This is a genomic window from Alkaliphilus transvaalensis ATCC 700919, assembly GCF_000621485.1.
GTDB classification, from domain to species: Bacteria; Bacillota; Clostridia; order Peptostreptococcales; family Natronincolaceae; genus Alkaliphilus; species Alkaliphilus transvaalensis.
Map to the genome: position 1 here is coordinate 115343 of NZ_JHYF01000006.1, position 115343 is coordinate 230685.

General features: G+C 34.0%; 100 protein-coding genes and 1 riboswitch (2 of these 101 running past the window's edge). Of the genes, 73 read left to right on the forward strand and 27 right to left on the reverse strand.

Going from position 1 to position 115343, the window contains the following annotated elements; genetic code table 11:
• Positions 1-349, reverse strand: partial view of a M15 family metallopeptidase gene (locus T335_RS0106660; protein ID WP_169735931.1) — the beginning only. It extends 548 nt beyond the left edge of the window; only the first 349 of its 897 coding nucleotides appear in the window; the start codon lies at positions 347-349; its stop codon lies off the left edge, out of view.
• 214 nt (positions 350-563) lie between these two features.
• Between T335_RS0106660 and dusA the strand changes: the two genes are divergently transcribed.
• On the forward strand, positions 564-1586 hold the full coding sequence (dusA, locus tag T335_RS0106665) for a tRNA dihydrouridine(20/20a) synthase DusA (protein ID WP_026476852.1): 1023 nt from the start codon (positions 564-566) through the stop codon (positions 1584-1586).
• Positions 1587-1637: 51 nt separating this feature from the next.
• Here the strand turns inward: dusA and T335_RS20080 are convergent, their stop codons facing one another.
• From T335_RS20080 to T335_RS0106680, 3 genes are all read right to left on the reverse strand, one after another.
• Complete coding sequence (locus T335_RS20080) at positions 1638-2756, reverse strand: hypothetical protein (RefSeq protein ID WP_034327917.1); 1119 nt, start codon at positions 2754-2756, stop codon at positions 1638-1640.
• Positions 2757-2766: 10 nt separating this feature from the next.
• Entirely contained in the window at positions 2767-3846 is a 1080-nt protein-coding gene (locus T335_RS0106675; protein ID WP_026476853.1) for an SPFH domain-containing protein, read from the reverse strand.
• 172 nt (positions 3847-4018) lie between these two features.
• Entirely contained in the window at positions 4019-5209 is a 1191-nt protein-coding gene (locus tag T335_RS0106680; protein WP_026476854.1) for a coenzyme F420-0:L-glutamate ligase, read from the reverse strand.
• Positions 5210-5327: 118 nt separating this feature from the next.
• Between T335_RS0106680 and T335_RS0106685 the strand changes: the two genes are divergently transcribed.
• The 20 genes from T335_RS0106685 to T335_RS0106785 all read left to right on the forward strand — a co-directional run bounded on the left by T335_RS0106685 (position 5328) and on the right by T335_RS0106785 (position 26499).
• Positions 5328-6215, forward strand: coding sequence for a LysR family transcriptional regulator (locus T335_RS0106685; protein ID WP_026476855.1), 888 nt, complete (start codon positions 5328-5330; stop codon positions 6213-6215).
• 78 nt (positions 6216-6293) lie between these two features.
• Complete coding sequence (locus T335_RS0106690) at positions 6294-6773, forward strand: HD domain-containing protein (protein ID WP_026476856.1); 480 nt, start codon at positions 6294-6296, stop codon at positions 6771-6773.
• A gap of 179 nt (positions 6774-6952) precedes the next feature.
• Positions 6953-7525, forward strand: coding sequence for an anthranilate synthase component II (locus T335_RS0106695; protein ID WP_026476857.1), 573 nt, complete (start codon positions 6953-6955; stop codon positions 7523-7525).
• 16 nt (positions 7526-7541) lie between these two features.
• Positions 7542-8912 carry an aminodeoxychorismate synthase component I gene (pabB, locus tag T335_RS0106700; protein ID WP_026476858.1) on the forward strand — a complete coding sequence of 457 codons (1371 nt, stop codon included), beginning with the start codon at positions 7542-7544 and terminating at the stop codon, positions 8910-8912.
• 15 nt (positions 8913-8927) lie between these two features.
• Complete coding sequence (locus tag T335_RS0106705) at positions 8928-9737, forward strand: aminotransferase class IV (RefSeq protein ID WP_026476859.1); 810 nt, start codon at positions 8928-8930, stop codon at positions 9735-9737.
• A 19-nt stretch (positions 9738-9756) separates the two neighbouring features.
• Positions 9757-10323, forward strand: a complete 567-nt coding sequence (gene folE / locus T335_RS0106710; protein ID WP_026476860.1) for a GTP cyclohydrolase I FolE — start codon at positions 9757-9759, stop codon at positions 10321-10323.
• Between the two features lie 16 nt (positions 10324-10339).
• On the forward strand, positions 10340-11200 hold the full coding sequence (gene folP, locus T335_RS0106715; protein WP_084281049.1) for a dihydropteroate synthase: 861 nt from the start codon (positions 10340-10342) through the stop codon (positions 11198-11200).
• Entirely contained in the window at positions 11193-11558 is a 366-nt protein-coding gene (folB, locus tag T335_RS0106720; protein WP_026476862.1) for a dihydroneopterin aldolase, read from the forward strand. The genes folP and folB overlap by 8 nt, the downstream gene beginning before the upstream one ends.
• Positions 11551-12027, forward strand: a complete 477-nt coding sequence (folK, locus tag T335_RS0106725) for a 2-amino-4-hydroxy-6-hydroxymethyldihydropteridine diphosphokinase (protein ID WP_026476863.1) — start codon at positions 11551-11553, stop codon at positions 12025-12027. Before folB ends, folK begins: the two co-directional genes overlap by 8 nt.
• Positions 12028-12117: 90 nt before the next feature.
• The gene (locus T335_RS0106730; RefSeq protein ID WP_026476864.1) at positions 12118-12594 is read left to right on the forward strand and encodes a metal-dependent transcriptional regulator; all 477 of its coding nucleotides are present in this window, start codon (positions 12118-12120) and stop codon (positions 12592-12594) included.
• 157 nt (positions 12595-12751) lie between these two features.
• Positions 12752-14641, forward strand: coding sequence for a molecular chaperone HtpG (gene htpG / locus T335_RS0106735; RefSeq protein WP_026476865.1), 1890 nt, complete (start codon positions 12752-12754; stop codon positions 14639-14641).
• Positions 14642-14743: 102 nt separating this feature from the next.
• Positions 14744-14956, forward strand: coding sequence for a hypothetical protein (locus T335_RS20085; protein WP_051569178.1), 213 nt, complete (start codon positions 14744-14746; stop codon positions 14954-14956).
• Between the two features lie 550 nt (positions 14957-15506).
• On the forward strand, positions 15507-16790 hold the full coding sequence (locus T335_RS0106750) for a hybrid sensor histidine kinase/response regulator (protein ID WP_026476866.1): 1284 nt from the start codon (positions 15507-15509) through the stop codon (positions 16788-16790).
• A 27-nt stretch (positions 16791-16817) separates the two neighbouring features.
• Complete coding sequence (locus tag T335_RS20090) at positions 16818-20348, forward strand: response regulator (RefSeq protein ID WP_051569179.1); 3531 nt, start codon at positions 16818-16820, stop codon at positions 20346-20348.
• 12 nt (positions 20349-20360) lie between these two features.
• Entirely contained in the window at positions 20361-21509 is a 1149-nt protein-coding gene (locus T335_RS0106760) for a CheR family methyltransferase (protein ID WP_051569180.1), read from the forward strand.
• Positions 21445-22536 (forward strand): hypothetical protein, encoded by a 1092-nt coding sequence (locus tag T335_RS0106765; RefSeq protein ID WP_026476868.1) that lies wholly within the window; start codon positions 21445-21447, stop codon positions 22534-22536. Before T335_RS0106760 ends, T335_RS0106765 begins: the two co-directional genes overlap by 65 nt.
• A gap of 4 nt (positions 22537-22540) precedes the next feature.
• Positions 22541-23209, forward strand: coding sequence for a hypothetical protein (locus T335_RS0106770; RefSeq protein ID WP_026476869.1), 669 nt, complete (start codon positions 22541-22543; stop codon positions 23207-23209).
• Positions 23199-24215 (forward strand): DUF4350 domain-containing protein, encoded by a 1017-nt coding sequence (locus T335_RS0106775; RefSeq protein ID WP_026476870.1) that lies wholly within the window; start codon positions 23199-23201, stop codon positions 24213-24215. Before T335_RS0106770 ends, T335_RS0106775 begins: the two co-directional genes overlap by 11 nt.
• Positions 24205-25170, forward strand: a complete 966-nt coding sequence (locus T335_RS0106780) for an AAA family ATPase (protein WP_026476871.1) — start codon at positions 24205-24207, stop codon at positions 25168-25170. Before T335_RS0106775 ends, T335_RS0106780 begins: the two co-directional genes overlap by 11 nt.
• Before the next feature lie 15 nt (positions 25171-25185).
• Positions 25186-26499, forward strand: a complete 1314-nt coding sequence (locus T335_RS0106785; RefSeq protein WP_026476872.1) for a DUF58 domain-containing protein — start codon at positions 25186-25188, stop codon at positions 26497-26499.
• Between the two features lie 222 nt (positions 26500-26721).
• Here T335_RS0106785 and T335_RS0106790 read toward each other — a convergent pair whose 3' ends face one another.
• Positions 26722-27669: a stage II sporulation protein M gene (locus tag T335_RS0106790; RefSeq protein ID WP_026476873.1), complete on the reverse strand. Its 948-nt coding sequence runs from the start codon at positions 27667-27669 to the stop codon at positions 26722-26724.
• A gap of 70 nt (positions 27670-27739) precedes the next feature.
• Here T335_RS0106790 and T335_RS20095 point away from each other — a divergent pair, with 70 nt between their 5' ends.
• The 6 genes from T335_RS20095 to T335_RS0106820 all read left to right on the forward strand — a co-directional run bounded on the left by T335_RS20095 (position 27740) and on the right by T335_RS0106820 (position 31986).
• Complete coding sequence (locus T335_RS20095; RefSeq protein WP_034327922.1) at positions 27740-28432, forward strand: RDD family protein; 693 nt, start codon at positions 27740-27742, stop codon at positions 28430-28432.
• Positions 28433-28694: 262 nt separating this feature from the next.
• A complete protein-coding gene (locus T335_RS20100) occupies positions 28695-29996 on the forward strand; it encodes a hypothetical protein (RefSeq protein ID WP_051569181.1) in 1302 nt (433 codons plus the stop codon).
• 218 nt (positions 29997-30214) lie between these two features.
• Complete coding sequence (locus T335_RS22215) at positions 30215-30373, forward strand: hypothetical protein (RefSeq protein ID WP_156943640.1); 159 nt, start codon at positions 30215-30217, stop codon at positions 30371-30373.
• A gap of 135 nt (positions 30374-30508) precedes the next feature.
• The gene (locus T335_RS0106810) at positions 30509-30727 is read left to right on the forward strand and encodes a hypothetical protein (protein ID WP_026476874.1); all 219 of its coding nucleotides are present in this window, start codon (positions 30509-30511) and stop codon (positions 30725-30727) included.
• Position 30728: 1 nt separating this feature from the next.
• Positions 30729-31034: a spore coat protein gene (locus tag T335_RS0106815; protein ID WP_026476875.1), complete on the forward strand. Its 306-nt coding sequence runs from the start codon at positions 30729-30731 to the stop codon at positions 31032-31034.
• Between the two features lie 106 nt (positions 31035-31140).
• Positions 31141-31986 carry a nitroreductase family protein gene (locus tag T335_RS0106820; RefSeq protein WP_026476876.1) on the forward strand — a complete coding sequence of 282 codons (846 nt, stop codon included), beginning with the start codon at positions 31141-31143 and terminating at the stop codon, positions 31984-31986.
• Positions 31987-32057: 71 nt separating this feature from the next.
• On the opposite strand, the gene T335_RS0106825 is transcribed toward T335_RS0106820, so the two are convergent.
• Entirely contained in the window at positions 32058-32957 is a 900-nt protein-coding gene (locus T335_RS0106825) for a CAP domain-containing protein (RefSeq protein WP_026476877.1), read from the reverse strand.
• A 294-nt stretch (positions 32958-33251) separates the two neighbouring features.
• Here T335_RS0106825 and T335_RS0106830 point away from each other — a divergent pair, with 294 nt between their 5' ends.
• Both T335_RS0106830 and T335_RS0106835 read left to right on the forward strand, forming a co-directional pair.
• A complete protein-coding gene (locus T335_RS0106830; protein WP_026476878.1) occupies positions 33252-33734 on the forward strand; it encodes a ribonuclease H-like YkuK family protein in 483 nt (160 codons plus the stop codon).
• 249 nt (positions 33735-33983) lie between these two features.
• A complete protein-coding gene (locus T335_RS0106835; RefSeq protein WP_026476879.1) occupies positions 33984-34799 on the forward strand; it encodes a M55 family metallopeptidase in 816 nt (271 codons plus the stop codon).
• A 133-nt stretch (positions 34800-34932) separates the two neighbouring features.
• On the opposite strand, the gene T335_RS0106840 is transcribed toward T335_RS0106835, so the two are convergent.
• Positions 34933-36165 (reverse strand): aminopeptidase, encoded by a 1233-nt coding sequence (locus T335_RS0106840; RefSeq protein ID WP_026476880.1) that lies wholly within the window; start codon positions 36163-36165, stop codon positions 34933-34935.
• A 328-nt stretch (positions 36166-36493) separates the two neighbouring features.
• Here T335_RS0106840 and T335_RS20105 point away from each other — a divergent pair, with 328 nt between their 5' ends.
• Both T335_RS20105 and T335_RS0106850 read left to right on the forward strand, forming a co-directional pair.
• On the forward strand, positions 36494-37417 hold the full coding sequence (locus T335_RS20105) for a polysaccharide deacetylase family protein (protein WP_051569183.1): 924 nt from the start codon (positions 36494-36496) through the stop codon (positions 37415-37417).
• Between the two features lie 135 nt (positions 37418-37552).
• Positions 37553-37750 (forward strand): helix-turn-helix domain-containing protein, encoded by a 198-nt coding sequence (locus T335_RS0106850; protein ID WP_026476881.1) that lies wholly within the window; start codon positions 37553-37555, stop codon positions 37748-37750.
• A 38-nt stretch (positions 37751-37788) separates the two neighbouring features.
• Here the strand turns inward: T335_RS0106850 and T335_RS0106855 are convergent, their stop codons facing one another.
• The 5 genes from T335_RS0106855 to T335_RS0106885 all read right to left on the reverse strand — a co-directional run bounded on the left by T335_RS0106855 (position 37789) and on the right by T335_RS0106885 (position 42055).
• Positions 37789-37971, reverse strand: a complete 183-nt coding sequence (locus tag T335_RS0106855) for a hypothetical protein (protein WP_026476882.1) — start codon at positions 37969-37971, stop codon at positions 37789-37791.
• Between the two features lie 132 nt (positions 37972-38103).
• Complete coding sequence (locus tag T335_RS0106860; protein WP_026476883.1) at positions 38104-38283, reverse strand: hypothetical protein; 180 nt, start codon at positions 38281-38283, stop codon at positions 38104-38106.
• A gap of 496 nt (positions 38284-38779) precedes the next feature.
• Positions 38780-39256: a DsrE/DsrF/DrsH-like family protein gene (locus T335_RS0106870; RefSeq protein ID WP_026476884.1), complete on the reverse strand. Its 477-nt coding sequence runs from the start codon at positions 39254-39256 to the stop codon at positions 38780-38782.
• A gap of 594 nt (positions 39257-39850) precedes the next feature.
• A complete protein-coding gene (locus tag T335_RS0106880; RefSeq protein WP_026476885.1) occupies positions 39851-41203 on the reverse strand; it encodes an aminotransferase class V-fold PLP-dependent enzyme in 1353 nt (450 codons plus the stop codon).
• 102 nt (positions 41204-41305) lie between these two features.
• On the reverse strand, positions 41306-42055 hold the full coding sequence (locus T335_RS0106885) for a peptidylprolyl isomerase (RefSeq protein ID WP_026476886.1): 750 nt from the start codon (positions 42053-42055) through the stop codon (positions 41306-41308).
• Between the two features lie 400 nt (positions 42056-42455).
• On the opposite strand from T335_RS0106885, the gene T335_RS0106890 reads away from it, so the two are divergent.
• The 6 genes from T335_RS0106890 to cls all read left to right on the forward strand — a co-directional run bounded on the left by T335_RS0106890 (position 42456) and on the right by cls (position 54759).
• Complete coding sequence (locus T335_RS0106890; RefSeq protein WP_026476887.1) at positions 42456-43532, forward strand: NAD(P)H-dependent flavin oxidoreductase; 1077 nt, start codon at positions 42456-42458, stop codon at positions 43530-43532.
• 419 nt (positions 43533-43951) lie between these two features.
• Positions 43952-47386 carry a pyruvate carboxylase gene (locus T335_RS0106895; protein ID WP_026476888.1) on the forward strand — a complete coding sequence of 1145 codons (3435 nt, stop codon included), beginning with the start codon at positions 43952-43954 and terminating at the stop codon, positions 47384-47386.
• A gap of 462 nt (positions 47387-47848) precedes the next feature.
• On the forward strand, positions 47849-48022 hold the full coding sequence (locus tag T335_RS21935) for an aspartyl-phosphate phosphatase Spo0E family protein (protein WP_084281058.1): 174 nt from the start codon (positions 47849-47851) through the stop codon (positions 48020-48022).
• A 354-nt stretch (positions 48023-48376) separates the two neighbouring features.
• Positions 48377-51889, forward strand: coding sequence for a pyruvate:ferredoxin (flavodoxin) oxidoreductase (nifJ, locus tag T335_RS0106905; RefSeq protein ID WP_026476889.1), 3513 nt, complete (start codon positions 48377-48379; stop codon positions 51887-51889).
• A 168-nt stretch (positions 51890-52057) separates the two neighbouring features.
• On the forward strand, positions 52058-53287 hold the full coding sequence (locus tag T335_RS0106910; RefSeq protein ID WP_026476890.1) for a patatin-like phospholipase family protein: 1230 nt from the start codon (positions 52058-52060) through the stop codon (positions 53285-53287).
• A gap of 32 nt (positions 53288-53319) precedes the next feature.
• Entirely contained in the window at positions 53320-54759 is a 1440-nt protein-coding gene (gene cls, locus T335_RS0106915) for a cardiolipin synthase (RefSeq protein ID WP_051569184.1), read from the forward strand.
• Positions 54760-54883: 124 nt separating this feature from the next.
• Here the strand turns inward: cls and T335_RS0106920 are convergent, their stop codons facing one another.
• Positions 54884-56911, reverse strand: a complete 2028-nt coding sequence (locus T335_RS0106920; protein WP_026476892.1) for an ABC transporter substrate-binding protein — start codon at positions 56909-56911, stop codon at positions 54884-54886.
• A gap of 167 nt (positions 56912-57078) precedes the next feature.
• On the reverse strand, positions 57079-59148 hold the full coding sequence (locus tag T335_RS20110; protein WP_051569185.1) for an ABC transporter substrate-binding protein: 2070 nt from the start codon (positions 59146-59148) through the stop codon (positions 57079-57081).
• A gap of 331 nt (positions 59149-59479) precedes the next feature.
• Positions 59480-59595: riboswitch (SAM riboswitch) on the forward strand.
• A 156-nt stretch (positions 59596-59751) separates the two neighbouring features.
• On the opposite strand from T335_RS20110, the gene T335_RS0106930 reads away from it, so the two are divergent.
• From T335_RS0106930 to T335_RS0106940, 3 genes are read left to right on the forward strand one after another with little or no spacing between them, the layout of a single operon-like run.
• Positions 59752-60564 (forward strand): MetQ/NlpA family ABC transporter substrate-binding protein, encoded by an 813-nt coding sequence (locus tag T335_RS0106930; RefSeq protein WP_034327927.1) that lies wholly within the window; start codon positions 59752-59754, stop codon positions 60562-60564.
• Between the two features lie 39 nt (positions 60565-60603).
• Entirely contained in the window at positions 60604-61641 is a 1038-nt protein-coding gene (locus T335_RS0106935; RefSeq protein WP_026476894.1) for a methionine ABC transporter ATP-binding protein, read from the forward strand.
• On the forward strand, positions 61616-62290 hold the full coding sequence (locus T335_RS0106940; protein WP_034327930.1) for a methionine ABC transporter permease: 675 nt from the start codon (positions 61616-61618) through the stop codon (positions 62288-62290). Before T335_RS0106935 ends, T335_RS0106940 begins: the two co-directional genes overlap by 26 nt.
• A gap of 387 nt (positions 62291-62677) precedes the next feature.
• Here the strand turns inward: T335_RS0106940 and T335_RS0106945 are convergent, their stop codons facing one another.
• Positions 62678-63052, reverse strand: coding sequence for a class II SORL domain-containing protein (locus T335_RS0106945; protein ID WP_026476896.1), 375 nt, complete (start codon positions 63050-63052; stop codon positions 62678-62680).
• A gap of 209 nt (positions 63053-63261) precedes the next feature.
• On the opposite strand from T335_RS0106945, the gene T335_RS0106950 reads away from it, so the two are divergent.
• On the forward strand, positions 63262-64638 hold the full coding sequence (locus T335_RS0106950; RefSeq protein ID WP_026476897.1) for an MATE family efflux transporter: 1377 nt from the start codon (positions 63262-63264) through the stop codon (positions 64636-64638).
• A 79-nt stretch (positions 64639-64717) separates the two neighbouring features.
• On the forward strand, positions 64718-65218 hold the full coding sequence (locus T335_RS0106955) for an SEC-C metal-binding domain-containing protein (RefSeq protein WP_026476898.1): 501 nt from the start codon (positions 64718-64720) through the stop codon (positions 65216-65218).
• A 208-nt stretch (positions 65219-65426) separates the two neighbouring features.
• Here T335_RS0106955 and argH read toward each other — a convergent pair whose 3' ends face one another.
• Positions 65427-66824 (reverse strand): argininosuccinate lyase, encoded by a 1398-nt coding sequence (argH, locus tag T335_RS0106960; RefSeq protein WP_026476899.1) that lies wholly within the window; start codon positions 66822-66824, stop codon positions 65427-65429.
• A 282-nt stretch (positions 66825-67106) separates the two neighbouring features.
• Here argH and T335_RS0106965 point away from each other — a divergent pair, with 282 nt between their 5' ends.
• Positions 67107-67595 carry a dUTP diphosphatase gene (locus tag T335_RS0106965; protein ID WP_026476900.1) on the forward strand — a complete coding sequence of 163 codons (489 nt, stop codon included), beginning with the start codon at positions 67107-67109 and terminating at the stop codon, positions 67593-67595.
• Positions 67596-67897: 302 nt separating this feature from the next.
• Here the strand turns inward: T335_RS0106965 and T335_RS0106970 are convergent, their stop codons facing one another.
• On the reverse strand, positions 67898-69271 hold the full coding sequence (locus tag T335_RS0106970) for an MATE family efflux transporter (protein WP_026476901.1): 1374 nt from the start codon (positions 69269-69271) through the stop codon (positions 67898-67900).
• A gap of 379 nt (positions 69272-69650) precedes the next feature.
• Here T335_RS0106970 and T335_RS0106975 point away from each other — a divergent pair, with 379 nt between their 5' ends.
• Positions 69651-71171 carry a carboxypeptidase M32 gene (locus T335_RS0106975; protein ID WP_026476902.1) on the forward strand — a complete coding sequence of 507 codons (1521 nt, stop codon included), beginning with the start codon at positions 69651-69653 and terminating at the stop codon, positions 71169-71171.
• Positions 71172-71350: 179 nt separating this feature from the next.
• Here the strand turns inward: T335_RS0106975 and hcp are convergent, their stop codons facing one another.
• The gene (gene hcp / locus T335_RS0106980; protein WP_026476903.1) at positions 71351-72640 is read right to left on the reverse strand and encodes a hydroxylamine reductase; all 1290 of its coding nucleotides are present in this window, start codon (positions 72638-72640) and stop codon (positions 71351-71353) included.
• A gap of 323 nt (positions 72641-72963) precedes the next feature.
• Here hcp and T335_RS22220 point away from each other — a divergent pair, with 323 nt between their 5' ends.
• On the forward strand, positions 72964-73113 hold the full coding sequence (locus tag T335_RS22220) for a hypothetical protein (protein WP_156943641.1): 150 nt from the start codon (positions 72964-72966) through the stop codon (positions 73111-73113).
• A 121-nt stretch (positions 73114-73234) separates the two neighbouring features.
• On the opposite strand, the gene T335_RS0106990 is transcribed toward T335_RS22220, so the two are convergent.
• Positions 73235-73444 carry a hypothetical protein gene (locus T335_RS0106990; protein ID WP_026476904.1) on the reverse strand — a complete coding sequence of 70 codons (210 nt, stop codon included), beginning with the start codon at positions 73442-73444 and terminating at the stop codon, positions 73235-73237.
• A gap of 128 nt (positions 73445-73572) precedes the next feature.
• Between T335_RS0106990 and T335_RS0106995 the strand changes: the two genes are divergently transcribed.
• Entirely contained in the window at positions 73573-74013 is a 441-nt protein-coding gene (locus tag T335_RS0106995; RefSeq protein WP_026476905.1) for a DUF2383 domain-containing protein, read from the forward strand.
• Positions 74014-74188: 175 nt separating this feature from the next.
• Here T335_RS0106995 and T335_RS0107005 read toward each other — a convergent pair whose 3' ends face one another.
• A complete protein-coding gene (locus T335_RS0107005) occupies positions 74189-76165 on the reverse strand; it encodes a molybdopterin-dependent oxidoreductase (protein ID WP_026476906.1) in 1977 nt (658 codons plus the stop codon).
• A 195-nt stretch (positions 76166-76360) separates the two neighbouring features.
• On the opposite strand from T335_RS0107005, the gene tpx reads away from it, so the two are divergent.
• From tpx to T335_RS0107090, 17 genes are all read left to right on the forward strand, one after another.
• Entirely contained in the window at positions 76361-76870 is a 510-nt protein-coding gene (tpx, locus tag T335_RS0107010; RefSeq protein WP_026476907.1) for a thiol peroxidase, read from the forward strand.
• Between the two features lie 290 nt (positions 76871-77160).
• Positions 77161-79101, forward strand: coding sequence for a sigma-54-dependent Fis family transcriptional regulator (locus T335_RS0107015; RefSeq protein WP_026476908.1), 1941 nt, complete (start codon positions 77161-77163; stop codon positions 79099-79101).
• 193 nt (positions 79102-79294) lie between these two features.
• Positions 79295-81112, forward strand: coding sequence for an aldehyde ferredoxin oxidoreductase family protein (locus tag T335_RS0107020; protein ID WP_026476909.1), 1818 nt, complete (start codon positions 79295-79297; stop codon positions 81110-81112).
• Between the two features lie 79 nt (positions 81113-81191).
• On the forward strand, positions 81192-82271 hold the full coding sequence (locus tag T335_RS0107025; protein WP_051569186.1) for a tungsten cofactor oxidoreductase radical SAM maturase: 1080 nt from the start codon (positions 81192-81194) through the stop codon (positions 82269-82271).
• A gap of 12 nt (positions 82272-82283) precedes the next feature.
• A complete protein-coding gene (locus tag T335_RS0107030) occupies positions 82284-82508 on the forward strand; it encodes a MoaD/ThiS family protein (RefSeq protein WP_026476911.1) in 225 nt (74 codons plus the stop codon).
• Positions 82509-82599: 91 nt separating this feature from the next.
• Positions 82600-83223, forward strand: a complete 624-nt coding sequence (locus T335_RS0107035; RefSeq protein ID WP_051569187.1) for a metallophosphoesterase — start codon at positions 82600-82602, stop codon at positions 83221-83223.
• A gap of 16 nt (positions 83224-83239) precedes the next feature.
• Positions 83240-84232: a hypothetical protein gene (locus T335_RS0107040; protein WP_026476913.1), complete on the forward strand. Its 993-nt coding sequence runs from the start codon at positions 83240-83242 to the stop codon at positions 84230-84232.
• A gap of 263 nt (positions 84233-84495) precedes the next feature.
• A complete protein-coding gene (locus T335_RS0107045; RefSeq protein WP_026476914.1) occupies positions 84496-85323 on the forward strand; it encodes a nitroreductase family protein in 828 nt (275 codons plus the stop codon).
• Between the two features lie 141 nt (positions 85324-85464).
• Complete coding sequence (locus tag T335_RS0107050; RefSeq protein WP_026476915.1) at positions 85465-86763, forward strand: hypothetical protein; 1299 nt, start codon at positions 85465-85467, stop codon at positions 86761-86763.
• A gap of 203 nt (positions 86764-86966) precedes the next feature.
• Entirely contained in the window at positions 86967-88292 is a 1326-nt protein-coding gene (locus T335_RS20115; protein ID WP_034327934.1) for a glutamate--cysteine ligase, read from the forward strand.
• On the forward strand, positions 88270-89601 hold the full coding sequence (locus tag T335_RS0107060; protein WP_026476916.1) for a glutathionylspermidine synthase family protein: 1332 nt from the start codon (positions 88270-88272) through the stop codon (positions 89599-89601). The genes T335_RS20115 and T335_RS0107060 overlap by 23 nt, the downstream gene beginning before the upstream one ends.
• A 22-nt stretch (positions 89602-89623) precedes the next feature.
• On the forward strand, positions 89624-90364 hold the full coding sequence (gene truA, locus T335_RS0107065; protein WP_026476917.1) for a tRNA pseudouridine(38-40) synthase TruA: 741 nt from the start codon (positions 89624-89626) through the stop codon (positions 90362-90364).
• 243 nt (positions 90365-90607) lie between these two features.
• The gene (locus T335_RS0107070) at positions 90608-91318 is read left to right on the forward strand and encodes a DUF421 domain-containing protein (RefSeq protein WP_026476918.1); all 711 of its coding nucleotides are present in this window, start codon (positions 90608-90610) and stop codon (positions 91316-91318) included.
• Between the two features lie 80 nt (positions 91319-91398).
• Complete coding sequence (locus tag T335_RS0107075; protein ID WP_051569188.1) at positions 91399-92580, forward strand: AI-2E family transporter; 1182 nt, start codon at positions 91399-91401, stop codon at positions 92578-92580.
• Positions 92581-92899: 319 nt separating this feature from the next.
• Positions 92900-93967, forward strand: a complete 1068-nt coding sequence (locus T335_RS0107080; protein WP_026476920.1) for an extracellular solute-binding protein — start codon at positions 92900-92902, stop codon at positions 93965-93967.
• 35 nt (positions 93968-94002) lie between these two features.
• Positions 94003-95649: an ABC transporter permease gene (locus tag T335_RS0107085; protein WP_207640649.1), complete on the forward strand. Its 1647-nt coding sequence runs from the start codon at positions 94003-94005 to the stop codon at positions 95647-95649.
• Positions 95650-95664: 15 nt separating this feature from the next.
• A complete protein-coding gene (locus tag T335_RS0107090; protein WP_026476922.1) occupies positions 95665-96720 on the forward strand; it encodes an ABC transporter ATP-binding protein in 1056 nt (351 codons plus the stop codon).
• Positions 96721-96832: 112 nt separating this feature from the next.
• Here T335_RS0107090 and T335_RS20120 read toward each other — a convergent pair whose 3' ends face one another.
• The gene (locus T335_RS20120) at positions 96833-97693 is read right to left on the reverse strand and encodes a DMT family transporter (protein ID WP_034327938.1); all 861 of its coding nucleotides are present in this window, start codon (positions 97691-97693) and stop codon (positions 96833-96835) included.
• A 518-nt stretch (positions 97694-98211) separates the two neighbouring features.
• Between T335_RS20120 and splB the strand changes: the two genes are divergently transcribed.
• From splB to phoU, 8 genes are all read left to right on the forward strand, one after another.
• Entirely contained in the window at positions 98212-99234 is a 1023-nt protein-coding gene (gene splB / locus T335_RS0107100) for a spore photoproduct lyase (RefSeq protein ID WP_026476923.1), read from the forward strand.
• A gap of 290 nt (positions 99235-99524) precedes the next feature.
• Entirely contained in the window at positions 99525-100976 is a 1452-nt protein-coding gene (locus tag T335_RS0107105; RefSeq protein ID WP_026476924.1) for a copper amine oxidase N-terminal domain-containing protein, read from the forward strand.
• A 182-nt stretch (positions 100977-101158) separates the two neighbouring features.
• A complete protein-coding gene (locus T335_RS0107110) occupies positions 101159-103195 on the forward strand; it encodes a methyl-accepting chemotaxis protein (protein ID WP_026476925.1) in 2037 nt (678 codons plus the stop codon).
• A 164-nt stretch (positions 103196-103359) separates the two neighbouring features.
• Complete coding sequence (locus T335_RS0107115; RefSeq protein ID WP_026476926.1) at positions 103360-104268, forward strand: phosphate ABC transporter substrate-binding protein; 909 nt, start codon at positions 103360-103362, stop codon at positions 104266-104268.
• Between the two features lie 398 nt (positions 104269-104666).
• Positions 104667-105614, forward strand: a complete 948-nt coding sequence (pstC, locus tag T335_RS0107120) for a phosphate ABC transporter permease subunit PstC (protein ID WP_242837261.1) — start codon at positions 104667-104669, stop codon at positions 105612-105614.
• A complete protein-coding gene (gene pstA, locus T335_RS0107125; RefSeq protein WP_026476928.1) occupies positions 105614-106462 on the forward strand; it encodes a phosphate ABC transporter permease PstA in 849 nt (282 codons plus the stop codon). The genes pstC and pstA overlap by 1 nt, the downstream gene beginning before the upstream one ends.
• Positions 106463-106477: 15 nt before the next feature.
• The gene (pstB, locus tag T335_RS0107130; protein WP_026476929.1) at positions 106478-107230 is read left to right on the forward strand and encodes a phosphate ABC transporter ATP-binding protein PstB; all 753 of its coding nucleotides are present in this window, start codon (positions 106478-106480) and stop codon (positions 107228-107230) included.
• Positions 107231-107245: 15 nt separating this feature from the next.
• Positions 107246-107896 carry a phosphate signaling complex protein PhoU gene (phoU, locus tag T335_RS0107135; protein ID WP_051569189.1) on the forward strand — a complete coding sequence of 217 codons (651 nt, stop codon included), beginning with the start codon at positions 107246-107248 and terminating at the stop codon, positions 107894-107896.
• A 132-nt stretch (positions 107897-108028) separates the two neighbouring features.
• On the opposite strand, the gene T335_RS0107140 is transcribed toward phoU, so the two are convergent.
• The 3 genes from T335_RS0107140 to T335_RS20125 all read right to left on the reverse strand — a co-directional run bounded on the left by T335_RS0107140 (position 108029) and on the right by T335_RS20125 (position 112037).
• Positions 108029-109486: an FMN-binding protein gene (locus T335_RS0107140; RefSeq protein ID WP_026476931.1), complete on the reverse strand. Its 1458-nt coding sequence runs from the start codon at positions 109484-109486 to the stop codon at positions 108029-108031.
• 265 nt (positions 109487-109751) lie between these two features.
• Positions 109752-111170, reverse strand: a complete 1419-nt coding sequence (gene nhaC / locus T335_RS0107145; protein WP_026476932.1) for a Na+/H+ antiporter NhaC — start codon at positions 111168-111170, stop codon at positions 109752-109754.
• Between the two features lie 363 nt (positions 111171-111533).
• The gene (locus T335_RS20125) at positions 111534-112037 is read right to left on the reverse strand and encodes a peroxiredoxin (protein WP_084281066.1); all 504 of its coding nucleotides are present in this window, start codon (positions 112035-112037) and stop codon (positions 111534-111536) included.
• 299 nt (positions 112038-112336) lie between these two features.
• Between T335_RS20125 and T335_RS0107160 the strand changes: the two genes are divergently transcribed.
• Positions 112337-112516, forward strand: coding sequence for a hypothetical protein (locus tag T335_RS0107160; RefSeq protein ID WP_026476933.1), 180 nt, complete (start codon positions 112337-112339; stop codon positions 112514-112516).
• A 377-nt stretch (positions 112517-112893) separates the two neighbouring features.
• Here the strand turns inward: T335_RS0107160 and T335_RS21940 are convergent, their stop codons facing one another.
• From T335_RS21940 to T335_RS0107175, 3 genes are all read right to left on the reverse strand, one after another.
• Entirely contained in the window at positions 112894-113076 is a 183-nt protein-coding gene (locus T335_RS21940; RefSeq protein WP_278246890.1) for a thioredoxin family protein, read from the reverse strand.
• Between the two features lie 242 nt (positions 113077-113318).
• Positions 113319-114302, reverse strand: coding sequence for a permease (locus T335_RS0107170; RefSeq protein WP_026476934.1), 984 nt, complete (start codon positions 114300-114302; stop codon positions 113319-113321).
• A gap of 1 nt (position 114303) precedes the next feature.
• Positions 114304-114633 (reverse strand): ArsR/SmtB family transcription factor, encoded by a 330-nt coding sequence (locus T335_RS0107175; RefSeq protein WP_026476935.1) that lies wholly within the window; start codon positions 114631-114633, stop codon positions 114304-114306.
• 259 nt (positions 114634-114892) lie between these two features.
• Here T335_RS0107175 and T335_RS0107180 point away from each other — a divergent pair, with 259 nt between their 5' ends.
• Positions 114893-115343 carry the 5' portion of a universal stress protein gene (locus tag T335_RS0107180; RefSeq protein ID WP_026476936.1) on the forward strand. It continues 398 nt past the right edge of the window, so the window shows 451 of its 849 coding nt (coding positions 1-451); its start codon is at positions 114893-114895; its stop codon lies off the right edge, out of view.

Consider the following 115343-nt stretch of genomic DNA (forward strand, 5'->3'; position numbering starts at 1 on the left):
CGACCTGATTAGCTCCATAGACTTCTTTCAACAAAGGATATACTCTTATTCTTCCAGGGTTATAGTTTTCTGGCATAAGGCCATTAACAGGGCCCAGTAGATATAGTTCTGACATCATATCCTGTAGGTCTGGATTTTGTAGCTTCTCTGTTTCTGTTTTATTCTTTAGATCGTCATATAGAAGCTTTTCTCCTGACTTTAAGATTAAGTAAACAGTATGTTTATTTTCTATTTCAATATCAACAATGTCATGGGGATAAGCCATCATAAGGGAAAAAAGATCTTGTTTTAAAATAGTAAGGTAGTCTACATCTAGTGTTACGTAGGTTTTTTCAGTTATTTTTCTCATATTAAAGAGACCCAAAATAGTAGTAACAAGTAATATTAAAGTAAAAATCTTAAGGATAAACTGCTTCATTATATCACCTAACCTTTAACAAATTTCTTTATAATATTTATTCAAAGGCTATTGGTTAATTGCTTAATTATTTGATTAAAATAGAAAATAACTGGCTAATTTGTTTTTACCCAGAATATTTAGAAGAAGGAAATGAGGAAAAAAGATGTCAGCTAAAACAAGAATTAGTATTGCTCCAATGGTGGATATCACAGATCGGCATTTTAGATATTTTTGTAGACTCATAACCAGTAAAGCAGTATTATATACAGAAATGATTAATAGCAAGACAATTATTTATGGAGATAAAAAGAGGCATTTGGATTTTGATCCCTTTGAAAAACCAGTAGTTTTACAGATTGCAGGATGCAATAAAAGGGAAGTTGCAGAAGCCGTAAAAATAGCTGAAGAGTGGGATTATGATGAAATAAACCTAAATGTTGGTTGTCCTTCTGATCGTGTATCTGGAAATCAGATGGGGGCAGCTTTAATGGCCTATCCTGAATTAGTTGCAGAAATGGTTGAAGCCATGAAAAAAGAATCAAAAAAACCGATAACAATAAAACATCGTATTGGAATAGATGGAACCAATGTGTTGTCAAGTACACTCCAACAGGTTGTTTTTAATGAGTATGAAGACATGGAAAGATTCGTTAAAATCGTCTCTCAAGCAGGTGTAAAACATTTTATAGTTCACGCTCGAATTGCTATATTAGAAGGTTTAAGTCCCAAAGAAAATAGAGAAATTCCACCATTAAGATATCATGAAGTCTATAGACTAAAGGAAAAGTTACCTCAACTAATTGTCGAAATTAATGGAGGGGTAAAATCAATAGATGCTATTAACGAGCATTTAAGACATGTAGATGGAGTCATGTTAGGAAGGATAGCTTATGAAGATCCCTTTATGTTAAGAGAAATAGATGGATTATATAAGGAGTCATCACCGCTAAAAAGATCTAGAAGAGAAATTATTGAAGCCTTAATAAATTATGTCCAAAAGATAGAGACAGATTTAGGAACTAGCACAAACCTATTAAGAAATGTTTTAGGACTCTTTGCCAATCAGAGGGGCAGTAGAAAATGGAGACAACTTATAACACCCCCTTGGCCAAAGGGCTATGGAGGTGCACAATTACTAGAAGAAGCTTTAAAAGTGTTACCTTCAGATATATTGGATGACAGATAAAAAGTTGAATAAAAGGAAGAGGGTTTAAACACCCCCTTCTTAAGTATTAGATTATTGTAGCTGAGAAACTACTCTTAGTATTACAGCGATAACAGCAATAATACTTAGAATCGTGATAGTAACCTTTAGTTTATCATAAGGGGCTTTTCCTTGCACTTCACCCGTCTGCCCATTTATAAGGAATTGATAGGTTTTGCCCTTATAAGTGTATGCTGAAATCCAAATGGGGAGTAAAATGTGTTTATAGGTGATCTGGTCATAGGATGTACTTATATGAAGGTTTCTTACAGTATCTCCATTAATTTTTCTAATAACACCACTACGTATTTTACTTTTAATTGCCTCTTTAGCCTTAGTCCAACCTTCTTTTAATCCAATACTATACTTCTCTGCAATAAAACCAGAGAAATATTCTGGACGATAACTCACTAGATCTTTTAGGTTAAAGGTAGCTAATTTTTCAACTAGGGCATCTACTTGTTTAGAAGCAGGAACTAATTCGTCATCAAAAAATTCATTATAGACACCACTAGTAAAGCTCCATCGGGTTTTTCGAACTCGTTTATTCTGGGCTACTCTTTTACCGTTCTTTGTCACATATACAGTTTCATTTACATAATAATAGGTACCCTTCTCACCCCTATAGACAGAGTTTGTTTGGGCATCATAGGTCCAGTAAGGAATATACACACCCGATAAATGGTCTATATGATGGTGACTTTTTAAATCCTTTGGCGCAAAAAACTTTTTCTTTAGCCATTTAGAAAATTGTTCTTTAGCTTGATTAGCAGTCACTTTAAAAGGCACCAGAGATTCTGGACGAATTCCTGGTTGTTCATCTATATTAGAGATGTGGGAAGAGTCACAAAAAGCACAGTGTTGAACAGTGTTATTTGATTCTAAGACCGTTTCAGCACCACAATGATTACAATGAATAACCCTTACAACCCTGCCCCAGTCGGTAGAGCAGAGGGCTTCCCCCGAAGCAAAGTCATGTTCTTTAATATCTTCAGAGGTGCCTTCAATCGAAATGATACTGCCACAGTAATGACATTCTAAAGCTTGTTTTTCGGGATTAAAAACCATTCCTCCTCCACAAGAGGAACAAGGAAAGGTATCGGTATTACTGACTGTTTTATCATTTCCAGCTTCATAGGAATCAATTGTCATAGAAGTCCTCCTACATTAACTTGCTGCCACACTCTGGGCAGAATTTCATTCCTGGGTTAAACTCTTTATTACAGGCTGTGCACTTAGGGGTTGGTGGTGTTGTTGGGTTACCACAATTACCACAAAATTTTGCACCAGGAGTAAGTTGACTATTACAGTTATGACAATTTACAGCAGCTGTTGGTTGTGGTGGTTGAGAATGCTGAGGCTGTTGATATTGTGGTTGCTGCTGAGACTGATTCATTGCATTGGCAATCATTCCCCCAAAGGCAGCACCAGCACCTAAGCCCATACCTGCTCCTACAGCGCCAGAACCTTCATTTCTAGCTGCATCTCCTAAGGCTTCAGCAGCTTTGTATTGAGTATACTTACCCATATCACCAATAATACCCATGGAAGTTCTCTGATCTAATTGTGCTTCAACTTCTGGTGGCAATGAAATATTTTCCACAACTACAGAAGTTACATCAAAACCATAGGCTTCAAATTTGGGTTTAAGTTTAGTTTGAGATTGTTCGCCAAATTGATCATAATACATGGATAGATCAAGGGCTGGTATTTGAGATTCAGCAATCATATCCGACACACCGGAGGTAACCATTCTTTTTAATTGATCTGCAATATTATGGGTAGTAAAAATATTGTTTGTACCAAAGATTTCACGTAAAAATTTAATAGGATCAATAACTCTAAAGGAATATGTACCAAAGGCCCTAAAACGAAGCATCCCAAAGTCTTGGTCCCTCATCATTACAGGGTTAGAAGTACCCCATTTTTGGTGGGTAAATTGTTTTGTGTTAACAAAATATACCTCAGACTTAAAGGGTGAATTAAAGCCATACTTCCATGACTTTAGCTTAGTTAAGACAGGTAAATTTTGTGTATCTAATTGATAACGACCAGGAGAAAAGACATCGGCAATTTGACCTTCGTTAATGAAGACTGCAGCCTGAGATTCCCTAACGGTTAATTGTGCTCCCATCTTTATTTCTTTGTTTTGTACTGGAAATTGATAAACCATTGTATCACTGGATGAATCGGTCCATTCAATTACTTCTATTAGCTGACTTTTAAGAAAGTTTTTAAACATATGTCGTGCTCCCCCTCTATCAAATATATTTAATTTATTATATCAATAGTTTATTAGTTTGTCATAAAAATATGTAAATTAGGGTAGGATTGGTAAGAAAAAATTAACATTAACAATGAAAAGAATTAAAAAACTAAAAAAAACTCTTCCCCAAAAGGAAGAGCTTTATTAGTTACTTAGAGTAGTTGTCAAAATATCCTTGAATAAATACGATGGGAGTACCTTTATCGCCACTACCAGAAGTTAAATCACAAAGAGAACCGATCAGGTCTGTAAGTTTCCTTGGGGTTGTTCCTTGGGCTTCCATAGCACCAACAAGATTAGAATCTTTATTTTTAATATGCTCCCTAATGGCACTTTGTAGTTCTTCTCCCTTTAGATTAGCAAAATTATTATCTGCCAAGTACTTAATTTTTACTTCGTTAGGAGTACCTTCTAAGCCACTTGTATAGGCAGGTGAAACAACTGGATCTGCAAGTTCCCAAATTTTACCTATAGGATCTTTAAAGGCACCATCCCCGTAAATCATTACCTCTACAGTTTTTCCTGTAACTTCCTTAAGTTTAGCTTGAATTGAATCAACAATAGGCTGGCAATTGTTTGGGAAAAGCTTTACGCTATCCTCTGTCGATTTATTAGAGCCAAGAAGACCATAGGCCTCATTGTATCCACTTCCATCAATTGACTTTGATAAAATTTCATCTAAACTATAAATTCTTTCCCCACCATTGGTTTTTAAAATTCTTTTAGTTCTAAAACGGGTATGAATATCACATGTAAGGACATTTTTACTATAGTCTAGAATCGTTTTAGCGTTATTAGAGAAGATAATCTCACATTCTATGCCATATTCTTCAACTAAAGATTTATAGTATTCAATATAATCAACACCTGTAAAGGTGTGTTTATTGTATCCAAAATAGTCACGGAACTGCTTTTCTGTTAAGACATCAGTCCAAGGATTAATCCCCTTTTCATCTAAAAGATCTAAATCAACTAAATGATTACCTACTTCATCAGCAGGATAGCTGAGCATTAAAACGATTTTCTTAGCCCCTTTTGCAATACCTCGAAGACATATAGCAAAGCGATTTCGACTTAGAATTGGAAAAATAACACCAATGGTTTCATCACCAAACTTTGAGGCTACATCCTTTGCAATAGCATCAATACTTGCATAGTTTCCTTGGGCTCTAGCTACTATAGACTCAGTAATAGCCACTATATCCTGATTATTAATAGTAAATCCTTCTTTTTCTGATGCTTGTAAGACATTATTTACAACTATTTCTGCAATGTCATCTCCTTGATTGATGATTGGTGCCCGTAGACCTCTAACAACAGTACCTACGATCCTTTCCATTTCTAATCACTCCTTAAATATACATTTAAATATTGATATTACCTATACTTGTACTATATATTAATTTATGATATAAGTAAAATAAATAGATATAATACTTGATATAAGGAGAGCTTATATGATAGCTAAATTAGATCTTTATAGAGTCTTTGTAGAGGTGGCAAAGCAACAGAGTTTTTCTAGCGCGGCTAAAGGTCTCTTTATGACTCAACCAGCTGTAAGTCAATCTATTAGACAGTTAGAAAAAGAATTGGATATGCGACTTTTTACTAGAACTTCAAAGGGGGTAGCCCTAACTAATGAAGGACAACAGTTACACGAATACATTAGAACGGCCATTAATTTAATTGATGTAGGAGAAAAAAAGCTCATAGAGTCTAAACAATTGTTGTCAGGAGAATTAAAAATAGGGGTAGGCGATACGATTTCAAGATATTTTTTATTACCTTATCTTGAAAAATTTAATAACCTATCACCAAATATTAAATTAAGAATTATAAACCGAACAACCGTTGAACTTTGCAACATGCTAAAATCTGGCGAAATCGACATAGCGATTTGTAATTTACCTATAAAGGATTCTGCCATAGAAATTAGAAAATGTTTAGAAGTACAAGATATCTTCGTAAGTGGTGAAAGATATAAAAGGGAATTTATAGGGCCAATAGCCCTAGCAGAGTTGGTAAAATATCCACTGATTTTCTTAGATGCGAAATCTAACACTAGAAGATATGTGGAAAAGTATATATTAACCAAGGGTATTAAAATCACCCCAGAAATAGAATTGGGTTCCCATGACCTACTGTTAGAGTTTGCAAAAGCCAATTTAGGAATTGCATGTGTCATTAGAGAATTTTCTCTGGATTATTTAGAAACAGAAAAATTGTTTGAGGTGCCACTAGAAGAAAAAATCCCTAAAAGAAGTATCGGTTTCTGTTTTTTGAAGGGAGTCTCCCTTTCTCCAGCTTCTTCTAATTTTGTTAAAATTGTTGAAGATAATCTCTAGAAGGGATTCCTCTAGTTTTTAGCGAATATATAGAAAATATAAATTATCTAAAATTCTTTAAAGTAGGAGGGATCCTGTTTGGAGCGGGTAAACAAAATACTAAGCCATCCAAAATATTTAGAAAACCTAGAAAAAAACCTTAAAGCAGAAAAGGAACGTCAGTTTTGTAGACATAACCTCCAACACTTTTTAGATGTGGCACGGGTAGCCTATATTATTTCTCTTGAAAGGGAATTAAATCTTAAAAAGGAAGTAGTATATGCAGCAGCCCTTCTTCATGATATTGGTCGATGGAAGCAGTATCAGGAGGGGTTAGATCATGCCATTGTTAGTGCTGAATTAGCCAAAGAGATTCTCTATGAAACAGGATTTAAAGAAGACGAAGTTGCTATGATTTTACAAGCTATTCAGAAACACCGAAGAGGTAAGGATCTAATATCTGCTCTAGATAAGGTTTTATATGAAGGGGATAAGCTTTCCAGACCTTGTATTGAATGTAGTCAAATTAATGAATGTAATCGCTTTATCCACCAAGATAAGGCAGAAATTAAATACTAATAGGCGAAAACAAGTACTATATGAAGATATTAATGGGTTAATGCATTAATTAATATTAGTCATGTATGGGTAGACATTATCCATGTATGGATAGACTAAATTTTCAGTTGTAAAAACGAATTTCTATAGCATTTTAAAGTAGCGTTTTCGGAAGGTACTTAAATAAAGGAGTGGAATCAGTGATATTAATGATTGATAATTATGACTCGTTTACCTATAACTTAATTCAATACCTGTCCTCATTAAAGGAAGAAGTCGTTGTTTATCGAAATGACTGCATTAGCCTTGAAGAAATAGAAGCTTTAAGGCCTGAAATAATTGTCCTTTCACCAGGACCATGTACCCCTAACGAAGCGGGAATTTGTATTGAAGTAGTAGAAAAATTTAAAGGCAAAATCCCTATTTTGGGGATCTGTTTAGGCCACCAAACCATCGGACAAGTTTTTGGGGCTAAAGTCATTAAAGCCCTAGAACCAGTCCATGGGAAGGTACATCCAATCCTTCATACTAATCAGGGGGTTTTTACGGGACTAAATAACCCACTAAAGGTAACTAGGTATCATTCTTTAGTGATCGATAGAGACACCCTACCCGATTGTTTTGAGATTACTGCAGAGACAAATGAAGGTGAGATTATGGGAATAAGGCATAAAGAATATATGATTGAAGGCGTACAGTTTCATCCAGAAGCAATATTAACAGAAATGGGTATGGAACTTTTAAATAACTTTCTGGTAGCGGCAAAACAATAGAAAAGTAGGTGACAAAATGGTTATTAAAGAAATTAATACTTTATTAGATAGCTTTCAACTATACACTATCTTCAAGAGTTCCTCCTATAGCTTTTTTTTAGATAGTGGAATGAATCATGATCGGTTAGGAAAGTATTCATTTATCGGATTCGATCCCCATCTAGTGTTTAAAAGTAAAGATAATAAGGTTGAAATAATAGAAGACAATAAAACAATTTGCTATATAGGTGACCCCTTTGAAAAATTAAAGGAAGTCTTTGATAAATATCAAAGGGAGTACAAAAGTGAATTTCCCTTTGTTGGAGGTTTTGTCGGGTATCTATCCTACGATTTGTGTCATCATATTGAAAATTTACCAAGAACAGCCCTTGATGATGTTAATATACCCGATTGTTTTTTTGGACTATATGATGGTGTAATTATAATAGATCATAGAAAAAATAAAACCTATGTAGCTTCATTAGGGATAAAAGGGGACCCATCAGTAATTGTTGATGAAATACATACAAGAATTAAAGAAGCCGAAGAAGTAGGTGTAGTGATAAATTTACAATCTAAAGAAAAAGAGGTGGCTTTTCACTCTAATTTTGAAAAAGACGAATATATTAAGACAGTTAATAAGGTAAAAGATTATATTAAAGCGGGAGACATCTATCAGGCTAACTTGACTCAACGTTTCCATTGTCAAATAGAAGAAACTCCCTATGAAATCTATGGTAAACTTCGTGGTATCAATCCTGCTCCCTTTGCCAGCTTTATAGACTTTGGAGAGGGACATATCGTCAGCAGTTCACCGGAACGGTTTATTCAAATTAAGGATGATATCATTGAAACAAGACCGATTAAAGGAACAAGACCAAGAGGAAAAACCTTAGAAGAAGACCAAGCTAACAGAAATGATTTATTAACAAGTGAGAAGGACCAAGCAGAATTATTAATGATCGTAGACTTAGAGCGGAATGATTTAGGAAAGATTTCTAAAACAGGAACTGTAAAGGTAACAGAATTATTTCATTTAGAAGAATACCCTACAGTATATCATCTGGTTTCAACGGTTCAGGGGAAAATAAAGGAAGAAAACCATGTAATAGATTGTATTAAGGCCACTTTCCCAGGAGGCTCTATAACGGGAGCACCGAAAATTCGTGCAATGGAAATTATCGACGAGCTTGAGCCAACCCAAAGAAACATCTATACAGGTTCAATTGGTTATATAGGACTAAATGGCGATGTAGACTTAAATATTGTTATTAGGACAATTGTATGTAAAGACGATAAGGCCTATTTCCAAGTTGGAGGCGGAATTGTATGGGATTCTGATGCTACTATGGAGTATGAAGAAACCCTCCATAAGGCAAGGGCACAAATGCTGGCTTTAAAAAGCTAATTTGGAGTGAATAAAATGTACATTTCAATAAATGGTCGTATAATAGCAGAAGATGAAAGTAAGATATCTCCTACTAGTGAAGGATTCATGTTTGGGTATGGAGCATTTGAAACATTAAAATTTACTAATAATAAGATATACTTTTTAAAAGAGCATTACCAAAGAATTAAAAAAGCCAGTGAAGAACTAAGGCTACCCCTAAGCTATGATTATTCTGAAGTTGAAACCTTTGCCTATAGACTAATTGAAAAGAATAAGATGCAGTGTGGAGCCCTTAAGATTAATTATGCAAAAAATAAAGATGATTATTATTTAATTCTTACTTTAAGAGAAAATAACTATAATGAAGAGACCTATAAAAGAGGCTTTAAAATATGCTTTACATCTCTACAGAGGAATCCCTATTCATTGTTAACCTATATAAAATCTAATAATTACATGGAAAATCTGATAGTAAGACAGCAGGGCTTAGAAAATGGTTTTGACGAGGTAATATTTAAAAATATCCACGGAGATCTTTGTGAAGGAACAATAAGTAACCTTTTTTTTATCAGATCAGATGAGCTGTACACTCCCAAAACAGAGTGTGGCCTTTTGGCGGGAATCATGAGGGAAAAAGTTTTAGAAATTGCCCTTAAAGAAGGGATTAAGATTAATGTAGGATGCTTTAAAAAGGAGGATTTACTTAAGGCAGATGAAGTGTTTTTAACTAACTCCTTAATGGAAATTATGCCTGTAGTCCAACTGGAAGAAAAGAAATTTAATCTAAAAAATAATAAAATGACTCAAATGATGATGGAAAAGCTAAAGAGATATAGAGACTAAAAACGAAAGAGGGATATAAATGGATAAAGAAAAAATTGAAAGAGCCGTTAGGGATATATTAGAAGCTATAGGGGAAGATCCTGATAGAGAAGGCTTAGTTGATACGCCAAAGCGTATTGCCAAAATGTATGAAGAGATTTTTTCAGGATTGCATGAAGATCCAAAAGAACATCTAGAGATTTATTTTCAAGATGAAAGCCATGAGGAATTAGTGTTAGTTAAAGATATACCTGTTTATTCAATGTGTGAGCATCATCTTGTACCCTTCTATGGAAAAATTCATGTTGGGTATATTCCTAAGGACGGAAAATTAACAGGACTGAGTAAGTTGGCAAGAGTTGTAGATACCGTGGCAAAAAGACCCCAACTACAGGAAAGACTTACTTCTATGGTGGCAGATGCCCTAGAAGAGATGCTACAGCCCCAGGGAGTCATCGTTGTTGCAGAGGCTGAGCATATGTGTATGACAATGCGAGGAGTAAGGAAACCTGGATCAAAAACCATAACATCGGTAGTAAGGGGAATCTTTAAAAAGGATGCCAGATCAAGGGCCGAAGCGATGTCGTTGATTAACTTAGGAAAATAATTTGAGGTGGTGCTATATGAAAAATATTAAGCTGCAACTAGATCGGAGACAAATATTAAAGGGAGATAATTATGAATTTAAGCTAGGAACAAGAACCTTTATTATGGGAATCCTTAATATTACACCAGATTCCTTTTCTGATGGAGGAAGCTATACCAATATAGAAGAAGCAATTCAGCAAGCGAAGAGAATGGTGGAAGAAGGTGCTGATATTATTGATGTGGGTGGAGAATCCACCAGACCAGGGGCGGCAGAAGTTTCAGCATCGGAAGAATTACAAAGGGTCTTACCCGTAGTAGAAAGGTTAGTAAAAGAAATTAAGGTGCCAATATCAGTCGATACCTATAAAGCAGAGGTGGCAGATGCAGTTTTAAAGGCAGGGGCCCATATGATTAATGATGTGTGGGGACTACAAAGGGATGAAAAGATGGCAGCTGTAGTTGCTAAATATCATGTACCTGTTTTTATTATGCACAACCAGATTGGTACGGATTACTCCAAGGACATTATGGAAGCTATTAGTGATTTTTTCAACGAGTCTATTAATATAGCCCTTGGAGCAGGAATAGATAAAGGGCAGATAATATTAGACCCTGGGATTGGTTTTGGGAAAAACTATGAACAAAACATTGAAGTTATGGCAAGACTAGGTGAGTTGAATGACTTAGGATACCCTATCCTATTAGGAACATCAAAGAAATCAATGATTGGTAAGATATTAGATTTACCACCGAAGGAGAGGGTAGAGGGAACCTTAGCCACTTCTGTTATGGGGATTCTGCAAGGGGTAGACTTTATTAGAGTCCATGATATAACAGAAAATTTAAGGACGGTAAAGGTCACAGATGCCATTGTTAGGGGGCAGGAAAATGGATAAAATCATGATGAAGAATTTGGGTTTTTATGGGTATCATGGAGTGCTGCCAGAAGAGACAAGATTAGGCCAGAAGTTTTTTATCGATGTGGAAATGTATGTTGATTTAAAGGCAGCCGGCAAGAGCGATGATGTTAAAGATACAGTAAATTATGCTGAAGCCTATAACATAATTAAAGAAATTACTGAAGAAAAACAATTTAAATTAATAGAAGCTTTAGCAGAGAACATTGCGGCTGAAATTTTAAATAGCTTTAGTAGTGTTAAAGAAATTCTCGTTAAAGTGAAAAAGCCAGAAGCTCCTGTTAGGGGGATCTATGACCATTTTGGCGTAGAAATTAGGAGAGACCGAAATGATTAAGGCATATTTAAGCTTAGGGAGCAATATGGGGGAAAAGAAGGAATATATTGATGAAGCCCTAAGAAAAATCAGCCATCACCCAGATATAGAAGTTCTTCAGACTTCATCCTATTACGAAACCGAACCTGTAGGTTTCCTAGATCAAGATACATTTATAAACATTGTTACTGAAATTAAAACGACTTTAGGTCCCCATGAACTGTTGAACTATTGTAATTTAATTGAAGAAGAACTCCATCGTAAAAGAGTAATTAGGTGGGGCCCAAGAACAATAGATATAGATATTTTAATTTTTGGAGAATATCAATCACAGGAAGAAAAATTAACAATTCCACATCCTAGAATGACAGAGCGGGCATTTGTTATGGTTCCCCTATATGAAATTGCAAGGGATATTGCCATTAAGGGTACGCAAATTAAAGATATTATATCGAAACTCTCTAAAGAAGGAATTAAAAAAGTAATCTAACTTAAAAGCATCATTCTATCAGTAACAGTTATTGTATAGTCATATTTAGCATATACAATAGTAATGCTGGTCTGATAAGGAGGTTAGGTTATGGCGGAGAGTAAGGAATTTTATACTGCTAGAGGATATGAAATTGCGGCGTTAAATGAGAAGGCCCTTTCCCCTAGTATGGAAGATTATATAGAGATGATTTATCGCCTAAGTATTGATCGTGGTTATGTAAGGGTTAACGATTTAGCTAATAAGCTAAACGTTCAGCCCCCCTCCGTTACAAAAATGGTAGGTAAGCTAAAACAACGGGGTTTATTAAAATATGAAAAGTATGGGTTAATTCATCTTACTGCTGAGGGGAGTAGCTTAGCCACTTATCTATTAGAAAGACATAATACAGTTAAAGCATTTTTAGTATTGATTGAGGCTACAGACCAGCTCCAAAAGAATGTTGAAATGTTGGAACACTATATAAGTTTTAAAACCTATAGGGGGATATCGGCTCTGCTGGAGTTTATGAAGGATAACCCTATGATTTTAGAAAAGTTCTATAAATATTTGGAAGAAATAAAGTAATATTCTCTCAAAATATTAGCACTCTACATTAAAGAGTGCTAATTTGTTATTGACTGACAATTTATATCGGTGTAAAATATTTATGTACAAAGGATAAAAATTCCTTTATACCTACAAGTAATACACATTATACAAAAAGAATATAAGGAGGGTATTTATGAGTAAGGAAAAAGGAAATTTGTCAATTCATAGTGAAAATATTTTTCCAATTATTAAAAAGTGGTTATATTCAGACCATGATATCTTTATTAGAGAGCTAATATCCAATGGATGTGATGCCATCACAAAAGTAAAGAGACTTAGTAGTTTGGGAGAAGCAGAGCTAGAAGAAAACCCAGAGTTTAAAGTTAAAGTTTTATTGAATAAAACAGAGAAAACCTTAAAGTTTATAGACAACGGTATAGGGATGATAGACGAAGAGGTAAAGAAATATATTAACCAAATAGCCTTTTCTGGTGCAGAAGACTTTATCAAAAACTATAAAGATAAAGGTGACGTTGAACAGATTATTGGACACTTTGGTCTAGGTTTTTATTCAGCCTTTATGGTGGCAGACTCGGTGGACATTAATACGTTATCCTATAAGCCAGGGGCAACTCCAGTAAAGTGGCATTGTGATGGAGGAACAGAGTTTGAAATGGAAGAAGGTAGCCGATTAGAAAGGGGTACAGAAATTACCCTACATCTTGGGGCCGATGGTGAAGACTTTTTAAATGATTCGACAGTTAGATCCACCATCGAGAAATATTGTTCTTTTATGCCTTACCCAATATATTTTGAAGTAGAGGATCAAGAGCCACAAAAAGATGCCGATGGAAATATTATAGCAGAGGAAGTAAAAGCCCTTAATGAGGTTAGTCCTTTGTATACAAAACAACCTAATTCTTGTACTGATGAGGAGTATAAGGAATTTTACAAAAAAACCTTTAATGAATTTCAAGAACCCTTATTTTGGATTCATCTAAATATGGATTATCCTTTTAATCTAAAAGGAATTTTATACTTCCCTAAACTAAAGACTGAGTTTGATACAATGGAGGGAAGAATCAAGTTATACAACAACCAAGTTTTTGTTGCAGATAATATAAAAGAAGTTATACCAGAATTTTTGTTGTTACTTAAAGGGGTAATTGACTGCCCAGATTTACCGCTAAATGTATCTAGAAGCTTTTTACAAAATGATGGATTCACTAAGAAAATATCTGACTATATTACAAAGAAGGTTGCAGATAAATTAAACAGCTTATTTAAGAGTGACCGTGAAGCCTTTGAAAAGTTCTGGGATGACATTAATCCATTTATTAAATACGGAATTTTGAGGGATGAAAAGTTCTATCAGAAAGTGGAATCTATTGTATTGTACAAAACTACCGATGGAAAATATGTTACAATTGGAGAATATCAAGAAAAGTACGGCGAAAAGTTAGACAAGCAGGTATACTATGTTACTGATTCTCTACAACAAGCGCAATATATTAAAATGTTACAAGAACTTGGGGTAGAGGCTGTTATTCTTGACCATAGTATCGACCCGCCATTCCTTTCTCATATTGAGATGAAAAATAACGAAGTTAAATTTAAGCGGGTAGACTCTGATATTTCAGATCTTATGAAGGACAAAGAAGAAATCCAAGATGAAGAAGTAATTAAAAAAGAAACAGAGACCTTATCAAATGTATTTAAGAAGATCCTTAATCGAGAAGATTTTAAAGTTCAATTAGAGAACTTAAAATCTGAAGATATGGCAGGGATGTTGGTCCTTTCAGAAGAAGGAAGAAGAATGCAGGAGATGATGAAGCAGTACGGAATGGGCGGAGGCTTAAACTTTGGAATGCCAAATGAAGAAATACTAGTGCTTAATAAAAAACATCCACTAGTTAAATATGTAATAAATCATGCCGAGGAAGAATCTGAGGTTAAGGGATTAATTGCACAGCAGATATACGATTTAGCCGTTTTAACCAACAAGCCCCTCTCAGCTGAAGCCATGACGGGCTTTGTAAAGAGAAGTAATGAAATAATGAAGCGGGTAATTGGGGAAAACTAAAAATTAATAGTTAGGATACCATTTATACTAACAGATGTAGGAGGCGTATTAATGAAAAATATAATTGTTTATGGCAGTCATTTGTGAAAAGATTGCCCACCATTGAAGGAGTATCTTTCAGCAAAAGGAGTACAGTATCATTACTTAGATGTAAGCTTAGATTTACCATCTTTAAAGAGTTTCTTAAAACTAAGGGACAATAACCCCATATTCAATGAAGTAAAGGCAGCGGGTATGCTGGGGCTGCCAACCATTGTTGTAGGGGATGAAATAATAATTGACTTCCAAAAGGATAGACTAGAAGAAATTTTGTAAACTTTATAGATTAACAATGGATAATAGGCACCTATAAGATTTCCGATCTCTATAATATATTAATGGGATATGTCATATTAGAGGGAGGAAGAATTATGGATGAAGGTTTAATTAAGTCCCTTAAGAAAATGTTAAAGGATAAAGCTACAGATAGCATTATTATAGATTCCACTAAAGGACACAATTGTTGAAGTTCTTATTTGATCCCTTCTGTCAGAGTGGGAAAACCAAGCAGTACACAATATTATAATGTCTATGAAGTTGATGGAATTAAAATCTATGTAAATAATTATATTTCCTTCAGTAAAGAGATGTTAACTAATTTAGTTAGAGACTTGCTGGGGAGAGAATAATAAAGAGTGTATATAAGACCAAGGTCATAGCTTTGGTCTTTTTTTTATGTAAAATAAAAAAGATTAAAAAAATAAAGAAAATTAGTAGGACTAGAAAGCCAATTCCAATGATAAAAATTGACAAATTAGGATATTAGTATAAAATTATAGTATAAAGTGATTTATAATACTAAAAATTTACGGGATGTGGGATGAAGATGTTAAAAAACACAGCGTACACGATATTGATAGTTGATGATAATCACAACAATTTATTTTCATTACGAAATTTAATTAAAGAATATATTGATGCCACAGTTTTAGAAGCAGATTGTGGTCGTGTTGCATTACAGAAGTTAATGAGAAATACAGTAGATTTAATTATTTTAGATATTCAAATGGAAGAAATGGATGGTTTCGAAATTGCATCTTTAATTAAGCAACGAAAAAAAACGAAAGACATTCCCATTGTTTTTTTAACGGCTTCTTACGTTGGAGAAGATTTTCGAAAAAGAGGCTTTGAAATAGGAGCAGTTGATTACTTGACTAAGCCTATTGATGAATATCAATTAATTAATAGAATTAATACCTATTTAAAACTGATTGAAAAAGAGAGGCTTATTAATTTACGCTTAGAAGAAAAGGTGAATAGACAGATCGAAGAATTACGAAAAGCAAAGGAAGAGGCAGAAGCTGCTAACGAAGCCAAAAATACCTTTCTAGCAAATGTATCCCATGAGTTTAGAACACCATTAAACATCATTATGAGTATCACTCAAATGCTAAAACTCTACATAGAAGATGAAGAAATTAATCGTAATAAAATGAGAAAAAAAATAGATATGCAGGTGCAAAATTGTTATCGCCTTTTAAGATTAGTAAATAACTTAATTGATATAACAAAGATCGATTCTGGTCACTTTGATCTTAGTATTAGTAAATGTAATATAGTAGAAATTGTGAAGGCAATTACTTTGTCTGTTGGCGAATATGTTGAAGATAAAGGGATTTATTTAAGTTTTGATACCAATGCTCAGGAAAAAATAATAGAATGTGATTTAAATTCCATAGAAAGAATCATGCTTAACCTATTGGCTAATGCCATAAAGTTTACACCGCGGGGTGGGAATATACATGTGGCAATAGAAAGTATGGAAGACCAAATTCGTATATCGGTAAAGGATACAGGGATTGGTATAGAAGAAGACAAGCTAGCGGTTATTTTCCAAAGGTTTAAGCAGGTAGATGAATTACTTACTAGGAAACATGAAGGAAGCGGGATCGGACTTAACTTAGTAAAGTCTTTAGTAGAGATGCAAGGGGGTAATATTTATGTACATAGCCAGTATCAGAGGGGCAGCGAATTTGTTATAGAATTGCCAGTGGATTTAAATCTTCAACAAAGGCAAGAGGATATTCCTAAATATGAATCGAATGAAAGTGTTATTCAAAAAATCCACGTAGAGTTTTCTGATATATATTTCTTAGAAAATATTTCTTAATAGGATTGAGGAATGGGGGAGAGCTGTTTGAAAAAGATAAGGCTGAATATTTTTAATCGGTTGGTAATTGCCCTAATAACTGCCATAGCTGTACTTGTTGGCTTTGGTATCTTTACAATAATAAGAATTGACCACCTGGCATCTGTTACAAAAAAGATTTACGCTGATCCGCTGAAAATTTCTAAGACTGCAAATGAAACAAGAGTTGATGTTTTAAAAGTCCAGAGGGAAGTTAAGGATCTATTATTAGTATCTGATAAATCTGAGGGTGGTAATATTGAATTAGAAGTAGTTAAGTTAATTAATAAGGTACAACACCACTTAGATGTTATTAATCATGGAGAAAACAAAGAAGAAATTTTAATGCTAGGAGAGGAAATTGAAGCACTGTTTTTTCAATGGCGCTATAATAAAGAAGAATTAATGGCACTAAACCAACAAGGGAGAGATCAAGAGGCCAGTGCTTTATCTAGAAATAACAATCATATTGTAGAAGAAATAGAAGAAAGACTTCTTGCCATTGCAAAAATTGCAGAGGAAAGTGCAACTAATTTAGTTGATGATGCCTTTATGATTGAGCAATCATTAAAGTTTACTGCTATAACCATAATGGCGACCTTAGGAATATTTTTAATTATTTTATTTGCAGTAATCATCAGAAGTATACTTAGCCCAATTAATATACTTAAAAACTCCATGAATAAAAGTATTGAAACGGGTGAATTAAGAAGAGTTGATTTAAAGGGTGACAATGAAATTGTTGAAATATCCAAATATTACAATATGTTAATAAGAAAACTTCAAGATCAGTTTTGGATAAAAGATAGCGAAAATCACCTTAATCAAGAAATAACAGGAGATATACCCCTTACAGAACTAACTGAGAAGGCATTAAATTATATTGCTCGAACAGTGGATGCAGGAAAAGGGGCCTTTTACATCTATTATCACGATCAAAGGAACCTACGTCTAACAGCCTCATTTGCCTTTACCGAGAGGGAAAGCTTATCAAATGTATATCAGTTAGGTGAAGGCGTGGTAGGTCAGGTTGCCTTGGAAAGAAAGGCGATATTATTAAAAAATATCAACAGAAAAGATGAATGTATTAATACTGGATTATATAAAGAAGCTCCTACCAATACATATACTTTCCCACTAGTGCTAGAAAACAAATTATATGGTGTTATTGAACTAGCATCCTTTAATGAATTAACTGCTATAAAAAAAGAGTTCTTAAATCAAGCTTCCGACATCATTACAGTTTGTTTAAACGGTGCATTACAAGGTGAGAAAATAAGAAACCTATTAAAAATTTCTGAAGAAGCCCAAAGGGAAGCAAAAATTGCTGCAGAAGATTTACAGAAGGCCAATATAGTATTAGAAGAACAACAACAACAGTTACAACAGCAAACAGCAGAGCTTCAACAAACAAACGCAGAACTTGAAGAACAACAACAATTATTACAACATCAAAGTGAAGAACTTCAAAAAACCAATTCTCAGCTGGAAGAACAACAACAGATACTAGAGCAACAAGCAAGTTTATTAAATATGAAAAATAGTGAATTAGAAAGAACAAAGGATGAATTAATTAGGTACTCACAAAACTTAGAGTTAGGTAATAGGTATAAGACAGAGTTCTTGGCAAATATGTCCCATGAATTGCGTACCCCTTTAAATTCAATTATTTTACTTTCTAGACTTCTCATGAATAATAAGAATGGTATGATTCAAGAAGACTTAGAAAAAATTGCCGTAATAAACAATTCTGGACAAGAACTTTTAAGGTTGATTGATGATATTTTAGATTTATCTAAAATTGAAGCTGGAAAAATAGATATTAATAAAATAGAATTTAGAACTAATGATCTTGTTAAAGAAGCAAGGCAGCTATTTGACAAATTAGCAGAGGAAAAAGGCATTCGCTTCTATGTGGAAGACTTACTAGTTAAAAATTTAAAGGGAGATCGGGATAAAATATCTCAAATACTACGAAACCTAATCTCTAACGCCATCAAGTTCACAGAAGAAGGCTCAGTAATATTTAGGTTAGAGCCTGATCCGGTAAACCCAAAGGCAGCTACTTTTACTGTTGTAGACACTGGGATAGGAATTGCAAAGGAAAACTTATCTAGAATTTTTGAAGCTTTCCAACAGGGGGATGGGTCCATCTCTAGACGTTTTGGAGGAACTGGGCTGGGATTATCCATATCTAAAAAATTAGCAGAGCTTATGGGAGGAAAGATATTAGTCGATAGCAAGCCCCATAAAGGCAGCAGCTTTTCTCTTTATCTGCCTAACATAATTTCTGAAGGGAGTTATCTAGATCAGGAATTAGAAATTCTTCAAGAAAGTGCCGCAACTAAGGAAGAGAGCATGACAAGTGTAAGCCATAAGGTAATCTTAATAATAGAAGATGATCCTAACTTTGCAGAATACATAAGTGAAATAAACAAAGAGTTAGGATTAAAAACGATTATTGCTAAGACTGGGAAGGCTGGACTCGATTATCTAAAGGACCAAAGGATTGATGGTGTACTTTTGGATTTAATGCTACCTGATATAAGTGGAATAGATGTACTTAATGAAATCAAGAATACTCCAGAATTAAAGCATCTTCCAGTTCAAATAATCTCCTCATGGAAAAAGTCTAGTGTTTCTCAAGATATAGGTGAAATACCTTATAAGGAAAAGCCGATGGATACCTCCGAAATAAAGAACATTGTAAAGGAACTGGTGAATTTACAAGAGGAAAATCAAAAACTTTTGGTAATTATGGATGATGAAAATCAATTAGATTCAATACATGCTTTATTTAAAGATCAGAACATCAGATTAAAGGGGAGTACTACAGTTGAGGATGCAAAGAAGCAGCTAGATGCAGAGGAGTATGATGCAATTATTTTAGACTTCGATGTTACAAAAGAGGAAGGTATTAACGTTTGTAGAGAGTTAAATAACTTAAACCTCGATACTCCAGTGATAATCTATGCGGGAGAAGACTTAACTGAAGATCAAGAAAAGGAAATTAAAAAGTATTGTAATCGAATTGTTGTAAAGACAGCAAATTCAAAAGAGCGATTAATTGATGAAGTAACCTTATTTTTACATAAGCTTAAGAATAAAACAGATCAGTCACCTTACTTGATATCTAAGACAAATATCGAACATTCCCTTCGGCTAGATGGTAAAAAGATATTAATCGTTGATGATGACACTAGAAATATCTTTGTATTAGCTACAGCCCTCGAAGAATATGGAGCTGAAATATTGGAGGCGGAGAATGGGAAAGCTGCCCTAGCAACATTAAAGGAAAATAATATTGATTTAGTTTTAATGGATATTATGATGCCTGTAATGAACGGTTTTGACACAATCAAGGCTATACGAAGCGATGAAATTCTTAGAGATATACCTGTTATAGCGATTACAGCAAAGTCCCTAAAAGAGGATCGGGAGCGATGTATCATTGCAGGGGCCAATGATTATATATCAAAGCCAGTAGATTACGATACTTTAATTCGATTGGTTAAGGCATGGATAGATAAGAGATCATAAAGGAGAGTAGTAATGCAGTTAAGTATTAAATATGATGCAAAAGGAATAAAAGAACTTTCAATAGCTGGAGAAGTAGAAACAGACGAAGAAACAGCAATTTTGTTAAAATATATAAATGATTGCTTGGAGGAAAGATTTAACATTGTTTTTCTTGATGCTAATATAGTAAATAAAATCATCATTGACAGACTATATATGCTACAGGAATATCACCAATCGGAAATCCATGTAAATAAACAATATTTATATGCATATTTACATAAACTGGGCATCTTATGTAAGTATGTGAATAGAGGCAGAAGAAAGAGCGAAGGATTAAATGAAAATTCATTGGAATTTGAGTATAAGCTGAGTAATGAAGAGGTCTATAGTTTTTTATTAGATATTTATCGTATTTATGGATACGATTATACTAATTATCAGATTGATAGTATTATGAGAAGAATAAAAATATCAATGCTTAGGCAAGGCTCAGTGAACTTTAATGACTTTAAAACTGCAGTTATAAATGATGAAAGTTTATTCGAGCAGATGTTTATAAACTTTTCTATCAATACAACCGAATTTTTTAGAGATCCAGAGGTTTTTGCAGAAATTAGAGAAAGTATATTACCCTACTTAGATTCTTTTACCCATATTAAAATATGGTGTGCAGGGTGTTCTTCTGGACAAGAACCATATTCTTTGGCAATTTTACTTGATGAAATGAATATGTTAGACAAAGTTCAAATTTATGCAACTGATATAAATCCATACGTGATTCAGGAAGCAAAGAATGGACTTTATCCATTAGCGGGTGTAGAAAAACAAATAAATAATTATCGAATGGCACAAGGCTGTAAGGGTTTTATGGAATATTTTAAGCTTAGGGGTAATTACATGGAAATATCTGAAAAACTAAAAAAGAATATCCTTTTTTTTCAACATAGTTTAGTAGGAAGTGGAATCTTAAACGAGTTTCAGTTAATTTTATGTAGAAATGTACTCATTTATTTAGAACCTATATTACAAAAAAATATATTAGCGAATTTCTACGATTCCCTAGACTTGAGTGGTTTTCTAATTTTAGGTAAAAGTGAGGGCATATTAAATAATAATGGTGGCGAGTTATTCTATAGCCATCAACAGCCTGATAAAAAAATATATCGAAAGAAAAATTAAAGACTATTCTAAAGCTGCATCATTAGATGTGGCTTTAGAACTAATTAGGCTTAGGGTTAGAAGGAGAGATGAAATGGGAGTACTTAATTTTGCAGAAATTATGGATAAATCTATTGAAATTTTGAAAAAGAAACTAAAGTCGTTGATTTTTTATAATCTTGGTTATGGGGTAATATTGTTTTTAAGTAGTATCCCACTTATCATTGCAGGGTCAGTTATTATAGCTATTTTTGCACCTATATTTGATGCTTGGGGAGGCATGCTTATAATATGTCTGCTAATTGCGTCATTAGTAGGGTTTATTATGTCCTTTAAGATAGGGGTTATGAAAATTGTCAGCGAAGAATATACAGGAGAAGAGGTCTTTGCATTTGATGCAATCAAAGAGTCCTTTAAAAAGTCTCCTAAAGTAATGGGTATGTATTCTTTAGCTTTTTTAATATATGGGCCCGTGATAGCCTCTGTAATCTATGTTCTTAACAGGTTTTATTACGAAATTGGTATGTCCTTATTATTAAATCAGAATGCTGTAACAGGCATGGTCATTTCTACTTTAATAGGAATAGTTTTTATTATTTTATTAGTTGTAGGCATAACCACATTATATACATCTTTATTAATCTTCTCGATACCCATAATTACTTTTGAAGATGGTGGAGTCATCTATTCTCTTAAGAAGAGTTTTATAATGGTGAAAAAGAACTTTTGGAGAATAGTAGGGTGTAATATACTGATCTATCTGAGTGTCATCGCTATTAGAGTCTCTATAGAGAGTTTTGTGGGATTGCTAGTGGCAGTTTTTTTCATTGTTTTAAGAATTTTTGATAATAACCAAAGTTTTATGACAATGCTTTATGCTGTTTCTGGGGTTTTAAGAAATCCACTGAACATTATCACTTACTTTATTTTTGCTCCATTAAACGCCATTATGATTTCACTATTGTACTTTAATGAAAGGTTTAAGCAGGAAGGGTTCGATCTGGTCTTAAAGCTAAGAAAAATTCGTAGAATGAAGGAAAGGAACTAGGCTTGTGAAACATATAGATGGAATGATTGCTGCAAAATCTGAATTTGATCATATTGTAAAGGAAATATTAGAAAGTCCTCGGTATAGGCATTTAGGTAATGGAAGGGAGAACGGGCTGGATGAGTTAAGAAAGTGGTTAGTGGATTGGCTTAGTAGGCTATTAGAAAGATTGTCTTCAAATGAGATGGAAATATCTCCTGTTGTAGCCGACAGACTTTCGGTTTTGGCCCTAATTATAGGTTTAGTATTCATCACGACAATTGTTGTATTTATAGCTGTTAAATTAAATAAAACCTTTGAAAAAAATGATAGAGTTAAGGAAATTTTAGGTGAAAAAATAGATGATCTGACCACACCCAATAGTCTTAGGGCAAAAGCTGAAGAAATACAGTTACAAGGGGATTTTAGATTAGCGGTGAGATATGATTTTATTGCCCTATTATTATTACTTCATAGGTCAAAGATTATTTATCTTAATGAGGCTAAGACAAATGAAGAAATATATCGTTGCTTAATTGAAGGTAATTTTAAAAGTTTGGAAGAGATTAAATGGCTTATAAACACCTTTAATTCAGTTTGGTATGGATTGAACACCTTCACAGAAAACCAGTATAAAGATTGGAACCATCAATTTAATAGGCTTTGGAACGAGGTGTTGAAGGATGAAGGGTAAATTAAATAAAGAGTTGATGATATTTATATTCCTAATTCCAATTTTTTTGATGGGAGCCTCATTTTTTTCTAATAGAAGTGATCAATTACCAAGTTACTCTACCTTAAATCGAGGCGAAAGGGGATATAGTGTATATTATGAAACTTTAAAGCAACTGGGATATCCTGTACAACGAGGCTTAATAAGGTTGGAAAACCAAGAAATTAATAAGTTTCAAATAGTAGTTGAATACGGAGATTTTGACATTAATCATAAGGATATTCGGGAATGGGTAGAAGAAGGCGGTAGATTACTTTATCTTACTCAAGATCACCGGTCCATCGTTGAATATGGTAATAAAGTTATAATAGATGACGATATCTTCTATATTAGTTATGAAAAGGGCATGATTATTGTGGGTGATGCTGATGGCATTACTAATGCATCTTTACTTGTCGATACTAGTTATCCATATCAGTTGTTACAGATGCTGGTAACCTACGCTACAGATGAAATCATTTTTAATGAATATCATTTATTTAATGAAGGAAACAATAATTCCCTCTGGAACCAGATCCCTTTAAATTTCAAGATGATTATTTATCAGTTGATTCTAGTTGTTATTGGTTTTTTTTATTATAAAGGCAAGTCCTTTGGAAAGCCAATTCCCCTTCATGATGAAGTTGAAAGGGAAGAACATGAGTATCTTTATGCTTCAGCTTCCCTATACAGGGGTGCAAAGTGTTGGGATATTATGCTCGAGAATTATTATGAAAATTTTTTAAAGATTTTAGGGAAACATGAAGAAAATTGGCTAGAACTTTGGGGACAAACACAACTACCCCATTACCATAAGGCAAAGGAAGTCTATAGCTTTATGGAACAGGAAGAAAACCAAGTTAAAGTAAGCGGTAAAGAAAAATATAAAGAAACTCAATATAGTGAGAAGGAGTACAAGAGAATGGTTGAGTTGATAGACCAGTTAACAATGGTATTGAAGAAAAGGAGAGAGAATTTTGGAAAATAGCCGAGAGACTAAGATCAAGAGAATAGTAGACCAGATCAAGATTGAACTAGACAAAGTAATTGTAGAGCAGCAGGATTTGGTTGAGTTTTCATTAATAAGTTTAATTTCTGGCGGACATGTTTTAATAGAGGGGGTTCCTGGCTTAGCGAAGACCTTAATGGTTAGGGCTTTAGCTAAAACAATTGACCTTGATTTTAAACGTATACAATTTACCCCTGATTTAATGCCTGCAGATGTAACAGGAACAAAGGTTTATAATATGGCATCCCGTGAGTTTGAACTAAAAAAAGGACCAGTCTTTACAAATTTTTTATTGGCAGATGAAATTAATCGAACACCTCCTAAAACCCAGGCTGGTTTACTGGAATCTATGGCAGAAGGGACAGTATCTATAGATGGTGAAATGTTAAATCTACCATCTCCTTATATGGTATTTGCTACTCAAAATCCTTTAGAATATGAAGGGACATATCCATTACCAGAAGCTTTAGTAGATCGATTTTTAATGAAGATTGTAATTGATTATCCTTCTTTTGCTGCAGAGTTAGAGGTTTTAAATCGTCATCATAGTGGCTTTAAAAGCATAAATCCAGAAGATTGGGACCTTAAGGCTGTTTGTAGTTGGCAAGATATTGTTGAAGCTCAACAAATGTCAATAGGGGTAAAGGTCGAACCTCAATTAATGGAGTATATTATGAAAATTATTACAGAGACAAGAAATGATCCAACTATCGAGATTGGCAGTTCACCTAGGGGTTCAATTGCATTGCTACAATGTGCAAAGGCTTGTGCCATCTATAATGGGAGAGATTATGTTATTCCAGAGGACATAAAAAGAATGACTATTCCTACCTTAAGACATAGAATTGTTCTAAGACCAGAGTTAGAATTAGAAGGAATTAAAGCTGATGAGGTATTGTTACAGATTCTTTCTAAAGTAAAAGTACCTAGATAGAAGGTGGGTGATCTTTTGTCTATTACCAAACGGTTTATTTATTTATTATCAGCAGGCATAGGTATTTTAATGCTAGGAATTATTTTTCAAAAGACTTTTATTTTATTCCTATTATATAACCTTTTATGTGGTGGCTTGTTAGTAATTGATTATTACATATCGCCAGATGAAAAACAGCTTGTTATAGAATCAAGTAAAGAAGAGACTTTATCTATTTATGAAAAAGAACCAATCAATCTATATGTTTATAATAAAAGTCCTTATAAGATTAATTTAGAAATTAAAGATGAAGTACCTAATTTTCATTTTAGAGTAGAAAACAAAGTAATAAAGGGAAGTGTGATGCCCCATGAAAAAAAGCATTTATCCTATGTGTTGACTCCTACTAAACGGGGTGCATATATCTTTCATAACATATATCTAAGGTTTGAAGGTCGGCTAGGGTTATGTATAAAATCCTCTAAAGTTAATTTCGAGCGGGAATATAAAGTTTATCCTAATTTAAAAAATCTAAGAAAGTATAGGTTGAGTATTTGTAATAATAGGTTATTTAAAATGGGTCAAAGAAATATTAAAAGCCTTGGTAGAGGAACCTCCTTTGAAAGTCTAAGGGAATATGTTTCGGGCGATGAATATAAAAAAATTAATTGGAAGGCATCTGCAAGGGGAAATAAATTAATTGTAAATCAGTATGAACCAGAGAAAAATCAACATGTATACATTTTTATCGATACAGGTAGACCGATGAGTTATACTGTTAGAGGAAATAGAAAACTAGACTTGGTAGTTAATACTGCTTTAGTATTATCGGATATCATTAATCAAGGAGGAGATCAATCTGGCTTACTTTTATTTAATAAAGAGGTCAATAAAATGCTAATGCCCGGTAGAGGAATTGCCCATAGGGGAGCCATGTTAGAGACCTTATATCACATTGATCATACTAATGAAACCTCAAATTTTATAGAGGCCTTTCATCAATTTAAAATGAAGGAAAGAAATAGGAGTATTATTTTTCTATTTACGGACTTTACAACCCATGAAGAGGCTGAAGATTTATTGAAGGTGTTACCTATAATATCAAAAAATAATATTGTCATAGTAATGCTAATTAGAAATGAAGGGCTAGAAACCATCGCTAATCAAGAGGCCAAGGATGAAGAAGAATTATTTAATAAAGGAGTGGCATTAGAATTTCTAGCCGATAGAAAAAAAGTAGTAAGCATATTAAATAGAAGGGGCGTATTCTGTATCGAAACGGTGGCAGAAAGTTTAGAGTATACGGCAGTAAATAAATATATTCAGTTAAAGAATAATACTTTCTTGTAGTAGGAAATTACATAATTAGTATTAGATTTATATCAAATAAATACTTCGCTACTTGGTGTTCGATGAGTAACTTAAATCATGACTTTAATTCAAGAAACTAAGGGTTAGTTTTTGTATTTCCATAAAAAATATAAATTCAGACTTAAGGTATTATACAGTTACCTCGATTACTTTAGTAGAAGCCCCAATAAGAAGCTGATCTCTTAGATAAAGTCTTCAATTTTATTTTTTAATAAAATATGGAATAGAAAAGTATAGAGCAAGAATAATAGCTGTTAAGGCTGCAAAGGAAAGTTTAAGGCCCTCTGATATGTTAAGGGGGGTAAAGAAGCCTTCGATTATTCCTGCAATAACTAACATTAAAACGATACCAACGATTAGAGAAATAGCCTTCTTACTACCATAAATTAACCCTTGTTTTCTGCTATATTCCCCAGGGATTAACATAAACCTTGCAATAATTAAACCAGATGCACCAGCAATAAAGATAGCAGCTAATTCAATGATCCCGTGGGGTAAAATTAAAGACCAATAACTTAGGGGTTCCCCATAAAGATAAACAAGTGCAGTAAGGGCACCTAATAAAGCACCATTTATAAATAGTACATAAATTGTTCCTATGCCTAGGGTAATTCCAAAGACAAATGCCCTTAAAGAAACGCTTATATTGTTAAACATAATATAACTAGACATGAGGGGATAGTTCCATTGTCCTTCAGCAGTTATTCCTTCTTTTATTCCATTAATATAAGCTTCTGGTAAAAATAATATGGCATAGTCAGGATTATAAAAAACCATAAACATACTGAGGAACACACCAAAGATAAAGAAGCCAAATGAAAGTAAGATGTAAGTACGGAATTCCCTTAAAAGGTTAGGAAATCCATATAAAATGTAATTTTTAAAGCTATTAGTAGAGACTTTTTTTACTGCATAGATATGACTATGGCAATCACTAACTAATGAGTTTAGGTAAGTTACAGTAGTACTACCGGGATAGTGGGATCTAGCATAGGCAAGATGAACACTACATTGTCTGAAGGAAGATAAGAAATCCTTAACTTCTTGAGATTTGAGGGATCTAATACCCTTTTTGTTAATCTTCTTAGAAAGGGTCTCTAAGTCCTTCCATATATGGGATTTTAGTTCAATAAATTTAGTTTCAGTCATGATCTTCACCTCTTTTTCATTTTAACAGAAAAATACTAATTTGTGTATATATGTATTGGAGGGATAACGCTTGAAAACAACAAAAATCTTAACCCCAGAAAATGTTGAAGTGGAATATACACTGGCGGGGGTAGGCTCTAGAATAGCAGCAACTATTGTAGATTTTGCTGTACAAGGATTAATTATCGGAGTACTTTTAATAGCTACATTACTAATAAGCCAAACATCTATTAATTTTTGGGAAGATTATTATGGTTGGCTAGTAGGGATTTTAATATTAATTTACGGTATCCTTTTTTATGGTTATTTCATTATAATGGAGCTGACAATGAATGGTCAAACCTTAGGTAAGAAAGTCTTGAAAATTAGAACCATTAGAAGGAATGGACAACCGATTACATTAAGCCATGCTGCAGTAAGAAATTTATTTAAAGTGTTGATCGATTTATTTGGCATAGGGGTAGCGATGATATTTTTCTCTAAAGAAAATAGGCGATTGGGCGATCTAGTAGCCTCAACAATTGTTGTTATAGAAGGAAAAGAAGTGAAGCCAGTTTCTCTTATTAATCTAACTAAAATAGATCCGAAGTTAAGTTATTATTTGACTCAGGAAGAAGAGGAACTTTTAAAGGAATATTTCGAACGGAAGAATGAAATTGAAGACTTACAATCCTTTAAAAGTGAATTGAAATACCATATGATTAGCCGTTTTACCGAATTAGGTATTTTAGAAGAGTGGAAGGATTTTATAAATGAATTGTAAAGATTTCCTTTGAAAACATTCATATTAGTGTAAACTTCATTAGGAAGAAGAAGTATGCTAACCCTTTTTATAAGGAATTAGCAAAGTTTTTCTTTAATTATTTTAATATAAAGAACTTTACGTAATGAGTTTCAACGAAGTCGTCCTTTAAATTTTTCTAAGAAAGATTTTGTTCTAGTATACATTAAAGGGAGGTTCATTTATTAGCCAGAATTATTAATATTTAAACGGGATTAATTTGAGACTTGTGGAGGAAAGTGATATGGAGGAATATAAAGTAGAAGAAATAACCCTTGAAGCCAATATAGATGTAGTAGAGCAGGTAGACAGACTAAAAAAAATGTATTTAGAGCTATGGTGGAACACAAGGGTAGATTTCCCCTATATAGATCAAACAATTAGATTAATTGATCAATATAGTAATGGCAAGAAAATAGATGGTTTCATAAAGACCTTTTCTAAGGAGTTAAAGAATGTCATCTCCCTTAATAAGAACAAGAATTGGAGTAATCAATTAGCTACAATGATTAGAGATTTTGAAAGTAGTATGGTGGGTTACCAACAGTGCTGTGTAGATTTTTTTATTGAAAAGGGGTATGCTAAGATTACAGAAGACTTTCTAAATGAAGTTAGAAATTTTGACCATGAAATAGAAGTATATGATATATTTCAAGCAATCAGAAATGTATGGATTATGAATAGTCTTCAGGTGATTTTTGGAAATGAAGTTAGTTTAACTCCTTCCATCTTTGCATATAGTATGCTTTATCCCTATAGTGATAACTATCTAGACAACCAAGAAGTTGGTGTAGAGGAAAAAATAAAATTTAATGATAGATTTAAGGAAAGACTAGAGGGAAATCGGATAAAAGCCACAAGTGATAATGAAGCAAAAATTTATAAATTAGTAGCAAAAATTGAAGCTCAATTTAGTAGAACCAATTACAAAGAAGTATTTGATAGTCTTTTGGCTATTCATAGTGCACAGATAAACAGCCTTTCACAACAACGAGGAAGGATATTACCCTATGAGGGAGATATAATAGGCATTACCTTTGAGAAAGGAGGCACTTCAGTATTAGCAGATGGGTATTTAATTAAGGGAAAACTAACGGAGGATGAAGCTAAATTTACTTTTGGTTATGGTGTTTTTCTACAATTAATTGATGACCTACAGGATGTTGAAGAAGACTATCAAAATGGGCACATGACTATTTTTTCCCAAATCCTTGGAAAATGGCCTTTAGATCTATTGGTTAATAAGCTATTTGCTTTTATTAATGAAATAATTTATGAGGAAAGTACCCTAAAGTCAACCGATGCTATGAAGGTAAAGGATGTAATCCATGAAAGTTGTAAAATTATGATCTTAGAAGCAATTTCAAAGAATAAAAAATACTTTAGTAGGTCTTATATTAGGCAATTAGAAAAATATTCCCTATTGCGATTTTCATACTTTAAAAAGATCAAACGAAAATTAAATAAGAGCTTTTCAGAAGAAGAGTTAAATAAAATATGCTCCACATTGGGGGAAGGTAATATAAACTCTCTGGGGAATGTATAACATTTTACAAGTAATTAATTTCTTTGCCTTCTACCTATTTACATGTATATCATAATACTATCTTAATAATGATTTTGGTAGCATTACAGAAAATACAATCTTAATATAATAATTAGAATATAGGTTATATAAATTATGGAATTTTAAATATGCTAGAGTAGGGACTAAAAATATGGGTATCAGTATAAAAATATAAAAATTTAAGGAGTTTAAGTAAGATGGCTAAGAAATTATGTAAATTAGTTAAAAAGGATTTGATAAAAGAATCCTTTTCTGAATATGTTAAACTGGTCAATGAACCAACTCATATTTGTAAGTCTTGTGGCCGAGCAGTAAATCATGAAAAAAATGTTTGCAACCCTAAAGAAATTGAATAAAGTACTTTGTTAGATCCCATCTTAAGATGGGATTTATTTGTTGAGAGGAAAATTTTAATTAGAATGATTTATTAACCTTATGCTAAAAATATAATTGGGTTAAAAATATAATTCACTATATGGAGGTTGCTAATAATGAGACATTTATCTGATACAGAAGTTTTAGCCCTAACTGGGCTGTTAAGGATGGAAAAAGATGGATTGGCAGTTTCGAGAGCTTTAGAAGCCATTATAACAGATGATGATTTAAGAAAGGAAACACAAGCTGGAGTGTTAGCAGCAGAAGGAAGAATACAAGCTATACAGCAGTTTATAAACGAAAATCATGTCACCACAACAGAGGAGGTACGATAATATGGGATCTTTATTAGGGAATATGGTAAAAAGTAATACAGATATTAATGATGAAGTCATCATTAATACCTTAATGGCCAGTACTGTTGGTGGTGCCAATGCATATTTAAATGCTACAATGGCTGCTGCTACACCAGAATTAAGAGCAATGCTAGCATCGAATGTTAACTTAATGATTGGTAGAAACTCTGCTCTAGGAGCTTTAGCCATGAAAAAAGGTTGGGAAAGACCCTATAGCTCCCCTAGCCAACAATTGGCAGAGACCTATGATAAGTCGAAGCAAGTAGTTCATCCTAAAGGAATGTAAAACTCATAAATTAAGCCTGCATTTATTATTTTTAATTAATGCAGGCTTAAAATTTTATTTCGTTTTAATTAATGGTATGATAAAAATAAAAAGGGGAGGAATGAAGATGTTTTTTCAACAACCAATAACAGAAATTATTAAAAATCGAGTTTCTGTTAGGAGCTATAGTAATGAAAACCTTTCGGAGGAAGTAAAAAAGCAGATTAATAGTTATCTAACTAGTATTGAGGGGCCCTTTGAAGCTGAAACTAGGTTTCAAATGATAGATCGTGAAGACATAAAAATTAATAATGGAAAAATTGGTACTTATGGTGTTATAAAAGGAGCTAATACATATATTGCTGGTATGCTAAAAAAGGGAGACTATGATTTAGAAGAACTTGGATATGTTTTTGAAAAAGCAATACTTTTCCTTACATCTATAGGGTTAGGGACATGTTGGCTAGGAGGAACCTTTAAAAGAAGTGGTGTCGAAGAGATTGTGGGTTTACAACAAGAAGAGATGTTGCCCGTTATTACACCAGTAGGTTATGGGTTAGAAAAGAAAAGATTTATTGATTCCACAATAAGATTGATAGCAGGCTCTAATAACAGAAAAGATTGGAAGGAACTATTTTTTAATAACGATTTTGATGAAGTCCTCAACAAAGAATCAGCAGCAGAATATAAGCTTCCTTTAGAAATGGTTAGGCTAGCACCATCGGCCTCTAATAAACAGCCATGGCGGATTGTGAAGGATGATCAAAGGTGGCATTTTTACATGGAATCGACAAAAGGATATAGTAAAGCATTAGGGTATGACATACAAAGAATAGATATGGGAATCGCAATGTGTCATTTTGAGATGACCTTAATAGAGGCTGGTTTAAAGGGCAAGTGGCAGATTGAAAGTAATGTACCTAAAAAAGAAGAAGTAGAATATATAATTACATGGATACAAGAGTCCTTTTAGGGTAGAAAGATATGTAAAACCTCCCATGGAAGCAATACAAAGCTTCTGTAGGGAGGTTGTTGTTTGATATTTTATCTTGGCTTACTGATAAACATTTGAGTATAAACAAATCCATACCTAGGGCTGGTTCTTACACCAATGCCTACATGAGTGAAATTAGGGTTTAAAATGTTTTGTCTATGGCCACTGGAGCCCATTAGAGCTACATGGGCATTATCGACGTTATTATTTCCTGCTAAATTTTCTCCAGCATGTAAATAATTTACACCAAAACTATCCAACATTTCAAAAGGACTGCCATAAGTAGGAGAATAGTGACTGAAATAATCATTATCTACCATATCTTGAGACTTAACACCTGCAACTTGAGCAACCTCGGCATCTATTTGTAAAGTGGGTAGCCCATTCCTCTCTCTTTCTTGATTAATAAGCTGTACCATTCTTTCTTCCTGAGACCTTAAATTGCCACCTTGCCCCTGAGCCTGCTCTTGGTTTCTGGTAGTTATAGGTTGTTGCTGTTCTTCTGCTAAAGGAGTGGTTTCATCTTGAGGTGCTCTTGCGGGGTCTTGTTGAGTGATTCCGGGTTGTTCTTCATTTGCTTCTGGTTCATGGGGAGGTGAAACTTCTTCCTCATCTACCTCTACGTCCCTAACAATTGGTTCGGCAGAAGTTGCATCAATACTACCTACTTGATTATTGTCTAGTTGAATAACATACCAATCTCCAACTTGCTCTAATACTCTAACAACATCATCCCTCTTTAGGGTAGCTATTGTATCGAAATCAAATCCAATTCCACTTTTTACATCTGCTGAATCGCTAGTAATTCTACAATGCTCCACATCGCCAGTTTTAAAAATAGAAGATTCGTTAGTTTCTAAATTATTATCTTCAACTGGTCTTTCTTGGGGAGCTCTGCAGGATACTAGGAAAATAGATAATACTAACAAGATTAAGTATTTTTTCTTCATGTGTATGCCTCCAATAAAATAATTTAATATTAATTACTAGATATATTATTAGTAATTTTAAAAAATATATTTTTTAATAAAGAAGTTAAATTATGTTATTAATGAAAAATTTGAGGAAATATCATACCATAACGATGAACTTAATAAGATTTATGTAAATTTCATTACTAAAAAAGTTGAGGTTAAATTCAATAATTAATTTAAATGAAAAACTGCAAGTTTGCATAAACTAGTAATATAAAAGGTAATTAATACCTAACAGCTAGGGAGCAGAAGGACTTGGAGGTGTTATCTATGAAAAGTATTACCTATGGAGAATTAAGTTTTCAAGAAGTTTGTGATAAAGTTCAAGAATATACAAAAAAAGATTTGGAATCTGAGTATATTATATCAGTAGGTACCGACTCTCAAAATATAGGTAATTTTACTAAGGTTGTTTCAGTTATAACCCTTGTAAGAAAAACAAAGGGTGGAATATTTTTTTATGATATAACTAAGGTAAAAAAAATAAAAAATATAAGACAAAAAATTCTAACAGAAACACAATCAAGTATTGACTTAGCCTGTAAGTTAGTGAAATTTTTAAATGATAATAATATTGATGCACCTTTGGAAATACACATTGATATCGGAGAAAAGGGAGAAACGAAAGATTTAATTAAGGAAATAGCAGGATGGGTAATGGGATTAGGGTTTAAATGTCGAATGAAGCCAGACTCCTATTCATCTTCAGGAATTGCAGATAAAATTTCAAAAAGAGGAAGTCGAGTTGGTTAGCTTATACTAGAACAGGTCAAATTTTTTGGCCTGTTTAATATGTAGTATGAGAGAATGACCCTATATTAAAAATATCTGCAGATTAGAGGAAAAGTTGTTCGTTAATCGAATTAATTAAGAATAAGGAAATTGCAAAATAAACACTAAACAGAGAAGTTTTAATTTTTCATTAACATAAATTAAATATAAACGATACAATTTCCTTGAATAAGTATTAAAATAATCAAAAAATTTAAAAGGGGGATTACTATGAAAATTTTTATTTCTGCGGATATTGAGGGAATTAGTGGTGTTGTTAACAAAACCCATACAATGCCCCAAGGTCATGATTATCACATGGCAAGAACATTAATGACTAATGAGGTGAATGCAGCTATCGAAGGAGCCTTAGAGGCTGGAGCTACAGAAATTGTTGTAAATGATTCCCACGGACGAATGACAAATATATTACTAGAATCTCTAAATCCTAACGCACAATTAATAACAGGATCTCCCAAGAAGCTAGGAATGATGGAAGGGATAGATGATTCCTATGATGCTGCCTTATTGATTGGCTACCATGCTAGAATGAATACGCCAGGGGTATTAAGTCATTCCTATCATGGGGGGGCTATTTCGAATATTAGTATTAATGGCAAAAATGCAGGAGAATTTTTTATAAATGCTTCTGTAGCTGGCTTTTATAATGTTCCAGTAATTGTGGTTTCTGGGGATAATATATTAGCTGAAGAGGTGAAAGAAGTCGATGGTAACATTGAAACTGTTGTTGTTAAAACAGCCCATGCTAGGCTTACAGCAAAATGTTTACATCCCACTGTAGTTCATAAAGCCATTAAGGAGACTGTTAAAAATGCAATTTTATCTAGTAAAGTTAATCCCATATCTTTAGATGGAGCAATAGAAATGGAAGTTACCTTCTTAAATAGTGGTATGGCAGAAATGGCGGCTATCATGCCTAAAACAGAGTTTTTAGGAGGATCAAAGGTAGGGTATAGAGGGAAAGACATTATAGAAGCCTACAGAGCCCTCATTTGTATGTATAACTTGGCTAATGTAGTAATATAGATAGATAGCCCCTATTGCTTAGAAAGTAAGCAAAGGGGCTTTAATAATAATTGAAATATGCAAGTAGAAATATTAGGAGATTAGTTTCCCCTTCTGTAGAAAATTGATCTTTTCATTTTGTGGATATAACTATTTAGATTGACCAGTTACCCCCTCTAAAAATTGGATATAATTTGCCATCCAATGTTTCGCCATCTACATTCATATCGTTAGATCCAATCATGAAATCAACATGAACTAAACTAGTGTTAGCGCCCCGCTCTTCCAGCTCTACTTTAGATAATCTTCCGCCATCTTCAATACAAAGAGGATAAGCACTGCCTAAGGCTAGGTGACTGGATGCATTTTCATCAAATAATGTATTAAAGAACACAATGTTAGAGTCAGAAACAGGAGATTTGTGGGGGACAAGGGCTACCTCTCCTAGATAATGGGACCCTTCATCGGTTTCAATTAATTTTTTTAAAGTTTCATAGCCTTTCTCAGCAGTAAAGTCTACAATGCGGCCTTCTTTAAAAGTCATGGTAAAGTTTTCAATTACTTGCCCCCCATAATTTAAAGGCTTTGTACTGGTAATATATCCATTAACCCCAGTTTTAAGGGGCATAGTAAATACTTCTTCTGTGGGCATGTTGGGAATAAATTCGTTACCCTTCTCATTTTTTAGCCCGCCACCTATCCATAGATGGTCATTTGGTAATTCAACAACTAAATCGGTAGAATGATTTTTAAAGTATAGTTTTTTAAACTTCTTATTATTTAAGTATTCTAGTTTTCCTCTTAAATTATTAATATGTTCTTTCCACGAGGCTACAGGATCATCTAAATTAACTCGTGTAACTTTAAAAATATTTTCCCATAATGCATTTACTCGTTCAGACTCATCTAAATTAGCAAAAACTTTATCGGCCCATTCTTTAGTTGGAACAGAAACAATTGCCCAACTGACTTTTCCTGTTTGTGTATATCTTCTAAAATTTTGTAGGGCTTCTGCAGCAGTTTTATTATTTATAGCCACCCTTTGAGGGTCTACTTCCCTTAGAAGATCAGGGTTGCTAGCAGATATAGACAAAAAGGCAGCACCTGCTTCAGCCATTTCTTCAAACCCTTTAGCCTTCCAAATTGGAAACTCTTTAAGGGCTTCTTCTGGAGCCTTTAATAACTTTAGTTTGGTTATTTCCTCATCATTCCATTCCACATGAACATATCTAGCCCCAACCTCATAGGCCTTTTTAGTAATAGCCCTGACAAATTCAACTGAAGTTATGGGACTATTGATCACTAGGGTTTGATCTTTTTGGAGATTGATAGCTACCTTAACAACAAGTTCGGCGTACTTATTTAAGTTACTCATAAAATTTTCCAAATCAAAACCTCCCTTAATATGTAAAAATTTTTTTATACAATATTTATGATGAAGGTTTTTGAGATAAAAGTCAATATTTAGAATTGTACTTTAATTAAGAAAAATTTATGGGATATAAATATAAAATAGCTAATATAAATGAAGCATATCGAAATTAAAAGGAATATTTAGGTTATGAAGGAACATTTTAGCTACCCCAATTTTTTTGAAGGAATTTGAATATAAATAACTAATTATATTATAAGGACTTTTAGTGTTACTGAACTTTGTATTTTTTTTTACGTCTATGATATGGGTGCCTATTGAAATTAAGAAAGAGGGAAAATTAATGAAAAAAAAGGATTTATTATTTTTACTAATACCTATAGCAATAATTATAGCTATTTCCTCGGATGAAGTATTAAACCTTGTACAAGAAAGCTACGAATCCTTTTCGATTAATGCTGAAGCTAAGGCTTTAACTGAACTAAAAGGTGAGGCAAAGGAGGCAGGTCATGACGATGAACTTCAAGATGATGAGTTTAAGGAAAGTGACGTTGGATTTACCGACATCCTCGTAAGGCGAGAAAGATTGACCCAAAGTTATATGGACCAAATTATGAAAGTAGTGGAAGAAAAGATAGTCTATTTGACTTTTGATGATGGGCCAACCCCTGTGATCACAAATGATATATTAGATATTTTAGCGGAAGAAGGAGTTGAAGCTACATTTTTTGTTTTGGGACAACATGTAGAAAAGTTTCCCCATATACTTCAACGAATTCATGAAGAAGGTCATATAGTTGGTAATCACACCTATTCTCATAATTACAGTAAAATATATAGAAGTCCTGACCACTATATGGAGGATTTATTAATGGGAGAGGAAGCCATTAAGGCTGTTTTAGGAGAGGATTATGAATTAACCTTAACTCGATTTCCTGGGGGTTCTTTTGGGGGCTATAAAGGTGCTTTTCGAAGAAGGTTGATAGAAGAGGGGTATGTATATATCGATTGGAACAGTTTAAATGGAGATAGTGAAAAATCCAGCCCTTCGAAGGAATACTTAATATCTCGATTTAAACAAACATCAAGAGGAAAAGATGTTTTAGTGGTATTAATGCATGACGGCTATGGGAAATCAACAACAGTAGAGACCCTACCTTATATTATAAATTATCTTAAGGAGGAGGGTTATCGTTTTAAGCCGTTGCCTCAATATATTGAAACAGAGATTATTAAAGATTTAAAGATAGAAACCAGTACCTACTAGTAGGGAACCAAAAAAATGAGGAGGTTTAACATAATTACAATTTTTATACTATAAAATAAAATAGAGGATGAACTCCTAAAGATTGACGGAATGAAACAGCGGGATATAATAGTTAATTTTATTGGGGGGTTGTATATGTTAAACGGTATTAAAATTAGAGAAATAAGAACAACAAAAGGTTATACCACGAGGGATGTAGCTAGATTTACTAATATTTCAAAAAGTTATATTGAGGAATTGGAAAGGGGAACAAAGCAAAACCCTTCTTTTAATAAAGTAGTTACCATTGCTAGAGCATTAGGTGCTAAGGTAGATGAATTAATAAGCGAATAGGATAATTAAAACCCTACATTTGATGTAGGGTTTTGTAATTACTGTAAAAAAGTTTTATGATATTGAAGTAGTATTTGTTCTCTTGCGTCCAAAGCTTGTTGAAGAGAAGCTTCTTTTTTTACTAACTGATCAAGTTTTTTACTATATTTATTAAGGTCCTTCTTAATATTAATATTTATATTAAAAGAACTAAATTTTAATGAAAAATTAATAGCTGACATACGATTTCCTCCTAATTTTAAATTTCATAAATGTTGTACCTCATAAAAATTATTAATTCTAAATAAATGATTCATTTGTATTCCTCCTTTTCATTAGATTTCTTCTAACCTTAGATTTCTTCTAACCTTAGATTAACAATTTAATCTATGGTAGTTTGCTAAATAGATTTCTTGGTCTCTGGTTACTTGATTTAATAGCGATTCCTTATTAAATAGACTAAGTACCCTACCTTGCATCATATTCAAGTCTTTATTCACCTTAATATTGATACTAATTGAGCTTATATTGATTGCAAAACTGATTACTGACATTAACGGTTTCCCTCCTAATCTTCAATTATGAATTTGTAAAGATTTTATACAACAAAAAAACCATAGGGTTATGTTCCTATGGCAAAATTAATAGCATTAACAAAATCTGTTAAAGGCAGATTAAATTCTTTTATTATTAAAAATAATAAAAGCCATAGACTGGATAACCCAACCTATGACTTAAGTTATACTTAAAAACATCAAAAACTTATATGTTCTTAGTCATAGGTCGTGCTGATATTTTTTTAGTTGCAGTTTGGTTTGATAATAAGATTAACTTTTTCATTTCACGACCTCCTTAGATAATTTAATAACACTACTAACATAGTATAACCAATAATGGTAAAATATGCAATAGTTTTTTGGAAAAAAATATATTTTATGTTATTTTATATTAAAGTATTTAAAATCATGATTATAGGGATAGTTAAGCTAGCATTAGTTGATCAGTTATTTCTAAATAATAATAAAAAATATGGTGTTTATGGAAAATACCCTAAATAAAGAGTTGCATATTAGAGCTTAAGGCATCTTTTAAATAGTCTTTAGCTTCAATAATTTCTACTTCTGGTAATAATTCTTCTGGCTTAAAACCCATAATATCAACTGATAACTTACAGCCATAAAACTTAACTCCTTTTTTTCTAGCACCATTTAAAAAATCGATTAACTTGGGGGCTCCGTCGTCCTCCATCATTTCTAATAACATTTCTTTACCAATGCCTGCAAAATTCATTTTAGAAAGGGGAAGGTCTTCTGGCCCCTTGGGAGCCATCATACCAAACATTTTTTCATAGGTTGTTTTATCTTCACCAGAAGACTTTTCAGGGTCCCTTACTAGGCATAAACCCCAAAAGGCAAAGAAAATTGTTACATCTACATCCATCTCCTTAGCAGTATTAGCAAGGATTAGGGCAGCCAATGCCTTATCATAATCACCACTAAACATTAATAAATTCATCCTTTGAGTCAAGATAAAACCCTCCTTAAATAGATATTGGTATCTGTTGTATTGTAACCAATTGCAAGGATATTATTAGTTATTAGAGAGAATTAACTCATGAAAAATATAAACAAAATAAAAATTGACCCCTATACAAAGCTATGTGTATCAAGGGGCCATTTTTAGTATTTTGAAGTTAGTTGGAATCATTATTTTTTTGTTTTATATATTTATCTATTTTAAATAATAAAGGGCTTAAAACACCAACTGTCATGAAAAGATATGAGTATAATTCAGAACGAAATGGAGTTGATAACACAAGACCAACATAACCCATTAATAATGATGCTAGAATTAAGTACATAATTTTCTCCTTCCATCAAAATATAAGCTTTATATTGAGCTACTCTTAAAAAACTGTTTCTATTAATGACAAGATATATTATCAGTTCTCATATATTGACCCTCTAATTTGTATCAAAGGATAGGTTAATGAAATAATTATTGTTAAAAATTTGAAAACATTATCCCAAATAATATAACACAGTAGGGTAATTTTGTAAATGTAAGTATCCCACATAATCATATTCCGATGAATTGTGGTTTTAAAAGAGCCTAGCTCCATCAACTATGGGGATAAAAATCCGGCACAGTTTTATATAAGGTCTTGTAGTAGTGCTTATGTTTCACAACATGTCGTAACAAAGCAATCAGTTGATCCACCTCTTGAAACTGGTTATATAATCCAAAGCTAACTCTAACCATGCCAGGTCGAGGTAGGTCGGGGTTTTTAAGGCCTTCATTAATATCTTCTTGAGAAACCCCTAAGAGTTTTTGTATATAAGGTTGGGCACAAAAGCAACCATTACGGACTGCAATTCCTCCCTCCATGGATAGAATCTTTGCAGTTTCTTCATGGGACAGACCTGCTATATTAAAGGGAATGATGGCTACACGGTCATGTAAATTGGAAGAATCACCATATAGAATAATATCGGGAATTTGCTGTAACCCCCTTAGGGTGTATTCCATTAGATTGTGTTCGTAAGCATCAATTCTTTTTAGATCAATTTTTTGTAAGGTTTTAATAGCAGAAACTAAAGCTACTATCCCCATTAAATTAGGGGTTCCTGCCTCTTCTCGATAGGGTAAATCAGCCCACTGAACAAGGTCATGGGTAACAAAATCTACTGTGCCTCCCCCAACTAAGTCTGGAGGATTATTAATGAAAGAATCTTTAGGAGCGACTAAGACCCCAACTCCAAAGGGTGAATACATTTTATGACCAGAAAAAACAAGATAGTCAATATGCTCTAATGAAGGGTGGGGTTTCATGTCCACGGGATATCTGGGGACTAATTGAGCACCATCCACCAATACTTTAGCGTGATAATGATGGGCTAGGGCGGCTATTTTATGGATGGGGTTACGATGCCCCGTTACATTAGAGGCACCTGTTACCACAACTAGTTTTACAGAGCCCTTATGCTTTTCTAGCTTATGTGCCAAGTCTTCTAAAACAAGCCTTCCCTTCGAGTCAATTTCGATATAGTCAACCTCGTAGCTTCTGCGCCAGGGTAAATCATTAGAATGATGTTCCATGCATGTAGAGAGGACAACTTGCTTATTTTCTGGGGTAGATAAGCTATGGGCTACTTTATTGATAGCTTCAGTTGTATTTTTTACAAAAATGACTGTATCTCGTTCATAATCAGCCTTTACAAAGTCGGCTATGATTTTTCTTGCATTCTCATAAAAATGCGAAGAAAACTGAGACTTAAAACCAGTACCTCTATGTACTGAAGAGTACCAAGGAGAAAAGTTTATGACATCCTGTACAACGGTAGAAAAAGGTGGGGTAGTTGCTGCGTTGTCAAAGTTTATAGCAGGCACAAGTCTACCGTTTCTTAGGGGAACGGTTGTATCGGTGCCGATAATTAAATTTTTCCAACTATTTGGACCAAATCTATCGTGCATTTATAGTCACCTACTTACTTTTTCTTTCTAACTATCTTATGCCGATACCTAAAAAATGTGTAAAAAAAAACCTACTCATCGGTAGGTCTTTTCTTTAAGTTATTATATATTAACTTCAACAGGATATTGTGTTTTTAATTCTTCTACTTTGGAGTAGTAAACCTCTTGTTGTTTCATAGAAACCAACTGTTGAGTAAGTTGATCTTTCACACCTTCAAATGGAGTGATTTCAGAAGGGTTTTTTTCTGAAACTTTAATGATATGATAACCAAATTGAGTTTTTACAGGCTGGCTTACTTCGTCTACAGCTAATGCAAAGGCAGCTTCTTCAAACTCAGGTACCATTTTACCTCTAGTGAAGGACCCTAAATCTCCACCTTTAGCATTAGATGGACACTTAGAATGCTTTTGAGCAGCTTCCTCAAAGGATAAACCATTGTTAATGTCACTAATGATTTCGTTAGCTTGGGCTTCTTCGTCTACTAGGATATGAGATGCACGAACAGATTCAGGCGCAACAAATTTTTCTTTATGTTCACTGTAATATGCTTGCACTTCGTCTTCGCTAACAGTTATGTCTTTTAATAATTGATTAATAGCATATTGCTTAAGTAGGTTCTCTTTCATTGCTTCAATTTCTGAAAGGAAGCTGGGGCTTTGGTCTAGCTCTTTAGTAAGGGCATCTAGGTAAAATAATTCTTGGTTAACTAATTCTTCAACAAGTTTCTTTTTACCCTCTTCTGAATAGAATTGCATTGCTCTTTGAGGGTCAAGCGTACTTAGTACTTTTTGAATATAATCTTGGGTAATTTGTTTGTTGCCAACAGTAGCAACTACTTGGTTTTTTTCCATAAAATTAAACGCTCCTTTATAATGGTTTCTATGACATCATATCAAAAAAAAATACTTGTGTCCAACGGCCCACATGTAAATTATACGTATTAATTGGCAATAATATAATTGATTTTATATTAAAATAGGAAAGTTCTACTTTAATTCTTTTAATATAACAGAACTTTACGTAATGAGTTTCAACATAAGTAGATAAACTTTTAGTTGGATTAAGTTGTTGTCCCTTAGTTTCTTCATCTAAAATGATCTTGTAATCTTAAGAAGGAAGACTTTGTTCTAATATTTATAAAATTCTATAGATGATATGGGATTTCCTTGACTGGAGGTAAATTAGCGGATATACTTGAAATAATTAAGTAAAAATTTTCATTTTAATAAATATTTATAAGGAGTCGATTTTATGAAATTACCATCTTTGCGTATAGGTGACCTTATCGCAAATATTCCTATAATACAAGGCGGAATGGGAGTAGGTGTTTCCCTTTCTGGTTTGGCATCAGCTGTTGCCAATGAAGGTGGAGTTGGTGTTATTTCTGGTGTGCAGGTAGGTTACCGTGAATCAGATTTTGAGACAAACTGTGATGAAGCAAATGTAAGAGGGTTAATAAAAGAAATTAGAAAAGCCAGAGAATTAAGTCCCGATGGAATATTAGGTGTAAATTTACTGGTAGCAATTAATAATTATAAGGATATGGTAAAAGCTGCTGTAGAGGAAAAAATTGATTTAATTATTTCTGGGGCAGGTTTACCAACGGAGCTTCCTGCTTTAGTAAAAGGGTCTAAAACAAAAATTGCACCAATTGTTTCGTCAGGTAAGGCTGCTGCTTTAATGACTAAGCTATGGCAAAAGAAATTTAATTACACACCAGATCTTGTGATTGTAGAAGGACCAGAGGCAGGAGGCCACTTAGGTTTTTCTATGGAACAACTACAGGCAGACGAAAAGCCAGACCTACACAGCATTGTAAAGGAAGTAATGGAAGCCCTTAACCCCTTCAAACAAAGTAATGGTGAAAGTATACCTGTAGTAGCTGCAGGGGGGATTTTTGATGGGTTAGATATAGCTAAGTACATAAAAGCAGGTGTTTCAGGTGTTCAAATGTCCACTAGATTTGTAACAACCCATGAATGTGATGCAGATATAAAGTTTAAGGAAGCATATTTGAACGCTGGAGAAGAGGATATTCAGTTAGTTAAGAGTCCAGTAGGTATGCCTGGGCGAGCGATAAGAAATGCATTTATAAAAGCATTAGAAAGTGATAGAATTCCAATTAAGAAATGCTATAATTGTTTAAAACCCTGTGATCCTGGTGTGAGTCCTTACTGTATATCTACAGCCTTGATTAATTCAGTAAAAGGAAATGTTGAAAACGGTTTAATATTTGTTGGAAGTAATGCCTACCGTTTAGATAAGATTGTATCAGTTAAAGAGTTAATTAGAGAATTAGTTAGTGAAGCTGAGGCAGCACTAGGATAAAACAAAATAACTTTAATAAATATGATTTAAAAAACACATCTCTACATAAATTAAGTAGAGGTGTTTTTTTGTGTTTAAATCTACTTGCTTATTGTTTTGAAATAATAAATTAATTTTTATATATCAAAAAATAAATTTATGGAAAAATAGGATAAATGAAATATACAGTATACAATAAATCATAATTAATATTCCTACTATTATCTATGTTTCAAAATAATGTATTTTTAGTAGTATAGCTTAATCGAAAAAAACAAAATAAACATATAAAAATAATTATAGAGTATTGATGAACACTAAAAGATATAATATAATGAGATAATATATTTTAAAGGGTAAAATATAAAAATAAATGAATAAAGATACATCTTGATCAAAAATAAATAATACTATATGAAAGAAGTTGGGAGTTGAGATTCATGGAAAGATTAAAATTCAAAAGAGTTTTAGTAGCAAATCGAGGCGAAATAGCTATTCGAATTTTTAGAGCCTGTAAGGAATTGGGAATTAGGACAGTGGCAATTTATTCAAATGAGGACAAAACAGCTCTTTTTAGAACAAAGGCTGATGAATCTTATTTAATTGGGAAAAATAAAGGGCCAGTTGAGGCCTATTTAAGTATTGATGAAATTATTAGTTTAGCTTTAAAAAAGGGCGTAGATGCTATTCATCCTGGATACGGATTTTTAGCTGAAAATCCAGAGTTTGCTAGAAAGTGTAAGGAAGCTGGGATTATATTCATTGGCCCAACCTATGGGATGATTGAAGCGTTAGGGGATAAGATTCAGTCAAAAATTGTAGCAAAAAAAGCTAACGTACCAATAATTCCTGGAGTAGAGAGGCCCATTGCAACTGAAGAGGAAGCGAAGGAATTTGCAAATTATTGTGGATACCCTGTTATGATCAAAGCTGCTGCTGGTGGTGGTGGCAGAGGAATGAGGATTGTTAGAAAAGAGGACGAATTAATTGAGGCTTTCCATAGTGCTAAGAATGAAGCTAAAAAAGCTTTTGGCATTGAGGATATTTTTATTGAAAAGTATTTGGAAAAACCTAAACATATTGAAGTTCAGGTACTAGGAGACCAACAAGGTAATTTGGTTCATTTGTTTGAAAGAGATTGTTCTATCCAAAGAAGACATCAAAAAATTATAGAATTTACTCCAGCCGTCTCTATATCGGAAGAAAAGAGAGAAGAGATTTGTCAAGATGCTCTGAAAATAGCTAAGGCAGTAGATTACTGTAATGCAGGTACAGTTGAATTTTTGGTAGATATTCATGGAAATCATTACTTTATTGAAATGAATCCAAGAATTCAAGTAGAACATACTGTAACAGAAATGGTAACAGGAATTGATATAGTACAAAGTCAAATTTTAATTGCCCAGGGGTATTCATTAGCATCTGAAGAGATTGGAATCTATTCTCAAAATGATATTAAAGTAAATGGTTATGCCATACAAAGTCGAGTGACAACAGAAGATCCAAGTAATCAATTTGCTCCTGATACAGGTAAAATTGATGTATACAGAACAGGATCTGGATTTGGTATTCGATTAGATGGAGGAAATGGGTTTACTGGAGCGATGGTAAGTCCTTATTACGACAGTTTGCTTGTAAAGGTTACTTCTTGGTCGAGGACTTTTGAAGATGCCATAAGAAAGTCTATCCGCTCAATTAAGGAACTTTCTATTGCAGGAGTAAAAACTAACACAGGTTTTTTAATAAATGTATTAAACCATGAAGACTTTAGACAGGGAACATGTCATACTAATTTCATAGCAGAGAATCCTTCATTGTTTGATATTGCTCCAAAAACAGATAAGGAACTAAAACTCTTAAGGTATATTGGAGAAAAAGTAGTAAATGAAACATTAGGAACTAAAAAAGAATTTGATGTACCTGTCATTCCTAAAGTAGAAAAACCTGAAAACTTGAGGGGAACAAAACAAATATTAGAAGAAAAAGGCCCTCAAGGTGTGGTGGATTGGATCAAAAGTCAAGAAAAGCTCCTTTTAACTGATGCTACAATGAGGGACGCCCATCAGTCTTTGATGGCTACTAGGGTAAGAACAAGAGATATGGTTAAGATTGCTAAAGCTACTTCCATTTTAGGAAATGACCTGTTTTCCCTTGAAATGTGGGGAGGTGCAACCTATGATGTAGCATATCGTTTCTTAAAGGAATCTCCTTGGAGTAGGCTGGAGGAACTAAGAAAGAAAATACCTAATATCTTATTTCAAATGTTATTAAGAGGTAGTAATGGAGTAGGTTATAAGAATTATCCAGACAATGTAATTAGAAGATTTATTAAAGAATCTGCTCAATCTGGAATAGATGTTTTTAGAGTTTTTGATTCCCTTAACTGGTTAAAGGGAATGGAAATCGCCATAGATGAGGTGCTTCAAAATAATAAAATAGCAGAAGCTTGTATTTGCTACACGGGTGATATTTTAGATTCTACTAGAGATAAATATTCTCTTAAATACTATGTGGATATGGCTAAGGAAATTGAAAAGACAGGAGCCCATATACTAGCTATTAAAGACATGGCGGCATTACTTAAGCCATACGCTGCTGAAAAACTGATTAGAGCCCTTAAGCAAGAGGTATCTATGCCGATCCATTTGCATACCCATGATACCAGTGGAAATGGGGTAGCAACCCTGTTGATGGCGGCAGAGGCGGGGGTAGATATAGTGGATACAGCTATCAATAGTATGTCTGGTTTAACAAGTCAACCAGCCCTTAACTCTGTTGTTGCAGCCCTAGAAAATACATCGAGGGATACTAGAATTAATCTTGATGATATGGAAGAAATATCTCGATATTGGGCTGCTGTTAGACCTGTTTACAGTCAATTTGAATCTGACCTAAAATCTGGTACGACAGAAGTATACAAATATGAAATTCCTGGTGGGCAGTATTCTAATTTAAAACCACAGGTAGAAAGTTTTGGTTTAGGGCATCGTTTTAAAGAAGTAAAGGAAATGTATAAAACGGTAAATGATATGGTAGGAGACATTGTTAAGGTAACACCATCTTCTAAAATGGTAGGAGATCTAGCGATATTTATGGTACAGAATGATCTAACCCCCGAAAACATTCTAGTAAAGGGGAAAGAAATGACCTTCCCAGACTCAGCCGTATCATATTTTAAAGGAATGATGGGTCAACCACAGGGTGGTTTTCCAGAAGACCTTCAGCAACTGGTATTAAAGGGCGAAAAGGCCATAACTTGTAGACCAGGTGAGTTACTTCCACCAGAAGACTTTGAAGCTATTGAAAAATATCTTAAAGATCATCTAAAAATTGAGCCAACTGAAAAAGATTGTTTAAGCTATGCTCTATATCCTAAAGTATTTGAAGATTATATTAAATATGTTAGGGAGTATGGCGATCTTAGTAGAATGGGTAGTGATGTTTTTTTCCATGGATTGTATGAGGGAGAGACGTCGGAGGTCGAGATTGCTGAGGGTAAAATTTTAATTGTAAAGCTATTAGAGATCGGTAAGGTAGATAGTGAAGGAAGTAGGAACTTAGTATTTGAGGTAAATGGAAATCGAAGAGAGATTAAAATTCATGACAAAGCATCTGGTATGGTTAATAAAGTTGGATTTACCCAAATGGCAGACCCAGATAATAATAAAGAAATAGGTGCCAGCATACCTGGAACAGTACTGAAGGTATTGGTTAAAGAAGGTGAAGTTATCAAAGAAGGGCAGAGTCTAATGATTATAGAAGCTATGAAAATGGAAACAAATATTATTGCTACAAATGATGGTGTTGTGGAGGTTATCTTTGTTAAGGAAAATCAAAGTGTTAAAACAGGTGAGCTTTTAATGAAGTTAAATTAGTCGCCTTAAGATATAATTAAAACTTTGAGAGATTCAATATATGAACACTAGTGGGGTCTTCATCAATTTAGAGGTGAAGACCCTTTTAGTTACTAAAATTTCAGTAAGGCTATAAAAAAATAGGGTAATACAAAGTAAAATATCTTGTAAAAATCTTCAAAATAGGTAGTATAAAATGATAAAGATAGGAGGATTTGGAATTAATGAAATCGAATTAATAATAAAACAAAAGAAGGAGTGACTATAATGGGTCTATTTAGGAGTAATTGAGGTAACGGAAGTCTATAACCAAGAATAACTGACGAAATATTAAAGTTAGGTGGAGCGAAAAATGTGGTTTATCTAGCTTGCCCAGGGGAAATCTAGTTGCTTTAATGAAGGTCCATATATTAAAGAAAAACTCTAAAGTTTTCCAAGAATTAAAGAGATTGACTCAATATAATATAAGGTGAGGATAATCCTATGGCTAAAAATGATGAAATAAATCAATTGAAAGAAAAAATTGAAGTAGTACGCAGTAAGCTTAACCAGATGACCCGAGAGAAGAAGGACTGTATTACCGATGAAGAAACAGTAAGCCTTAGTCAAGAATTGGATGATCTTTTAATGGAGTTTATTAAGAGGACTAGAAAATAATATTAGGTCTAAAGTATTCATAAGCTTAGATGAAAGTACTAGTATCAAATAAAAATAAAAAATATAATTATTAGTGAAAAGATTGTTATTAAATTAATTATTTCATTTAATGATAATCTTTTTAATACGGAATTAACATTTAGCTATTGAAAATAGGAGGTTTTATCAGAAAGAGTTTTTCTTAAATAATAAGAATAATAAAAAAACTGGAATGACTTATAAAAAAAGTAGAACTATTAAAAAAAATTTAACTATAAATCATTGGTTTTTTTTTATATAATAGAATGGTATACAAGATACACATTGAAATCTATCTTCGATAGATCAATATAAAACTAAAGGGAGGAAATTGAAATGGCAAGAAAAATGAAAACCATGGATGGTAATGCTGCGGCGGCCTATTGTGCGTATGCCTTCACTGATGTTGCAGCAATATATCCAATCACACCATCATCAAACATGGCAGAAAATGTTGATGAGTGGAGTTCATATGGCCAAAAAAATATTTTTGGTCAGTCAGTTCACGTTACTGAAATGCAATCAGAGGCAGGAGCAGCTGGAGCTGTACATGGTTCATTAGCAGCTGGAGCCTTAACAACAACTTTTACTGCATCACAAGGTTTATTATTAATGATACCAAATATGTATAAAATTGCAGGAGAGTTATTACCAGGAGTATTCCATGTAAGTGCTCGTGCCATCGCTGGACATGCCCTTTCAATCTTTGGGGATCACTCTGATGTTATGTCAGCTAGACAAACAGGATGTGCTCTGTTAGCATCTGGAAGTGTTCAAGAAGTAATGGATTTAGCAGGGGTTGCTCACTTAGCTTCTATTAAAGGTAGAGTACCATTCATCCATTTCTTTGATGGTTTTAGAACTTCCCACGAGATGCAAAAAATTGAAGTAATCGAATATGATGAATTTGCAAAACTATTAGACTGGGATGCTGTAAAAGAATTCAGAAATAGAGCGTTAAATCCAGAAAATCCAGTACTTAGAGGAACGGCTCAAAACCCAGATATCTTCTTCCAAGCTAAGGAAGCCGCTAATCCTTATTATGATGCAATTCCTGATATCGTAAACGATTACATGAAGGAAATTACTAAGCTTACAGGAAGAGAATATGCTCCATTCAATTACTATGGTGCAGAAGATGCAGAACATGTAATTGTTGCAATGGGCTCAGTAACAGATACGATTGAAGAAGCAATTGATTATCTGTTAGAAAAAGGCGAAAAAGTAGGGATAATTAAAGTACACCTATACAGACCATTCTCTGAAAAATACTTCTTTGATGTATGCCCAAGTACAGTTAAGAGAATTGCTGTATTAGATAGAGTAAAAGAGCCAGGTGCTTTAGCTGAACCACTACATTTAGATATTAAATCATTATTCTTTGGAAAAGAAAATGCACCAATGATTATCGGTGGAAGATATGGATTAGGTTCTAAGGATACTATTCCAACACAAATTTTAGCAGTTTACAACAACTTAATGTCAGATCAACCAAAAGATAGATTTACAGTTGGTATTGTTGATGACGTTACTCATACTTCTTTAGAATTAGGAGAAAAAGTTAATACAGCTCCTAAGGGAACGATTAGATGTAAGTTCTGGGGATTAGGTTCTGACGGTACAGTTGGAGCTAACAAGAGTGCCATCAAGATTATTGGAGATAACACTGATATGTATGCACAAGCTTACTTCAGTTATGACTCTAAAAAATCTGGTGGAGTAACAATTTCTCACTTACGTTTTGGACATCAGCCAATTAAGTCTACCTACTTAATTGATGAAGCAGATTTTGTTGCTTGTCATAATCAATCTTATGTATATCAATATGATTTACTAAAAGGATTGAAAAAAGGTGGAAACTTCCTTCTAAACTGTACTTGGTCAAAAGAAGAGTTAGATGAAAAGTTACCAGCTTCTATGAAAAAGTACATCGCTGAAAACGAAATTAACTTCTACACATTAAATGCTACAGACATTGCAACAGAAATCGGCTTAGGTGGAAGAATTAACATGATTTGTCAATCAGCCTTCTTTAAGCTAGCTGATGTTATTCCTGTTGACGATGCTGTTAAGTATCTAAAGGATGCTATTGTAGATGCATACGGTAACAAAGGTGAAAAAATTGTAAACATGAACTACGAAGCAGTAGAACGTGGTGTAAATGCACTAGTTAAGATTGATGTTCCAACATCATGGTTAGGAGTAACTGAAGAAGCTGCAGCTACTAAAGAAGAGCCAGACTTCATTAAGAATATTTTAAGACCTATGAACGCTCAAGATGGAGATAGTCTACCAGTAAGTGCCTTTGTTGGTGCTGAAGATGGAACATTCCCACTAGAGACTTCTAGATATGAAAAACGTGGTATTGCTGTTCATGTACCAGAGTGGATCGCTGACAACTGTATCCAATGTAACCAATGTTCATTTGTTTGTCCTCATGCTGCTATTAGACCATTCTTAGCTGATGCAGAAGAACTTGCAGGAGCGCCAGAAGGCTTTAATACATTAAAAACAATGGGTAAAGAGTTTGAAGGACTACAATATAGAATGCAAGTAAGCCCATTAGATTGTACAGGATGTGGAAACTGTGCTGATATCTGTCCATCTAAGAATAAGGCTCTTGTAATGCAACCAGTAGAGACTCAATTTGATGAAAGAGAAAGATGGGATTATGCAGCAAGCAACATTAGCGATAAGTCTCATTTAACAAATATTGAAACTGTAAAAGGAAGCCAATTCGCTCAACCATACTTTGAGTTCTCAGGAGCTTGTGCAGGTTGTGGAGAAACTCCTTATGTTAAGTTAATCACTCAATTATTTGGAGATAGAATGATGGTAGCCAATGCTACAGGTTGTTCTTCAATTTATGGTGGTAGTGCACCATCTGTGCCATATTGTAAAGATAAAAATGGAAGAGGTCCAGCTTGGGCTAACTCATTATTTGAAGACAATGCAGAGTTTGGATACGGTATGTTCTTAGCAGCAAACCAAATGAGAGGAAGACTTACTGACTTAATGGTAGAAGGTCTTGAGTCTGATCTTTCTGCAGAATTAAAAGATGCATTTAAATTCTGGTTAGAAAACAAAGAAGAAGGTAGAACTTCAAAAGAAGCAACTTACAAGATGCTTCCATTACTTGAGGCAGCTAAAGGCAATGGGATTGTAGATGAAATATTAGAGAAGAAGCAATATCTAATTAAGCAATCTCAATGGATCTTTGGTGGAGACGGTTGGGCTTATGACATCGGTTTCGGCGGATTAGACCATGTAATCGCTTCAGGAGAAAACGTAAATATCCTAGTAATGGATACAGAAGTTTACTCAAATACAGGAGGACAATCTTCTAAAGCATCTCCAACTGCATCTATTGCTAAGTTTGCAGCTTCTGGTAAGAAGACTAAGAAGAAAGATCTTGGTATGATCGCTATGAGCTATGGTTATGTATACGTTGCACAGGTTGCAATGGGTGCAGATAAAAACCAATTAATTAAGGCTATGAAGGAAGCAGAAGCTTATAATGGACCATCTATTGTAATTGCTTACTCACCTTGTATTGCTCATGGTATCAAAGCTGGTATGGGTAAAACTCAAGAACAGTCTAAGAAGGCTGTAGAGGCAGGATACTGGCATTTATACAGATTCAACCCAGAGTTAAAAGATCAAGGAAAAAATCCATTTGTTCTTGACTCTAAAGAGCCAAAGGCTTCATTTAAAGACTTCTTAATGGGAGAAGTTCGTTACGCTTCATTAGTTAAGGCTTTCCCAGAGCAAGCAGAAGAATTATTCCTTAAGGCTCAACAAGAAGCAGAAGAAAGATATCAAACATATAGCAGATTAGCACAATACTAATTTGTAGACATATTTAAAGACGAGGTATATTACCTCGTCTTTTTTCTACTCTAATCGGAAAAAACACTAGTGGCTAATTAAGAATAATTGAGTATAATAAAGGAAGGATAGTAAAACCAATATAAGTAAAGTGGTTAAAAAATATGCTCAAAACAAGGGGTGAAAATTATGCTAGGATTAACTCTAGAAGGTGGAGGGGCAAAAGGAGCCTATCAGATAGGGGCGTGGAAAGCCTTTAGAGAATTAAATATCGAGTTTGATGGGATTTCAGGAACTTCTGTTGGAGCCCTAAATGGAGCTTTAATGATACAGGAAGATTTTGAGCTGGCTTATGAAATATGGAATAATATGAGCCCAACAAAAATCATGGATGTCGATGATAAGATCTATGAGTTAATTGCCGATAATGAGTTATCACCTAACAGTATTCAAGCCCTTTACGGAGAAGTTAAGAGGGTAGTTAAGGGATTTGGTATTGATCCCAAACCCCTTAGAAAATTAGTAAATAAGTGTGTAAAAGAGGACTATATAAGAAAGTCAAATAAGCATTTTGGTTTCGTCACCGTATGTTTAACAGAAAGAAGACCAATGGAAATCTATAAAGAGGATGTTCCTTTAGGAAAAATGGCAGATTATTTAATGGCTTCCTCCTACTTACCGATTTTTAAATCTAAAAAGCTAGACGGTAAGGTTTTTTTAGATGGAGGATTTTATAATAATCTACCATTAGAAATGCTCTATAAAAAAGGATGTAAACAAATTGTAGCAGTACGCCTTCTAAGTAAAGGCAGAATAAAAAAAGTTGACTATCCAGACTTAGAGGTTATTTATATTACTCCTAACCAACCATTAGGGGGGATAATGGAGTTTAGTAGAGATAGAGCAAGACAAAACATATTGTTAGGTTATTTCGATACATTTAAAGCACTTAAGGGATTAAAGGGTAGAAACTACTACATAAATTCGGGAATTGATGATACAACAGCCTTAAGGTTTTTTATGGGACTGAAGGAGGATTCCATTAAAAAATTAGGAGACTTATTTAACCTTAACCAAGGACTTCCCATTAACAGACTGATTTTAGAAGGAATTATACCAAAGTTTATTACCTTAATGGAATTAGATAAAAATTGCACCTATGGGGATGTATTATTGGGTCTCGTAGAGGCCATGGCAGGTAATAGTAATATCAATCCTTTTGAAATTTATGATGTTAACTACTTGTTACAAAAAGTAATTACGAGAAGAGATTTGACAAAAAATGATGAAAACCCAGATCTATTGGGTAAATTTATGATAAATGAAATTGTTTTAAGATTAGATAAAGAAAAGTTATTGAAGGAAGCATTAAAGGTTATATTAATTTATAATGAAAACCTAAACTTAACGAATTATTAATTACTGGTTCCTTCATTGGGGAGGTGACAATCATGACATTTTGGAATCTCTTTACTATCATTTTTACTATAGCCACCCTCGCCATCAGCATACTTATTTTGTCTGAAAACAGGAATCCTTCTAGTTCATTAGCATGGATTTTCATATTAATTTTGTTGCCGATAGTAGGGATTTTTCTGTATTTATACATTGGTCAAAATCATAAAAAGAAAAAAACCTTTATCAAGAAATCTAAACAAGATTATAGAATATTAAGCTATTTATTAAAGCAGCAAGCCTCCTTTACGAAGTTCGTAAACTTGTTTGAGGAGCAGATGCAAGGGCTAAAGGGAAAACTTATTCCGCTACTTATGTACAATGCTAACTCCCCAATAACTGTAAACAACAGGTGTAAGGTACTACAAAATGGTGATGAAACCTTCGGTGCTATATTACATGCTATAAAAAGGGCAGAACACCATATTCATATGGAGTATTTTATTATTAAAGATAGCGAGATTGGTAGAAAAATAAGAGACGCTTTGGTTGAAAGAGCAAAAGCAGGGGTTGAAGTAAGGGTTATATATGATGCAGTTGGTTGCTGGAAATTAGACAAAAACTTCTTTGGAGAGCTTCGTAGGGTAGGTGGTAAAGTGGTTCCATTTTTGCCAGTTTCCTTTCCCTTTTTTGGTAGCCGCCTTAATTATAGAAACCATAGAAAAATATTAATTGTAGACGGAACTACAGGTTTTTTAGGTGGGTTAAATATTGGAGATGAATATTTGGGTAAAAGTGAAAAAATGGGGTTTTGGAGGGATACCCATCTAAAAATAGAAGGGGAGGCCGTATATGTTATACAAGCCATATTCCTTATGGATTGGTTCTTTGTTAAAGGAGAAGAATTAGATGACCCTATCTATTTTCCCAGACAAGGCAACTGCGGAACTCAGCTAGTACAAGTGGCCTCCAGCGGACCTGACTCCCAGTGGGAATCTATACATCAAGCTTATTTCTCAGCCATTTCTGCTGCCAGTAAAAGAATTTTTATTATGTCGCCATACCTAATACCTGATGAAAGTATCATGATGGCATTAAAGACTGCCGCTATAAGGGGTGTAGATGTAAGGATTATTTTACCTAGTGAACCCGATCATCGAACAGTATTTTGGGCTTCGAGGTCTCATTTTAAAGAATTATTATTGGCAGGAGTTAGAATTTATGAATATCAAAAGGGATTCGTCCATGGAAAAGTAATATTAGCTGATGACGACTTTGTCAGTATTGGAACAGCAAATTTAGACATTAGAAGTTTTCATTTGAATTTTGAAATTAATGCTTTTATCTATGACCAAGAGCTATCAGAGGAAATGTTGTTCAACTTTATAAATGATTTTCGTCATAGTAAGGAACTTACTTTAACGGAATATAGAAAAAGACCCATTGCTAATCGTATAAAAGAATCTTTAATGAGGTTGTTTTCGCCAATACTATAAAACTTGAAGTGTATGACAACCTTTATCTAAATCAAAAGCAAAACACCAGAGTTAGGATAGACCTAGCCTGGTGTTTCTCTTGTGTATTACTCAATTATATACGATACATTACACTCTGTTTAGACTATCTAATATAAGCCTCCCAAAGGATAAAATAATTGGAAGGGTTATAAATTAGATCAGCTACTCTTGTATTTATTGCAATATTATCTACACTATAATAGAGAAGGATAAAAGGAGCATCTTCATCAACAAGCTCTTGTACTTCTAGATAATATCCCATTCTAACTTCATCATCAGCTGTTTGGCGAGCGAGATCTAATAGCATATCCACCTGAGGATTGTTATAGTTAGAATAGTTATAATCTCCCGATGTGTGATATAGGGAGTATAGGGTATAATCAATATCTGCTGCATAGTTTTGCCACGTTAGTAGATATAAATCAGTGTCACCCTTTGCTAGAGCATCTAGATATTTACCAAAGTCATCATAGAAGATGATTTCTAATTCAATATTTAATACAGCTAAGTCTTCTCTAATCATCTCAGCAATAAAATAATTTACCTCAGTATCAAATATACTGATGGAAGCTTTAAAGCCACTTCCATAACCTGCATCTCTTAACAAATTACGAGCATAAGCTACGTTATAAGTATAGGGAGGGATTCCCCAATGGGTGCCCCAAAAGAAGGGGTTAAAGGGCAGGGCAGGTACTTCAAACTCATCTGAAATTAAAATTTCACCAATGTATTTGACATCAACTGCATAGTTAAGTGCCTGACGAACTCTAGGGTCATTTAAAGGGGAATCTGCTGAATTAATACCAACAAAGGTTGTACCTTTACCTGGTGGCTGAACTAAACGATAGTGATTATATCCCAAGAAATTTCCATATCTAAGGGCATACATTTGTTCTAGGTCTAAACCATAAGTAATGTCAACAGTACCTTCTATAATTGCCTCCATTACTTCAATACTATCCCTAATAATTAGATAGTTAATATTTGATGTCTTAGCATTACCTCTAAAATATTGGTTAAAGGCCTTCAGTTCAATCTTAGTTGAGGTTTTAGAAACCATTTGATAAGGTCCAGTCCCAACAGGTTGAACAGAATTTTCACTAATAATAACAGTATTAATATGGGTAAGTCTATTTAATATTTGGGCAAAAGGTTCTTTGGTGGAAATTCTAATGGTATAATCATCAACTACTTGAATCTTGTCTGTATTAAGTTGAGTTAAAACATTTCCTTGAAGAGAAGAATTAGCACTTCTCTTTAATGAATAAGCTACATCTTTAGCAGTTAATGATTGGCCATTATGGAATTTAACGTTCTTACGAATTTTAAATTCATAGGTTAAAGAATCTACTTGTCTCCAACTCTCCGCTAAACCAGGTAAAAGCTCGTCATTTTCCATAATAATTAATGTATCGTACATTTGAGCAATTATACTATGGGCAGCATTGCAATCAGCAGAATGAGGATCTAAGGTGTTAGGCATATGACTGATGGCAATGTTAAAGGCATCAGAATTATTCTTTAAGTACTTTTCATAGGTACGGTTAACCAAAACGATAGCTTGTTCCCGAGTGGTGTTACCTCTTGGGTTGATCCGATTATCCCCCACTCCCCCCAATATACCTTGTTGATTTAGGTATTTAACAGGATCTAGCGCCCAGGGAGCAATAAGTATTTCGTCTGCAAATCGATTGCTGTTTGAATGATTATAATTTGACTGAGGATAAGTAGCTTTAATGGTTCTAAGAAGCATAACACTTATTTCTTGTCTTGTAATAGGTTGATTGGGGGCAAATTCTGTAGGAGTTACACCGCCAACAATTCCTAATTTGTTAGCTTTTAAGATTTCTGGATTATTTGTATCTTTAAAGGGATTAGGAGATACAGGTGTTGCTTTAGAGCCAGTAAGGGCTTCGTAGAGTTTAACGGCAAGCTCAGCAAATTCTTCCCTTGTTATATTTTGCTGATAATTGTTTAGAACTTTAACAGTAGTCAGTTTGTTTTCTACTGCTTGTTCAATTTCTGAAACAGCCCATTGACTTGGGGAACTGGCATAGGCAATATTTGTAGGGATTCCAGCTAAAAATATTACAAGAGCCAATACAACATAAATTATTTTTTTTCTTTTCATGAAGAGTCCTCCTATAGAATGATTTACCAACATAGATAAATTACGACAAAATTTTACAAATACCTTTGAAGATACAGTAATCTTTGTGAAATGGGTCTTAGGTCATGGGACTATGAATAAGAAAACCCCTATCCAATGGGATAGAGGTCACTGTAGAATTAACTTTACTATTTCATAACACCAACACCTGCTAATCTATGATGTCCAGCAGGGTGTTGATTAAATCCTGTAACACCCTTAGTTGATGCAGAAATGTTTTCTCCGTGTCCCAGCACAACCCACGGAGCTTCTTCATGGATCATTTCTTGGGCTTGGTGATAGTACTGCATTCTTTTATTTGGATCTGACACTTCACGGGCTAAATCTAGTAGCTCATCAACCTTTTCGTTACTATAATAGGTTCTGTTACCTGCCGGCCCAATGGCTGAAGAGTGAAACATTGAATATAGACCATAATCAGCATCAGCAGTGATGGTAACCCAACCTAAAACAAACATGTCATATTCTCCCCTGGAAGTAGTATCTAGGAACTCCCCAAATTCTAAAACAAATATTTCAAGATCAATATTAATTTCTTTCAGTTGGGACTGCAAAAGCTCTGCAATATCCATTCTTTGCTGATTATAGTTAACCGCCATAGTAAGCTTTAAGCCATCGCTATAGCCTGCTTCTTTCATCAATTCTAGGCCTTTAGATGTGTTATAGTCATAACTTAGGGCATCGGGATAGGCTCCCCAAACAGCGGGGCTAATTACTCCTTTAGGTGCAGCTAAGGTATTATGATAAACGTAGTTGATAACTTCCTCTATATTTACAGCGTAATTAATGGCTTGTCTAACTCTAATATCATTTAAAGGTCCATCTTTGCTAGTTAGCCCTACATAATTGGTGGCAAGGCCCATATCTCTATGGAGCTTAAGGTTTGGATTAGATACTACCTTTTCTAGCATTTTAATATTATTGGTATTAGAAATATTGTTAAGGTCAAAGGCTATATCAACTGCTCCATTTTCTAAAGCCGAAATGAGATCACTCATATCTAAAAAAGTTTTGAAAATTACCCTATCAGACTTAGGGCTAGCACCGTGATATTCATCAAAAGCGATTAATTTAACTTCATCAGAGTCAAAGGCTTCAAGTTGAAAAGGACCTGTTCCGATGGGTTTATCATCATATTGTTCGTCAAGTGATTTTACTACATTTTTATTAACAATTGAAGTTGCCACGTGGGTTAAGTTATGTAAAAGAGAACTATCAGGTATTTTGGTAGAAATTCTAATCGTATAGTCATTAATTACCTCTATTTTATTTGCATCAATATTACCTACAATATGGCCAATATAAGGGGAAAGAGTAGCTCTAGTTAAAGTAAAAGCAACATCATGGGCTGTAAGGATGTCCCCATTATGGAATTTGACCCCCTCCTTTAAGCTAAATTCGTAGGTTAATGAATCTACTTGACGCCAAGATTCTGCAAGGCCTGGTGCTAAGTTCATGTTCTCGTCTACATTTAATAGGGTTTCATAAATTTGAGCCATCACCCTAGAAGAAGCTAAATCGTTTGTATAATGGGGGTCTAGGCTAATAGGCGTATAAATACTTGCCACTACTAAGGAATTTAAACTTTCGTTAAAGTGGTTGAAACTACGTAGTACTAAAACGATTGCCTGTTCTCTAGTAGTATTCCCTCTAGGGTTTATTTTGTTTTCGCCTACCCCACCAAGAATCCCATGTTGATTTAAGTGTCTGACAGCATCAAGGGCCCAAGGGGCAATAAGGTTTTCATCTTCAAATGTATGGGTAATAGGTGTACTATTGTTGGTTTGTGGTAGGGCTGCCCTAATGGTTCTAAGGATCATTACACTAAGCTCCTGCCTTGTAATAGATTGTTGAGGAGCAAATTGATTTGAAGATATACCACCTACAATTCCTAATTCATAGGCCTTTAATACCTCAGAATTATTGGTATCAATAAAGGGGTTAGATGGCGCTAAAGGGGCCTTAACACCAGAGAGGGCTTCGTATAATTTTACTGCTAATTGAGCAAATTCTTCTCTAGTAATATCTTGTTGAAAGTTATCTAAGAGCTGATCTGTGATTAAGTCCAATTCCACTGCTTTTTCGACTTCATTAATTGCCCAATCGCTGGGGGAAGTAGCATAGGTAATGTTAGTTGGTATAGAAACTAATAACATTACTAGCGCAAGATAGAAATAAATAAGTTTTTTATTTTTCATAAAATGCCTCCTGTTAAGTTATTTTTTACTTAACTATATGTTACGACATTTATTTCCAATTACCTGCTATAAAAGATACATATTTGTAAAATATAGTAAAAATGGTACGTAAGTTGGAGTAGGTAATTGTATAAGAGCTTTAAAAACCTTAGGTGGGGACTTGGTGATAGGTGATTGCTTTAGTTATGGCATCAGATATCAAAACTTAAAAATATAAAATATTACTAAAAATAAAAAAATTATGTATTGACGAGGGGAAGTTAGTGTAATATAATACATCTATGCTTAATAAATATTAATAATAGTTAAATAATAATTGAATAATATTAAACTCTTATCCAGAGAGGTGGAGGGACTGGCCCGATGAAACCCAGCAACCGTACTTAATGCCGATTAAGTAAAGGTGCTAATTCCTACGAAACATCATTATGTTTCGAAAGATAAGAGAGACAAGTAAACTGTGCTTACGTTGCCTCTCTGTCTTTTGCAGAGAGTTTTTTATTGCTCAAAATCAGAGGGGGGACGAATCAAGGGAAAGCTAATACCTAAACGCTTTATAACGTTATAACTTTATTACTTTAATTAAGAAAAGGAGTGTTAATGATGAAAAGAATTATTATTGTGTTAACAGCATTGGTGTTATTAGTTAGTTTGGTGGGCTGCACTCAAAAAACAACAACTACAGGAACTTTGAATGAAGATAAATTGGTTATAGGTGTGACAGCAGGACCCCACGAAGAAATTTTGGAAAAGGTTAAAGAATTAGCAGTAGCAGAAGGCTTAGAGATAGATATTAAAGTCTTTACAGAGTACGTAATGCCTAATATCGCCCTTGCAGAAGGAGATCTAGATGTTAATGTGTTTCAACATAAGCCATACTTAGATAATTTTAAGGCAGATCGTAATTTAGATTTAATTGAAGTTGCTTCGACAGTAAACTTTCCGATGGGAATCTATTCTGAAGATATAGGGGACGTTTCTGAGATTCAAGAGGGGGATAGAATTGGGCTACCAAATGACCCCACCAATGGAGCAAGAGCTCTAATATTATTTGAAAATGCAGGTCTAATTACTCTAAAAGAGGGAGTAGGGGTTAGGGCCACTGTTCAAGACATTGTCGAAAACCCTCTAAACCTTAGATTTATAGAACTAGAAGCATCTCAATTACCTAGACAGTTGGGAGAATTAAAGGCAGCAGCAATTAATACTAATTTTGCAATAGAACATGGCTATGTACCAACAGAAGACTCTATCTTTATCGAACCAAATGATTCGCCATGGGTAAATGTAGTAGCTGTTAGAACTGAAAATAAAGATGATGCTACACTAAATAAGTTCGTAAGAATCTATCAATCAGAAGAAGTAAGAAAGTTTATTGAAGAAAGATTTCAAGGTTCAATTGTTGCAGCATGGTAATAAGAAAATTAGCCTAGAAAGCTTAAAGGGGTGGTAAATTTGATAAAGTTAAAAAATATTAGTAAAACCTTTACTACTTCTAGTAGCAAGTTAGTTGCCTTAAACAACGTATCCCTAGAAGTTAGAAAAGGGGAAATATATGGAGTTATAGGCCACAGTGGTGCCGGCAAGAGTACATTAATAAGATGTGTAAATTTATTAGAAAAACCAGACTCGGGTGAGGTTTTAATCAATGGGGTAGATTTAACAAATCTATCCCCAAAGGAACTAAGGGAAAGTAGAAAAAGGATCGGAATGATTTTCCAAGGATTTAATTTGTTGAAAACGGCAACAGTCTTTGATAATATTGCCATTCCATTGAAATTAACAGGGGTAGACAAAGCTGAAATTAATAAAAGGGTAGAAAAATATCTAGCAATTGTAGGGTTGGAAAATAAACACGGGGCTTATCCTTCACAATTATCAGGAGGACAAAAACAACGGGTGGCTATTGCAAGGGCTCTAGCCCATGAACCAGAGATTCTATTGAGTGATGAGGCTACAAGCGCCTTAGATCCAGAAACAACTGATGCAATTTTAGAACTCTTACTAAAGATAAATCGTGAGTTAGGAATCACAATATTGTTAATTACCCACGAAATGAATGTTATTCAAAAGGTTTGTGACCGGTTAGCAGTAATGGAAAATGGTGTGGTGGTTGAAGAAGGCTCATTACTAGAGATCTATGCTTCACCAAAACACGAGACAACAAAGAAATTTATCAATAGTCAATTTCCTAATGATCTTCCAAAGGGATTAATTCAGCAGGAAAGAAAAGTAGGTGAGGTAATTACCCTATCCTTTGTTGGTGAAGTAACGAGTCAGCCAATATTAGCAGCATTGGCAAAAGAGTTTCATGTCTATCCAAACATATTATCGGGAAGTATCATCCAATTAAAAGAGCATCAGTATGGGAGATTAATTGTTAACATTCAAGGGGATGGGGAGGAAACTGCTAAGGCAGTAGCCTACCTTAAGGATAGAAACATACAAATAGAGGAGGTGAAGGGTAATGATCTTGAATATTGCAGCATTTAATGAGAGATGGGGTAGTACCATATGGCGAGCCTCTTTAGAAACCCTTCAAATGGTATCAATAGCTATGTTCTTTGCAGTTATAATTGGGTTACCTTTAGGGATTATTTTAGTACTAACAAGAGAAGGAAAAAGCTATGAAAACAAATATGTCTATCAAGTTCTAAATACATTTATTAATATGATTCGTTCAGTACCATTTATCATTTTGCTATTTTTCATACTTCCCTTTACTAAACTACTAATGGGGACTTCTATAGGAGTTAGGGGGGTTTTAGTCCCCTTAGTGGTTTACAGTGCACCCTATGTAGCACGATTAATGGAGTCTTCCTTATTAGAGGTGGACCGTGGCGTATTAGAGGCATATGAAGCAATGGGGATTAGCACAAAGGATATTATTTGGAATGTAATGATTCGAGAAGCCCGCCCTTCCATTGCCCTTAGTTTGACAATAGCAATTATTGGACTAATTGGTGCTACAGCAATGGCAGGACTAGTTGGAGCAGGTGGACTAGGAGACCTAGCTTATCGATACGGGCATTTAAGATATGAAAAACAGGTTATGTATACAACAGTGCTCATCTTAATACTTCTTGTACAGGGAGTACAGTCGGCGGGAAATCATCTTGCTAAAAAATTAAAAAAAGATTAAAGAGATTAAAAAGTTTAATAGAGCAGATATAAAAGATATAATAGATGAGGAAATTGCATAATTAATATTAAATTTATATGAATGCAAAATGAAAACTTCGCTGTTTAGTGTTCAATGAGTAATAGATTATTTTATCAAGGAAATTACTCATTTCACAATGCACGACTCAGCTTTCACCTTTGCATAAAACGAATATAAATTCAGATTTATGGTATTATGCAATTTCCTCAGATAAATAGAGAAAGATAAAAAGAGAAGGTCCTTATCAAATAATGATGTAGGCCTTCTCTTTTTAGTAAATTAATGAAGGTATTGCATAAGTGTATTTAAGTTTATTGTTAAAGTACTTTGCAATTTTTTAAATATGATCTATTAATAGGAAAGGGGTTACTCAACAGTGATCTCTTTAGAGTTTTCCCATAACCCATGAATATTACAGTAGCTAATAGCGTGAATAGTACCAGACTTGCTCAATTTAACAGAAGCAAGACCAACTGGTTCTGTATAGTTGTCACCTTCGCCGTGGGTTGGGAAATCAAAGTTTGCAATTTCTATTGGAAATTTAGCTCCTTCTGGATGGAAAAATACTTTAAACCAAGCTATGTAATGTTCAAAAGAATTTGGATGAGCAACGGCGTCTCCAATTGATACCTTAATTTCGAAGGATTCTCCAGCACTTACCTTTTCTGGGGCGTGAATTACAGGAACGTGCTTTTCGCCTTTCCAATCACCAGATTGTAATAATTGTCCTAAACTTTTCATGATAAATAACCTCCTTATAATATGTATGTTGTTTCATTATTAATCACTAATTTATTTATATCCAAATCAGTGAAGTTATAACATCAAATTTAAAAATCTTTTATAAACTTACAACATAATAATATTTTATGAATTTGCAAATAATTTATGCAATGACACTCTAAAATGATATAATAATGATATCATTAAAAGTTAGGGAGTCGAAGGATATGACAAGTGAAAAGATTACATTAACAGACATCGAACTGAAACGAAAAATCTATGCTATGATCATACCGATTACATTAGAGAGTATATTGCAAATGTCTTCGGGTATTGTAGCAATGGCTATGATTGGTAGAATTGATACTACTTCAGTAGCAGCAGTGGGACTTAGTAATCGAATTACCCAATTGATTTGGGCATTATTTAGAGGAATAACTACAGGGGCAACTGTCTTTGTTGCTCAAGCCTATGGGGCTAATGACATGGCCAAGGTAAGAAAAATTGTACAGCAAGTATTAGTTTCTTCTATTATATTAGTAGTTGCGTTACAGCAATTGGTATTTTGGAAGGCTCCAACCCTTTTAAGCATTTTTGGTAATAATGGGGCTCTAATGGATAACAGCGCTATGTACCTAAGAACGATTTCCTTTGGTATACCCTTCCTAGCTATTACCCAAATAGTGGCGGGGGTTTTACAGGGGACAGGTAATGCTAAGACACCTATGAAGATTGCCCTAGTCATGAATATAATCAACATATCCTTAAATTATCTATTAATTTATGGTGGATTTGGTCTACCCACTCTAGGCTTAAGAGGATCTGCTATGGCTACAGCAACAGCACAATTTACAGCAGCTATGGTTGGATTATATATTTTATTTAGTAAAACTGGGGTTTTAGGTAAGCCTGGTAAAGGGTTTTATAAGCTAAATATGAAAGAGGTTATTGATATTTATAAGGTCGGTGCACCAACTTCGGTTGAGGCTATGTTTTGGCAGGTATCTGCAATTTTTCTTACTAAGATCATTCTTTCCTTTGGAGAAACAGCAATGGCAGCCTACCAATTAGGCTTCCAGGTTGAATCAATCTCTTTTATGCCAGCTGCAGGGTTTGGGGTAGCTGCAACAGCCTTCATTGGGCAAGCTTTAGGGGGACAAAATCCTAATTTAGCCAGAAGATATCTAAGAGAAATTGTAAAACGGTCTATGATGCTTACTGCTATTAGTACTGCTATCTTACTCATCTTCCCGTCACAGGCGATGGGTTTACTAACAGACCAACCAGAAGTTATTGCTATAGGAGCCACATACCTTTTATTTATGGGAATTGTTCAAGTTCCTCAGAACCTTTCGGGGGTATTGAATGGTGCTATGAGGGGTGCTGGTTATACACAAGTTCCTATGATTGTGGCTACTGCTGGGCTATGGGGAATAAGAATACCCTTCTCCTTTATACTTACCTCTTATATGGGTTGGGGGATCACAGCAGTTTGGGGTATTATGGCTGTAGATTTAGCCTGTAGATGTCTATTAAGCTTTACCCTATATAAAAAGTATAATATCTATGAAGCAAAGGCTATTTATAAACAGGTGGAAGCTTAATATTGTTGCAACTCTCATAAAGTTATAATATAATATTGTAATGAAATTAAATTAAATAATTATTAGAGGAGTAGTTAAAATGAGCTTACATGAACAATGGAGTAAGATTGCTTTTGAAGAAACAGACCAAGATAAGGTAAATAAGTTTTGGCAAGAGTACTGTGAAATTGAAAAAGGAATCTACGAAAGTATTCTAGGAACAAAAGAAACAAACTTAGTAGGTACATTAAAAGATTTAGCTACAAAGTATGAAGTAACTCCAGTTTATTTTATGGGCTTTATCGATGGAGTTAACGATAGCTTAGTTGAGGCTCAAGATTTAGAAGCATTAACTGAAGATAGCCAATTAAACCTTCAAATTGACCTAGAAAAATTATACTTCAACATGTTGGCTGTAAAGGCTGACTGGTTATATACATTACCTCAATGGGATGAGATCTTTACTGAAGAAAAGAGAAAAGAGATTAAAAAGGAATATAATGCTACCAAGACAGTTGTTAAGGGTGATAAGATTGGTAGAAATGATCCATGTGAATGTGGAAGCGGTAAAAAATATAAGAAGTGCTGTGGAAAAGAATAAATAATATAGTTAAGCATAACTAAACAGATATAACTAAAACATCGCTAAAAGTTAGAATAAATAAAATTAAACCCCATTTCAAGATTGATATGCTCTCCTAATGGTAGACAGTTAAAATAATAAAACTGTATATCATTAAGAGGGGTATATCGGATATCTTGTTATGGGGTTTTAAACATATACACTAACTAATATAAAATTGATAAGGCTATTTCATGTCCTTTACCATTTCTTTTCCTACCTCAATTTGACGAGCAACCTCACTTCTAGCTGTACCGCCAAAGGTACTTCTTCTATCAACAGCGGCCAAAGGAGAAAGAATCTCTTTAATATCTGCCTCAAAGGTAGAATGATATTGATGCCATTCTTCCAGCGTAAGATCTTCAAAGTTCTTATTTTGTTGAACACAATATTGAACAATATTACCGACAATTTCATGGGTCTCTCTAAAGGGAACCCCTTTTATAACTAAATATTCAGCTATATCAGTGGCTAATAAAAATCCCTTTTCTAAGTGGGGTTTAATCTTATCCTCTTTAGCCTTTATCCCTGCAATTAGAGGAGTTAGAACATCTAATACAATATCAACTGTAGCAATAGCGTGGAAGACAGGGCGCTTGTCCTCTTGTAGATCTCGGTTATAGGTTAAAGGTAGGCCCTTTATGTTAGTCATCAGATCGTAAAGACCACTTATAACACCACTAGCTTTTCCTCTGGTAAGCTCTAGCCCATCGGGGTTCTTTTTATTAGGCATCATACTTGAGCCTGTACAAAAAGCGTCTGGAGGCTCAATAAAATCAAATTCTGAAGTACACCAGATTATTAAATCTTCACTTAGTCTACTGGTATTAAGCATAAAGGTAGAGGCAGCAAATAAAAACTCTAATAGGTAGTCCCTGTCGGAAACAGTATCTAAGCTATTTTCTGAAGTGACTGCAAAGCCTAATAAGTTTCTAGTAAACTCCCTATCAAGGGGTAGGGTAGATCCTGCCAAAGCTCCAGAACCTAGAGGGTTAACATCAGTAGTTGTATAGGCATTACTAAATCTTTTAAAATCCCTTGTAAACTTCCAGAAATATGCCATCCAATAATGACCCATAGACACCGGTTGTGCATGTTGAAGGTGGGTAAAACCAGGAATAACAACATTAATATCCTCCTGAGCTTTGTTTAAAAGAGTTTCTAAAAAGATGATCAACTTTTCTTGTAGCTTTTTAATAGCATCCTTCATATATAGACGATAATCAGTAGCTACCTGGTCATTTCTAGATCGGCCAGTATGAATTTTTGCTCCTAAGGGTCCAAGTTTTTCGATTAATCTAGACTCTATGTTCATATGAACATCCTCAAGGGCTATTTTAGGTTGAAATGTCCCAGTTGTAATTTCATCTTCAATTTCATCAAGGACATTTAGAACTTTAGCTAGTTCCTCATCAGAGAAAAAATTAATGCTATGTAGCATTTTAGCATGGGCACGACTTCCCATTAAGTCATGTTTATAGAATAACCAATCATAGTCTAAGGATTGGCTAAATTGAAGCATAATTTCTGCAGGAGAGCTAGAAAAGCGTCCACTCCAGAGGGCTTTATTAGAAAATTGTTGCATAACTAATACCTCCTAATGTATATTTATACTATTAATATACCAAAAACCCACCAATATAACAATATAAATTTGTAGAAATATTCGTTTTGTTGAAATAATATGCATGTTTTTATAGAAACAAGGTATCCTTTATCCTACCTATGTTGGATAGAATAATAATAAGAGATATGATAAAATGAATAAGGTAATTAAATTACTACAGCTTAGGTTCTTTAATAATAGAAAATCTTATACATATTTAAGCTTTTTCTTTTGTTAATGAAATTAAAGGGGAGGAATTAAATGAATATTAATGAACTTTATCATATACAAAAAGAGCTAGATAGGAAAATTCTGAAAGAACATCAACTTGAGGGAAGGGACTTAATATCTGAGAAAATACTAGCCCTCCAAGTGGAATTAGGAGAATTAGCAAATGAAACAAGGTGCTTTAAATATTGGAGTAAAAAAGGTCCTTCTGAAAAGTCAATTATTTTAGAAGAATACGTAGATTGTCTCCACTTTATTTTAAGCATTGGTCTTGAAAAACAGTATACAAGTGATATAAATGAAGTAAAGTCTGATGAAGAAGTGATAGCAACCCATCAGTTCCTAAAGGTTTATAGTCACCTTTCAAACTTTCAGCAAAACAATTCAAAAGAAAACTATTTAGCCCTATGGCAAAGTTTTATTGTATTAGGAAAGGCATTAGGGTTTAGGTGGGATGAAATAACAACTGCATATTTGAAAAAAAATGAAATTAATCACCAAAGACAAAAAGAAGGATATTAAAATAGTAATCAATTAAATTATTATAGGATATAAAATAATGAAATAAGGGCCTCCATTGGAGGTCCTTAGCATTTTATATATAACGAATAGGAAACACTTATGATCAAAATCACCCAGTAGAATGAAAATGAATTACTTTAATATTAAAGTACTTAATGTAATGAGTTTCAACGAAGTCATCCTTTAAATCTTTCGAAGGATTACTTTGTTATAACGAATAGGAAACTATTGTTTTGAATAGATATATCCTTAAATTTATCAATAAAAGATTATGATCCTCAAGAACTTTATATTTGAGGATTTTAATTAGCCAATACATTTTTATGGATAACTCGCTCTTCCCAGTTTCCTATAAAGTAAATTAATAAACCCACCAGACAGATTAATCCATTACTTAAAACCATCGCATACCACACACCATTAGCCCCCCAGTTGGTATATCTGCCAAATAGTACAATCATTGGTACCCGTAGACACCAAAGACGGCCCATTTCCATGATCATAGCATAGAAGGTATGGCCAGATCCTTGAAAGGTTCCAACAAAGACTTGAAAGAAGCCCATAAGGGGTAAGGAAGCAGAAATTAATCTTAAATAGTCTAGACTTTGCTGAAAAGTGACTGCATTATCCTTTATAAATATACCTACAATTTTCTCAGATAAGAAATACATTATAATAGCCCCCGCCACCATAAATAAGGTAGAAAGCTTTATAGCTGTTTTAAAGGCTAGCTTAGCCCGACTCTTATTTTCTGCTCCAAGGTTTTGACCAATGATTGTGGCTAAGGCATTACCAATTCCCATAACAGGCATTAGAATCAATGAATTAATTCGATTACCAATTCCAAAGGCAGCTAAGGTATGATCACCATAGGCTAAAACAAAAGAATTAAGAAAAATAAAACCAATGGCAGAAGCCGATTGACCAACTGTAGCTGGAAAACCGATTTTAATAATCTTAAATAATACTTCTTTTTCAATACGCAGGTTTTTCAAGCTAAGAGTGATTCCATTTTTATGGGCAAATAGAGTATAGACAGCATAAATTGCAAAGATACCTCTAGAAAGTACTGTTGCAATTGCAACTCCTGGAACCCCTAGTCCCAAGGTAACGATAAAAATTGGGTCAAGAATAATGTTAAGAACAACCCCACAAACATTTAGAATCATTGGGCTGACGGTGTCGCCTTGCCCTTGCTTGATGGCATTATAAACGAAAAACATAAAGATAAAAGGCATTTCCCAGAACATAATTCTAAGATATTGTGAAGCATACTTTAAAATATCACCTTCTCCTCCCATCGCCCTGATAATAGTAGGTGTAGCGAAGTATCCAATTACACTTAAAAATAGTGATAGAATAAGGGAAAAGCAGAACATTTGACTAGCGACTCGACTGGCACTTTTTTTATCTTCAGAACCTGTATATTGGGAGATTAAAGCCGTACCAGCAATATTAACCCCCATACCAAGGGATAAAGTTAAAAAGATGATAGGAAAAACCAGCGTGATGGCAGCAACTTCTGTTGTTCCAAGCGTGCTACTAACCCAATATGTATCTGCTAGGTTGTAAAGAGTTTGAACAAAATTGTTGAACATAATGGGGGCTGCTAAGGTTAGAATCACCTTTGGCATTGCTCCATTTAAAATTAGTTGGCGTTTACTTCCGTAGTCCATATTTCCTCCTTGATTATTATTTAGAATGTCTAAATATATTATATCACTTTCAAAAGCAAAAATAAAATATTAACTGTATATTTTTAAAAAACTGAAAAATAAAAATAATATAAGTTGAGGATATTGCATAATGCCTTTAGGGGCTAAAAGATTGTTCTAATGATATATAGGTATTGGTTTTTAAGCATTGTAGATAATTACTCTAAATAAAGTTACCATCATAGGTTTATTTAGGGTAAGAAAATAGATACAATTATATTATTGATACAAAATATAAAATATTTATTAAATTTTGACTTATGCCAATAGAAATAATAAAATATCTATATAAGGAATTTTATATGGCTTGATCATTACTAGTTATGTGAGGAGGAATAAAATGAGAGATTTACAATCAACTATTGAGCAATATTTAAATTTGACAAAAAAGCGGAATCACTTTATGGAGGCAACAGGACTAATGAGTTGGGACCTACATACAAATGCACCAAAGGGAGCTGTGGAGGGACGTTCTCAGGTAATAGGAACGATGGCAAGTGAAATGTTAAAAATATCAACTTCACCAGAAATGGAGAACCTTCTTAACGAACTATTGCAGGAGGAAAATTTTCAACAATTGCCAGAGATCATTAAAAAATCAGTAGTTGAAGAACATAAACAATTTAGTCGTAATAAAAAAATTCCTCAAGAAAAATTTATGGCTTACAAAATTCTTACCTCAAAGGCTCAAGCAGTTTGGCAGGAAGCAAAGGGGAAGAATGACTTTAATTTATTTCTGCCTTATCTAGAGGAGATTATTCAATATAATCGCCAAATGGTAGAATTATGGGGATATCAAGAACACCCTTATGATGCCTTATTAGATCAATATGAGCCAGGGATGACTGTAAAAATTTTAGATGAGATATTTAGCTATCTTAAAGAGGAGACAATTAAGTTATTAGACAAAATTAACGAATCTTCAAATACTCCAGATATAAGTATGTTTAATAATACCTTTGATATTGAAAAGCAGAAACAAATAAGTTTAAGAATATTACATCTTATGGGATATGATTTCAATAGAGGTAGAATGGATGTTAGTGCTCATCCTTTTACAATCGGACTCAATTTAGGAGATGTGCGTGTCACGACAAACTTTGCAGAAGATTCCTTCCAAAGTGCCTTCTACGCTTCTATCCATGAAGGGGGACATGGCATATATAATCAAAACCTTCCAATAGAATTAAGGGATACTAATCTTTGTAAAGGAACCTCTACAGGGATTCATGAATCACAATCAAGATATTGGGAAAATGTTGTAGGGAGAAGCAAAGGATTCTGGAAATTCTTTGAAGAGGAAGTAAAGGAAACTTTTCCCCAACAGTTTAAGAAGGTCACTACAGATGAAATCTATCGGGCTATTAATGTGATACAACCTTCCCTCGTTAGAATATTTGCAGATGAGGTTACCTACAATTTACATATTATCGTTAGATACGAATTAGAAAAAGATCTAATTAGTGGTAAAATACAAGTAAAAGACCTACCTACTTTATGGAATAATAAGATGGAAGAGTATCTTGGCATTAGGCCAGAAAAAGATAGTGAAGGTGTACTTCAAGATATGCACTGGTCAGGTGGTATGTTGGGGTACTTCCCAACCTATTCGCTAGGTAATATATATGCAGCACAATTTACTAATCAAATGAAAAAAGACCTAGCAAACTATCATAATTTAGTAGAAACGGGAGATTTCAAAGAAATACTAAAATGGTTAAAGGATAACATCCATTGCTATGGAAGATTACTAGAACCAAGCGAACTAGTAGAAAAGGTTACTGGTGAAGGAATTAATCCTAAGCATCTTATCCAATATTTAAAAGAGAAGTATTCTGAAATTTATCAAGTTGAATTATAGTTAATGATCAGAAGAAGTATATAAACATAAATATGCAAACATAAATATGTAAGCACCAATAATCTTTTTAGGACTGCAACAAATTAATAAAGATATAATTAAATGAATTATTTCTCTATAAAAAGTAATAACCCACCATTTGGCGGGTTATTACTTTTTTATTTATTATTTATGGGAGATTATCCTAACATAGCTGCTAAGTCTTCTTTAGCATCTCCTGTTAATTTTAAGTTGAAAGTATCTTGTAAAACCTTTAATACTCCTTCAGAAATAAATTCTGGTGGTTTTGGTCCAATATAGATGTTTTGGATACCTAAGCTGAATAATCCTAAAAGAATTGCAACAGCTTTTTGCTCAAACCATGAAAGAACAATGCTTAATGGTAATTCGTTTACTTCACATTCAAAAGCATTTGCTAATGCTAATGCAATTTTAACGCCAGAACCTGAGTTATTACATTGGCCTAAGTCGATATATCTTGGAATGTTAGTTCCAGGAACTACTCCATAGTCAACATCGTTAAATCTGAACTTACCACAAGAAGTAGTTAAGATTACACAGTTCTCTGGAAGAGAAGTTGCTAATTCTCTATAATATTCTCCACCTTTACCAGGGGCGTCACAACCTGCAATTACAAAGAATCTAGCGATTTTTCCAGCTTTAACAGCATCGATAATTTCAGGAGCAATGCTTAACACAGTTTCATGGTGGAAACCTGTTGTTAAAGTCTTATCTGATTCGATATTAGCTTTTGGTAAAGATAAAGCTTTTTCGATCATTGGAGTAAAGTCATCATTTTCAATTTTTGCTACACCTTCAAGACCAGCTACATCATATGACCAGAATCTGTCTGAATAGCTTCCTTTAATAGGCATTAAGCAGTTTGTTGTTCCAAGGATACAACCTGGGAATTCTTCAAATACTTTTCTTTGATCATACCATGCTTTACCAACATTACCCTTTAAATGAGGATATTTCTTTAGTTCTGGATAACCATGAGCTGGAAGCATTTCAGAGTGAGTATAGATATTAATACCTTTACCTTCTGTTTGCTTTAATAATTGTTCTAAAGCAAATAGGTTATGTCCAGTAACTAGGATACAGTGTCCTTCTACTTTATCTTCAGAAACAGTTATTGGTTGAGGAACTCCTAATAAAGAAGTATGGGCTTTATCTAATAAGTCCATTACTTTAACAGTAGCAGTACCAACTTTCATAGCCATTCCGATATGTTCTTGTAAGTTGAAGTTAGAGTTTGTTAAAGTCATGTAAAGTGCTTCTTGAGTAATTTGGTCTACTTCAGGATCTCTAAAACCTAATTGAGCAGCATGAGTAGCATAAGCTGCGATACCCTTTAAACCAAAAATCATTGTATCTTGTAAGCTGGCGATGTTTTCATCTTTACCACATACACCGATATGGCTTTTACATCCTCCCTTTGGAGTTTGTTCGCATTGATAACAAAACATAATTATTTCCTCCTTTTATATTTAAATAATAAATTATTGCTGTTTTTTGATTACAATAACATAATACATGATAATGCTTTAAGAAAATGTGACCTATATCACCATTTACTGTGATGATTGTCAAAAGGGATAGTAAAGAAGGAAAAGGTAGGGATAGTTTTAGCGTAAATAAAATTTGATTTGAGAATAATTTTCAATAGGTAAGGGAAGAATAATTTTAGAAACACTTCAAAGAATAGTGTAAGAGAATAAAGAGAAACATATAAAGAATCGTTTTTTGAAGGGATATGAAAGGAAAAATTAAAACATTGGAGGGATCTTTTATGGAGGAAAACAAAGATACAAGACCACTATTTTTAAATGAAGAACTATCACCAGAAATGTTAGATTCCTTAAGTCAATGGGCGCAGATGGAAGGATATACCCACCATCCTGAAGATTTAGCTAAACTCTTTATGGGACATATTAAATAATTCAATATCCTATGCAAGTAATTATAGTCAAGTATTCTATAATTACTTGCTTTTTTTGTATTACCTCATTTGAGCATATAAAAAGGACTAAATTCTATAAAATTCAGTCCTTTTACAATAATTATTTTTGTTCTAGTTGATATGAGAAGGGGTAGACTTCTTCAGGAGATTTATTCAATTTAGAAGCAAAGTTATCTGGAACAATTTCTTCAATTACACCTTGATCGCTGTGAAGCTTTACGTTCCAAACCTCATCACCATTTTCTATTAATAAATCAGCATTATAGACAGAACCATCAGCTAAAGTAACTTTTCCTTTTTTCCATGGCATATTTAATCACTCCTTTCAAGATTAGTGTTAGCTATATAGCCTTAAATATGAGTTATTAATTATGGAAAAAATCAAAGTGAATAAAAAAGAACACAGATACAAAAAATTAATATGTGAGGTGATAAAAATTGAATGAACCAAATATTGAAACACTAAATCAGCTCTTACAAGGAGAACATATGGCTATCAAAGGTTATGAAACAGTGATGTCTACCCTAGCAAATAATCATTTAAAAACCCAATTAAATGGGATCCTTGAAGACCATAAAAGACACGCCATGGAAATCAACGATAGAATCTATAAACTGGGTGGAGATCCAAAGGAATCTACTGGTGTTGCAGGTTTGATGTCAGATATGAAACTTAAAATTGAAGGTATTGTTAGAAATGACAAGATAATGTTGAAGGAACTATATAAAGGAGAAGAAATGGGAGTGTCTTCAGTCAAAGAAATAATTAAAGGAGATCTAGACAGAGGTAGTTTAGAAATGGTAGAAGAGATCCTTAAGACGGATGAAAGACATCTTATGACCCTAGATCAGTTAATAAAAGAACAGGAAAACAAATAAAAATTACCCCTTTGGTGAGAAGTCAACTTCATCGCAAACCAAAGGGGATATTTAATGACTATGATAAATCAATTTACAATTAATGGATTTGAAATAACAATACTCGTGAATGATATGATAGTACTTGTGGATCATAGTTTTTATGAATAAAGGTTATTTAAGATTAACAGTGTGATTATGTAGTTTCTCCCTTACCTAAGGAACTAATCCTACAGAAGCAATGATTATAAATGGCCTGATTACCAATATCTGAAACACCGCTGGGGGTTAAGGTATTTACACCTTGATTTTTTAGCCACCAACCTTCATAGATTAAGAGAAGATTATTTCCTACTCCTTCATCTAATTGAGGAATTACTTTAATTTTCCCATATTGGGATTCAAGCTCAGCAGGTTGATCAATAATAATTTTAAAAGTATTTAAAGTTTCACGATTACAATAAACCTTAGGAAGCACCCCTTCTTCAACCCTATTAAAATGTTGAGAATGTAAAGAATGCTTAGGGTGAAGACTAAGAAGTTGTAGTGGATAATCCTCTTTAGCTGTCGTAGATCTTGTCACCTTAGTATTTTTTAGGTTAATGAATTGATACTTTTTCGTGGATGTAGCAAATTGTTTATTTCGCCAAGGAATTTCATTTCCCTCCATCGATAAATTTTTACCCTGTAACTCCTTTAATGATAGACCAATATTAGCTAAGAGTGGCCCTAAGCCCCTTTCAAGATATTGTTCTTCCTTTCCATAATGCTTTACAAACTCCACCATGTTTAACTTTTGAGCCAGTAGATTAAAAATTTCAAACTCATTTTTCACACCATCCCTTGGAGGTAAAACCTGTTGGGTATAAAAAAAGTGGGAATGCCACATAGAGGAATAAAGAAAATCTTCTTCTTCAAATATATGGGTACAGGGTAAAATGTAGTCTGAAGCAGCCGCTGTATCTGTCATAAAGAGATCAATGGTTACTTTAAAAGGAATCTTATCAAAGGCTTCTTTCGTTTTATTGGTATTAGGAAGCTGTAAAAGTGGGTTTCCCTTAGTAATAAACATTCCCTTAATTTCATCGGGCCTTTCTTCAAGGATATACTGATAAAACTGAGAACGGATAAAGCTAGGTTGTTGTCCATGTTGATGATTACTTAAATAATCCCAGTCAATCCATTGCTTAATAAATTGATTAGCATAACTAACACCTCCGCCAGAGACACCGATATTACCAGTCACTGCTGCTAAGGCATCAATTAAGCGAATGTTACGACCGCCGTTGGGATAACGCTGAAGACCATAACCTAAGATAATACTTGAAGGTGATGACATACCATAAAGAAAAGCTAGTTCTTTTACTTCCTTAAAGGTTAAACCAGTAGCTTCTATTAATGAATCTAATTCTAAGTGTTGCAATTCTGCCTCAAAACTGGCAAAGTCGTCGCAATAATTATTTAAAAATTCCATATGATGTAGTTTATCATTAATAAGAATCTTTGCCATAGCTAAAGCCAGGTGTCCATCTGATTCTGGTTTTATTTGATAATAATGGGTTGCTAGATGGGCTGTAGCTGTTTTAATAGGGTCGATAACAACGATATTTGCTCCTTGTTCCTTAGCTTTCTTTAGAAATGGAACGAGGTGAACGTTTGTATTAACAGGATTTCTACCCCATATAATGACGGTTCTAGAATTTAATAGATCTTGGGGAGGATGACTTAATACTTTACCAAAATCAGCCTTCTGTGCTGCAATTCCAGCTCCCCAACATAAACTACCTATAGGGAGGGTCACTTTACCTAGGCTATTAAAAAAAGCAGTATCAATGTTCTTCTTCAACCCACAATGGCCAGATTCACTGTATAGGAGTAGGGAAGAAGCACCATAAGCATTTAGAATGTTTCTTAAATGTTGAGCTATTTCCTCTAAAGCTTGGTCCCAACTAATATTAATCCAATTTCCATCAATCTTCTTCATGGGGGAAGTGATTCGATGGGGGCTATTAACTCTTTCTAGATGTTGCATTCCCTTCTGACATAAAAAGCCTTGCGTAATGGAATGGCTATGATCCCCCCTAACCTTCAAATTTTTATCGTCATAGACAGTTACCTCTATACTACAGGTATCCCAACAATCTAAGGAACAGGCAGTCTTAATTTTTTTCACAAGCTTCACTCCCTCATAGAATAAAAATTCTAGTTTTAATAGCATTTACTATACTCATGAAATTATTTTACCATAGGAAAGCTACTTTAAAAATCTAATGTTTTCTCATATAATTTTTATTAAAAATGATTGGAATACATGAATGGGGGTATCTAGTAATAAAAGAATGTAAAAGTATTGAAAGGGGCAGATAAAATGGAAAAAAGAACAGGGATTATAACCATGAAGGGGAATCCTGTTACGTTAGTAGGGAAGGAACTAAAGGTGGGAGAAGAAGCACCAAACTTTGTTGCCTTAACAAAGGAATTAAAGCCCTATGGATTAAAGGACATGGATGATAAAGTAAAACTTATAAGTGTAGTGCCATCAATAGATACAGGGGTATGTGACCTTCAAACAATGACCTTTAATGAAGAAGCAGCTAAGTTAAAGGACGTGATTGTAGTAACGATCAGTATGGACCTACCCTTTGCATTAAACCGTTATTGTGCAGCAAAAGGCATAGAAAATTCCATTACTTTATCAGATCATAAAGATGCATCCTTTGGGACAGCCTATGGGTTCTTAATTGAAGAACTAAGGCTATTAAGTAGGGGAGTAATCGTCCTTGATAAAAATAATACTGTAAAATATGTAGAATATGTTAAAGAAGTTACTAACCATCCAGACTATGATAAGGCATTAGAGGTTGCTGCAAGTCTTTAAAATTATCTGAAGTATATAAGTAGAGACTTATAAATAATAATTAGAATAGTCATTAGAATTAAAATTTAGGATTATGAGACAAAAAAGAGATAGGATTACCCTATTTCTTTTTTTAAGTTAAGAACCTAATACTGTAAGTTGAAAAATACTCTTCTAAAACTAATACTTAATAAATAATTATTATATATAAAAGTATTTCTAGATTTGACAAAAACAATAATTAATTACATAATATTAATAACAGAATTTTTAGAATAAAATAAACTGGATTAAGTTATGGAGTTGATCAAATGACTCAAAAACCATATATTGAAAGATCTCACGAAAGATGTAAAAAAATGGGCGTAGACTATACTCGGGTATATAGCTCAAAAATATTAAAAGATGCAGAACTGCAAAAAAAATTGGAAGAAAACAGTGAACTAATTATTACTGCGGGTCCTTTTATGGAGCAGTTATATAATTTTGTTAAAGGCTCTGGCTTCTTGGCAATATTAACCGATGGAGAAGGTTGTATTCTTAATGTCACAGGCGATGAAGATGTTTTAGATATTGCCTTTAGACTGGAAATGGTACCAGGAGCTTATATGAATGAAGAACATATAGGGACAAATGCTATGGGAACAGCTTTAGAAGAAGGCTACCCCGTTCAAGTTTCAGAGGAGGAACACTATATTTTGGCTTATCATCGTTGGACTTGCTCAGCAGCCCCCATTAGAAATCTGAAGGGGGAAATTATAGGGACCCTAGATTTAACAGGCCACAGCAGTTTAGTTCATTCCCATACTTTAGGAATGGTAGTGGCTGCTGTAAATGCAATTGAAGAAATGTTTAAAAATAATGAAATAAATAACAAGCTAGTTGTTGCAAGAACATCGATTGAAACAATTATTGACTCCATCGCAAATGGTATCTTTACGGTGGGACAAAAGGGATACATCAAGACTGTAAATAAAGCGGCAGAAGAGATGCTAGGTTATACCCAAGAAGAAATGGTAGGAATGAAGATCAACTATATATTAGAAGGATGGCGGGGAATTCAAGATAGCGTAGCAAGAAACATTAGTTATTTAGAAGAAGAAGCCTACTTAAAGGGTAAAAAAGAGAAAATACATTGTATATTAAGTGGGTATCCAATTTTAGATAATGCTGGAATAACCCAAGGGGTTGTTTGTGTAATTAAGGAAGTTAAGAAGGCAAAAAAACTAGCCAACAAAATGCTTGGAAAACAGGCAGTATATACCTTTGACAATATAATAGGGCGAAGTGAACGCTTCTTAAAAATATTAAACTATGCTAAAAAGATTGCTAATAGCCCTTCAACTGTTCTAATTACAGGGGAAAGTGGTACTGGAAAGGAAGTCTTTGCCCAGTCTATTCATAATTATAGTAGCAGAAGAGATGAGCCCTTTATCGCTTTAAATTGCGGGGCCTTACCAAGGAATCTAATTGAGTCCGAACTCTTTGGTTATGATGAAGGAGCCTTTACAGGAGCTAAAAGAGGGGGGCAGTTTGGTAAATTTGAGTTAGCCGATGGAGGAACCCTTTTTCTAGATGAAATAGGGGAGATGCCCTTAGATATGCAGGTGCGTTTATTACGGGTTTTAGAAGAAGGGACCCTTTTCAGAATTGGTGGAAATAAAGAGATTGCAGTAGATGTTAGAATTATTGCGGCAACAAATAAAGACCTTAAAAAGGAAGTTGAAAAAGGGACCTTTAGAAAAGATCTTTTCTATAGGCTTAATGTACTTCCCCTTAAACTATTACCCTTAAGGGAAAGGAAAGATGATATACCCCTATTAATAGATTTTTTTATGACGGTAAAGGCCTTAAGATTAGGGAAAACTTCAGCTAATTTGCCTAGTCATATGATTCAGAGACTGGTTGAATATCCGTGGCCAGGAAATGTTCGTGAATTAGAAAACAAGGTAGAGCATATTATTAATACAGACAATAGCAGTTTGATATGGGATCTATCAGAGCAAACAGCAAGCAATACAACCACCCATAATCAGTTCAACTGTTTTCAAGAAGAAAAACTAGAGGATGTTGAAAAAAGGCATATTATAAATCTGTTAATTAAGTATGATGGAAATATAACAACGGTAGCAGAAGCACTAGGAATTGGTAGAAATACCCTATATCGTAAAATTAGCAAGTATAAAATTGATTGTTCTAATTTGGAACACTGTTCTAATATGGAACAATGCAAAAATCAGTATCTGTTCTAAAATAGAACGATTATCTAAAACCACCCCAATAAGAGGGTGGTTTTTTTTATGAAATATAATGAAGGATAGCTGTGTAATTATTGCAATTAGATAATTTTAAAATGTTGTAGTAGGACAAACAGCGATAACAGGAAGATGGCATAATATTTGCAATAATGTTAAGTGAAATAAAATTAAAGCAAGGGGGATTTATATGTACGGTTATACTGGGAAAGTTTTAAGAATTAATTTAAAGGAAAATACTATTCAGACAGAAGCCTTAAACATGGATTTGGCTAAGAAGTATATCGGAGGAAGAGGACTAGGTGAGAAGTACTTAATGGATGAAATCGATCCCAAAATTGATGCCCTAAGTGCAGAAAATAAACTGATATTTGTATCGGGTCCCCTAAGTGGTACACCTACTCCTACTGGCGGTAGATATATGGTAGTTACAAAGTCACCATTAACAGATACTGTTGCCTGTTCAAACTCTGGTGGTCGTTGGGGAGCAGAGCTTAAAATGGCTGGCTATGACATGATTATTATTGAAGAAAAATCTGATAAGCCTGTATATATTAACATTAATAATGATGAAGTAACAATTAGAGATGCTGCTCATCTATGGGGGATGACTACTTCAGCTGTTACAGAAACTTTATTAAAAGAAATTGGAGATCCTAAGGTTAAAGTTGCTAACATTGGGCCAGGTGGAGAAAACTTATCTAAAATAGCAGCAGTTATGAACGATATTGATCGTGCCGCTGGAAGATCAGGGGTAGGAGCAGTAATGGGTTCTAAAAACCTAAAGGCTATAACTGTTAGAGGAACAGGTAAACCAGCTGTTGCAGATCCAGATAAACTAAAGGAAGTTGTATCAAACTGTAATAAAAAAATAAGAGAAAATGGTGTTACTGGCCAAGGTCTTCCAACTTACGGAACAGCGGTTCTTGTTAATATTATTAATGAAAACGGTGTATTTCCAGTTAATAACTTCCAAACTTCTACTTTTGCAGCTGCAGAAGAAATTAGTGGGGAAACTTTAGCAGAAAAGTACCTAGTAAAACGTGTAGGCTGTTACGGTTGTCCTATTGCTTGTGGTCGCCACTGTAAGGTTGATGACTTAGAAGCTGGTGGTCCAGAGTATGAGACAATTTGGGGCTTTGGAGCAGATTGTGGCGTATCTGATTTAGGTGCAGTAATAAAGGCAAACTACTGGTGTAATGAAATGGGTATAGATACGATTTCTGCATCAACGACCATTGCAGCAGCTATGGAGCTATATCAAAAAGGATTTATAAAAGAAGAGGAAACAGCTGGTGTACCGTTAGAATTTGGTAATGCAGAAGCTGTTATTGAATGGACTAAGCGAATGGGTCTAAGGGAAGGGTTGGCTGATAAGTTAGCAGACGGCTCCTATAGACTATGTGAATCCTATGGCGTACCAGAGTTATCGATGTCAGTTAAGAAACAAGAATTACCAGCCTATGACCCTAGGGGAATCCAAGGTCAAGGGTTAGCTTATGCAACTTCTAATAGAGGTGGATGCCATGTAAGGGCTTATCTAATTTCACCTGAAATATTAGCATTACCTGAAAAGTTAGACCGTTTTGCATTAGAAGGAAAACCAGAATGGGTTAAAATTTTCCAAGATTTAACCGCAAGTATCGACTCTTTAGGTTTATGTTTATTCACATCCTTCGCAATGGGGCCACAAGATTATGCTGATATGTACAATGCTGTTTGTGGCACAGACCACACTGCAGAGTCTATACTAGAGGCAGGGGAAAGAATTTGGAACCTAGAGAAATTATTTAACTTAGAATCAGGGTTATCAATAGCTGACGACACCCTTCCGAAGAGACTGTTGGAGGAAGGTATTGTAGATGGGCCATCTAAGGGTAATGTAGCTAGATTAGGTGAGTTATTACCAGCATACTTCAAGGCACGTGGTTGGGATGAAAATGGTGTACCAACAGAAGAAAGACTAGAAAAGTTAGGTATGTTAGCTACAGCAACTGAAGAGGCATAGGCAGTTTTATAAAAGGTATGATTAATATTAAGAAGAGCTTCTTTGGAGGCTCTTCTTAAATAATAAAGAGGGGAAAACTATGAAGGAGTATGGATATGAAGTAAGTTATATAAAAAATAAGACCATTAAGAAAATCTATCTTGAGCTAACGGATCGATGTAATTTAAATTGTACGATTTGTTATAGAAGAAGCTGGGACAAAGCCTTTCAAGATATGGAAGATGAGACCTTAAATAAGGTATTAGAAAACATTAAAAACTTGGAGGGACTAGAAGAAATTGTACTGGGTGGAATTGGAGAACCCACATACTATCATAATATAGAAGGGGTTTTAGAGGAACTGAAAAATTACAATCTTCATGTTACAACTAATGGAACCCTTCTAAAAGATAGCTTAATAAATAAGTTAGTTGAAACTACCTCTAATATAACCATATCTGTAGACGGAGTAGAAGAATATTATCAAAATATTAGGGGAGTCCCCTTAAATGGTGTTATTGAGGGAATAAAAAAAATACAGTCCCTTAAGAAGGCTAAAGGCAAAACTCAGCCTAATATCTATCTGCAGTTTGTCTCTTCAAAAGAGAATATAGAAAGCCTATTTCAAGTCATCGACTTAGGAAAAGAATTAGACTGTAAGGGTGTTGTTATATCTAGCTTAATTCCCCAGACAATAGAGAATAAGGATAAAATATTATATAGCATAAATGAAAATAAGGAAATGAAGGAACTATGGCATAAAGTAAGGAATTATGGACTAAGAAAAGGTGTAAGTATCTATTTACCCGAAACCCATTTGAAGACAGAACGAAGATGTAACTTCATAGATCATATTACCACCTATATTACGGCAGCAGGGGATATCATACCCTGTTATCGTCTATCCCATGATTATGAGGAATACGTTTTTGGAAGGAAAAAGCAAGTGAAAAAATATTCCTTTGGCAATATAAAGGAGGATACTTTATTAGATATTTGGAACTGTCGGGCATATCAGCAGTTTAGATATATGGTTCACAATAATTTATATCCATCCTGTATGGACTGTGACTTGGTGGAAGGATGCGAATTTCCTAAAACAACAGAAGATGACTGCTACGGTTGCCAACCTTCCTGTGCAGATTGTCTATGGGGAAGAAAACTTGTAGTATGTCCATAGGAGGTGAGGAAGATGGAAATAAAAGTAAGGCTGTTTGCCACCCTAAGAGAAGGTCGTGGAAAAGAACTGATGTTAGACTTGGGGGATGTGGTAACCCCTAGAGAGATTATCAAGGCACTAAACATCGAAGAAGAGGAAGTAGCCATATTATTAATTAACGGTAGAGATGGAGAACTTGATACTTTATTAAAGAGAGATGATGTAGTTTCAATATTTCCTCCAGTTGGAGGAGGGTAATTCTGAAGAATTAAAGGCTAGTATTTGCTAGTCTTTTTTTGTTGACTTTTTTTATTAACTCCTGTACCGTATTCATTAAGGAGGGGATATAATGAGAAAATTTACAATAATAGAAAAAATAAAGTGCTTTATTTTAGACCATCCATATATCCCAGATGAGTTTAGACAAAAGAAAAAAGGCCCATTACTGCTTCATATTAGTGATACACCTTCAAATATTTTTCCATTCATAAAAAAGCTCCTTCAAGAAATTAATCCACAATATATTGTGCATACTGGGGATATCGTAGACAATATAAAGTTGGAAACCGATGAAAGACTGTTGATAACCTATATGGAAGAGCTTGAAAAAATTGTAACTCTTATAGAAGAAAATAGTAATGCTAAAATTTATTATGCTATAGGAAATCATGATGACGAAGAATCTTTGAAGAATTATATGAAAAAAGGGTATGTAATAAAAAATGGCATCGTAAATATTGAAGGATATAAGTTTTATATAAATCACTATCCAGATCAAATACCAAAAGGTGTAGATTATTATTTATTTGGACACAATTTTAGTCCTCATTATCAAAAAAACCAACACATCGGATTAAATGGTTTAATAAGCGTTAATATTATTGATTTGGAGTCTAGGGAGATACACCAAATCCAATACCCTATAGCAACCAACAGATTTAGAAGGATGGAAAAAGGTAAAATATCAATATAGATAGGGGGATTTTAAAATGCTATTCTTAAGGATGGGTCCACGTTTTTTATTTATTCGATCAGATGAAATTGAGGAAGTCAAAAATTTTCTAATTAACCATTTAGAAGGTTTAAACATCCAATTACCGGGTGGATTAGATGTGGCGACTGAAGATAGTACACTATGCTTTCTTACAGAGCCAAATAAAGAAAAAACACTGGTAGAAGATGCAAAAGAAATTATTTTAGTTAATGAAGTTTCATCAGTATGCCTATCAGAAATCATTAATAGCCATATTGAAAAGTGGGTTCATCGGGTAGATATGGGCCCTTCATGGATGGTTATGAGGGTGGCAGGAGACGAAAAAAAGATAATGCATCGTTTAGTAGAAGATTTCCAAGGGGAGTTGGTTAATTGGGAAGATGGAATTTGTAAAGGGGAAAAGGGCGATACCCTATTAACATTAACCCATAAACCGATCAATTCAGTTTTAGGTGAGAAGGATTTGATTTTTCCAATTATCCTATTACCTCATCCCGCAAGCCAAATCTATAAAAAATTAAGGATAGAAGGAACAAGGTTTATTACCCAAAATTTGAAAGAAGGACAATGGTATGAATTAAGGATCAACATTTATGATTCTAGTGGAAAGTATCAAGAAAACTACGACAGATTAATTCATATCTTATCAAAATTAGAATTAGGAATGATATTAGGTGAAACCTGGACAAAAGACCATGCCTTAGCATTGTTTTCAGTCTTGGCATACCAAATACGTCTATTTACCTACTGCACCCCCCATGAGATTAAGAAGATTCTTATGGGACTAGAATATACCCTTGAAGGATACCGATTAGTCGATTATGACCTTTATTACCGAAATAAGAAAATATCTTGGGTAGATATAGAGAAGAAAAAGGGTAAGAGAAGAAAAGTTGATGAAAGTAAAATATATAGAGAAGAACTCTATACTAAACTAACTTCAAAGGATATTCAGTTTTTAGAGTCAATAGAAGAAAAATTAACATAAAGAAGGGCTAGCTTACAATCGCCATAATCTCCATAATGTATTTTAACATAACTTATCACTAAATTTTTTGGAGGAAGGCTTTCTTCATATTGATTAAGTGTAATGGTTTTAATGGTTATTTTGATTATCAGTTTGTGAAAGTTGATGAATGCTTGATTAGAAAGTCAAATTTTAATCTCCAAAGGAATAAAATTCTATGTTATATACAAATTAAATGGGTATATACATAATAGAAAGGATAGAATGAAATGGAGGTTATAGGTATGAGGTATAGATGGCTAATAGAAAATAGAATTTCTACAAGAGACTTTCAAGAGCTGGCTGTAGATCGAGATAAGTTTCTACAGTTAATCAGCTATAGTGGAGAAATTGAAGGTTTAATACCAGAAATTAAGACCCAATTTATTTTTATTGCAGATGGGAAGAAAAAGACAAAATACTTAGAAGGCAAAGTTGGCTATGGTGGACACCTTGTAACTGCCCCTCATTATGTAGGTTTAGTTAGTGAAGTTAAGCCGCAACACTTACAAAATGCCAGCTATCAAATGGAAGAACTATTGTTAAAAGCAACAGAGTTAGACCTTGGAAGCTGTTGGCTCTCCATAGAGGACGGAGATAAACTAAAAAAGCATCTAGATCTAAACATTGATGGTGAACTTGTGGCATTAGCAGCCATTGGATACCCCAAACTGCATAAACCCTATACTCCAAAAAGCACATCAACAAGAATGGCCCTTCACGAATTTGTTTACTTTGAGAAGTGGGGCACAAAACCTATAACAGAAGATATCGAAATGAGAGGTTTAGCTAACATTCTATACCATACAAGAATGGCTCCATCATGGAAAAATCAGCAACCTTGGAAATTAATCATAGACGGAGAAGAAATCATCCTTGTAGTAGGAGGAGAAGATGTACCAGAGAAAAATCTTTTACTAGATTCTGGGATTATGATGCTCTATTTGGAGAGAATTTTCAATGAGGCTGGCTTCAAGGTAAAATGGCAACTTTATGATGATGACTTAAAAGAAGACTATGAAAAATATTGTATTCCTGATAATTATAGAATTATAGGATCCCTATATATTTAAAGCAACTAACCGAGGTATACCTTGGTTAGTTGTTTTTTGTGGAAAAATATCAAGGTCTATAGAGAATTAAATAAAGAGGGAGTAAAGAAAAAACAAGTTGGGAAAAATAACAAACAAAAGCAAAAGAAAGAGGTGGCATAATTGAAAAAGGTAGTTATATTGCTTTGTTTGTTTTTTTTATTAGGAAGTGTAAATGGTTGTAGACCAAACGCCCGAACCATTAGACAGCTAGAAAAAGTAGATGAAATGGAGGAATTTCAAGACTACAGTGGATTTAGAACTGAGGACGGTCGTTTTTATTTCACTGCTATGGTGGAGGGGGAGTTTAATGTATATTCAATAGATATTGAAACAAGAGAAGTTAATCAATTATTTACTCAAATTGATCAGTATGACTCCTTTATACCATTACAAGGGCTAGGGGCAGTTTATGTAGACCAAGAAGGTGTGTTATACTATAAAAATCAAGGGGAAGAGATTATCATAGACCGCGATATCAGTGGTTTTAATGGACCCAATGTTATTGTATCTCTCAATCGTGACAGAGTTTTATATACAAAAGGAGACCATCAGACCTCAGATTTATATCTATATATTTTCCAGCAAGGAGAACCCCAAATGGTGGTCAGTAACATTTCACAAGATGCCTATAAAGATTTTTACTTTATTACCCAATGGGCCAATAATATAGACTACTTTATCTTCGACAAAGATGTATATAATGCTGAAGGTCAGCCCCTCTTCTCATTAGAAGCCACCACTACAAAGTGGGCTCCTAATGATGAATTTATAGCCTATATACAAATGCCCGAAAATCCAGATGAAAAATCTATCATTATAGGGGATTGGACGACATATATTGGAGATAAATTAGTTCTTTTTAATTTAGATACAGGAGAAGAAAAGGTTATATTAGAAAACCCTGATGGATTAATTGATCCCATCGACAGTATTCAATGGAATCAAGACAGCAGTAAGGTAGCCATAATCGAGGGAGAAATAATCCTTATAGAAAATGTGTTAGAAAGGATCGATTATCAGCAAATTAGTGTTTACGACATTAAAAATAGTGAAATTCAAAAGGTTGAAGATATTAATCAAAACTTCTATGAAATGTTATTTAATGACTATATTTATTCTAAAAGCCTAGGGACGAAAAACCCCCTTCATATTATTCCCATCGATGGAGGGAAAAGAAGAAGTTATGAAGAACCTATAATTCTTAATAACAGGAGCATGTTTGTTATTCGAAGGGAAGAAATAGGCTACTTAATTGATGGAAGAAGATTAATTGAAATAACGTCAAATGGTAAAGAAAGGCAGATTCTAGAACTTCCATGGGAGCCTATTGCTATGTTTTTAGAAGATAAACACCAGAAATTAATTCTGATTAATCGTAATTTAGAAATGTTTTTATACTCAACCACCTCCAGATCTTGAGGTGGTTGATTTTTAAAAACTGGTTAAAAGTAATTTAAGATAGTGTTTTCTTTAAGTTGCTAAGGGTATTAATATTAGTGGCATAATTTATTGTTAATTTATTTCGACATTCAAAATAAAAATAATTATTAAAAAGGATTTTTGGTAGAAATAGAGTATAATAAAAAGAATAAGATTGTAAATCCAGTAAGGTGGGAGTAGAAATGGTAGAAGAAAATAAAATTGATAAAATTGTAAGTATTTTACGTAAAGGCGAAAAACGTCAAGGAGAAGAAGCGATAGGAGTAGAATTTGAGCATATTATTGTAGATGCGGAAACCTATCAATCAATGAACTTCTATGAAGAAAAAGGGATAGAACATATTCTAAAACAACTTCAACATAAGGGCTATAGCCTAATAAAAGAAGCTAATTACCTTGTAGGATTAGAAAAGGAAGAGGGAGTAATTACCCTTGAACCAGGTGGACAATTTGAATTAAGTACTCCAGCTACTAAAGAACTAAGAAGAGTTGAAGAACTGTATATCAAGTTTTTAGTAGATCTAATCCCAATTTTAGATGATCAAAATCAAAAGTTACTTGCCTTAGGGTATCATCCAAAGACTACGATTAAAGAAATTCCCTTTAATCCTAAGAAACGCTACGAATATATGTCTAATTATTTAAAGGAAAAAGGAACCCATGCCCATAATATGATGAAGGGGACAGCAGCAATACAGGTGGCAATAGATTATATTAGCGAAGAGGATTTTATTAAAAAGTTCCGTGTAGCTAACTTTCTATCGCCTATCTTAGCTATGATCTCCGACAATTCCCCCATATTCGAAGGAGAAGTTTATCATCAAAATAGTATTCGAAGCGTTATATGGGAAAACACAGATAAAGAAAGAAGTGGCATTGTAAAAGGGGTAATGGACAAATCTTTTGGTTACCGAGAATACGCTCAATATATTTTAGATGTACCGCCAATTCTTTATATAAAAGATGGAAACTACCTTCCAACCTATGAAAAACTAACCTCCCAAATAATGGAGGATAGTGATTTGACTGACCTTGAAATAGAGCATTTATTAACCATGGTGTTTCCAGATGTAAGGGCAAAGCGATACATTGAAATTCGAATGGGAGATTCCCTTCCCTACCCATTAAATCTAGCTTTTGTAGCATTGATTAAAGGGCTATTCTATCATTCTGCCAATTTAAATACCCTGTATAATAGGTCATTAAGTATTACAGATGAAGAACTTAATAATTATAAAAACCAAATGATTGAAAAGGGATTTAATGCAGAATTCCAAGGTAGTGATCTTCATTCTGTTTGCAAGGAACTCTTCCTTCTTGCTGAAAAAGGATTAGATTATGAGGAAAAAGCCTTCTTGGCCCCTTTAAAAGAAATTATAAACCAAAGAAAAAACCCTGCAATCATTTCAAAGGAATTAATTAAAAGTAAGGGTTTAGAGGGGTTAGAGTGGACAGCATTAAATCATATAATAAGGAGGGGACACGATGCAGGCAAAGAAATTATTTAATACCTATCAAGACTATGTTAAAGAAGACTTAAAAGAATATAAAGAAAATTATGAGAGGGTATTTCAAGAGGTAGAAGATTCTCCAGCAAAGTATAAAGGAAAACCAGTAGAGTTTTTATATCAACCTATGTTTTTTACTGATGTTGAAATAGATCGGTTTAGAGAACTTACAGACCAGTTAATGGTAATCTTAAATAAAGTAATAGATGAGTACATACAAAACCCTGCTTTTAGGAAACATTTTGGCTTTAGCCCCCTATTAGAGAAGATGATTTTAAAGGATCCTGGTTATGACGTAAATGTTCCCATGGGCCGTTTCGATATATTCTACCACTATGATACTGGCGATTTTCAATTTTGCGAGTTAAATGCCGACGGTTCATCAGGAATGATTGAACAGAGAGAGTTACAGAAAATTATTGAAAAATCCAAAGCAATAGAAGACTTCAGCGGTCAATATCAGGTGGAGGGTTTTGAACTTTTCGATAGCTGGGTAGAAGCCTTGTTAAAGAATTATAAAGAATACAGTAAAAAGGATGTAAAGCCTCAGGTGGCAATTGTAGACTTTTTTAAAGCAGAGCCCCCAAGTGAGTTTATAGAGTTTCAAAAAGCCTTCGAAGCTAAAGGATGTCCAACGATCGTTGTAGATCCAAGAAATTTAGAGTATAGAGACGGTAATCTATTCTATCAAAACTTTAGAATAGACTGTGTATATCGAAGAACTGTAACGTGGGAAATCATTGAGCATGCCGAAGAGGTAAAGGCTTATATAGATGCCTATTTAGATGGTAATGTGTGTTTTGTAGGGCCCATCAGATCACAAGTGATTCATAACAAAGCTGTTTTTGCAATCTTACATGATAAAGAAAAAACGCCATTTTTAACGCCAGAAGAGAGGACCTTTGTAGAAAGACATATACCCTATACCTCCTTCTTCGATAACCAGAATCAAGGGGTGGTAGCCTATGCATTAGAAAATAAAGACAAATTAGTTTTAAAACCAATGGATCGTTACGCTTCTAATGGTGTAAAAATTGGAGAAGACTACTCCTTAGAAGAATGGAAAAAAATCATTGAAGAAGAGGCTGTAGAAGAGTATTTATTACAGGCATTTTGTAAAGTTCCTAAAGCACCAATGGCAAGGTTTGATAGGGAAGATGTTAAGTTTATAGACCATAACTATATCATTGGGCTGTTCATGTATAATGGTAAGATGCAAGGGGTTTATACCAGAACAGGTACCCATAACATTATTGGTAGTATTGTAGAATGTTTTACAGTACCAAATTTCTTATTTAGAAAAAAATAATATATAAGCTAGGTGAAGGCGATTGAAAAACATAAGAATGTTAATCGAATACGATGGTAGTCGATATAAAGGTTGGCAAAGATTAAAGGATAATGATCAGACAATTCAAGGAAAACTAGAAGCTGTGATCAGTAAAATGGCAGAGACACCTATTGAAATTATAGGTTCTGGAAGAACCGATGCAGGGGCCCATGCCCATGGACAGGTGGCAAACTTTAATATTGATAGTAACTTATCCTTAAAAGAAATGAAGGAATACATTAATCACTACCTGCCACAGGACATTGTAGTGAAGGAATTACAACAGGCTTCCGACAGATTCCATAGTCGTTATCATGTATCCGGAAAAAAATATAGTTATTATGTATGGAATGACCCAGTTCCTTCAGCTTTTCAAAGAAAGTATAGTTATTACATTCCTGAAAAACTGAATATTGATGCCATGAAAAAAGCAGCAGAAAAATTAATAGGCACCCATGACTTTCTACCTTTTTCATCTTTGAAAAAGACTAATAAATCTACAGTGCGAACCATCAAGGAAATAAGTATTGAGAAAAAAGGAAGTCAATTAGTATTTAGTTTTGTAGGAGATGGGTTTTTACATAATATGATTAGAATTATCGTAGGAACCTTATTAGAAATAGGACTAGGGAAAGAGAATACTAGTTATATTGACCATATTTTTAAAGAGGGAAGAAGGGCAGTTGCTGGAGACACAGTGCCAGCACAGGGGCTTTTTCTGATGGAGGTTTATTACGACTAAATATGTAGAGTAAGTTAGCTAAGAATTAATATGTATAGCTGAAGAAAAGCTATTGGATGATACTAAAATTAATCCCATAGCTTTTCTTTTTTTGTGCATCGTACGTGTAAAGATCTAGTTAAATATATGTACATACTTCTAGATGTAAGTTTCTTTTTAGAAATACTTGTCAACAATAAGGAATGATATTAATATTTATTAATTTGTCACAAGAGCAGTCTTTAAGAGGAGGGAGTGAAATAAATGAATGACTATATCCTTGTACTTGTTCGAGTAATAACCATTATGTCCCTATTACTACTTGTTAATTTAACCTTATCGGGAAAAAGATTAATTGGAGAACTGCCAGTTTTCGATTTTCTAGTTATTATAACAATGGGCTCCATAGTTGGGGCAGATATTGCAGATCCCAGTATACATCATTTGCCAACGGCCTTTGCAGTGGTAGTCCTTGCCTTGTTTCAGTTTCTTGTAAATAAATTAATTATTAAAAATAGAAAATTTGCTCGACTAATCACTTTTGAGCCTACTTTGGTAATGGAAAATGGTAAGTTCCTTAATCAAAACATGAAGAAGATTAGATATAGTCTAGACGAAATTTTAATGATGCTTAGAGAAAAAGAAATCTTTGATCATGAAGAGGTGCAATATGGTATTATTGAGTCTAATGGTAAACTAACTGTATTAAAAAAAGCAGATTTTAATCCATTAACTCCAAAGGATATGAATATCAATGTAGATGAAAAGGAGATTCCAGCCGTAATAATTATTGAAGGAAAACTAGACTATGCCAGTATTAGAAGGTTGGGGCTAAGCCCCCAATGGGTGATGGAAGAAGTAAAAAACATGGAGTATCAAATCACAAATATATTCCTTGCTACCTATACCAAAGAGAGGGGAATTATTGTTTCTACCTATAATCATTCCAATGGTAATATAAATATACAGCACTAGTACTATTTACATAAAATTAATAGCTAGAAGTATTAGATTCATGTATAATAAAAGTAATAACATTTGTGAGGATGATGCCAATGAAACTAAACTTAGATAAACATTATTTTAAATATTCGTTGTATGCCTTCATTGCAGTTGCAATGTCTATTATCTTTTATCAATTGTTAGACAACCTTGGTTTATACTTTACAACCTTCAGAAGTGGCTTTAATGTTGCTAGAAAAATTTTGAGCCCCTTTATTATAGGAGCATCTATTGCCTATCTTTTAAGCCCAGGAGTAAGATGGTTTGAGAAAAGGCTATACGCTCGTTTTAGATTTATTAAGGAACGACCAAAGCTTCATAGGTTATTAAGCGTTGTTACAATGTATTTCATATTAATTAGCTCCATAACAACTTTAATACTATATATCGCACCTCAAATTGGCAATAATATCAGCAATATAATTGAGAGTATTCCAGACTATATTGTATCTACAAATAAACTAATCAGTAACTGGGTAGAAGAGTTAGAGAGTATCAGTACATTTAATGTATCTCAGCAGATTAATGTAACCATAAGCCGGATATTTACAACAACACAAGATATGTTAGAAGATATTCTAGATAATCTAGTAGCCAGTTTACTGTCAATTTCATCTGGTCTACTAAATGCTGCAATAGGTTTGATTGTCTCTTTTTATCTTTTAATGGATAAAGAATCCTTTAAGCTTGGCAGTCAAAGAATGCTAAGGGTAGTTTTTAAAGAGGAAACCGTCGAAAGATTTAAATCCTTTGGTAGAGAAGTAGATGACTTGTTTGCTAAGTTTATTGTTGGAAAATCTATAGACTCTTTTATCATTGGCGTTCTTTGTTTTATAGGTTTAAGAATAATGGGAATCAGATATGCCCTATTAATTAGCGTCATTATTACTGTTACCAACATGATTCCATACTTTGGACCCTTCATTGGAGCGGTTCCAGCAACAATTATTACCTTTTTTGATAATCCAGTAAAGGCCCTTTGGTTGGTCTTATTTATCTTGGCACTTCAACAATTTGATGGTTTAATACTTGGCCCTAAAATTTTGGGGGATAGTGTTGGGGTAAGCCCCTTCTGGATTATATTTTCAATAGTGGTTGGTGGAAAATTATTTGGTGTTATAGGAATGTTTTTAGGAGTACCAGTTATTGGGATTATAAGACTTGTGGTTAACCGATTTATCGATCAACAATTAGAAAGAAAAAATATTCGCTTACAAAAAAGTAAGGTAGGGTAATAAAGCGGTCTCAAGTTAAGTTAAATAATAAATGTAAAGTTAATAATAAAAAATGATGAGGAGAACGCTTTTTAAGTGATTCTCCTTTTATTTTGGAGTTTCTTCACCTAAAGTCATTATTTAAATCTTCTGTGGGAAGCTATTATACTAACTTCAAAGGGACAAATGTCCTTTTATTTTTAATTTGATTAAAACTTATTGATAATAATTATCTATTATAATATAATTACCACGAGTGATGCTGAGAATAAAAATCAAAATCATTCTCAATATTAAAATTAAATTAATCATTCATTATACCATAAGGAGAGGATACATAATGTTCAAAAAGAAAAAAATTACTATCATGATGTTAATAGCAATGTTGGTTGTCGCTTTTACTGCCTGCAGTACAGATACAACTCAGCCACAGGATCAAGGAGACGTGGCCCCTAATGAAACGAAAGAGTTAGTAGTGTATTCAACAAGAAATGAAACCTTTGTGCAACCCCTTTTAGATAAATTTGAGTCTGAAACAGGTATTAAGGTTTTAGCATTACATGGTGGTGATGCTGTTATTAATAAAATTAAAGAAGAAGGTAGAAATGTTCAAGCAGATATCGTGATTTCAAATGATATTGGGGCATTAGAACATTTACGTCTAGAAGGTTTTCTACAAGGATACGAACCAAATGGTATAGAAGCAATTGAAGAGAGATATATCGCTGAAGACATGTCATGGTTTGCTTTATCAGCTAGAGCAAGGGTATTTATGTATAACAAAGATTTAATTACTGAAGAGGAAATGCCAAAGTCAATACTAGACTTAGCTGATGAAAAGTGGAAAGGTGAGTTTGCCATTACAAGAGGTGGAAATGGTAGTATGATCGCCCATATATCTGCTCTAAGAAATGAATGGGGAGACGATAAAACCTTAGAATGGTTAGATGGTGTGAAGGAGAATGCTGGCGCAATTACTCAAGGACATGGAGATGTTCGTAGAGCAGTTGGAGCAGGAGAATTTAAGTTTGGATTAGTAAACAATTACTACTACCATCAACAATTAAGAGAGCCTAATGATAATAATGTAGGTGTAATTTATCTTGACCAAGCAGAAAATGAGATGGGAACCGTTGTTAATGCAGCAGGAGTAGGTTTTGTAAAGGGAGCTCCAAATGAATTAAACGGACAAAGGTTCTTAGATTGGATTCTTCAACCAGAAAATCAAAGAGAATTTTCTTATGCTTCGCTGGAGGTACCAATTAACCCAGCTATCGAAGCTGTTGGAGAAGCAGCTAAAATATCAGACTTCAAGGTACAAAGTATGCCTTTAAGAGAGTTAGGAAAAGTTTGGGCAGATACGAGAAATCTTATTGAAAGATCAGGCTTAGACTTAGAAATCAGATAGTTTATATAACACTAATGAAAAATTAGGTGATCATGATGAATAATGGATTTTTAGAAGAAAAAAAGCATAAAAGAGAGATTCAGGTTCGAGGATTCCTTCGAACCTTCTTCTCCATTGGGATAAACTTTTGGAACAGAATATGGAGGGGTAACGCGCCAGATTTTCCCCTTTTTATTTTTGCCTCAGTAACATCAGCGTTAATGGGATTACCAATTATTTATGTAATTTGGCGTTCGGCTTTCGCAGGAAAAGACCGATGGGTAAGACTTTTAGATACACGAATACCAACACTACTATGGAGCACCTTAAGTTTAGGCGTTATCGTTACTATTTTTGCCCTTATTATTGGGGTTTCTTTAGCCTGGTTGGTACAACGTTGTAATATTCCAGGAAGAAAAGCCATGCAGTGGTTATTGGCTCTTCCTTTAGTTATACCACCCTATGTGGGGGCCGTAACCTATATTATTATACTTGGGCCTAGGGGTTGGATCAGGGACTGGTTTGGAAGTAGCCCTTTTAACATATATTCTTTTTGGGGTGCGGCTTTTGTTTTGACTATGTTTACCTATCCTTATGTATTTTTAATTACTAGTGCTGCCCTTAAGAAAATGAATAGAAGCTTTGAGGAAGCAGCCCGTGCCCAAGGACTAACAAGCTATGAAATTCTTTGGAAAGTAAACTTACCTTTATTAAGACCAGCCATTGGTGCTGGTGCAATCTTAATATTTCTATACGTCTTATCGGACTTTGGTGCAATCGCAATGCTAAGGTACAACACCTTTACTTCTGCAATCTATTATCAAATGGGTAGTTATGATAACCTATCAGCGACTGTATTAAGTATGGTGTTAATATTAGTAACATTAATAGTGTTATGGATTGAAGCTAGGACAAGGAAAAAACAAAAATATTACCAAACAACTAAAAGCTATAAAAAACCCCAATTATATCAGTTGGGTTTTTGGAAAGTACCAGTTTTACTTTATATGTTAGCAGTTTTCTTTCTTTCAGTAGTGTTACCTATTACGGTATTAATTTACTGGTCAAAATTAGGTATTGAGGCAGGTGCATTAGATCAAAGATTTTGGGCCTATGGATGGAATAGTATTAAGGTTTCGGGATTAGCTGCACTAGCCTGTATGGTGTTAGCTTTACCAATTGTTTACTTAAAATCTAGATATAAATCTTATTTTACCATTTTTATTGACAAGCTTAGTTATTCTGGTTACGCACTGCCAGGTGTAATTATTGCTTTAGGAATGATTTTTATATTTAATCAATATATCCCTTGGCTATACAATACACCGACATTGTTGGCTATTGCCTATGTCATAAGATTTCTTCCTCAATCGATGCAGTCGGCGGATTCTTCATTAAATTTAATTTCACCTTCCATCGATGAAGCGGCTAGAAGTTTGGGGTTTGCCCCATTAAAGGTTTTGTTTAAGGTAATTATTCCATTGATCACACCAGGAGTATTAGCTGGGGGGGCACTGGTATTTGTTAGTGCCATTAAAGAGTTACCGGCAACTCTATTATTAAGACCACCTGGGTTTGATACGTTAGCAGTAAGGATATGGGTAGAAACGAGTGAATCGGTTTATCACTTAGCTGCACCGGCGGCATTATTAATCATTCTTGTATCAATTGTTCCCCTTAAGTGGATGTTAAGCAAATATTAAAGGGAGGAAATATATATGTATGATATACAACTAATTGGAGTCAGTAAAACCTATACTGGATCAAACGAAGCTGCAGTAAAAGAGTTAAGTCTTAATGTAGAACGAGGCTCTATAGTAACATTACTGGGGCCTAGTGGATGTGGGAAAACCACCACCCTTCGATTAATTGCTGGTTTTGAACGGGCCAATAAAGGACAGATTATTCTAGCTGGTAAAACTGTTAGTGATAAAAATACATGGATTCCAGCAGAAAAAAGAGGAATTGGTATGGTCTTTCAAGATTATGCCCTATTCCCTCACCTTAATGTTTTTGATAATATTGCTTTTGGATATAGAGAATCAGATAAAGTAAAACGTGTATTAGAGGTTCTAGACCTGGTAGGACTTAATGGATATGAAAAAAGATATATACACGAGCTTTCAGGAGGACAACAACAAAGAGTGGCTTTAGCTAGGGCATTGGCTAGAAGGCCTGCAGTAGTATTGTTGGATGAGCCCTTTAGTAATCTAGATGCCGATTTAAGAGTTGCTATGAGGTTAGAAGTAAAACGAATCATTAAAGAGGCAGGTGCAACAGCCATCTTTGTTAGTCATGATCAAAAAGATGCCCTTGCCATATCCGATCAAATTGTTGTTATGAGAAAAGGTATTGTACAGCAAATCGGAACACCAAGAGAAATCTATCAGTATCCCGAAAATAAATTTGTAGCTTCCTTTGTTGGCCAATCAAACTTAATTGAAGGAGTAATTGGAAATGACCTAAATACTGTGGTTACTTCTTTAGGGACTATACCTTGTCAACATACCCACTGTCTTTGTGAAGGTGAAGAAGTCTGCATTTCAATAAGACCCGACAGCTTAGAAATGGACGAAAATGGTCATATAGAAGGAACTGTAATACAATTTACCTATACAGGGGAGGCCATTGATGCTGTTATAGCCCTTGACCAATCGGATGGAACATCTCAGAAATTATTAGTGCATATACATCCAGAAGAAAATATTAAGATTGGTGACCATTTAAGGTTTAAAATATTACCTAACTTTGTTGCAGTCGTTAAAAATGAGTAGTTAAAAAATGACTATTCAAAATAAGTATTCTTTATTAAATAAACCCGTTAATCCTAGCACTTGTGTTGTAATAACTAGGAATGACGGGTTTATTTGTTTGACTATTACTCTTTTATTTCACTTCTTTAATCCCTTCGGCCTTCCCGTAAGAACGATAATTTAGATACGCTCCCGATAAGATAAGGGTAATACCTACTAAACTTAGAAGATCGGGAATCTCTTGCCACAAAATAATTCCTATAAAAATGGAAAACATGGTATTACCATAAGAGTAAATGGATAGGTCACCAGCTTCAGCATACCGATAGGCATAGGTCATTAAAAATTGAGCCGTTGTTGCAAAAATTCCTACAGAAATTAAAGCTAAAAACTGAAGGGGGGTTGGCATAACAAACTGACCGAAAAATGGGATAGCACTTACGGTAGAGAAGGCAGTAAAATAAAAAACAATAACTAAGGGGCTATCACTTAGACGTAAATGTCTAATAAGTGTATAGCCTAAAGCAGCAAATATAGCAGATGCTAGACCAATAAGAGCAGGAATAATAGCAAAGTCCAATTGCGGTTTAACAATAAAGATAACTCCTGCTATGGCAAAAAAAATTGCAGAAACTTGCTGTTTGCGTATTCCTTCCTTTAAAAAGACTGCTGCCAGTATTAAAACAAAGAAAGGGTTCATCTGATTTAAAACAACAGCATTGGCTAGGGGAAGTTTAGCTATGGCATAGAAATATAGAAAAACCCCAAGTAGCCCAAAAATAGAACGATAAAGTAAATAACGCTTATTGTTACCTACAAAACTCTCTTTAGATTTAAAAATGAGATAAGCAGAAACCCCGAGACCAATAATATTTCTAAAAAATACCTTTTCCATCGTAGGTAAGTCACCAGCCAATTTAACAGAGGCTGCCATTAATGCAAAAAATAATGATGATAAAATCATTAACAAAATTCCTTTATTTCTCTGTTCCATAAAAATCCTCCTAAATACTAAGATTAGATAGACATAACTATTATATTATAGCAGATGGTATATGAAATTTAAAATCAATTGAAAATTAATCTTGTTTTATAATCAATAGAAAAGTGCTACTTTAATTTATCTTTTTATATAAAAGAACTCTGCGAAATAAATAAGTTTAAAATAAGAAGATAAGCAATTTCCTCAGTTAAATATATTGTGTAAGCCCCTTAGTTTATTCACCTAAAGTCGTTCTTTAAATCTTCTAAAGGAAGACTTTGTTATGATACCCCTATTAAAATTGTCCTACACTTTTAATTGAAGAAATTGAATAAAACCTTAGCTATAATTAATATTAGACTTGTAAAATTTAAGTTAAGAACACTACAATAAGATCATAAAAAAAGTCGTAAATTAAAAGTAAATCGAAGCTTCAAAAATTCAGAATCGTAATTATAAAATATTAAATTTCAGACTAAATAACAATATTTAGAGTCAAAATAATAGTACAATGTAAGGGAGGTGCGTCAATGAGCTTATGGCGACCAGATAGAGTATATTTTGAACCAGCAGCAAAGGAGACCATAATCGGTGAAAGAGTTAAAAAGTATTGTGTAGACAATGATATCCCCATACTTGAAACAACTTCCCATAATCAAGTAAGAGACCTACCAGGGAAAGACGACAAAGCAAAATATGCTGCAGCAAAGAAAACATTAATCGTAGGAATGAAGAGAAGCTTGAAATTAGATGTTTGTCGACCCTCTGCCGATTATCAATTTTCTCTAATGACCAACTGTCCAGGAACATGTGAGTACTGTTATTTGTTCACAACCCAAGGGAAAAAGCCCTTTGTTAGAGTTTATGCTAACCTAAGTGAATTGTATGAAACCATAGACGAATACATTAAAAAGAAACTTCCCCATGCTACAGTTTTTGAAGCTGCCAGTACGGGCGATCCTTTAGGTGTAGAGCATATAACGGGAAGCCTAAGGGATACAATTATCCACTTTGGTACCCTTCCAAGAGGTAAGCTAAGGGTAGTTACAAAATATGCTAATGTAGATAGCCTATTAGATATACCCCATAATAACCATACACGTTTTAGATTTAGTATAAATTCAAATTATGTTATTAAAAATTTTGAACATAATGTATCAAACCTATGGGATCGATTAAGGGCGGCAGGGAAGATGGCACAGGCTGGTTACCCATTAGGTTTTATAATCGCTCCTATCATATTACATGATAACTGGAAACAAGAGTATAAAGAACTTATTGATGAGCTATATAATCATATTGGTGCTAAAAAAAGTATGATTACCTTCGAACTAATTCAGCATCGATTTACTATGAATGCAAAAAACATTATTGAAGAAAGATATCCTAACAGTAAATTAGAGATGGACCCTGAGAAAAGGGATAAAAAATGGGGTAAATATGGCAGAACAAAATATGTTTATCCAAAGGACGATGCCCTAGAAGCCAAAGAATACATTACTAGCTTAATAAAAGAAAAATTTCCCCATGGTCATATTCAATACTTCACCTAAGATAGTGCCGCTTATGCGGCACTTTTTTCGTATTTAACTTATAAAAGTAACAAAAACGGAAATAGAAAGAATCGTATAAAAATATGGAGTATTTCAATAATAAATTGCTATAAGGTTGAAAAAGGAAAAAATTTGTAGTAAAATAGTATAATAGGTAACTAATACCTCATTAAATAAATATAATGGTTATAAAGTGGACTAACTTATTCTATGGAAATTAATGAGGCTATACTGGCGTATACAAAATAATGTATACGTTTTTAATAACAGAGTCGAAGGGAGAGGATTGGATGAAAAAGAAAGTTTCTGTTGTAGTCGCTACTATTTTAATATTGGCAGTATTAGTAGGTTGTTCACCAGTAGAATTAGAGATGTATAGGTTGACTAATGAAATTAATAGGCTAGACAGTACTAAGGTAAGTGGAGAAATTGAAATATCAATGTCAGGTAGTATTATTGATGTGCTAGAATTGCTTAATCCTGAATTTAAACAAATGTATGACTTAACTCAAAACTTAGTGATAAGATATAGTGGGCAAAGTTCTTTATCCCAAAATAAAGCTCATTTAGCCTTTGAGTATAAGACGCAAAAGGATGGAGCCTTTAAGCCTTTAACAGAGATTATTGTAGATCAAGACATACTCTACATTAAAGTTTCAGAAATAGGAAATCTAGTAGTAGACCAAGTGGCTAATAATGATGATGTAACAGCTCAATTAATAGAAGGATTTTTAGTAGATACTGACTATATTAAGATTGACTTAAAAGAACTTGATGAAAACTACGTTAGTGACCAAAAGAGGCTGGTAAAAATAAATGAATACTTAAGTGAAGGATTAATAGAAGCCTTCGACGGTTTTGAGTCAGGTATAGTATATAAAGAAGGCAATAAATACATATACGAATTAAAGGCAAAAACAGTATTTTCATTACTTGAAGATGTATTAGTATATATTTTAGATAATACAGAGAAAATTGCTAATGCCATAGGCAAAACTATTGATGGTATGGATGATGGGGATTATCAATATCTAGTAGAGAGCTTTGGTTACAACAACTCAAAAGAAGTCTTAAAAAAGGATATTAACAAAGGGTTTTCGATGCTATTAGAAGAGCAGGATACAATCCTTACTTCATTTGAAGAGTTTAATCACGAGATTAATCAATCAGGTGTATTAGAAAAGTTGGGAGAAACAGGTATTAAATACTCACTAGAAAAAATTGATGCAAAATCCTATGGTGTAGAACAAGAAATTACCATCGACTTTAAAGACGAAGGGTCAGACCTACTGATTAAAATTAAGCAACAAGCTAAAATTGAGGCAGTAGACAGTGTAGACATTAAAGTACCAACAGAAGGGGTACTAGATCTTTTACAAGAGTTAGACTTTGGAAATATTGTATTCGATGATTCTAATTTCTTCCTGCTGGTAATAGAAGTTGAAGATGGTTCTTATGTAGGAGTATCAGCAACTGATGGCTATGAAGGCACTATAGATATTCATGTTAGCGATAACACCACCTATTTGCCATTAAGGGCTATAGGAGAGATTTTAAATGAAGATGTTAGTTGGAATAATGATAAGAAGGTACCCTTTGTTACAAAAGGAGACACTGTTATTGAATTGACTGGAATTGTTGTGGAAGGTCGTAGTTACATTAAAGTTAGAGATTTTGAAAAATTAGGTTATATAGTTGATTGGGTACCAGAAACAAAAAGTGTTGTAATAATGGCCCAATAGAGTTACGTTGAAAAGATGATAGGTTGATTTTTAGGGCAGGTATTCTACTAGAATACCTGCTTTTGTCGTTATTAGAGTTTTTACATGTATTTAACATGAGTTTAACAAAGGGCTAATCTAATGGGAAGTTAAAATCGTTATATTGTACTTAGATAAAATATCAAAATCAAAGGAGACCGATCATGAGATTAAAGCTAGGGACAAAACTAACAATTATCTTTTTAATACTTTGTATTTTACCAACCTTTACCCTTGGAACATATGCCTACAGACAAACTTTCACAAATTTAAGAGAGAAAGAGATTGAAAAGATCGACCTATTATTAGAAGGTATTACGGTAAGTACGCAACAAACGATTAATGATACAGAATTTTTATTAAAAAATCTTTCGGCAACCCCTTCCTTTATTACAATGCTAGAAGCTTATGGTAATGAGGGGGCTGTGGATAGCAGAGTACAACAAGAGGTAAATCAATCTTTAAGAAAAATATTTGTAGACTCTATGGGTTATTATGCAAGTATTTTTTTAGTTGGACAAAGGGGAGAAATTGTTGCAGATAGTTTAGGTAGTACAGGCTATAGTTTAGGATTAGAAGAATTGGACTTTGCAAAGGAAGCAATAGCAAGCCGCAGGTTTACAATGAGCCCCCTCTATTACTCTAGCCTTAGTCAAACGGATGTAAAATTACCAACCCTATCAATGGCATACCCCATACAACAGGGTACGGGTCAGGTGTTAGGGGCAATCGTCATAACTTTCGATTTTCGAAACTTTAATAGAAGGGTTCAAAATACAGACTTAGGTGAAAGTGGATATGGATACATATTAAATACAGAAGGAATCATCTTAAGCCACCCAGACAGTAGTAAGGTTTTAAAGCTAGCTGATGATGGGCTTAGTAATGAAATAATTAATGAGATAGAAGCTGAAAATACATATAAAGGCATAAATCATATTATGATAGATTCCCAGATGTGGTCGTATTTTTATCAACGGGTGCCTGCTACCAATTGGGTGATCGCCTTTACCTTACCAGAAGCAGATTATCTTGTTACTGCAAACCAAATCCGAAAAAATACACTTTTAATTATTATCTTAGGAGTATTATTCACCATTATTATCGCAAGGGTGTTTGTTAGATACCTTACTAAAAATATATTTAATATGGTAGAGGTAATGAAAAAGGTATCAATGGGAGACTTTACAATACAATCTCAATGTACATCAAAGGATGAACTTTTAGATCTTTCCCTAAGTATAAATGAAATGGTAGATAAGCAACGGGAAGTTCTGTCCCAATTGTTAATAACTTCAGCTGAGATAGAGACTGCTGGAAGCCACATGTTAAACAGTACTAGTTATGCTGATGGGTATATGCAGGAAATTGCCGCTACAGCACAACAGTTTCTTGCAACAGCTGAAGAGGGGCGTAATGCTGTCAAGAAGATTAATTTCTCGGTAAAAAATGTAGCTGAGAAGGGCACCCATGTAAAGGAAAGTAGCATAAATGTTGGGGAGAAAAGCGACCTTACCCAGCAAACGATACAAGATGGAATGGAATTAACGGAAAAAGCCATGATGTCAATGATAAAAATAGAGAATTCAATTGAAAAAACCCACCAAGACACTAAATTACTGGTTGTGGCCTCTACTAAAATACATCAATTTATTGACTATATAAAGGAAATATCAAGACAAACCAATTTATTAGCAATTAATGCAACAATTGAGGCAGCCAGAGCGGGAGAAGCGGGAAGTGGGTTTGTTGTTGTGGCAGAAGAGGTTAGAAAGCTATCACAAGAAAGTGATACTGCCGCCCAAAGCGTTGCAGAAGTCATCACTGCTGTTATCAACGCAGTAGACTCAGTTCAATATCGAGTTCAAGAGGCAAAAAAACAGTCTGACGAAGGAAAAAAAGCCTTTGATAGAGTTAAAGACAGCTTTAGTCGAATTAATAGAGATATTAAAGATGTAACTGAAATGATCCACAGTAATAGAGATGCAGTAAGTCATCAAGTAGATTATTTACAAGAAATAAAAGTACATATGAATCGTATTGATGAGACAATAGATTATATATTAGTCGGTGCTAAAGAGATTTCTGATGGAACTCAAGAACAAAGTAGCACGATTAATAATATTACAGAGATTTCCCAACAACTTAATAAAGTTGCCCACGAGCTAAATTCAATTGCTGGAAACTTTAAAATAAATTGACTTAACAAAGCCATAACATTTCGATAACAAATCCTTAACCTGAGATTAACTATGGCTTAACATTAGATTAACCATTGCTTAACCAAAGGGAGAAGAATAGATAATATAATTAGACATGTAAGAGGGAAGATAAAACTTTTCAATATGAGAGGAGAAAGAAAAAAATGAAAAAAATAGCTTTACTATTAATACTTGTAATGGTAGCTACAGTTGCAATGGTAGGATGTAGTTCAAGTTCTTCAGCAGACGAAATTGGTGACAACAATAACAATAATAATCCACCAGCCACAGGTGAAGAGGTAGACTTTAGTAAGCTGGTACAAGTTAGAGGTTCGGACACGATGGTTAACTTAGGTCAACAATGGGCTGAAGTTTTTATGGATGAAAATCCTCAAGCGCAAATTGCAGTAACTGGTGGGGGATCAGGTACAGGGATTGCAGCGATTATTAATGGTACTGCTGATATTGCCCAATCTTCAAGAGCAATGAAAAATGAAGAAATGGATCAAGCAAAGGCAAATGGTTTTGAGTTAAAGGAAATTGTAGCAGGCAGAGACGGTATTGCTATAGCAGTTCATAAAAGTAATGAGATCGAAACTTTAACTATGGCAAATTTAAAGGATATTTTCACTGGAAAGATAACTAACTGGAAAGAACTAGGTGGAAATGATGCAGAAATAACCCTATATTCAAGAGAATCTAACTCTGGTACCTATGCATTCTTTAAGGAATTTGTATTAAAGGACGAGGAATATGCCCAACATTCAATGTTAATGCCATCTACTGGTGCAATTGTTGAAGGGTTAAAGCAAGACGTAAATGGAATTGGTTACATCGGTTTAGGATATTTAACAGATGATGTAAAGGCGGTTCCTGTAGCTAAAGAGGCTGGCGACCAATCCTTCTTACCATCATTAGATACAATTAATTCTGGTGACTATCCAGTTGCTAGACCATTATTCTTATATGTAGCAGGAGAACCGCAAGGAGTTATTAAACTTTATGTTGATTTTATCTTAGGTAGTGGAGGTCAAGCGATTGTTAAAGAGACAGGATTTATTCCACTAGACTAATGCTTACTAAAGATAATCTAATAAATAATGTACTAAATAATGTATTGGGAATATAACGTAGTTTAAATAATGGGCAAAGCGGATGGCAGTTAATGACTGCTAATCCGCCTCTGCTATTTAGAAAATAAATGTGTTTTGTTCTTAAACGCTAAATTTCTATGGGGATAGAAATAGATAGGACAGTTTTAATAAAGAATTAATAAAGGTAATAAAGAATTAGGTGAAAATTAGAAACAAAGAATGGCAATCGTGAAATATAGATAAAGAATGTAGCGTAACCAGTTAAATAATAGATTGAATCTAGAGAGAACTTAATTACGAGCTCTTAATAAAATTATGTAATAGTAGTTTTGTAATAAAACTAATCGTTAAGTGGAAATAGTGAGAGAGGTGTTAAAATGCTTGGTTCTCAAGAGATGGTGGTAAATGAAGAAAAGATGGTCCACCGTAAAAGCTTAAAACGAAACATTAAACATCGGATTTGGGAATATTTAATTGAAAAAATAATTTTTATATTAGGGATCACATCGGTAGTAATTATAAGTTTGATTTTCTTATTTTTATTTCGTTCAGGAATTGCATTGTTCAAAGATGTGTCAGTTAAAGATTTTTTATTTGGCAGTAATTGGTTTCCAATATCGGTAAATCCTCAGTATGGTATTTTACCATTAGTAACAGGGTCATTATTAGTTACCACGGGAGCTATCTTAATCTCCGTCCCCATAGGTGTCGGTTGTGCCATCTACATTTCAGAGGTGGCACCGCCGAAAACTAAGACGGTATTAAAGGTAATTATAGAATTTTTATCGGCAATTCCTTCAGTAGTACTTGGTTTTTTAGGGATTGTGGTGCTTTCAAGTTGGGTTAGAATTACCTTTAACTTGTCATCTGGATTCACTGCGTTAACCGGTTCTATTTTAGTTTCTTTGATGGCATTACCAACAATTATTAGTATTTCTGATGATGCATTAAATGCTTTGCCAATGGAATATAGAGAAGCCTCTTTAGCTTTAGGGGCAACAAAGTGGGAAACAATTTTCAATGTACTAGTCCCAGCGGCTTCTTCTGGTATTATCGCAGCTATTATGCTGGGGATAGGCCGTGCTATTGGAGAAACCATGACAGTAATGATGGTTACTGGTAATGCAGCTAAAATCCCCGATTCCTTCCTTACATCTGCAAGGACCATGACAGCTACTATAGCAGCAGAAATGGGAGATACAGTAAGAAACGGAACCCACTATCATGCATTATTTGCAGTAGGGATCGTTTTATTAATGATGACGACTGTCATCAATCTAATAGCAGATTTTGTCCTTCATCGAGGGCGACGGGAGGGTAGGTAATGAATAAAAAACAATTGGAAGAAAAAATAGCCTTTTCAGTTTTAACAGTCACCATGTTATTAGTTGTCGTACCCACCCTTTTGATTATAGGATACATTATCTTTAAAGGAATAGGAACAATTAATTGGGAGTTCATTTCAGCCATGCCTAGAAAGGGAATGAGGGAGGGTGGAATTTTTCCAGCTATTGTTGGAACCATCTACCTAGTATTAGGAACAATTATTCTTGCCCTACCACTAGGAATTGGATCGGCTATTTATTTAACTGAATATGCAAAACAAGGAAAAATAACAAGACTGATTAGACTTGCCATTATGAACCTTGCTGGAGTACCTTCAGTGGTATATGGTTTGTTTGGATTAGGGCTTTTCGTTCTCTTTTTACAAATAGGAACCTCTATATTAGCAGGAGCATTAACCTTAGCTTGTTTAATACTTCCTGTTGTTATCACTGCTTCCGAAGAAGCACTAAAAAGTGTACCTCAAAGTTATCGAGAAGCTTCATTGGCATTGGGGGCAACAAAATGGCAAACGATACAGAAGGTTGTTATACCCCATGCGATGCCAGGAATTATCACAGGAGCCATATTGGGAATAGGCCGTGCTGCAGGAGAAACAGCTCCAATCCTTTTAACTGTAGCAGCATTTTTTCTTCCTAGACTACCTAAGTCAGTATTTGACCAAGCAATGGTACTACCTTATCACCTGTATATCATTTCAACCCAAGTGCCTAATATGCCTCAAGAAATCCAATACGGAACTGCATTGGTATTATTAGGCTTAGTATCAATATTCTTTATGATCGCAACAGTTATTAGAATCAAGTTTAAGATGGCCAACAGAGCGTAGAATAGGAGGTATAAAATGGCTAAGATATCTGTAGATGATTTAAATTTGTTTTATGGGGATTTTCAAGCCCTTAAAAATATATCACTAAATATAGAAGAGAAGAAGGTTACAGCTTTAATTGGACCATCAGGTTGTGGTAAATCAACCTTTTTAAGGACTCTAAACCGTATGAATGATTTAATTAGCGGAGTAAAAATTACAGGAGACCTTAAGTTAGAAGAACAGGAGATTTATCAAAAGGATGTTGACGTTGTTTCTTTAAGAAGACGTGTAGGAATGGTATTTCAAAAGCCTAATCCTTTTCCAAAATCTATCTATGAAAACGTAGCTTATGGACCTAGACGTTATGGAATTAAAAACAAGTTACAATTAGATTCAATTGTTGAAAAGAGTTTGAAAAAAGCAGCATTATGGGATGAAGTAAAGGATCGATTAAATAAATCAGCCCTAGGTTTATCTGGTGGACAACAACAAAGATTGTGCATTGCAAGAGCTTTAGCTATGGAGCCAGAAGTTCTTTTAATGGACGAACCAACTTCAGCCCTAGACCCCATAGCAACAGCAAAAATAGAAGAGTTAATTGTAGAGTTAAAAAATGAATATACAATCGTAATTGTAACCCATTCGATGCAGCAGGCGGCACGTATTTCTGATGAAACTGCTTTTTTCCTAATGGGAGAACTTGTGGAAGCAGATAAAACACAAAAGATTTTTACTACACCTAGAGATCAACGAACAGAAGACTATGTAACGGGTAGATTCGGTTAAAAAGGAGGTGGGATCATGAGAAATCAGTATATAAAACAATTAAGTGATTTAAATATTAAGCTGTTAAAAATGGGTGCAATGGTTCAGGAGATTATTGAAGTTTCCATTACAGCCCTTACAACTCAAGACTTAGCTCTAGCCAATAAAGTTTATCTAATGGATGACGAAATCGATAATATTGAGCTTGAAATAGAAATGTCCTGTATGAACTTAATCGCCCTTCAACAACCTATGGCAAAGGACTTAAGGGTAATTGGAACAATACTAAAAATTATTACAGACCTTGAGCGAATGGGAGACCATGCAGTAAACATTGCTAAGGTCACTCTTGAGATTGGTGAAGAGCCTTTTGTAAAACCCCTCATAGATATTCCTAAAATGGCAAAGTTGGCGCAAACGATGGTTAAGAAGAGTTTAGATGCCTTTATGAAAACCGATGTAGCCCTAGCTACAGAAGTGGCCCATGATGATGAAGCAGTAGATGAGCTTTATGAAAAAATATATACAGAGCTGATTAATAAAATGATTGAAGAAAACACAATCGTAAAACAAGCCACAAATTTAATTTTTATTGGTAGGTATTTAGAGAGAATTGCAGATCACGCAACAAATATCGGAGAAAGAGTAATTTTTATCGCAACAGGAGAAAACGTAGAAATTAACTAGTAGAGAATAACTAAGAAGAAAAACTCCCCTCTGCATTTTTGCTGATGAGGGGTTTAAGTTTTGGGGTAGTTAATTGTGATATATTTAAGAGCCTTGGATGGGTATCCAAGGCTCGATATAGTTTAAGACAAATTATTTAGCTTTATTTAATGCTTGGTTAGCAGCATCGATAAATCCGTGGGAAGTATCAGTTGCACCAGATACAGAATCTACAGATTTGTTAAGAGGTGCTTGCTTGCTCTTGTACTTATTAACTAATTGAGTAAATGTTGAAGGTTGCATACCTTCATCAGGGTACTCTGGGTGAGTCCATTTAATATCTGCAATATTTCCACCTTTAATGGTTACTGTAACATTAATTGTACTTCCAAATCCTTTACCAGATCCAGTGTAATCACCATCTTTAAATCCTGCACCAGCTGGAGCGGCAGGCTCAGATGGAGCTGGAGTCGACGGAGCTGGAGTCGATGGAGCTGGAGTTGACGGAGCTGGAGTTGATGGAGCCGGAGTTGATGGAGCTGGAGTTGATGGAGCTGGAGTTGATGGTTGCTCTGCAACTGTCTCTTCCTTCTTATCATCTTTCGCTGTATCTTCTTCTTTAGCATCTTCTTCAGTTGTTAATGAAGCAGGTGTTCCCTCTAATGCAGCAACAATTGCTTCAATAGCTGCCTTATTTGAAACTGTAGCTCCTGTAGCTGTATCTACATTAAGGTCTTGAGCTGCAATCACATTTGCAATTGTCGCTTCAATTCCTTTGTCTCCAAGACCAGGAGTTTCGTCCATTTCAACAACGTCAATCTTTGTAATTTTTCCACCTTCAACAGTTACATTTAATTTAATAGTAGATTTAAATCCTTCAGCAGAACCAGTGTAGACACCATCAGCTAAACTAGCAATATCAACTGTGATGCTTGGCTCTTCAACTGGAGCAGAAGCTTCTTCAGTATCGCCAAGACCTAATGCATTTTTAACAGCAGCGATCAGAGCTTCACTTGACATAGTAGCACCAGTAACAACATCAACGTTAAAGTTTTGAGCTTCGATAATAGCTGCAGCAACTTCTTCAGCAGCTGTATCACCTAAGTTAGGAGTCTCGTTGATCTCAACGATGTTGATTTCAGTGATTTTTCCACCAGAAACAACTACACTAACCTTTAAGTCTCCACCAAAACCTGTAGCTGAACCTTCATGGGTTCCGTCAGGGAAACCGCCACCACCAGAAGCTTGAGCTAAAGCATTATTGATAGCTTCAATGGTACCATTACTTGAAGCAGTAGCACCTGTTACAACATCAACATCAGTTGATTGAGCTTCAACAACATTGTCGATAATTTGTAATGCTGCAGTATCACCTAATCCTGGAGTTTCATTATGATCAACTAATTCTATATTAGCAATTTCTCCACCAGAGATCGTTACTTCAACTTTAATATCACCATAGAAACCTTCTCCTACACCTTCATAAGTACCGTCAACATAAGCAGATTGAGCTGGAGCAGCATCTTGTCTATTCCATAGCATTGCACCTGCTAAGACTGCTATTGCAAGTAACGGTAATACAATAATAGCAATTTTTTGTTGTTTATCCACCGATAAACACCTCCTAAAATTTTTCTTAATTTTTTTTTAACAAACTTTCAATAACATTATAATATCATAAACTATTTGGTTTTTAAATAAATTTTTAACTATTTCAGCAAAAATATAATATTAAATATTAATTAATAAAATATATTAAGGAAAATCAATAGGTAGAGGTATGTGGCTAAAAAGACTGAAGATTACAGATTTCTTCAAAATTAAAAGAGCAAAGGCTGCCCTCTGCTCTTTTAGATTAAAAAAATTTTAAAGTTAGCTATTTAGCGGTAGCAGGTTTCTGTTCTTTAGGATCAATCGGTTTAATACCTATTCCTAAGAAGGCAAACACGATGTTGATAATTGGTACTAATAAATTAAAGAAGGCGTAGGGCAGATAAGTTACTGGAGAAACTAATAGGGTTCCAGCCATAAAAGCACCACAAGTATTCCAAGGAATTAAAGCTGACGTAACTGTACCCCCACCTTCTAAGGTTCTAGATAGAACACTTGGATGAATACCCTTTTCTTCATAAGCATCTTTGTACATTCTACCAGGTACTACGATTGATAAATATTGTTCTCCAGTTAATAAGTTTACGAAAATACAAGTAATAATAGTTGAGAAAACTAAAGATCCTGTATTATTAGCAAACTTAAGAATTGCTCTACCAACTGCATGAAGCATACCTGTTTTTTCTAAAACACCACCAAAGGTTAAGGCAATGATAATTAATGAAACAGTCCACATCATATCATCTAAACCACCACGACTCAATAATTCATCTACAATACCATTTCCAGATTCAATTGCAAATCCATAATGAGCTGCATCGATGATATCGCCAATATTAGCTTTTTGGAAGATCGCTGCAAAGATTCCGCCAAAGAATACACCGCTAATTAACCCAGGAAGGGCAGGAACCTTTAAAACAACAATTAGGATTACAAGAATCGGTGGTATTAATAGGATTGGAGAAATAGTAAAGTTTTCTCCGAGGGTATTAATGATTCCGTTAACCTGACTAGAATCAATGGCATTACCACTTGAATGAATAAAACCAAATATTCCATAAAGTACGATAGATATTAAAAGTGCAGGGACTGTCGTATAGAACATACTTCTAATATGATCAAATAAGTTTGAACCAGCCATAGCAGGAGCTAAGTTAGTTGTATCAGATAACGGTGACATTTTATCCCCAAAATAAGCACCAGAAATAATAGCACCGGCAACAAGGCCAATTGGCATACCAAGACCAACACCGACTCCAAGCAAAGCAACCCCCACTGTTCCAGCGGTTGTCCAAGAACTACCTGTTGCTAAAGAAACGATAGCACAAATAATGACTGTAGCAACTAAGAATATACTAGGAGACAGTATTTTTAAACCATAATAGATCATAGTTGGCACTGTACCACTTAAAATCCATGTTCCAATAACACTACCGATTACCATCAAAATTAATACTGCTTGCATCGCCATTTTAATCGTGTCGATGATACCTTCTTCAAGTTCATTCCAGGAAAAACCTAACATAAAGACTGCCACTGCTGCGGCTATTACAGTTGCGAATATTAGTGGGATATGAGGGTCGGCTTCAAAAACAATAATTGATACAGATAAGGAAACAATTAGAATTGCAATAGGAATTAATGCATGTAATAGAGTTGCTTCCTTCTTTTTTGGTAAATTCATATACACTCCTCCTTATTTTTTAAATATAAAATTAGGGTGTACCCCCTATTAAATCTATATGGAAAAATAAATATCTTATCACACATTTTCGAAATATTACCACAAATGAAAAATCCCCAAGTATAAATTATATTACCATATCTAATCAGAAAATTCAAATTTTTTTGTAAAACTTCAAATTTAATTACTTGCAAAGCCTGAGGGGAGAAATAAAAATTAATATTATTATTATACAATTAAATGAATAAAAATTCAAATGGTCATTTATGCTATTTTAGACTCAAAAAAATTAAGCCAGAACTTCCATAGTTACTTGGAGAGTTACTGGCTCTAATTTCTAAGGTTATAGAATACTGATACAGGTTACTTAAATACTTCTTGTCCTTCCTCCCAATTAACAGGACATGCTCCTCCTGCTTGGCAGGCAGCTAATAGTCGAAGGATCTCTTTAACGTTTCTGCCTACAGCTAAATTATTTACAGATGCATATTGAAGAATGCCATTTGGGTCTATAATAAATACCCCTCTAAGGGCAATTCCCCCTGCTTCATCTGTAAGGACTTGATACTTTCTTGCTAATTCTTTGTTATAGTCAGAGAGTAGTGGGAAATCGACACCGCCAATACTCTTGGCCCATGCTTCATGGGTTGGTAAACTATCAGTGTTGGCACCCAACACGACAGAGTTTAAACCTTTAAACTTGGAAAGATTTTGGTTTAACTCTGGTATTTCGGTACTTCAGACAGGAGTAAAGTCTAAGGGATAAAAGAATAAAACAACCCATTTTCCTTTATGATCACTTAATGAAATCTCCCCTTTTGTACTAGGCAACGTAAAGTCAGGAGCTGGTTCGCCAATTTTAAGCAATTGAAACACCTCTCTTAAATTATTATTGTTGAATTTAATTCAGTTTTAGTATTAGCCTATTGAAAAAAAATATAGCAAAAATATTAATTACAGCAAAACTTGTTTACATAATATTGACCAAAGAGCATCATCTAGCATATAATAGAATAATATTCTGAAAATTCCCTTTAAGGAGGTTGGAAGAAATGGAAATTATGGTGACTAGACTAGCTAAAGAAAGCATAAAAAATCAAATTCAAGGAACCGTTGGAGTAAGGATTTATATAAGCGGTAGAGGATGAGGTGGTCCTAGGTTTGCAATGTCTCTGGATGAGGCAACAAAAGATGATGTATTAAAAGATGTCGATGGAATTCCCTTCATTATAGATAAAAAACTAGATGACCAATACGATGCTATTAAAATTGATTTTAGAAGGACTGCTTTTAGAAGGGGCTTTAATATAACATTAAGGTCGAGTGGAAGCACCCAATGCACTTAATGAAAATAGAAAAATAGAATAAGATACAGTTTGATTAACAACAAGGAGAACAAGAAGAAGACCAAGAACAAGAAGAACAGTAAGAACAGCAAGAACAGCAAGAACAGCAACTAAGAAGGGCTAAAGGCAAAGAATAGATAAAAATTAAATGAACCTTAGAAAAAATAGTAAGTGAAGCTACGACTCAGCTTTCATCTTAACATAAAACGAATATAATTTCAGATTTATGGTATTATGCAATTCCCTCAAATAATATAAATTAAAAAGTAAATAAATATGAAATTAAATTTTAAATTTTATAAAGTAAAATTAAGCCCAGATAAGTATTTAATAACACTTACTGGGCTTAATTATTAGCTAAAATAGATATTTAAGTTTTAAGCTTGGGAAATAGCTTCCTTCACTTCTGCAACAGTAGGAATTCTACCACTAGTTACAACTTTTCCATTAATCATTAAAGCAGGTGTACTCATTACACCTAACGTTAGAATTTCACCAATATCACTGATAAGATCAAAATCATCCTCCATCTGTAATTCCGTTAAGGCCCTATCAACGATAGGAGCTAACTTACTACCACCTCAACAAAGTTGCTCTAAAATCTTAATTTCCATTAAAATTCCTCCTAAAATAATATTTTATATATTATACCCTCTAAATGAAGAAGCTAACTTAGTAAATAGAGGGTAAAATAAGCACAAAACTATGCTTAGATATTAGTATGGGCAAAAAAGTTAATTATCTTGTGCTCCATATTCTAGATACTATGGCCACAAGCTGTATGTATTTGTTACAAAATTAGTTAAAGAATAATATTAAATATAAGGCCCATTGTTAAGATACCTAAGGCTGTAATTCCTATAAAAATAGTAATAAGCTTTGGTTTAATTACTTTTTTTAGCATTATAATTGATGGAATAGACATTGCGACCACCGACATCATAAAAGCTAAAGCAGTACCAACTCCAACCCCCTTATTAATTAAGGCTTCCACTACAGGGATTGTACCGACAGCATTAGAATATAGGGGGATTCCTAAAATAATACCAACAATTACTGCAAATGGATTATTAGGACCTGCATATTTTATTAGAAAGGTTTCTGGGGCATATCCGTGGATTAATGCACCAAAGGCAATCCCTGCTACGATGTAGGGCCATATTTCTTTAACAATATCTATAACACTGTCTCTGGCATAAAGAAGACGTTGTCTAGTCTTCATCGTAGCACTTTCTGTATCAGGTATTCTAATTTTAAATACATAAGCCTCTACTAGATGAGATAGATTTGATTTTTCAATTACGATACCCGTTATGACCCCTATTGTCATACCAGCTAATGTGTAGAAGAGAGCAATTTTTGGTCCAAAGGCTATAAAAAGATAGCCTAAAGCAATTTCATTAACTATAGGGGAGGTAACTAAAAATGTAAAGGTGACACCCAGCGGTATTTTTGCCTCTACAAAACCAATAAAGATTGGGACCGTTGAACAAGAACAAAAAGGCGAAACTACGCCAAGAATGGAAGCTGCAATATAACTCCAAATGCCATGTAGTTTTGACAGAAGTTTTTTTATTTTTTCAGGTGGGAAATAGCTTCTAACAAAGGTAATCATAAAAATCATAAAACTGAGCAAAAAGATAATTTTTATCGTATCATATATGAAAAAATGTACTGCTTCATAAAAGGTTTCTCCCATTTGATAGGTAGAACCCGTTTTGGAAAGTAACCAGTTAATAAAATTAACAATAGGTGGAGTGATCAAATGTCCTATTTTTTCAAACATGCTATCTGTCACCTCCACTTAAATGTATTTGAGATTCCGCTATTTGTTTTTGGAGGATGCTTTTAACAATTTCTATAACCCCATAAACTTCAGGATGCTTTACTCGATACATTACTTTTAACCCATCCTTACGAGTAGTTAAAATTCCCTTATCCCTTAGAACTTTTAGATGTTGAGATACATTTGATTGCTCTAATTCTAAATTTTCGTAAATTTCACAGACGCAAAGTTCTTCATGGTCCTTTAAAATAAATAGAATCTCAATTCGGGTGGGATGGGAAATTGCTTTAATTAAGTCTGCACAAAGGGTAAAAAAAATGTTATCTGCCATAAAAAACCTCCATAAGATAAAATTTACTATACACCAAAACATTGAAACTCTACAAAACTATATTAGTATTTTCTAATATAGTTATATTATATTCTTTTTAATTGAAATTGACAACTAAATTTTGCCATTAAACCTAATAAAAAATAGCAATTAAATAGTCGGATAATTTAAAAAATATGTTAATGAAGTAGTTTTTTTGGGAATATATTTATTAATACCCTGAAAAAAGACTAAGAAGCCCCACAAAGGAGTGATCATAATGATAATGAAAAAAGTACTTATTGCCACCGATTTTTCACCAGCAGCAGAGGAACTTCTGAACTGTATTTCAGAGCTGAAGGCCATGGGAATGGAAGAAGCTGTGTTAGTACATGTGGTGGATATACGTCTTGGAGAAGAAGCCTCGATACCTCGTCAACAGCTAAGTTTAGAGAAACTTAAAGAGACTGCTGAAAAACTACATGGCTTTGGTGTTAAGACTAAAAGCTATACACCAATAGGCTTTGCAGCAACAGAGATTGTCCAAATTGCTAAAGCTGAAGAGGTGTCATTAATATTAATTGGTTCTAAAGGAAAAAGTATTGTTAAAGAAGTTTTCTTAGGTAGCACTACCTTTGATGTAATTCGACTAACAGATGTTCCTGTATTAGTAGAAAAATACTGTAAAGGTGAATCGTCAGAATGTGTCAGTGTATGTATTAATAAATTTC

What these genes read in the sequence shown, in the direction of transcription:
- dusA (WP_026476852.1), top strand. Translation starts at nt 564, where the DNA reads ATGTCAGCTAAAACAAGAATTAGTATTGCTCCAATGGTGGATATCACA.
- T335_RS20080 (WP_034327917.1), bottom strand. Translation starts at nt 2,756, where the DNA reads ATGACAATTGATTCCTATGAAGCTGGAAATGATAAAACAGTCAGTAAT.
- T335_RS0106675 (WP_026476853.1), bottom strand. Translation starts at nt 3,846, where the DNA reads ATGTTTAAAAACTTTCTTAAAAGTCAGCTAATAGAAGTAATTGAATGG.
- T335_RS0106680 (WP_026476854.1), bottom strand. Translation starts at nt 5,209, where the DNA reads ATGGAAAGGATCGTAGGTACTGTTGTTAGAGGTCTACGGGCACCAATC.
- T335_RS0106685 (WP_026476855.1), top strand. Translation starts at nt 5,328, where the DNA reads ATGATAGCTAAATTAGATCTTTATAGAGTCTTTGTAGAGGTGGCAAAG.
- pabB (WP_026476858.1), top strand. Translation starts at nt 7,542, where the DNA reads ATGGTTATTAAAGAAATTAATACTTTATTAGATAGCTTTCAACTATAC.
- T335_RS0106705 (WP_026476859.1), top strand. Translation starts at nt 8,928, where the DNA reads ATGTACATTTCAATAAATGGTCGTATAATAGCAGAAGATGAAAGTAAG.
- folE (WP_026476860.1), top strand. Translation starts at nt 9,757, where the DNA reads ATGGATAAAGAAAAAATTGAAAGAGCCGTTAGGGATATATTAGAAGCT.
- folP (WP_084281049.1), top strand. Translation starts at nt 10,340, where the DNA reads ATGAAAAATATTAAGCTGCAACTAGATCGGAGACAAATATTAAAGGGA.
- folB (WP_026476862.1), top strand. Translation starts at nt 11,193, where the DNA reads ATGGATAAAATCATGATGAAGAATTTGGGTTTTTATGGGTATCATGGA.
- folK (WP_026476863.1), top strand. Translation starts at nt 11,551, where the DNA reads ATGATTAAGGCATATTTAAGCTTAGGGAGCAATATGGGGGAAAAGAAG.
- T335_RS0106730 (WP_026476864.1), top strand. Translation starts at nt 12,118, where the DNA reads ATGGCGGAGAGTAAGGAATTTTATACTGCTAGAGGATATGAAATTGCG.
- htpG (WP_026476865.1), top strand. Translation starts at nt 12,752, where the DNA reads ATGAGTAAGGAAAAAGGAAATTTGTCAATTCATAGTGAAAATATTTTT.
- T335_RS0106750 (WP_026476866.1), top strand. Translation starts at nt 15,507, where the DNA reads ATGTTAAAAAACACAGCGTACACGATATTGATAGTTGATGATAATCAC.
- T335_RS0106760 (WP_051569180.1), top strand. Translation starts at nt 20,361, where the DNA reads ATGCAGTTAAGTATTAAATATGATGCAAAAGGAATAAAAGAACTTTCA.
- T335_RS0106765 (WP_026476868.1), top strand. Translation starts at nt 21,445, where the DNA reads ATGGTGGCGAGTTATTCTATAGCCATCAACAGCCTGATAAAAAAATAT.
- T335_RS0106775 (WP_026476870.1), top strand. Translation starts at nt 23,199, where the DNA reads ATGAAGGGTAAATTAAATAAAGAGTTGATGATATTTATATTCCTAATT.
- T335_RS0106790 (WP_026476873.1), bottom strand. Translation starts at nt 27,669, where the DNA reads ATGACTGAAACTAAATTTATTGAACTAAAATCCCATATATGGAAGGAC.
- T335_RS20100 (WP_051569181.1), top strand. Translation starts at nt 28,695, where the DNA reads ATGGAGGAATATAAAGTAGAAGAAATAACCCTTGAAGCCAATATAGAT.
- T335_RS22215 (WP_156943640.1), top strand. Translation starts at nt 30,215, where the DNA reads ATGGCTAAGAAATTATGTAAATTAGTTAAAAAGGATTTGATAAAAGAA.
- T335_RS0106810 (WP_026476874.1), top strand. Translation starts at nt 30,509, where the DNA reads ATGAGACATTTATCTGATACAGAAGTTTTAGCCCTAACTGGGCTGTTA.
- T335_RS0106815 (WP_026476875.1), top strand. Translation starts at nt 30,729, where the DNA reads ATGGGATCTTTATTAGGGAATATGGTAAAAAGTAATACAGATATTAAT.
- T335_RS0106820 (WP_026476876.1), top strand. Translation starts at nt 31,141, where the DNA reads ATGTTTTTTCAACAACCAATAACAGAAATTATTAAAAATCGAGTTTCT.
- T335_RS0106825 (WP_026476877.1), bottom strand. Translation starts at nt 32,957, where the DNA reads ATGAAGAAAAAATACTTAATCTTGTTAGTATTATCTATTTTCCTAGTA.
- T335_RS0106830 (WP_026476878.1), top strand. Translation starts at nt 33,252, where the DNA reads ATGAAAAGTATTACCTATGGAGAATTAAGTTTTCAAGAAGTTTGTGAT.
- T335_RS0106835 (WP_026476879.1), top strand. Translation starts at nt 33,984, where the DNA reads ATGAAAATTTTTATTTCTGCGGATATTGAGGGAATTAGTGGTGTTGTT.
- T335_RS20105 (WP_051569183.1), top strand. Translation starts at nt 36,494, where the DNA reads ATGAAAAAAAAGGATTTATTATTTTTACTAATACCTATAGCAATAATT.
- T335_RS0106850 (WP_026476881.1), top strand. Translation starts at nt 37,553, where the DNA reads ATGTTAAACGGTATTAAAATTAGAGAAATAAGAACAACAAAAGGTTAT.
- T335_RS0106855 (WP_026476882.1), bottom strand. Translation starts at nt 37,971, where the DNA reads ATGTCAGCTATTAATTTTTCATTAAAATTTAGTTCTTTTAATATAAAT.
- T335_RS0106860 (WP_026476883.1), bottom strand. Translation starts at nt 38,283, where the DNA reads ATGTCAGTAATCAGTTTTGCAATCAATATAAGCTCAATTAGTATCAAT.
- T335_RS0106880 (WP_026476885.1), bottom strand. Translation starts at nt 41,203, where the DNA reads ATGCACGATAGATTTGGTCCAAATAGTTGGAAAAATTTAATTATCGGC.
- T335_RS0106885 (WP_026476886.1), bottom strand. Translation starts at nt 42,055, where the DNA reads ATGGAAAAAAACCAAGTAGTTGCTACTGTTGGCAACAAACAAATTACC.
- T335_RS0106890 (WP_026476887.1), top strand. Translation starts at nt 42,456, where the DNA reads ATGAAATTACCATCTTTGCGTATAGGTGACCTTATCGCAAATATTCCT.
- T335_RS0106895 (WP_026476888.1), top strand. Translation starts at nt 43,952, where the DNA reads ATGGAAAGATTAAAATTCAAAAGAGTTTTAGTAGCAAATCGAGGCGAA.
- T335_RS21935 (WP_084281058.1), top strand. Translation starts at nt 47,849, where the DNA reads ATGGCTAAAAATGATGAAATAAATCAATTGAAAGAAAAAATTGAAGTA.
- nifJ (WP_026476889.1), top strand. Translation starts at nt 48,377, where the DNA reads ATGGCAAGAAAAATGAAAACCATGGATGGTAATGCTGCGGCGGCCTAT.
- T335_RS0106910 (WP_026476890.1), top strand. Translation starts at nt 52,058, where the DNA reads ATGCTAGGATTAACTCTAGAAGGTGGAGGGGCAAAAGGAGCCTATCAG.
- cls (WP_051569184.1), top strand. Translation starts at nt 53,320, where the DNA reads ATGACATTTTGGAATCTCTTTACTATCATTTTTACTATAGCCACCCTC.
- T335_RS0106920 (WP_026476892.1), bottom strand. Translation starts at nt 56,911, where the DNA reads ATGAAAAGAAAAAAAATAATTTATGTTGTATTGGCTCTTGTAATATTT.
- T335_RS20110 (WP_051569185.1), bottom strand. Translation starts at nt 59,148, where the DNA reads ATGAAAAATAAAAAACTTATTTATTTCTATCTTGCGCTAGTAATGTTA.
- T335_RS0106930 (WP_034327927.1), top strand. Translation starts at nt 59,752, where the DNA reads ATGAAAAGAATTATTATTGTGTTAACAGCATTGGTGTTATTAGTTAGT.
- T335_RS0106940 (WP_034327930.1), top strand. Translation starts at nt 61,616, where the DNA reads ATGATCTTGAATATTGCAGCATTTAATGAGAGATGGGGTAGTACCATA.
- T335_RS0106945 (WP_026476896.1), bottom strand. Translation starts at nt 63,052, where the DNA reads ATGAAAAGTTTAGGACAATTATTACAATCTGGTGATTGGAAAGGCGAA.
- T335_RS0106950 (WP_026476897.1), top strand. Translation starts at nt 63,262, where the DNA reads ATGACAAGTGAAAAGATTACATTAACAGACATCGAACTGAAACGAAAA.
- T335_RS0106955 (WP_026476898.1), top strand. Translation starts at nt 64,718, where the DNA reads ATGAGCTTACATGAACAATGGAGTAAGATTGCTTTTGAAGAAACAGAC.
- argH (WP_026476899.1), bottom strand. Translation starts at nt 66,824, where the DNA reads ATGCAACAATTTTCTAATAAAGCCCTCTGGAGTGGACGCTTTTCTAGC.
- T335_RS0106965 (WP_026476900.1), top strand. Translation starts at nt 67,107, where the DNA reads ATGAATATTAATGAACTTTATCATATACAAAAAGAGCTAGATAGGAAA.
- T335_RS0106970 (WP_026476901.1), bottom strand. Translation starts at nt 69,271, where the DNA reads ATGGACTACGGAAGTAAACGCCAACTAATTTTAAATGGAGCAATGCCA.
- T335_RS0106975 (WP_026476902.1), top strand. Translation starts at nt 69,651, where the DNA reads ATGAGAGATTTACAATCAACTATTGAGCAATATTTAAATTTGACAAAA.
- hcp (WP_026476903.1), bottom strand. Translation starts at nt 72,640, where the DNA reads ATGTTTTGTTATCAATGCGAACAAACTCCAAAGGGAGGATGTAAAAGC.
- T335_RS22220 (WP_156943641.1), top strand. Translation starts at nt 72,964, where the DNA reads ATGGAGGAAAACAAAGATACAAGACCACTATTTTTAAATGAAGAACTA.
- T335_RS0106990 (WP_026476904.1), bottom strand. Translation starts at nt 73,444, where the DNA reads ATGCCATGGAAAAAAGGAAAAGTTACTTTAGCTGATGGTTCTGTCTAT.
- tpx (WP_026476907.1), top strand. Translation starts at nt 76,361, where the DNA reads ATGGAAAAAAGAACAGGGATTATAACCATGAAGGGGAATCCTGTTACG.
- T335_RS0107015 (WP_026476908.1), top strand. Translation starts at nt 77,161, where the DNA reads ATGACTCAAAAACCATATATTGAAAGATCTCACGAAAGATGTAAAAAA.
- T335_RS0107020 (WP_026476909.1), top strand. Translation starts at nt 79,295, where the DNA reads ATGTACGGTTATACTGGGAAAGTTTTAAGAATTAATTTAAAGGAAAAT.
- T335_RS0107025 (WP_051569186.1), top strand. Translation starts at nt 81,192, where the DNA reads ATGAAGGAGTATGGATATGAAGTAAGTTATATAAAAAATAAGACCATT.
- T335_RS0107030 (WP_026476911.1), top strand. Translation starts at nt 82,284, where the DNA reads ATGGAAATAAAAGTAAGGCTGTTTGCCACCCTAAGAGAAGGTCGTGGA.
- T335_RS0107035 (WP_051569187.1), top strand. Translation starts at nt 82,600, where the DNA reads ATGAGAAAATTTACAATAATAGAAAAAATAAAGTGCTTTATTTTAGAC.
- T335_RS0107040 (WP_026476913.1), top strand. Translation starts at nt 83,240, where the DNA reads ATGCTATTCTTAAGGATGGGTCCACGTTTTTTATTTATTCGATCAGAT.
- T335_RS0107045 (WP_026476914.1), top strand. Translation starts at nt 84,496, where the DNA reads ATGAGGTATAGATGGCTAATAGAAAATAGAATTTCTACAAGAGACTTT.
- T335_RS20115 (WP_034327934.1), top strand. Translation starts at nt 86,967, where the DNA reads ATGGTAGAAGAAAATAAAATTGATAAAATTGTAAGTATTTTACGTAAA.
- T335_RS0107060 (WP_026476916.1), top strand. Translation starts at nt 88,270, where the DNA reads ATGCAGGCAAAGAAATTATTTAATACCTATCAAGACTATGTTAAAGAA.
- T335_RS0107070 (WP_026476918.1), top strand. Translation starts at nt 90,608, where the DNA reads ATGAATGACTATATCCTTGTACTTGTTCGAGTAATAACCATTATGTCC.
- T335_RS0107075 (WP_051569188.1), top strand. Translation starts at nt 91,399, where the DNA reads ATGAAACTAAACTTAGATAAACATTATTTTAAATATTCGTTGTATGCC.
- T335_RS0107080 (WP_026476920.1), top strand. Translation starts at nt 92,900, where the DNA reads ATGTTCAAAAAGAAAAAAATTACTATCATGATGTTAATAGCAATGTTG.
- T335_RS0107085 (WP_207640649.1), top strand. Translation starts at nt 94,003, where the DNA reads ATGAATAATGGATTTTTAGAAGAAAAAAAGCATAAAAGAGAGATTCAG.
- T335_RS0107090 (WP_026476922.1), top strand. Translation starts at nt 95,665, where the DNA reads ATGTATGATATACAACTAATTGGAGTCAGTAAAACCTATACTGGATCA.
- T335_RS20120 (WP_034327938.1), bottom strand. Translation starts at nt 97,693, where the DNA reads ATGGAACAGAGAAATAAAGGAATTTTGTTAATGATTTTATCATCATTA.
- splB (WP_026476923.1), top strand. Translation starts at nt 98,212, where the DNA reads ATGAGCTTATGGCGACCAGATAGAGTATATTTTGAACCAGCAGCAAAG.
- T335_RS0107105 (WP_026476924.1), top strand. Translation starts at nt 99,525, where the DNA reads ATGAAAAAGAAAGTTTCTGTTGTAGTCGCTACTATTTTAATATTGGCA.
- T335_RS0107110 (WP_026476925.1), top strand. Translation starts at nt 101,159, where the DNA reads ATGAGATTAAAGCTAGGGACAAAACTAACAATTATCTTTTTAATACTT.
- T335_RS0107115 (WP_026476926.1), top strand. Translation starts at nt 103,360, where the DNA reads ATGAAAAAAATAGCTTTACTATTAATACTTGTAATGGTAGCTACAGTT.
- pstC (WP_242837261.1), top strand. Translation starts at nt 104,667, where the DNA reads ATGCTTGGTTCTCAAGAGATGGTGGTAAATGAAGAAAAGATGGTCCAC.
- pstA (WP_026476928.1), top strand. Translation starts at nt 105,614, where the DNA reads ATGAATAAAAAACAATTGGAAGAAAAAATAGCCTTTTCAGTTTTAACA.
- pstB (WP_026476929.1), top strand. Translation starts at nt 106,478, where the DNA reads ATGGCTAAGATATCTGTAGATGATTTAAATTTGTTTTATGGGGATTTT.
- phoU (WP_051569189.1), top strand. Translation starts at nt 107,246, where the DNA reads ATGAGAAATCAGTATATAAAACAATTAAGTGATTTAAATATTAAGCTG.
- nhaC (WP_026476932.1), bottom strand. Translation starts at nt 111,170, where the DNA reads ATGAATTTACCAAAAAAGAAGGAAGCAACTCTATTACATGCATTAATT.
- T335_RS0107160 (WP_026476933.1), top strand. Translation starts at nt 112,337, where the DNA reads ATGTCTCTGGATGAGGCAACAAAAGATGATGTATTAAAAGATGTCGAT.
- T335_RS0107170 (WP_026476934.1), bottom strand. Translation starts at nt 114,302, where the DNA reads ATGTTTGAAAAAATAGGACATTTGATCACTCCACCTATTGTTAATTTT.
- T335_RS0107175 (WP_026476935.1), bottom strand. Translation starts at nt 114,633, where the DNA reads ATGGCAGATAACATTTTTTTTACCCTTTGTGCAGACTTAATTAAAGCA.